113 protein-coding genes, 1 tRNA gene and 1 other annotated feature are annotated in these 115343 nt (G+C 37.9%); of the genes, 83 read left to right on the top strand and 31 right to left on the bottom strand.

Annotation, left to right across the window (positions count from 1 at the left end):
• Nucleotides 1–33: 33 nt before the first annotated feature.
• A complete protein-coding gene (locus tag A2J09_RS15260) occupies nt 34–1119 on the top strand; it encodes an S-layer homology domain-containing protein (RefSeq protein WP_036160467.1) in 1086 nt (361 codons plus the stop codon).
• A 40-nt stretch (nt 1120–1159) separates the two neighbouring features.
• On the opposite strand, the gene A2J09_RS15255 is transcribed toward A2J09_RS15260, so the two are convergent.
• Nucleotides 1160–1906, bottom strand: a complete 747-nt coding sequence (locus A2J09_RS15255; RefSeq protein WP_012292137.1) for an arylamine N-acetyltransferase family protein — start codon at nt 1904–1906, stop codon at nt 1160–1162.
• 186 nt (nt 1907–2092) lie between these two features.
• Between A2J09_RS15255 and nagB the strand changes: the two genes are divergently transcribed.
• The 3 genes from nagB (at nt 2093) to A2J09_RS15240 (ending at nt 4429) form a co-directional block, all read left to right on the top strand.
• Nucleotides 2093–2806, top strand: coding sequence for a glucosamine-6-phosphate deaminase (gene nagB / locus A2J09_RS15250; protein WP_012292138.1), 714 nt, complete (start codon nt 2093–2095; stop codon nt 2804–2806).
• A 290-nt stretch (nt 2807–3096) separates the two neighbouring features.
• On the top strand, nt 3097–4005 hold the full coding sequence (locus A2J09_RS15245; protein ID WP_012292139.1) for a S66 peptidase family protein: 909 nt from the start codon (nt 3097–3099) through the stop codon (nt 4003–4005).
• A gap of 22 nt (nt 4006–4027) precedes the next feature.
• The gene (locus A2J09_RS15240; protein WP_031418233.1) at nt 4028–4429 is read left to right on the top strand and encodes a cytidine deaminase; all 402 of its coding nucleotides are present in this window, start codon (nt 4028–4030) and stop codon (nt 4427–4429) included.
• 47 nt (nt 4430–4476) lie between these two features.
• On the opposite strand, the gene A2J09_RS15235 is transcribed toward A2J09_RS15240, so the two are convergent.
• The 3 genes from A2J09_RS15235 to A2J09_RS15225 form a co-directional block, all read right to left on the bottom strand.
• Nucleotides 4477–6063: a catalase gene (locus A2J09_RS15235; protein WP_012292141.1), complete on the bottom strand. Its 1587-nt coding sequence runs from the start codon at nt 6061–6063 to the stop codon at nt 4477–4479.
• Nucleotides 6064–6361: 298 nt separating this feature from the next.
• On the bottom strand, nt 6362–6871 hold the full coding sequence (locus A2J09_RS15230; protein WP_012292142.1) for a hypothetical protein: 510 nt from the start codon (nt 6869–6871) through the stop codon (nt 6362–6364).
• Nucleotides 6872–6886: 15 nt separating this feature from the next.
• Complete coding sequence (locus tag A2J09_RS15225; protein ID WP_012292143.1) at nt 6887–7576, bottom strand: B3/B4 domain-containing protein; 690 nt, start codon at nt 7574–7576, stop codon at nt 6887–6889.
• Between the two features lie 59 nt (nt 7577–7635).
• Here A2J09_RS15225 and queG point away from each other — a divergent pair, with 59 nt between their 5' ends.
• A complete protein-coding gene (queG, locus tag A2J09_RS15220; RefSeq protein ID WP_012292144.1) occupies nt 7636–8769 on the top strand; it encodes a tRNA epoxyqueuosine(34) reductase QueG in 1134 nt (377 codons plus the stop codon).
• A gap of 67 nt (nt 8770–8836) precedes the next feature.
• A complete protein-coding gene (trmL, locus tag A2J09_RS15215; RefSeq protein WP_012292145.1) occupies nt 8837–9310 on the top strand; it encodes a tRNA (uridine(34)/cytosine(34)/5-carboxymethylaminomethyluridine(34)-2'-O)-methyltransferase TrmL in 474 nt (157 codons plus the stop codon).
• 35 nt (nt 9311–9345) lie between these two features.
• On the opposite strand, the gene A2J09_RS15210 is transcribed toward trmL, so the two are convergent.
• Nucleotides 9346–10191 carry a VOC family protein gene (locus tag A2J09_RS15210; RefSeq protein ID WP_031418236.1) on the bottom strand — a complete coding sequence of 282 codons (846 nt, stop codon included), beginning with the start codon at nt 10189–10191 and terminating at the stop codon, nt 9346–9348.
• A gap of 395 nt (nt 10192–10586) precedes the next feature.
• Here A2J09_RS15210 and A2J09_RS23990 point away from each other — a divergent pair, with 395 nt between their 5' ends.
• Nucleotides 10587–10757, top strand: coding sequence for a hypothetical protein (locus A2J09_RS23990; protein ID WP_012292147.1), 171 nt, complete (start codon nt 10587–10589; stop codon nt 10755–10757).
• Between the two features lie 84 nt (nt 10758–10841).
• Nucleotides 10842–11672, top strand: a complete 831-nt coding sequence (locus A2J09_RS15205) for an aldo/keto reductase (RefSeq protein ID WP_012292148.1) — start codon at nt 10842–10844, stop codon at nt 11670–11672.
• A gap of 24 nt (nt 11673–11696) precedes the next feature.
• Here A2J09_RS15205 and A2J09_RS15200 read toward each other — a convergent pair whose 3' ends face one another.
• Nucleotides 11697–12560, bottom strand: coding sequence for an RluA family pseudouridine synthase (locus A2J09_RS15200; protein ID WP_012292149.1), 864 nt, complete (start codon nt 12558–12560; stop codon nt 11697–11699).
• A 54-nt stretch (nt 12561–12614) separates the two neighbouring features.
• A complete protein-coding gene (locus tag A2J09_RS15195; RefSeq protein ID WP_012292150.1) occupies nt 12615–13040 on the bottom strand; it encodes a disulfide formation protein C in 426 nt (141 codons plus the stop codon).
• Between the two features lie 183 nt (nt 13041–13223).
• Between A2J09_RS15195 and A2J09_RS15190 the strand changes: the two genes are divergently transcribed.
• Nucleotides 13224–14339, top strand: a complete 1116-nt coding sequence (locus A2J09_RS15190; protein WP_012292151.1) for a GAF domain-containing sensor histidine kinase — start codon at nt 13224–13226, stop codon at nt 14337–14339.
• A gap of 12 nt (nt 14340–14351) precedes the next feature.
• Nucleotides 14352–14999: a response regulator gene (locus A2J09_RS15185; RefSeq protein WP_008173403.1), complete on the top strand. Its 648-nt coding sequence runs from the start codon at nt 14352–14354 to the stop codon at nt 14997–14999.
• Between the two features lie 53 nt (nt 15000–15052).
• Here the strand turns inward: A2J09_RS15185 and A2J09_RS15180 are convergent, their stop codons facing one another.
• Nucleotides 15053–16174 carry a response regulator gene (locus tag A2J09_RS15180; RefSeq protein ID WP_012292152.1) on the bottom strand — a complete coding sequence of 374 codons (1122 nt, stop codon included), beginning with the start codon at nt 16172–16174 and terminating at the stop codon, nt 15053–15055.
• A 571-nt stretch (nt 16175–16745) separates the two neighbouring features.
• On the opposite strand from A2J09_RS15180, the gene A2J09_RS15175 reads away from it, so the two are divergent.
• Complete coding sequence (locus A2J09_RS15175) at nt 16746–17672, top strand: helix-turn-helix transcriptional regulator (protein ID WP_012292153.1); 927 nt, start codon at nt 16746–16748, stop codon at nt 17670–17672.
• 63 nt (nt 17673–17735) lie between these two features.
• On the top strand, nt 17736–18479 hold the full coding sequence (locus A2J09_RS15170; RefSeq protein WP_036160471.1) for a zinc ribbon domain-containing protein: 744 nt from the start codon (nt 17736–17738) through the stop codon (nt 18477–18479).
• An 18-nt stretch (nt 18480–18497) separates the two neighbouring features.
• Here A2J09_RS15170 and A2J09_RS15165 read toward each other — a convergent pair whose 3' ends face one another.
• The 4 genes from A2J09_RS15165 to A2J09_RS15150 form a co-directional block, all read right to left on the bottom strand.
• Complete coding sequence (locus A2J09_RS15165) at nt 18498–19406, bottom strand: cation diffusion facilitator family transporter (RefSeq protein WP_012292155.1); 909 nt, start codon at nt 19404–19406, stop codon at nt 18498–18500.
• A 193-nt stretch (nt 19407–19599) separates the two neighbouring features.
• Entirely contained in the window at nt 19600–20919 is a 1320-nt protein-coding gene (locus A2J09_RS15160) for a hemolysin family protein (protein ID WP_031418246.1), read from the bottom strand.
• Between the two features lie 464 nt (nt 20920–21383).
• A complete protein-coding gene (locus A2J09_RS15155; RefSeq protein WP_036160476.1) occupies nt 21384–21800 on the bottom strand; it encodes a hypothetical protein in 417 nt (138 codons plus the stop codon).
• A 171-nt stretch (nt 21801–21971) separates the two neighbouring features.
• Nucleotides 21972–22175, bottom strand: a complete 204-nt coding sequence (locus A2J09_RS15150) for a YheE family protein (RefSeq protein WP_031418249.1) — start codon at nt 22173–22175, stop codon at nt 21972–21974.
• A gap of 188 nt (nt 22176–22363) precedes the next feature.
• Here A2J09_RS15150 and A2J09_RS15145 point away from each other — a divergent pair, with 188 nt between their 5' ends.
• The 4 genes from A2J09_RS15145 (at nt 22364) to A2J09_RS15130 (ending at nt 25690) form a co-directional block, all read left to right on the top strand.
• Nucleotides 22364–23506 (top strand): DUF445 domain-containing protein, encoded by a 1143-nt coding sequence (locus A2J09_RS15145; RefSeq protein WP_012292160.1) that lies wholly within the window; start codon nt 22364–22366, stop codon nt 23504–23506.
• Nucleotides 23507–23522: 16 nt separating this feature from the next.
• Nucleotides 23523–23870: a YlbF family regulator gene (locus tag A2J09_RS15140; protein WP_012292161.1), complete on the top strand. Its 348-nt coding sequence runs from the start codon at nt 23523–23525 to the stop codon at nt 23868–23870.
• 130 nt (nt 23871–24000) lie between these two features.
• Nucleotides 24001–24663 (top strand): ribonuclease H family protein, encoded by a 663-nt coding sequence (locus tag A2J09_RS15135; RefSeq protein ID WP_012292162.1) that lies wholly within the window; start codon nt 24001–24003, stop codon nt 24661–24663.
• 118 nt (nt 24664–24781) lie between these two features.
• Nucleotides 24782–25690, top strand: coding sequence for a copper amine oxidase N-terminal domain-containing protein (locus tag A2J09_RS15130; protein WP_012292163.1), 909 nt, complete (start codon nt 24782–24784; stop codon nt 25688–25690).
• Nucleotides 25691–25736: 46 nt separating this feature from the next.
• On the opposite strand, the gene A2J09_RS15125 is transcribed toward A2J09_RS15130, so the two are convergent.
• Nucleotides 25737–26117, bottom strand: a complete 381-nt coding sequence (locus A2J09_RS15125) for a hypothetical protein (RefSeq protein ID WP_012292164.1) — start codon at nt 26115–26117, stop codon at nt 25737–25739.
• Between the two features lie 174 nt (nt 26118–26291).
• Here A2J09_RS15125 and A2J09_RS15120 point away from each other — a divergent pair, with 174 nt between their 5' ends.
• A complete protein-coding gene (locus A2J09_RS15120) occupies nt 26292–27797 on the top strand; it encodes a coproporphyrinogen III oxidase (protein WP_012292165.1) in 1506 nt (501 codons plus the stop codon).
• 37 nt (nt 27798–27834) lie between these two features.
• On the opposite strand, the gene A2J09_RS15115 is transcribed toward A2J09_RS15120, so the two are convergent.
• Nucleotides 27835–28914: a CdaR family transcriptional regulator gene (locus tag A2J09_RS15115; RefSeq protein WP_012292166.1), complete on the bottom strand. Its 1080-nt coding sequence runs from the start codon at nt 28912–28914 to the stop codon at nt 27835–27837.
• Between the two features lie 165 nt (nt 28915–29079).
• On the opposite strand from A2J09_RS15115, the gene A2J09_RS15110 reads away from it, so the two are divergent.
• The 5 genes from A2J09_RS15110 (at nt 29080) to A2J09_RS15090 (ending at nt 34033) form a co-directional block, all read left to right on the top strand.
• Complete coding sequence (locus A2J09_RS15110; RefSeq protein ID WP_012292167.1) at nt 29080–30219, top strand: glycerate kinase; 1140 nt, start codon at nt 29080–29082, stop codon at nt 30217–30219.
• Nucleotides 30220–31566 carry a GntP family permease gene (locus A2J09_RS15105; RefSeq protein ID WP_012292168.1) on the top strand — a complete coding sequence of 449 codons (1347 nt, stop codon included), beginning with the start codon at nt 30220–30222 and terminating at the stop codon, nt 31564–31566. It begins immediately after the preceding gene.
• Between the two features lie 72 nt (nt 31567–31638).
• A complete protein-coding gene (locus tag A2J09_RS15100) occupies nt 31639–32817 on the top strand; it encodes an MBL fold metallo-hydrolase (protein ID WP_012292169.1) in 1179 nt (392 codons plus the stop codon).
• Nucleotides 32804–33052: a DUF3006 domain-containing protein gene (locus A2J09_RS15095; protein ID WP_012292170.1), complete on the top strand. Its 249-nt coding sequence runs from the start codon at nt 32804–32806 to the stop codon at nt 33050–33052. The genes A2J09_RS15100 and A2J09_RS15095 overlap by 14 nt, the downstream gene beginning before the upstream one ends.
• Nucleotides 33053–33244: 192 nt before the next feature.
• A complete protein-coding gene (locus tag A2J09_RS15090; protein ID WP_012292171.1) occupies nt 33245–34033 on the top strand; it encodes an HAD family hydrolase in 789 nt (262 codons plus the stop codon).
• A 156-nt stretch (nt 34034–34189) separates the two neighbouring features.
• On the opposite strand, the gene serA is transcribed toward A2J09_RS15090, so the two are convergent.
• Nucleotides 34190–35797, bottom strand: a complete 1608-nt coding sequence (gene serA / locus A2J09_RS15085) for a phosphoglycerate dehydrogenase (RefSeq protein ID WP_012292172.1) — start codon at nt 35795–35797, stop codon at nt 34190–34192.
• A 158-nt stretch (nt 35798–35955) separates the two neighbouring features.
• Nucleotides 35956–36196: a binding site (T-box leader), on the bottom strand.
• Nucleotides 36197–36599: 403 nt separating this feature from the next.
• Between serA and A2J09_RS15080 the strand changes: the two genes are divergently transcribed.
• Nucleotides 36600–38249: an FAD-binding dehydrogenase gene (locus A2J09_RS15080; RefSeq protein ID WP_012292173.1), complete on the top strand. Its 1650-nt coding sequence runs from the start codon at nt 36600–36602 to the stop codon at nt 38247–38249.
• 66 nt (nt 38250–38315) lie between these two features.
• On the opposite strand, the gene A2J09_RS15075 is transcribed toward A2J09_RS15080, so the two are convergent.
• The gene (locus A2J09_RS15075; RefSeq protein ID WP_012292174.1) at nt 38316–39287 is read right to left on the bottom strand and encodes an oxygen-dependent tRNA uridine(34) hydroxylase TrhO; all 972 of its coding nucleotides are present in this window, start codon (nt 39285–39287) and stop codon (nt 38316–38318) included.
• Between the two features lie 139 nt (nt 39288–39426).
• Between A2J09_RS15075 and A2J09_RS15070 the strand changes: the two genes are divergently transcribed.
• Nucleotides 39427–40209, top strand: coding sequence for an enoyl-CoA hydratase (locus tag A2J09_RS15070; RefSeq protein ID WP_036160480.1), 783 nt, complete (start codon nt 39427–39429; stop codon nt 40207–40209).
• Nucleotides 40210–40255: 46 nt separating this feature from the next.
• On the opposite strand, the gene A2J09_RS15065 is transcribed toward A2J09_RS15070, so the two are convergent.
• Complete coding sequence (locus A2J09_RS15065; RefSeq protein ID WP_008173354.1) at nt 40256–40441, bottom strand: YhzD family protein; 186 nt, start codon at nt 40439–40441, stop codon at nt 40256–40258.
• A gap of 268 nt (nt 40442–40709) precedes the next feature.
• Between A2J09_RS15065 and A2J09_RS15060 the strand changes: the two genes are divergently transcribed.
• Genes A2J09_RS15060 through yhaM form a run of 3 tightly spaced genes read left to right on the top strand, consistent with a single transcriptional unit; the run spans nt 40710 to nt 45753 of the window.
• The gene (locus tag A2J09_RS15060) at nt 40710–41924 is read left to right on the top strand and encodes a metallophosphoesterase family protein (RefSeq protein WP_012292176.1); all 1215 of its coding nucleotides are present in this window, start codon (nt 40710–40712) and stop codon (nt 41922–41924) included.
• 5 nt (nt 41925–41929) lie between these two features.
• Nucleotides 41930–44818, top strand: coding sequence for an ATP-binding protein (locus A2J09_RS15055; RefSeq protein WP_036160485.1), 2889 nt, complete (start codon nt 41930–41932; stop codon nt 44816–44818).
• Nucleotides 44815–45753, top strand: coding sequence for a 3'-5' exoribonuclease YhaM (yhaM, locus tag A2J09_RS15050; protein WP_012292178.1), 939 nt, complete (start codon nt 44815–44817; stop codon nt 45751–45753). Before A2J09_RS15055 ends, yhaM begins: the two co-directional genes overlap by 4 nt.
• A gap of 344 nt (nt 45754–46097) precedes the next feature.
• On the opposite strand, the gene A2J09_RS15045 is transcribed toward yhaM, so the two are convergent.
• Together A2J09_RS15045 and A2J09_RS15040 are read right to left on the bottom strand one after the other, a co-directional pair.
• Nucleotides 46098–46415: a hypothetical protein gene (locus tag A2J09_RS15045; RefSeq protein WP_036160488.1), complete on the bottom strand. Its 318-nt coding sequence runs from the start codon at nt 46413–46415 to the stop codon at nt 46098–46100.
• Nucleotides 46416–47119: 704 nt separating this feature from the next.
• Entirely contained in the window at nt 47120–48079 is a 960-nt protein-coding gene (locus tag A2J09_RS15040; protein WP_012292180.1) for a peptidylprolyl isomerase, read from the bottom strand.
• Between the two features lie 143 nt (nt 48080–48222).
• On the opposite strand from A2J09_RS15040, the gene A2J09_RS23135 reads away from it, so the two are divergent.
• Nucleotides 48223–48327, top strand: a complete 105-nt coding sequence (locus A2J09_RS23135; RefSeq protein WP_004230765.1) for a YjcZ family sporulation protein — start codon at nt 48223–48225, stop codon at nt 48325–48327.
• Nucleotides 48328–48505: 178 nt separating this feature from the next.
• On the opposite strand, the gene A2J09_RS15035 is transcribed toward A2J09_RS23135, so the two are convergent.
• The 6 genes from A2J09_RS15035 to A2J09_RS15010 form a co-directional block, all read right to left on the bottom strand.
• Nucleotides 48506–48691 carry a hypothetical protein gene (locus tag A2J09_RS15035; RefSeq protein WP_008173337.1) on the bottom strand — a complete coding sequence of 62 codons (186 nt, stop codon included), beginning with the start codon at nt 48689–48691 and terminating at the stop codon, nt 48506–48508.
• Between the two features lie 70 nt (nt 48692–48761).
• Nucleotides 48762–49307 (bottom strand): DUF3267 domain-containing protein, encoded by a 546-nt coding sequence (locus tag A2J09_RS15030; RefSeq protein WP_012292182.1) that lies wholly within the window; start codon nt 49305–49307, stop codon nt 48762–48764.
• Nucleotides 49308–49482: 175 nt separating this feature from the next.
• On the bottom strand, nt 49483–50043 hold the full coding sequence (locus A2J09_RS15025; RefSeq protein WP_008173331.1) for an HTH-type transcriptional regulator Hpr: 561 nt from the start codon (nt 50041–50043) through the stop codon (nt 49483–49485).
• A 157-nt stretch (nt 50044–50200) separates the two neighbouring features.
• Nucleotides 50201–50596 (bottom strand): YtxH domain-containing protein, encoded by a 396-nt coding sequence (locus A2J09_RS15020; protein WP_031418274.1) that lies wholly within the window; start codon nt 50594–50596, stop codon nt 50201–50203.
• A gap of 132 nt (nt 50597–50728) precedes the next feature.
• The gene (locus tag A2J09_RS15015; protein ID WP_036160491.1) at nt 50729–51265 is read right to left on the bottom strand and encodes a tryptophan transporter; all 537 of its coding nucleotides are present in this window, start codon (nt 51263–51265) and stop codon (nt 50729–50731) included.
• Between the two features lie 148 nt (nt 51266–51413).
• The gene (locus A2J09_RS15010; protein WP_012292187.1) at nt 51414–51827 is read right to left on the bottom strand and encodes an HIT family protein; all 414 of its coding nucleotides are present in this window, start codon (nt 51825–51827) and stop codon (nt 51414–51416) included.
• A gap of 104 nt (nt 51828–51931) precedes the next feature.
• Between A2J09_RS15010 and A2J09_RS15005 the strand changes: the two genes are divergently transcribed.
• On the top strand, nt 51932–52681 hold the full coding sequence (locus A2J09_RS15005; RefSeq protein WP_031418279.1) for an ABC transporter ATP-binding protein: 750 nt from the start codon (nt 51932–51934) through the stop codon (nt 52679–52681).
• On the top strand, nt 52665–53846 hold the full coding sequence (locus A2J09_RS15000) for an ABC transporter permease (protein WP_036160494.1): 1182 nt from the start codon (nt 52665–52667) through the stop codon (nt 53844–53846). Before A2J09_RS15005 ends, A2J09_RS15000 begins: the two co-directional genes overlap by 17 nt.
• 58 nt (nt 53847–53904) lie before the next feature.
• Here A2J09_RS15000 and A2J09_RS14995 read toward each other — a convergent pair whose 3' ends face one another.
• The gene (locus A2J09_RS14995; protein WP_012292190.1) at nt 53905–54420 is read right to left on the bottom strand and encodes an antibiotic biosynthesis monooxygenase family protein; all 516 of its coding nucleotides are present in this window, start codon (nt 54418–54420) and stop codon (nt 53905–53907) included.
• Between the two features lie 418 nt (nt 54421–54838).
• Between A2J09_RS14995 and hemE the strand changes: the two genes are divergently transcribed.
• The 3 genes from hemE to hemY all read left to right on the top strand — a co-directional run bounded on the left by hemE (nt 54839) and on the right by hemY (nt 58392).
• Nucleotides 54839–55888: a uroporphyrinogen decarboxylase gene (gene hemE, locus A2J09_RS14990; protein WP_031418282.1), complete on the top strand. Its 1050-nt coding sequence runs from the start codon at nt 54839–54841 to the stop codon at nt 55886–55888.
• Between the two features lie 147 nt (nt 55889–56035).
• A complete protein-coding gene (hemH, locus tag A2J09_RS14985) occupies nt 56036–56956 on the top strand; it encodes a ferrochelatase (RefSeq protein ID WP_012292193.1) in 921 nt (306 codons plus the stop codon).
• Between the two features lie 14 nt (nt 56957–56970).
• Nucleotides 56971–58392 carry a protoporphyrinogen oxidase gene (gene hemY / locus A2J09_RS14980; protein ID WP_012292194.1) on the top strand — a complete coding sequence of 474 codons (1422 nt, stop codon included), beginning with the start codon at nt 56971–56973 and terminating at the stop codon, nt 58390–58392.
• 139 nt (nt 58393–58531) lie between these two features.
• Here hemY and A2J09_RS14975 read toward each other — a convergent pair whose 3' ends face one another.
• Together A2J09_RS14975 and A2J09_RS14970 are read right to left on the bottom strand one after the other, a co-directional pair.
• On the bottom strand, nt 58532–62434 hold the full coding sequence (locus A2J09_RS14975) for a beta strand repeat-containing protein (protein WP_145916266.1): 3903 nt from the start codon (nt 62432–62434) through the stop codon (nt 58532–58534).
• 171 nt (nt 62435–62605) lie between these two features.
• Entirely contained in the window at nt 62606–63691 is a 1086-nt protein-coding gene (locus A2J09_RS14970; RefSeq protein ID WP_036160507.1) for a glycosyltransferase, read from the bottom strand.
• Between the two features lie 178 nt (nt 63692–63869).
• Between A2J09_RS14970 and A2J09_RS14965 the strand changes: the two genes are divergently transcribed.
• From A2J09_RS14965 to A2J09_RS14940, 6 genes are all read left to right on the top strand, one after another.
• The gene (locus A2J09_RS14965) at nt 63870–64838 is read left to right on the top strand and encodes a YncE family protein (RefSeq protein WP_230586073.1); all 969 of its coding nucleotides are present in this window, start codon (nt 63870–63872) and stop codon (nt 64836–64838) included.
• The gene (locus A2J09_RS14960) at nt 64838–65521 is read left to right on the top strand and encodes a response regulator transcription factor (protein WP_031417817.1); all 684 of its coding nucleotides are present in this window, start codon (nt 64838–64840) and stop codon (nt 65519–65521) included. The genes A2J09_RS14965 and A2J09_RS14960 overlap by 1 nt, the downstream gene beginning before the upstream one ends.
• Nucleotides 65518–66906 carry a sensor histidine kinase gene (locus tag A2J09_RS14955; protein ID WP_012292200.1) on the top strand — a complete coding sequence of 463 codons (1389 nt, stop codon included), beginning with the start codon at nt 65518–65520 and terminating at the stop codon, nt 66904–66906. Before A2J09_RS14960 ends, A2J09_RS14955 begins: the two co-directional genes overlap by 4 nt.
• 3 nt (nt 66907–66909) lie before the next feature.
• Entirely contained in the window at nt 66910–67437 is a 528-nt protein-coding gene (locus A2J09_RS14950; RefSeq protein WP_012292201.1) for a FixH family protein, read from the top strand.
• A gap of 121 nt (nt 67438–67558) precedes the next feature.
• On the top strand, nt 67559–68131 hold the full coding sequence (locus tag A2J09_RS14945; RefSeq protein WP_012292202.1) for a TetR/AcrR family transcriptional regulator: 573 nt from the start codon (nt 67559–67561) through the stop codon (nt 68129–68131).
• A gap of 129 nt (nt 68132–68260) precedes the next feature.
• Nucleotides 68261–70450, top strand: coding sequence for a YhgE/Pip domain-containing protein (locus A2J09_RS14940; RefSeq protein ID WP_012292203.1), 2190 nt, complete (start codon nt 68261–68263; stop codon nt 70448–70450).
• 198 nt (nt 70451–70648) lie between these two features.
• On the opposite strand, the gene yhfH is transcribed toward A2J09_RS14940, so the two are convergent.
• Entirely contained in the window at nt 70649–70774 is a 126-nt protein-coding gene (yhfH, locus tag A2J09_RS23130) for a protein YhfH (RefSeq protein ID WP_012292204.1), read from the bottom strand.
• A gap of 144 nt (nt 70775–70918) precedes the next feature.
• Between yhfH and A2J09_RS14935 the strand changes: the two genes are divergently transcribed.
• The 29 genes from A2J09_RS14935 (at nt 70919) to A2J09_RS14795 (ending at nt 98179) form a co-directional block, all read left to right on the top strand.
• Nucleotides 70919–71911 carry a lipoate--protein ligase gene (locus A2J09_RS14935; RefSeq protein WP_012292205.1) on the top strand — a complete coding sequence of 331 codons (993 nt, stop codon included), beginning with the start codon at nt 70919–70921 and terminating at the stop codon, nt 71909–71911.
• Between the two features lie 100 nt (nt 71912–72011).
• Nucleotides 72012–72716: a response regulator transcription factor gene (locus A2J09_RS14930; protein WP_012292206.1), complete on the top strand. Its 705-nt coding sequence runs from the start codon at nt 72012–72014 to the stop codon at nt 72714–72716.
• Nucleotides 72716–73699, top strand: a complete 984-nt coding sequence (locus A2J09_RS14925) for a sensor histidine kinase (RefSeq protein ID WP_031417815.1) — start codon at nt 72716–72718, stop codon at nt 73697–73699. The genes A2J09_RS14930 and A2J09_RS14925 overlap by 1 nt, the downstream gene beginning before the upstream one ends.
• Before the next feature lie 11 nt (nt 73700–73710).
• A complete protein-coding gene (locus A2J09_RS14920) occupies nt 73711–74136 on the top strand; it encodes a hypothetical protein (RefSeq protein ID WP_012292209.1) in 426 nt (141 codons plus the stop codon).
• Between the two features lie 12 nt (nt 74137–74148).
• Complete coding sequence (locus A2J09_RS14915) at nt 74149–74925, top strand: ABC transporter ATP-binding protein (protein WP_012292210.1); 777 nt, start codon at nt 74149–74151, stop codon at nt 74923–74925.
• Entirely contained in the window at nt 74897–76831 is a 1935-nt protein-coding gene (locus A2J09_RS14910; protein WP_036160509.1) for an FtsX-like permease family protein, read from the top strand. Before A2J09_RS14915 ends, A2J09_RS14910 begins: the two co-directional genes overlap by 29 nt.
• Nucleotides 76832–76973: 142 nt before the next feature.
• Nucleotides 76974–78521, top strand: coding sequence for a fatty acid--CoA ligase family protein (locus tag A2J09_RS14905; protein ID WP_012292212.1), 1548 nt, complete (start codon nt 76974–76976; stop codon nt 78519–78521).
• Between the two features lie 255 nt (nt 78522–78776).
• Nucleotides 78777–79421: a VTT domain-containing protein gene (locus A2J09_RS14900; protein WP_031417811.1), complete on the top strand. Its 645-nt coding sequence runs from the start codon at nt 78777–78779 to the stop codon at nt 79419–79421.
• A 171-nt stretch (nt 79422–79592) separates the two neighbouring features.
• On the top strand, nt 79593–80822 hold the full coding sequence (locus A2J09_RS14895) for an EAL and HDOD domain-containing protein (RefSeq protein ID WP_012292214.1): 1230 nt from the start codon (nt 79593–79595) through the stop codon (nt 80820–80822).
• 173 nt (nt 80823–80995) lie between these two features.
• Entirely contained in the window at nt 80996–81838 is an 843-nt protein-coding gene (locus A2J09_RS14890; protein ID WP_031417809.1) for a YitT family protein, read from the top strand.
• 52 nt (nt 81839–81890) lie between these two features.
• Nucleotides 81891–82208, top strand: coding sequence for a cytochrome c551 (gene cccB / locus A2J09_RS14885; protein WP_031417808.1), 318 nt, complete (start codon nt 81891–81893; stop codon nt 82206–82208).
• Nucleotides 82209–82330: 122 nt separating this feature from the next.
• Nucleotides 82331–83266 carry an HPr(Ser) kinase/phosphatase gene (hprK, locus tag A2J09_RS14880; protein ID WP_031417807.1) on the top strand — a complete coding sequence of 312 codons (936 nt, stop codon included), beginning with the start codon at nt 82331–82333 and terminating at the stop codon, nt 83264–83266.
• A gap of 45 nt (nt 83267–83311) precedes the next feature.
• Entirely contained in the window at nt 83312–84133 is an 822-nt protein-coding gene (lgt, locus tag A2J09_RS14875) for a prolipoprotein diacylglyceryl transferase (RefSeq protein WP_012292219.1), read from the top strand.
• A 13-nt stretch (nt 84134–84146) separates the two neighbouring features.
• Nucleotides 84147–84788: a pyrophosphatase PpaX gene (gene ppaX / locus A2J09_RS14870; RefSeq protein WP_012292220.1), complete on the top strand. Its 642-nt coding sequence runs from the start codon at nt 84147–84149 to the stop codon at nt 84786–84788.
• Between the two features lie 5 nt (nt 84789–84793).
• Nucleotides 84794–85336 (top strand): acyltransferase, encoded by a 543-nt coding sequence (locus A2J09_RS14865; protein WP_012292221.1) that lies wholly within the window; start codon nt 84794–84796, stop codon nt 85334–85336.
• A gap of 250 nt (nt 85337–85586) precedes the next feature.
• A complete protein-coding gene (locus A2J09_RS14860; protein ID WP_031417804.1) occupies nt 85587–86759 on the top strand; it encodes an ATP phosphoribosyltransferase regulatory subunit in 1173 nt (390 codons plus the stop codon).
• Nucleotides 86752–87396 carry an ATP phosphoribosyltransferase gene (hisG, locus tag A2J09_RS14855; RefSeq protein WP_012292223.1) on the top strand — a complete coding sequence of 215 codons (645 nt, stop codon included), beginning with the start codon at nt 86752–86754 and terminating at the stop codon, nt 87394–87396. Before A2J09_RS14860 ends, hisG begins: the two co-directional genes overlap by 8 nt.
• A 32-nt stretch (nt 87397–87428) precedes the next feature.
• Nucleotides 87429–88703 (top strand): histidinol dehydrogenase, encoded by a 1275-nt coding sequence (hisD, locus tag A2J09_RS14850; RefSeq protein WP_012292224.1) that lies wholly within the window; start codon nt 87429–87431, stop codon nt 88701–88703.
• Between the two features lie 4 nt (nt 88704–88707).
• Nucleotides 88708–89307 carry an imidazoleglycerol-phosphate dehydratase HisB gene (hisB, locus tag A2J09_RS14845; RefSeq protein WP_012292225.1) on the top strand — a complete coding sequence of 200 codons (600 nt, stop codon included), beginning with the start codon at nt 88708–88710 and terminating at the stop codon, nt 89305–89307.
• Nucleotides 89304–89936: an imidazole glycerol phosphate synthase subunit HisH gene (hisH, locus tag A2J09_RS14840; protein ID WP_012292226.1), complete on the top strand. Its 633-nt coding sequence runs from the start codon at nt 89304–89306 to the stop codon at nt 89934–89936. The genes hisB and hisH overlap by 4 nt, the downstream gene beginning before the upstream one ends.
• Nucleotides 89930–90691: an imidazole glycerol phosphate synthase subunit HisF gene (hisF, locus tag A2J09_RS14835; RefSeq protein WP_012292227.1), complete on the top strand. Its 762-nt coding sequence runs from the start codon at nt 89930–89932 to the stop codon at nt 90689–90691. The genes hisH and hisF overlap by 7 nt, the downstream gene beginning before the upstream one ends.
• Nucleotides 90688–91305 (top strand): bifunctional phosphoribosyl-AMP cyclohydrolase/phosphoribosyl-ATP diphosphatase HisIE, encoded by a 618-nt coding sequence (hisIE, locus tag A2J09_RS14830; protein ID WP_012292228.1) that lies wholly within the window; start codon nt 90688–90690, stop codon nt 91303–91305. Before hisF ends, hisIE begins: the two co-directional genes overlap by 4 nt.
• A gap of 90 nt (nt 91306–91395) precedes the next feature.
• On the top strand, nt 91396–92919 hold the full coding sequence (locus A2J09_RS14825) for a tetratricopeptide repeat protein (protein WP_031417798.1): 1524 nt from the start codon (nt 91396–91398) through the stop codon (nt 92917–92919).
• Between the two features lie 231 nt (nt 92920–93150).
• Nucleotides 93151–94095, top strand: a complete 945-nt coding sequence (trxB, locus tag A2J09_RS14820) for a thioredoxin-disulfide reductase (RefSeq protein WP_012292230.1) — start codon at nt 93151–93153, stop codon at nt 94093–94095.
• A 328-nt stretch (nt 94096–94423) separates the two neighbouring features.
• Nucleotides 94424–94891 (top strand): NUDIX domain-containing protein, encoded by a 468-nt coding sequence (locus A2J09_RS14815; RefSeq protein WP_012292231.1) that lies wholly within the window; start codon nt 94424–94426, stop codon nt 94889–94891.
• Between the two features lie 9 nt (nt 94892–94900).
• Entirely contained in the window at nt 94901–95794 is an 894-nt protein-coding gene (gene rapZ / locus A2J09_RS14810) for an RNase adapter RapZ (RefSeq protein WP_012292232.1), read from the top strand.
• Nucleotides 95795–95798: 4 nt separating this feature from the next.
• Nucleotides 95799–96767 carry a gluconeogenesis factor YvcK family protein gene (locus A2J09_RS14805; RefSeq protein ID WP_012292233.1) on the top strand — a complete coding sequence of 323 codons (969 nt, stop codon included), beginning with the start codon at nt 95799–95801 and terminating at the stop codon, nt 96765–96767.
• 93 nt (nt 96768–96860) lie between these two features.
• Nucleotides 96861–97808, top strand: a complete 948-nt coding sequence (gene whiA / locus A2J09_RS14800; protein WP_008173244.1) for a DNA-binding protein WhiA — start codon at nt 96861–96863, stop codon at nt 97806–97808.
• A gap of 113 nt (nt 97809–97921) precedes the next feature.
• Nucleotides 97922–98179, top strand: coding sequence for an HPr family phosphocarrier protein (locus tag A2J09_RS14795; RefSeq protein ID WP_004228023.1), 258 nt, complete (start codon nt 97922–97924; stop codon nt 98177–98179).
• A 50-nt stretch (nt 98180–98229) separates the two neighbouring features.
• Here the strand turns inward: A2J09_RS14795 and clpP are convergent, their stop codons facing one another.
• A complete protein-coding gene (clpP, locus tag A2J09_RS14790) occupies nt 98230–98823 on the bottom strand; it encodes an ATP-dependent Clp endopeptidase proteolytic subunit ClpP (RefSeq protein WP_008173241.1) in 594 nt (197 codons plus the stop codon).
• A gap of 316 nt (nt 98824–99139) precedes the next feature.
• Here clpP and A2J09_RS14785 point away from each other — a divergent pair.
• From A2J09_RS14785 to A2J09_RS14770, 4 genes are all read left to right on the top strand, one after another.
• Nucleotides 99140–99214, top strand: a tRNA-Arg gene (locus A2J09_RS14785).
• Between the two features lie 498 nt (nt 99215–99712).
• Entirely contained in the window at nt 99713–100507 is a 795-nt protein-coding gene (locus A2J09_RS14780; RefSeq protein WP_012292235.1) for a basic amino acid ABC transporter substrate-binding protein, read from the top strand.
• Nucleotides 100508–100590: 83 nt separating this feature from the next.
• Nucleotides 100591–101295 carry an amino acid ABC transporter permease gene (locus A2J09_RS14775; RefSeq protein ID WP_031417795.1) on the top strand — a complete coding sequence of 235 codons (705 nt, stop codon included), beginning with the start codon at nt 100591–100593 and terminating at the stop codon, nt 101293–101295.
• The gene (locus A2J09_RS14770; protein ID WP_012292237.1) at nt 101292–102014 is read left to right on the top strand and encodes an amino acid ABC transporter ATP-binding protein; all 723 of its coding nucleotides are present in this window, start codon (nt 101292–101294) and stop codon (nt 102012–102014) included. Before A2J09_RS14775 ends, A2J09_RS14770 begins: the two co-directional genes overlap by 4 nt.
• A gap of 54 nt (nt 102015–102068) precedes the next feature.
• Here A2J09_RS14770 and A2J09_RS14765 read toward each other — a convergent pair whose 3' ends face one another.
• Nucleotides 102069–102683, bottom strand: a complete 615-nt coding sequence (locus A2J09_RS14765; RefSeq protein ID WP_012292238.1) for a spore coat protein — start codon at nt 102681–102683, stop codon at nt 102069–102071.
• 138 nt (nt 102684–102821) lie between these two features.
• Between A2J09_RS14765 and A2J09_RS14760 the strand changes: the two genes are divergently transcribed.
• The 11 genes from A2J09_RS14760 (at nt 102822) to eno (ending at nt 115092) form a co-directional block, all read left to right on the top strand.
• Nucleotides 102822–103403, top strand: a complete 582-nt coding sequence (locus A2J09_RS14760) for a LemA family protein (protein ID WP_036160514.1) — start codon at nt 102822–102824, stop codon at nt 103401–103403.
• A gap of 74 nt (nt 103404–103477) precedes the next feature.
• Nucleotides 103478–104152 carry a TPM domain-containing protein gene (locus A2J09_RS14755; RefSeq protein ID WP_227256889.1) on the top strand — a complete coding sequence of 225 codons (675 nt, stop codon included), beginning with the start codon at nt 103478–103480 and terminating at the stop codon, nt 104150–104152.
• A gap of 133 nt (nt 104153–104285) precedes the next feature.
• Nucleotides 104286–106556 (top strand): S9 family peptidase, encoded by a 2271-nt coding sequence (locus tag A2J09_RS14750; protein ID WP_012292240.1) that lies wholly within the window; start codon nt 104286–104288, stop codon nt 106554–106556.
• Between the two features lie 202 nt (nt 106557–106758).
• Nucleotides 106759–106992, top strand: coding sequence for a glutaredoxin family protein (locus A2J09_RS14745; RefSeq protein ID WP_012292241.1), 234 nt, complete (start codon nt 106759–106761; stop codon nt 106990–106992).
• Nucleotides 106993–107248: 256 nt separating this feature from the next.
• Complete coding sequence (locus A2J09_RS24455; RefSeq protein ID WP_255250346.1) at nt 107249–107371, top strand: hypothetical protein; 123 nt, start codon at nt 107249–107251, stop codon at nt 107369–107371.
• A gap of 174 nt (nt 107372–107545) precedes the next feature.
• Nucleotides 107546–108595, top strand: coding sequence for a sugar-binding transcriptional regulator (locus A2J09_RS14740; protein ID WP_012292243.1), 1050 nt, complete (start codon nt 107546–107548; stop codon nt 108593–108595).
• 129 nt (nt 108596–108724) lie between these two features.
• Nucleotides 108725–109741: a type I glyceraldehyde-3-phosphate dehydrogenase gene (gene gap / locus A2J09_RS14735; RefSeq protein WP_031417788.1), complete on the top strand. Its 1017-nt coding sequence runs from the start codon at nt 108725–108727 to the stop codon at nt 109739–109741.
• A 548-nt stretch (nt 109742–110289) separates the two neighbouring features.
• The gene (locus A2J09_RS14725) at nt 110290–111474 is read left to right on the top strand and encodes a phosphoglycerate kinase (RefSeq protein ID WP_012292245.1); all 1185 of its coding nucleotides are present in this window, start codon (nt 110290–110292) and stop codon (nt 111472–111474) included.
• Between the two features lie 27 nt (nt 111475–111501).
• A complete protein-coding gene (tpiA, locus tag A2J09_RS14720; protein ID WP_012292246.1) occupies nt 111502–112263 on the top strand; it encodes a triose-phosphate isomerase in 762 nt (253 codons plus the stop codon).
• Nucleotides 112256–113797: a 2,3-bisphosphoglycerate-independent phosphoglycerate mutase gene (gpmI, locus tag A2J09_RS14715; protein WP_012292247.1), complete on the top strand. Its 1542-nt coding sequence runs from the start codon at nt 112256–112258 to the stop codon at nt 113795–113797. Before tpiA ends, gpmI begins: the two co-directional genes overlap by 8 nt.
• A gap of 2 nt (nt 113798–113799) precedes the next feature.
• The gene (eno, locus tag A2J09_RS14710; RefSeq protein ID WP_012292248.1) at nt 113800–115092 is read left to right on the top strand and encodes a phosphopyruvate hydratase; all 1293 of its coding nucleotides are present in this window, start codon (nt 113800–113802) and stop codon (nt 115090–115092) included.
• The last annotated feature ends 251 nt before the right edge of the window (nt 115093–115343 follow it).

Below are 115343 nucleotides of genomic sequence, written 5' to 3'. Positions count from 1 at the left end.
TTATGGGTAAAGAATCGATGGAGGAGGGATAATGTGAGGAACATATTGAAATTAGTATGTTTGATCCTGATAGCGATTGGCATAATACCGAGGGAAGTGCAGGCAGCCAGCTTTAAAGATTTAACGGATGATACCTTGATGACAGAAATCCATTATTTAGTAGAGCAGGATATTGTGAAGGGCTATTCCAATCAGTTATTCAAGCCGAATGATTATGTAACGAAAGCACAGGTAGCTGTTATGCTAACACGTGCTTTGGGGCTAAACACAATCAACATACAAAACCCCAATTATCAGGATGTAACGCCAGCTAATAAATACTACAAAGAAATAGCTGCTGTACAAAAAAAAGGAATATTTGATGCAGCCCATAAATTTAACCCAGATGCACCGTTAACTAGAGCGGAAATGGCTATTGTGCTAAATAGGGCTTTCAAATTAAAAGGGTCAGATCCTTATTATTTTACAGATGTGACGGAGCAGACATATGGTTATAAAGAAATTTTAACACTGGCTCATAATCATTTGGTAAGGGGCTATGAGAATGGTGAGTTTAAACCTAATGCTCCTGTTACACGTGCCCACTTCTCAGCTTTTTTAGCGCGAGCATTGACTCTTTCTAAGCCTAGTTTGCTAAAGGACCCCGCGTTTGTTTATACGTATGGCTATTATTCTTTAAGTGACCATAAGCGGTATACCTTGAGCTATCAATATAAGCAACATGACGGTAAAAATGATGTATGGACAGTCAAAAATATTAGCACAGGACAAACTCTTTCTGATGAGCTTTTATATGGTCATGATCGTGTATATGGTCAAGCCATTGCTAGTGACGCTAATACACATTATGATTTATATATGGAACTACCACTTAGAATAGGGGTTATTTTACATGAAGATGATCCAGGGGTTACTGCAGGAGAACGAGTAACTGTAAAATCAACGAATGGTACAGTACAAGCTGGAGAAGTGCAATATACGGGTGTAATTATAGTAGAGAAAAGGTCAGTATATAGTGATGTGGTAAAAACTTATTATTTCGTAGATGATATTGGTTTAGTCAAGGAACTACACAATGATAAAGTTGTATTTGAACTATTCAATCGGACAATGAAATAATCAGGAAAGGAAAGCAAGCCACTGATGGACTCGCTTTCCTTTATTGTTGTAAAGAGATATGAAAAAAGCGCTGTAGAGCTTGCAGCCATTCCTTCTCAGTGTTTGTTGTATAGGTAGTTAAGGATTGCCCTTCGTAAATTCTAAATTCATTGTTCATCATCGTGTGACGTCCACGAGTAGTTCGAATCATGGCAATTTTATTTTTTTGTTTAGAGAGTCGTGGGGCAAATTTTGCATCATTTGCATCATCATGAAAACAATAAAGCAAACGCCATTGTTGCTTGGTTAGTTCAAAAAGCATCCAACCATTTTCTTCATCATACTCTACTTTATACAATTCTCGGCCTTCGCGATGCTGATATCCTGCTATTAACGGTACTGGTTTACAAGGCGCTAAAGCACCAACGCCTACATCTGAAATATAGGATTGTTTTGCATCTTTTACTAGTAATAGCTGGTGCATGGGTATATCTTCAGGAGGAGAGTGTTCTTCAACATTACGCCAAAACTGAGCATAGCGGTTGGTAACTGAAAAGCCGAGCTCCCGTAAAAGCCAGCTAAATAAAATATTCAGTTCAAAACAATTGCCCCCACGTCTTTCTATAATAATCTTTTGAAATAAATCAGGAATAGAGAATGAGATACCGAGGTTCAAGGCAACATCTAAATTTTCATAGGGAATCGTCAATAGATGCTTTGTTTGTAGCTGTCCAAGTAGTTGGACGGTAGGCTCTAAGGTTCCTTGAAATTGAATATGCTGTAAATATTGCTGAATCTGTGCATTCATAAAATCGCCTCACTTCCTTATTAATAACATAACCGAAACAGCATCAGAATACACGCATAATATTAAGAGGGAAATGATAGAAAAATAGCTAAATAACTTGTAGAATTAATATATTAGCTACTATAAAGTGAAATATTTCCCAGTATAGTTAATGAATAAGAAATTAAGGTAGGTATGATAAGGAAAATGAAATGGATCGAAGTCAATACATATGACGAAATGAGCGAAGTGGCCGCAAATATTTTTTTAAAGCAAATACAGAAGAAGCCCAATAGTGTTCTAGGATTAGCAACTGGTGGTTCACCTGTAGGAATGTATAAAGAATTAGTAGCGCGATATCAAGCCGGTCAATTAACATTTAAGGATGTACAAACTTTTAATTTAGACGAATATGTAGGTCTTAAGCGCTCAAGTCCTGCAAGTTATTGGACTTTCATGCACAACAATCTATTTAATGGTGTAAATATTAAACAAGAAAATATACATTTGCCAAATGGTGAGGCAGAGGATTTAGCTGCTGAATGCAAGGCATATGATGCAAGGATTGATGCAGCAGGAGGTATTGATTTACAGCTTCTTGGAATTGGCGTAAATGGTCATATAGGTTTTAATGAGCCAGGTACACCGTTCGATTCGATGACGAATATTGTTGAATTAACGGAATCGACAAGAACAGAAAATGCGATTTACTTTGATGACGCAGCAGATGTCCCAATACATGCCATTACGATGGGTATTCAATCGATTATGAAGGCGAAGGAAATTGTCCTGATTGCCTTTGGTGAAAAGAAGATGGAGGCCATCCAAAAATTAAAAAGTGGCCATATTACTGAAGATTTCCCTGCAAGCCAATTATTAAAACATCCTAACGTCACGATTATTTATGGCGGTACCAATTAACAATAAAAAGCAAAGCCTTCTTATGATTGAAGTCTTTGCTTTCTTGTTTTTCTGATTACCATATGAGCAAGGAATATACGCTCCAGCAAATTACTGCTACAATAACAATTAAATCAACCTTGTTGAAGAGAAAGGTTACTGTTCAAGAGTCTGAAGGTTCCTATCGCTAGAATGTCGATAGTTTCTCCTCAAGAAGTAAATGATCGTATAGAATCATGGGAAGAAGAGGCAATAATAGATAAGTGCCTCACATCAGTATAGAGGCAAGCTTAAGGAAAATAAGAGGAGGAATGAACGTGAAAAATACCGTACCACGTTTACAAAAGGGAGATCTAGTTGGTGTAGTTGCCCTATCAAGTGTAGTAAATCATGAAAAGCTAGGGGACGCATTATCTTTTTTAGACGAGTTGGGTCTTCACTATATTGTAGGGGATACGATCCATGCAACGCATGATTATTTAGCTGGTAGTGATGAAGTTAGGCTAGCTGATTTTCATGAAATGGTAAAAAATCCTGAAGTGAAAGCTATTTTTTGTGTAAAGGGTGGCTATGGCTCTGCTCGCATAGCTGAAAAAATTGATTATACGTTATTAGAGGAAAATCCAAAAATTTTCTGGGGCTTTTCAGATATTACCTATTTGCATTGTGCGATCAATGAGTACGCCAATTTAGTAACATTCCATGGACCTATGTTAATGGCGGCCAATAAAATGGATGAACTATCGAAGAAAATGTTTGTACAATTATTTTCCCCCATTGAAATACAATACACGGAGTCAATTTCTCCTTTAACAACCATTGCTGGAGGGGTGGCACGCGGTGAATTAATAGGAGGAAATCTGTATCGTCTTGTCAGCACATTAGGCACTAAATTTGAGATACAAACAGAAGGTAAGATTTTATTGATAGAGGAGTTAGCAGAATCCATTCCTAATATTGATTCGATGTTACAGCAATTAAAGCAAGCTAGGAAAATTGAGCAACTAGCAGGTGTTGTCATTGGTTCCTTTACACAAACAGAAGCGAATGAAACAGCCTTACATAATTTAATGAAAGAGTATTTTGGAGACTTAGGTATTCCTGTTGTGGCAGGTTTTAAAATAGGACATGAATCAACCAATGTAGGCATTCCCTTGGGGGTAGACGCCTATTTAGATGCAGAGGAAAAAGTGTTGAAGATATTACCAGGTGTGTATTGACTATAGGGAGATGTTAAATGATATGGATATTGAGAAAAAGCTCTATGAGGCAGCCGTCCAATTAGTGGAGAAAAGATATCCGTCAGGATGGGGTGGAGCGGCGGCTTTGTATTCGGAGGACGGGCATATTTTAACTAGTGTTGCACCAGAGGTCATCAATGCAGCTACTGAATTATGTATGGAAACGGGTGCTATTCTGGAGGCACATAAATTGAATACAAAGGTGACACATTCGATTTGTGTTGCTAGAGAAAATGAAAAATCTAAATTCGTAGTACTGACACCCTGTGGGGTCTGCCAAGAAAGACTCTTTTATTGGGGAGAGAATGTGAAAGCAGCAGTTACGAATACAGACGATACACTACTATTTAAAACTTTAAAAGAGATACAACCCTATCATTGGTATAAGGCCTATGAACAATAATGCAAAAAAGACGTTACATAAAAATGTAATGTCTTTTTACGTTTGCCTTAATAAGGCTCAGCATTATGGCCTTTATCTATCGCATTTTGAGGGGCTTGATCTCCATCAATATTGCCAAGTGGCTTTGAAGTTGAGGATTCCTTTCTAGCCTTATGCAACCCTTCTTTTAGCAAACGACCATATTCTTCATCTGCTTCTTCCGCAAGTGCAATCATGGCATTTTGTATCTCCATATGACAGACCGATAAATCACGAATTAAATTGGCAAGCAGTTCATCGCGCTCCCATTGCTCAAAGTTACGATAAGTTTCGCCAGCTTGCTTGGTATTACTTTGACGGTCAATGGATTCTCGAACAAGGTTGCCTTCTACATATGGAGTATATTCCTTACCATCCTGTGTTGCTTCCTTTAAGCCATTTAACATGGAGGGCTCATAATTAATATGTGGATTTTGACCAGGTGCTAAATCTCGTTTATACATCATTTGCCCACCGCTTTGATTGGTTGCTACACGTTTTTTTGGCGCATTAATTGGCAATTGAAGATAGTTAGCTCCTACACGATGACGCTGTGTATCCGAATAAGAGAATGTACGACCTTGCAACATTTTATCATCAGAGAAATCTAAGCCATCGACTAGTACGCCCGTACCGAAAGTAGCTTGTTCTACCTCTGCAAAATAGTCCTCAGGATTTTTGTTTAACACCATTTTACCGACTGGATACCATGGGAATTGATCGTTTGGCCAAAGCTTTGTGTCATCCAATGGATCAAAATCAAGCTCAGGATGTGGACCATCCTCCATAATTTGAACATGTAACTCCCATTCAGGAAATTCTTCACGTTCAATCGCATCATATAAATCCTGTGTGGCATGATTAAAATTTTTCTGCTGAATTTCTTCTGCTTCTTTTTGTGTTAAGTTTTTAATGCCCTGAAGTGGTTCCCAGTGATATTTGACGAGGACCCCTTTGCCTTCCTGATTAACCCACTTATACGTATTGACGCCAGAGCCCTGCATCATACGATAGTTAGCTGGAATACCCCAAGGTGAATATACAAATGTAACCATATGGAAGGATTCTGGTGAGCTAGCACAAAAATCAAAGAAACGTTCAACGTTCTGAATATTAGTAATAGGATCAGGCTTAAATGCATGAATCATGTCAGGGAATTTCATGGCATCACGGATAAAGAAGATTTTTAAATTATTACCAACTAAATCCCAGTTGCCATCCTCTGTATAAAATTTTACAGCAAAGCCTCGTGGATCTCGTAATGTTTCAGGAGAGTGTCCACCATGTATAACCGTTGAAAAACGGACAAATACAGGTGTTTTTTTTCCTTTATCCTGAAAGACCTTTGCCCGAGTATATTTAGAAATAGGTTCATTGCCTACTACACCATATGTTTCAAAATAACCATGTGCACCAGCACCGCGAGCATGAACAACTCGTTCCGGTACTCGCTCCCTGTCAAAATGACTTATCTTCTCTAGAAAATCATAATTTTCAAGTGTTGCAGGACCGCGATTACTGACTGTTCGTAAATTTTGATTGTTAGTAATGGGATGCCCCTGTCGATTTGTCAATGTTGTATCTTGATCATGTGTTGAATCATTTTTCTGCGTCATCGTATGACCCCTTTCCAATAGATACGTCCATTTTGTCCTTGAAAGGGGTAATTTAGACATAGGGAATTTTTACATATTCGCTAATAAAAAAAGCTCTCCATACATAAATGTAGGAGAGCCTTGGATGGTGTTTTCAAATGGAATCAAGTTTTTTGAGTATGGCCTTTACCTATAGTTGGTCATTAGTCATGGGTCATACAGTAACAGGTAACTTGTTATTGGTTTTAATCTAATTAGCCGTAAAGCTAAATTTGAAAACAGCACATCCAACTCGGTTTGGAGTCTCACCGCCCCGAGACTAGAAATAGCGGGAATCATCAAAGTTAATTTGTATACTGTAATTTTTTGAATTAATAAGATTGGATAATTTATGTGCCTCTTTTTCAAGCTTCATTGCGCGCTCCCGATAGTCGTCAGGCTCATATAATGCAATCTCGTATAGCATTGCTCCATCACCATAGCCAAAACGAACACTTTCTTTTTCCCGCATACTAAATTCTTTACATAACTCAGCCTCAGCACGAAGCTGTGTAGCTAATTCGATAGCTTCTACTAGTGCGAGTTTCTGATCTTTAAATTCTACTGTGTTTTGGATGTTTGCTTCATATACTAGACGATCTAGTGTAAGGGTATCTAGACGAACTTGTGCCAATTCGGTTTCGATAAGGGGGAGTGCACGGTTACTTGTTTTAGGAGTCTGTCCCTTTTCTACTGTCACAAAAGCACTACGATGTAATTCACTAATAAGCTCTTGTGTTTTTTTTCCTAAAATACTTTTTAGTTTAACAGCTTCTGCAAGATTGATCACGCAAACACGTCCTTTTTATAAACTTGTAGATGGTGCATTGTTTGATAGGAGGGCAATTTGATAGTCACCTCCATGAATTTGGTTAAACATTTTGCCTGCTGACGCCAAAAGGTCATTCGCTGCTTCATGTGTTAATGAGGGTCTGAGATAAAAAATCTGTAGCGCCTCAGTCGTATCCTCTGTAACGGCTGTACGTTTAGAATCGACAAATGGAGAACCAAATGCTCCCTTCTCATCACGACTGTAGAGGATCTTGTTGAATGTATTAAAACGCCCATTTAAACCCTCATAACCAATGTCTTCATGGCCAAGAGCTATTTCTACATATCCTTTCATAAAGGCTATATCATATAGACCAACTGGAATTTCATATTGAAGAGAGAAGAAGTTATTTAAATCTACAGCAGAATGAAATGGTGTTACATAGTTTTGTTTACTAATTCGCCGCATAAGACTTTCTGCTGAGTGTCGATAACGATTTGGATCTGAACCTAGCTTTTTCCAAAATACTCGCCATTCAGCAATACCCTCACGCTGGTTCACAGGAAAATCCTGCATGTCTAGAAAAAGGTTTTCTTGATACAATTGCATCCGACCTTTAATCATTTGAGGGGATTCTGCTACAACAATTTTGGTATAATGAATAATGCCGATTTTTAGCTCGGGATGTTGTGTTAATAGAGATTCATTAATGGAAATTTCCAAAGAACATCACCTACTTTATCTATTTCTATTATTGTATCATGTAAGGAGTTGGAAATAAAATGAACATACATGACCTACAGCGAGACTTTGTGGCATATGCAAGAGCCATTGGCGTTGATAAAATAGGTTTTACAACAGCAGCTCCCTTTACAGAATTAAAAAACCGACTGCGTCGCCAGCAGGAGCTTGGTTATCAGTCTGGCTTTGAAGAAAGTGATATTGAAAAACGTACCGAACCCCTTCAATTATTAAACGAAGCAGAGAGTATTGTCTCGATAGCCGTTGCCTATCCCTCCCGTATGCAAAATGCACCCATTGGTAAAAAGGGAGCTAGAAGAGGAATATTTTGCCGTGCTTCATGGGGTGTCGATTATCATACAGCAATTCGTGAACGTTTGAAGTTATTATCTGCTTGGCTTGAGGAGCGTGTCGAAGGTGTACGTATCGAGTCGATGGTTGATACAGGTGCACTTGTAGACCGTGCTGTAGCAGAACGCGCAGGCATAGGCTGGAGTGGTAAAAACTGTTCGATTATAACACCTGAATTCGGGTCATATGTGTATTTAGGAGAGCTCATAACCAATGTTCCATTCTCGCCAGATAAGCCAATGGAGGATGAGTGCGGGGAATGTCGCTTATGCTTGGATGTTTGTCCAACGGGTGCATTAATCCAAGGAGGGCAATTGGATGCACAACGTTGTATTGCCTTCCTCACTCAAACGAAGGGAACACTTCCTGATGAGTTTCGTAATCACATTGGTAATCGCCTCTATGGTTGTGATACATGCCAGACTGTGTGTCCCAAAAATAAAGGGAAGATTAATTGGATTCATGATGAATTTATACCGGATCCAGAGCTTGCCAAACCATTATTAACACCACTATTAACGATTTCCAATAGAGAATTTAAGGCCAAGTTTGGCCACGTTTCTGGTTCATGGCGAGGTAAAAAGCCTATTCAACGAAATGCCATCCTTGCACTGGCCCATTTTAAAGAGGAAGCGGCTATACCAGATCTCATCAACCTTTTGAAGAACGATGATCGTCCAGTCATACGAGGCACATCAGCATGGGCTTTAGGGAAGATAGGCGGAGAACAGGCTAAGTCTGCCCTATATGACGCGGAAGCTAATGAGCAGGACGAAGAAGTATTGAACGAAATTCACAAAGGTTTGCAGTTTTTTCATGAATGAAGAGAAAAAACACTCCATTAAATGAGTTCCACTTAAAGAAATTTTTATAATAAGGAAGTGTATCGTTATGCCATTGCATATCGTTTTATATCAACCAGAAATTCCAGCGAATACAGGAAATATTGCTCGCACTTGCGCTGGTACAAATACATCATTACATTTAATTCGTCCACTAGGCTTTTCAACCGATGATAAAATGTTAAAGCGGGCAGGCTTAGATTATTGGCATAGTGTGAATATTGTTTATCATAATTCACTGGATGATTTTATAGAGTACTCTAGAGATGGAGATGTATATTTAATCGAAACATATAGTGATGAGCCGTTCACCACACATGATTTTAGTAATAAAGAGCGTGACATTTACTTTATGTTTGGAAAAGAAACAACAGGCTTGCCAAAAGACTTTGCGTATGAACGTCGTAATATGTGCTTGCGTATTCCACAAAGTGATCATGTCCGTTCACTCAACTTATCTAATACGGCTGCGATTGTTATATATGAGGCATTACGACAACAGGGATATCCAGGTTTACATTAATAAAAGCAGTTCTCATTTGTGAGAACTGCTTTTTACTAAAATTTTAATAATACAACATTTCCAGCTGGATCTTCAGTTTGGAATCCACCGTCTATATCGATAACACGTGCACCAATTGTGCGAAGGTTTGCTTTCATCATGGATGCTTGTTCTTCATTATCTAAACGCAGTGAGAACGTTTTTAAGCCTACTTGGTTTTCTCCAAGCTTTGGAGCATTTTCTGAGTGCCAAGTGTTTAAGCCAATGTGATGGTGATAGCGGCCAGTAGAAATAAATAATGCCTGTGAACCATAGCGTGCCACAATATCATAGCCTAAGCCCTTTGTGTAAAATTGTTCAGCCTCTGCCAAGTTCGAAACAGATAAGTGAATATGTCCCATCACTGTACCTGATGGGAGGCCATCCCAATTTCCATCACCTTCTTCTAAAATCGATCGAATATTTAGTGGCTCTGTTACCATATTCACTTGGTCCTGATGCCAATCCCATACATTTTCAGGGCGATCTGCGTATACCTCAATACCATTATGATCAGGATCATTTAAATAGAGTGCTTCACTGACAGCATGATCAGAAGCCCCAAGATATACTCCTTTTTCGTGAAAATGCGTTATAATATTTGCCAAATCACGACGAGTTGGTAATAGTAATGCAAAGTGATAAAGTCCAGTCGTCATGCTAAGCTTTTCTTCCACTGTGTCTGGTTGGACTATTGTTAATAGTGCAGTATGTCCATCTGCTGTTAAAGTAGCTTTATGTGATTCTTGGTGTAAAACGTTGAAGCCAATAACCTCTTGATAAAATGTTAAAGAACGTTGAAGATCGCTTACTTTTATTTCAACATTTGTTACATATGTGTTAGGTTTTTCATGAAAATGCATATAGAATACCTCCGTTAAGTTATTTTTATTCATTTAGTTACTTTATGTAAGTTAGTTTATTTTAATAATAACTGAAAGTCAAGTAAGTTATTTTTTTATTGTCGACAAAAAAGAAAATCACTAAGCATATCTAATGCTTAGTGATTTTCTCGAGGTATTATTTATCCGCTTTGTAATCGCCTTCGTACCCAGCAGTAAAAATAGCTGTTAAGAAAGCAACTGTTACACCAATGATTAATAATAGTTTCATGGAAGTAACCCTCCTCATGTAATAAAGACATCTCTATTTAGTATAGCCTATCTACTATAAAAATGAAACGACATACCTGAATAAAATATGTCAGAAATGGTTCAAACGTATAATTATCGGGAAAACTATTAAGGAGGTGATTAGTATGAAAAAAAAGGTGCCAAACATTGAAAATGGTACGATGGCGAGAGATATGAAGGAATTAAAAGATTTGGGCAAACAAATGGAACATTTACGTGATGGTCTAGAGCTTGCGGATGATGAGCGTATTGCAGATCCTATTCAATTGGAAAGTATCGAGGAAAAGGATGAATAGTGGTAAATAACAGTAGCTTCCTTATTTTTCTTAAATCCAATTTTTTGTATAATGGTACTAGGAAAAAGAAAGGGGTTGTGATTCGTGTATTTACAATCATCGAAAACATTATCAAATGGAGTAGAAATGCCTCGTTTCGGCTTAGGTGTTTATAAAATGACAGATCATGAAGAAACATTACAATCCATCGATACAGCGCTGAAGTTTGGTTATAGAGCTATCGATACAGCATCTTTGTATGGGAATGAAGCAGAGGTAGGAGAAGCTATCCGTTATTCAGGTATACCACGTGAGCATATTTTTGTTACCACAAAAGTATGGAATAATGACCAAGGATATGATGAAACCTTACGGGCTTTTGAAGTATCGCTAAAGAAACTTAAGATGGATTACGTAGATTTATATTTGACACATTGGGCTGTTCCAGAAACATTTGAGGAAACTTACCGCGCTATTGAGCGCCTATACGATGAAAAACTAATTCGAGCAACTGGTGTGTCGAACCATCATGAGCATCATTTAGAAAAAATACTAGCAAAGGCCAATATTGCTCCAATGGTTAATCAGGTGGAAATGCATCCGTATTTACAGCAACAAGCATTAAGTGCATATTGCCATGAACATCAGATTGCTGTCACTGCATGGTCACCGTTAGGGCGAGGTGGCGTACTTGATGATTCTACTATCTTAGAAATTAGCAAGGAAATCGGCAAGACCACTGCTCAGGTAGTGTTACGCTGGCATTTACAAAATGACACATTAATTATTCCTAAATCAGTGACACCAAGTCGAATTGAAGAAAATGCACAGATTTTTGACTTTGAATTAACACAGACTCAAATGGAAAAGATAGCGTCATTAAATCGTAATCAACGATTTGGGCAAGATCCAGATCATTTCAAATTTGATTTTTAGTTCTATATATAAATCCCGCTCTCGTTATTGAGAAGCGGGATTTTTTGATGATTGTTCGTCCTTGACGGTAATGCGTTTATTTAAAAATGGATGGTCAAATTCTAATTGGATAGCATGGAGTTCATAATCACCACTAGCAGTTTCTCTTGCGCCGTACATAGTATCACCAATAATGGGATGACCGATGTAGGCTAGATGTACACGGATTTGATGTGTTCGACCAGTTTCAAGAATCAAATGGACCACACAAGAATTCTTGTAGCGTGAAACGACTTCATAATGGGTCACTGCATGCTGTCCAGTTTGCGACACGACACGTCTAGAAGCGTGATGTCGATCCTTACCAATAGATTCAGAAATGGTACCCGATGAGGAGCGTATATTTCCTTGTACTTCCGCTGCATATGTCCGAATAATAGATTTTTCTTCAATCATTCGATCGAAAATTGATTTCGCTAAAGGATGCTTGGCTACAAGTAATAAACCTTGTGTCCCTTTATCTAATCGATGGACATGCTCTGCATAAATACCACCTTGTTCTTGAATATGTGCCATAACATGGTTCATACATGTATGGGTATCTCGGTCATCATTAGGGTGAGTTGCCATACCCTTTGGCTTCGATACGATTAAGCAATGATCATCCTCATAGACTATATCAATCGCACAAACAGGTGTTCGTTTATAGCTAGACGCTGGGATTGGGAATGTAAATTTGACAATAGTGCCGACTTGTAAAGGAGTATTCCATTGAACAAGTTCATCATTCTCTAAAGTAATAGCTTTTGCCATACGTAATTCATGTACGAGCTTTTTACCTAGTCGCCAGTGATTACGTAACAGTTCCTCAATCGTTAAGTTATCTTCATTAAATGCATAAAGAAACATTGATCTTCCTCCGTAGAAAAGACCGTATTCTAATGGTAGAACACGGTCTTTTGATTATTTTACAGCTTTTGTAGCTTTGATTAAATAGAAGCTTGCCCCTGCAATTAAAATAAATGCAGTTAATGCTAAAAATGGGATAGTAATAAAGCCTAACCAATTAATATATTGTCCTGTACATGATACGGCGCCACAAGAAGGGGCACTATCCGCTAAAAAGCTAAGCTTTTGAATGCCATAATGATAGAGTGAGATACAGCCTCCGATAACAGAAAAAACCGCTGTTGTAACAGCAATACGAGCATTTTTTTGTATAAAGGCTACAGTGGCCATAATGACAATCGGGTACATAAAAATACGCTGTATCCAACATAATTTACACGGTTCATAATGACGAATTTCAGAAAAGTATAATGAACCAAGTGTAGCTACAGCAGATACTATCCATATAAATAATAAGCCATTTTCCTCTTTTTTAGACATATCAATTCTCCCCTTTATAAAAACACTACTTGTACGATTATAGTTGTTCTAGTTTTATATGTAAATTAACTTACACAAAATAAGGAAGATAATTTCAGTCTAAAGTATGAACGGCTAATGAAGACGAGCCTAACGCCTTAATGGTATCATTAATAATAGTAATGCTAAAGAAGAGGTGTTTTCGTGAAGGAAAATGAGCATTCCAATATAAGTATATTAAAGGAAATTGCAGAACTATTAAATGAAGAAACTGAAATCGTTACGATGCTAAAAGGGGCCCTTATCAAATTTTTAAATGGCACGAATTTTGAAACAGGCTGGATTTTTTTTATTGATGCAAAGGGACGCTCGGAGCTTGTTGTTCATGAAAATTTACCTGAGGCATTGGAATTTAAAAACTGTCACTATTTAAATAAAGGTGGCTGCTGGTGTGTATCTCGTTATCGTAATGAGGAGCTAAAAAAGGCATCTAATATTATTGAATGTCAACGTATTGAAAGTGCAATCGCAGCTAATGTTGGGGATCATGAAGGAATTACCCATCATGCCACTGTGCCCCTTCAATCAGGGCAGGAACGTTTTGGTGTACTAAATGTAGCTTCTAAGGATACGGTACGTTTTTCTGAGGAGGAGCTAGCTCTATTGGAGTCAGTAGCATTTCAGATGGGTTCTGCTATAAAGCGAATTTTACTGACGAAACAAGAGCAAGAAATGGCCCTTGTAAAGGAGCGCAACCGTCTAGCAAGGGATTTACATGATTCTGTCAATCAACTATTATTTTCGGTTACGCTAACGGCGAGAGCTGGTATTGAAATGACACAGGATAGTGATGTGAAAGAAACATTTAAAGAGATACAGCATTTAACTCAGGATGCGCTTACAGAGATGCGAGCATTGATTTGGCAGCTACGACCAAAGGGATTGGAAAATGGCTTACTGGAAGCGATAAAAGTATATGCTGAGATGCTTGGCTTAAAATTACATGTTACGGTTTCAGGAGTCCTACAATTTCCATCGCGCATTGAAGAGACATTATTTCGAGTAGCTCAAGAGGCTTTAAATAATGTGCGACGCCATGCTGGTGTTTTAGAGGCAGCACTTTATATTACCGTCACGTCTACAGATATTTTATTGGTTATACGCGATGAGGGACGAGGGTTTGTCATTGACAATAATACGAAGCTATTGTCAATGGGCTTACAATCCATTAAGGACCGTGCAAAATCAGTGGGTGGCACTGCTGACTGGGTAAGTGAAATGGGCAAAGGTACGGAACTGCTAATCCGCTTGCCATACTAAGGGGGAGAGGACATGATACGTGTATTAATTGCAGACGATCATCACGTAGTGCGTCGAGGATTATTGTTTTTCTTAAAGACACAAAAAGATATTGAGGTTGTTGGAGAGGCAAAAAATGGACATGAAGCCGTATCATTAGCAGAAAGTATCCAACCAGATATTATTTTAATGGATTTAGTGATGCCTGAGTTGGACGGCATACAGGCGACAAAGCGCATTAAAGCAAAATTTCCAAAAATAGAGATTTTAATGCTGACAAGCTTTTCAGATAGGGACCATGTTGTCCCTGCAATGGAGGCAGGGGCAGCAGGCTATCAATTGAAAGATATTGAGCCAGATGAATTGGTTTTATCAATTCGTCGCATTATGCGTGGCGAAAATACATTACACCCAGAGGCTACAACCACACTTGAAATGGATCGCCAGGAGGCACAGAATGCCCCACATTCGTTAAATCCATTAACACCTCGTGAGCAGGATGTGCTGGCAGAGCTAACAAAAGGGAAAAGTAATCGAGAAATTGCATCCTCATTGTTTGTTACAGAAAAAACAGTTAAAACTCATATTTCTAATATATTTACAAAATTACAAGTACAAGATCGTACCCAGGCTGCTCTATATGCGGTTAAGCATGGTTTGACAGAGGGAAGCGGTAGCTAAAGCAAAAACGACGAGTTTCTACAATGTGTAGGAGCCCGTCGTTTTTAGTGTGGTTATTTACTTTCCACAAATAATTTTTTTGATATCTCTAATAAAGTAGAGCTTGGAGGTAATGCTAAATCCTCTTTTAGTTTTTGTTTATACGTTAGGAAAATTTTGTGCGCCTGCTCATGAAGACCCGCCTGAATTAATGTGTATAAATAGTGCTCAAGCTTTTGTTCATTATAGGGATCATATTCTAACAAAGCATGTAAAAATTCAATTGCTTTATCAGTATCTGAAAAAACGGTAGTTTGGAACCCTTTTTCTAATAACTCTATGTATGATTTCGTCAATCTATCCTTATAGGCTTTTGCCCATTCATAATCATCGAATACAAATAAACCATTTTTATAAATTGCTAGACATTGATGAATTAAAGATATAGAAGGAAATTCTAATCGTGAAAAATCTTCATGAAGTTTTTGAAAATCATATAAGTCACACACGAGACTTGGTTTTTCAAAAATATAGTATTTATTTGAAAAAACAATACAGTTTTCATAGCCAATTGTATTTAATGTTTTTCGTAAGTACGACAAAGCTGTATGAAGATTTGATTTGGCTCTTACATAATCTAAATCTGGCCAAAGTATTTCAATTAAATAATCTCGGTGAATCGGGATATTTGGATGCAAAATAAAATAAGCAAACAATTCCTTCGTCTTTTCGGTTTTAAATGCCACTAAGCTTTTATTGCTATAAACAGCAAATTGATCAAAGCATTGTACGTTTAATAACGTTTGAGTTGCCTGTTGAAGCATTTGTTGTATTGAAAATTCATGCTCAATACGAGTCACCGTTTTTTCTAAACGAGCATGGCTGATAGGTTTTAATAAATAGTCAAGCCCACCAATTTCATAAGCCTGTAAAGCAAATTCATGATAGGAAGTAATAAAAACAACACTGACATGTGGACGCTCTGTTTTAATCATGTCTGCTACTTCAAGTCCAGAAAGTTCTTTGAGTTTTACCTCTAAGAATAGAACCTCAAATTCTATCGAGGGCAGCTCATTAAGAAATACTTCTACACTAGTAAAGGTTTGGATAACCTGAATTTGTTGAAATACTTGTAATTTATTTTGAAAATAATGTAAAGCTAAAGGTTCATTGTCTATTAAAACGGCTCGAATCACATCAAACTCTCCTTTTTACAATTAAATTAAAAACCATTAAACTCTAGTTCATTTTGGTTGAAAAGGCTTTCTATATATACTGAAAGGGCATGAAAAGATAAAATCACTTAATTTCTCTATTAAAAATTTGATACTAGAATAAAGCAATTTGTAGTAGGTCTTCCACAGGCGAGAGTTAGTAATCCTGTGGGGGTGTCACATCACGCCAAATCCTTTCTTAGAAAGTATTCGCCGTTCATTATATAGAAGAAAGAAGTTTTTTATTTGTGTTGAGAGAATTGAAATAATTGTTTAGGCGTTTATGTATCAAACTATTCTTATAAAAAATTGAAACAGTTTATATTTAGTAGGAATTAAATGCTGTAAGAGATTGACTTTTAAAAGTAATATTTTTTCTTATATTGTAAAAATAGTATAATGATTGTAATAATTAATCAGGCGTTATTATAGTACATTTGTCTTAAATAAAACTCAAAAAGTACTTAAAAAATACTTAAAAATATAGGATGATAGTAATTAAAATGCATTTTGCTGAGAAAAAAATAAGATCTTCTAAGAAAGGGGCTTCGCTATGAAATTAGAGCGTCTGCTAACAATGATAATGATATTAATCAATAGAAAAAAGGTAACAGCACAAGAATTAGCAGAATTATTTAATGTGTCGGTCCGTACTATTTATCGAGATATTGAAACGCTAAGCTGTGCAGGGATACCAGTTATTAGCCAACAAGGGGTGCACGGAGGAATTAGCTTAATAGATGGCTATCGTGTAGATAAACAGGTTTTAACAAAGGAAGAGCTTGCGTCTCTGACAATTGCCATTAAAAGTGCTTTGACTACCTATGAAGATTCACACGCATTAGCTGTTCTCGAAAAGCTAACAAGTATTGCAGATGATCATGTAACACAAACCATTGACCACTTATTTGTGGATCTGAGTCCATGGGGGCCAAACATCCTGTTTAAAGAACATATTACGAGTTTAAAAAGTGCTATAGAAAATAGGCATTGTGTAAGCTTTACTTATACCACGGCGCATGGAGAGTTAACAAAGCGAGTGGTGGAACCTCATACAATAGTTCAAAAAGGGAAGACTTGGTATTTATACGGCTATTGCACATTAAGAATGGACTTTCGTCTATTTAAACTGGCAAGAATAAAGAACTTAATGCAAGAAGATTTACACTTTGAGCGGAAGGAAATTAATTTAAGTGAACTTCCATGGGGGAAGGAATGGTATCAGCCACAAAACGTAGTCGATTTAGTAATTAGTTTTGATACGGCTATAACAACATTAGTGGAAGAATCTTTTGGAGTAGCATATGTTGATCATGGGCAGGACAAAATTTATATATCTATACCAGAGGATGAGTGGCTTTACGGTTTTTTACTTAGTTTTGGCAATCGCATAAAAGTATTAGAGCCGCCCCACATAAGGGACATACTTCAAAAACGTGCGCATGAAATTGCTCAATTATATAATCCGGATAATAGTTGACAGACAGTTGTCAGGTTTCCTTTGCTATAGTAAGGACAAATAAAGCGAAGGGTGGAATCAACAATGATGCAAAGCTATTGTCAAAGCTGTGGAATGCCTCTAACAGATGAGGCTTTATTAGGAACGGAAAAAGAAGGTCACAAAAATCAAGACTATTGTACATATTGTTATGAGGAGGGGAGCTTTAAACAACCTAATTTAACCGTTGAAGAAATGATTGATATTTGTGTGCCACATCTAAAGGGAGATGGCATGCCTGCAAACGAGGCCCGTACTATGCTTACATCTTTTTTGCCAAGCTTAAAAAGATGGAGAAAACAGGAGTGGTCAGAACCAAAGATTATAAAAAGAGAAGCATTCCAAATCATAGGAATTTCGACGAAAACAAGCAATGCAAATGAACTGACAGCACAAGCCAAGATCCCGCAATTATGGCAGGATTTTTATGAAAAAAATATTGTTGACCAATTATCTAAGCTGGATAATCAAAATGTGTACGGTTTGTATTCGGACTATGAAACCGATGTAAATGGAAATTATGCAATTACAATTGGTGTAGAAGCTTCAAAGATGAATGATGCATCACCTGAGTGGGTTATTAAGACTATTCCAGCAGCTAAATATTTAGTATTCACATCACATAAAGGGAAAATGCCAGAAATTGTTATCCAAACATGGCAAGAAATTTGGGCATGGTTTGCAAATTCTAAGGTGGAACGAACATATACTGGTGACTTTGAATTGTATGATGAACGCTGCGCAAACCCTCAAGAGGCGCAGGTGGAAGTTTATATCGCTATAAAATAAAAATAAGTCTCCTACCAATCAACTGGTAGGAGACTTTTCATCATTTTGAGGGGGGATTATTTCAATATGTGGTTCGATATGCACAAGAACCTGACAAAACCGATTTTCTCGCAAGATGGTACGTTCTATTTCTTCAGTAATACGGTGACTGTCAAAAACATTTAAATAAGGGTCAACAGTTACGGTTATGTCGATAAAGTACATATTACCGTGAGCACGGCCTTTAAAGTCTAGGAGCTCGATTACACCGTCCACATTCCGAATTAGGACGGATAACGTTTCCACTTCATCGATATCAAATGCATCTGTAAGACTTTGAACAGCTTCCCCAAAAATTTCTACTGCTGTTTTAATAATTAAAACAGCAACAATAAGGGCCGTAAGAGAATCGATAATTGGAAAACCAAAAATTGCTCCAAAGATTCCTATTGCTGTGCCAATACTAACAAATGCATCTGATCGATTATCAAAGGCAGCTGCTTTGACAGCGGAGCTTTTTATTTTTTTAGATAGTGCCAAATTATAGCGATAAACGATATACATGACAGCACCACTACCTATTGCTACAAATGCGGTTAAGAGGGAAGGAGTTGTGCCGGATGGTGCCCATAAGCTTTTTAAAGAATTGATTAAAACTTGGAGACCAACAACAAGCATGATAAATGATGCTACTAAAGAGGCAATGGTTTCAGCTCGCAAATGCCCATATTGATGATTAGAGTCAGGTGGCCTTTGCGCAATTCGTAACCCAATTAATACGGCGATGGATGCGATAATATCCGTAGTGTTATTTAAACCATCAGCTTTTAATGCCTCCGAGGTGCCGATATAGCCAATCGTTAGTTTGATGGAGCTTAGGATTAAATAAGTACCAATGGATAACCAAGCGCCTTTTTCCCCTTGACGTAAATTTGTATAGAGCTCCATTTTGTTTCCCCCTCGCAAAATTTTCTGACATTAGAAAACGACTCCCTATTATTAAAAGGGAGTCGTTTTTATCTATTATCACGGTATTAACTCCCACCTATATAAGGTGTGAGAAAAAGCCCATATTTATAGCATGAATCATATAAGTTTGCCTTTAATAGTAGCACGCTCAATCATACAAAGCAATGAAATCTTACTCCGTAACGGCGTCAAATTCATTTGATAAATCAGTTTCAGGTAACTTCAGAACTTCTAAGTATAAAATATGGTGACCATCTAATTCTTTTGCAATAAATTCATAACCTTGCTCCTGAATGCTGTCTCCTTCGACTGCATCGAAGCGTTTTGTCATAAACCAACCACCGATAGTATCAATATCATCATCTTCTATGTCAGTACCTAGCATATCATTCACATTTTCAAGAAGCATTTTGGCATCTAAAATAAAATGATTATCTGCAATTTCTTGTACTTCCGGGATTTCATCTTCGTCGAATTCATCTTGAATATCGCCGACAATCTCCTCAATAATATCTTCAATCGTCACTAAACCAGATGTTCCGCCATATTCATCCATTAAAATGGCCATATGAATACGTTCACGTTGAATTTTGAGTAATAAATCGTTAATTTGCGTTGTTTCCATCACTCGAATGATAGGCTGCATATAGTCAATAACTGGTTTATCCCCATTTTTCGAGTCTTTAATGTAAGCGGTTAATAAATGTTTCATATTAACTAGACCAATAATATGGTCTTTATCGCCGTCAATAATCGGGTAACGAGTATATTGCTCAACACCCATTAAATCAAATACTTCTTTTATAGTCAGTTCTTTTTCAATGCCAACAATCTCTGTTCGAGGAACCATTATTTCCTTGGCAAGGCGATCTGAGAACTCAAAAATACTATTTACATATTCATATTCTGCGTTATTAATTTCTCCACCCTTTAAACTATCCGATAAAATCATACGTAGTTCTTCCTCTGTATGAGCTACTTCTGATTCTGACATCATTTTTAAGCCGAAAAGGCCAGTTAAGCCACGGGCAGATCCGTTTAATAACTTTATGACTGGATACGTAATGTTGTGGAATAAAATTAAAGCGCCAGAAAAGTTTAATGTGACAAATTCTGCTTTTTGGATGGCTAATGTTTTTGGCGCCAATTCCCCAATAACAACATGCATAAACGTAACGATTGAGAATGCAAGTATAAATGAAAGGATAGATGTTATACTACCATTCAAATTTAGAAATTCAAACACTGGGTGCAAAATAATTTCGAATGTAGGTTCACCTAACCAACCTAAACCGAGTGCAGTAATGGTAATACCTAACTGACATGCAGATAAGTACTCATCTAAATCTGAAACAACACGTTTTGCATTTTTCGCTTTCTTATGCCCTTCTGCGAGCAATTGATCGATACGTGTAGTTCTCACTTTAACGATTGCAAATTCTGTTGCAACGAAAAATCCTGTCATTATAATTAGTAGGGCGAATGCCGCCAACCTAATGGTTATCTCCAATATGTCTCCGTCCAAATAATTCCTTTGTTCCCGCCCAAATGAGGGAAGTAAACAAAGTGTACACCTCCTATGATTTAAAAAATTGTTGGATGTTTCAATAATAAGTTATTTAAAAGAAAAACACAAATATTGACAACAACTTTTTTCAGTTGATTTTCAATCCCGTTTAAAAAAATAGGTAGAATCAAAAGTAAAGTAATTGTCAACGCCATTGCAATATGCTAATTTAAAATTGAGCAAAGATAGTTTGTTTAGGGAAAGAAGCATTTTGCATCTCATATAATACGACACGTCAAAAATCTCAAGAGTGCGTTTACTTGCGGATTTTTTTAAATGAATTATTTTGTATAGCTAAAGGAGAGACTCGATAATTAATTGGGACTTTCCTTTTTTTTGTGAAAAAAACTTAGAAGGAGCAGTCTCACATGTGACTGCTCCTTCTAAGTTTATTCCTGTTGGAAACGTAATTTTAAACATGCCTTCTCCACATCATGAAAGGATTCTTTTAAAGGTAAATCACCCGTAAATGGTGCTATAGATACTGGTGCCTTTTCCGTAATACCTTGCTGAGTCAACATATAATTTTTACCGTTATAAGTAAAGTACATTGTTTTAATTGATTTTTTACCAAAAGTGCTAGCAGAAGAGTCAAAGAAACCTTTTAGTTGACTACAATATTCATTATAGAAATCGCCATTAATACCCGAAATGGCTTCAAATTTTTTAATATCTAAATTACCAGCTTCGTCAGCTAATTCGAATATTTTTGCGGAAAATTCTGAAAAGAATTCTTTTACTTTTACACGTATTAATGCTTTTGAATGATAACTGTTTAAGTCATCTGAAAGCGTGACTTTACTCATTGAAATGGCCTCCTGCATAAAAAACATATACTATTTAATTGCTAACCTTAATGTATAAGAAATATATAGGAATTTCAACATGTATCAACATAATTAGCATAAAGGACGTGCTATATATAGTAAATATAGGTATTTTTATGTGGGAAGTAAGCGAAAAAATTACTATAGTTTTTAATCATATACATGGAATAGCATTAACTCATGAATCATTTTTTTAACATCCTCTTCGTTTGGTGGTGTTGGTCCCGTCCATTGAATAGTGCCATCTTTTAAATATTCAGCAGAGTAGCGTTCACGTTGATAAAAAAATGCAATAGTCCACCCTGGAAGTTGGGTATTTTCAAATAATGGCTTAAAACTAAAATGCTGAATCATCATAAAACCTCATTTCTATAATATGTAGTTCATATTATTCAAGGATAATGGTAATTTTGCAACTATTCACGTTTATGCTCAAATCTAAGGGGGTATTTCTTTCGTTGGAAATCATTGCTCTGCTATAATAAGTGCAGAAGGCGACAAGAAACGCCAATCGTGAATACAACTGAAATGAGAGGATACTAATGGACAATTTTATAGTGACATTACTTTTTATGGCAATTATAGGCGCAGCAATCGGAGGCGTTACCAATCACCTAGCCATTAAAATGCTTTTTCGTCCACATAACGCAATATATATTAAAAACTGGCGCGTTCCATTTACACCTGGTCTTATTCCAAAACGACGCGACGAATTAGCAAAACAGCTTGGTCTTACCGTTGTAAATTATTTATTAACTCCTGAAACATTTAGAAAGAAATTTTTCTCGAAGGATATTCAAGAGAAGGTTGAACAGTTTGTGCAAACGAAAGTAGAGGAAACCATCTTTACAAATGATAAAACCATTCAAGATTGGTTAAATATTGCGGGGTTTTCTCATATGCCAGCTACGATTGAGCAGAAAGTTGAAGCAATTGTTGAGGGACAATTTGCATCAGTGAAGAATACACTATCAACAAAATCAATTCGTACACTGCTATCGTCAGATATGCAGGATACTCTTGATGCCAAGATTCCTGTAGCAGTCAGTCATATACTAGAAAAAGGCGAGGATTACTTTTTATCACCTGAAGGTGAAATGACAATTAAAGCAATGATTGATGATTTCTTATCATCAAAAGGATCATTTGGTGGTATGATCAATATGTTTCTAGGTGATTCATCGTCCCTTGTAGGAAAAGTTCAACGTGAGCTCGTAAAATTTTTACAAGCTCCGGGCACGTCAACATTATTAACAAAAATATTTACGCAAGAATGGGAAAAATTAAAAGATCGACCAGCGATGGACTTTTTACAAGACATGCAGTTTGATCCGATTTTATCGAAATTACAAATGTATGTAAAAGAACAATTAGCTGTCGCCGAACGTTTAAATCAACCTATTTCTTATTATTGGCCTGAAGGAAACGAATGGATGAAAAATTCGGTCATTCCACAAGCAATTGACAAAGCTTTTGTCAAAGCAGAGGAAAAACTAGAAGATGTACTTAAACGTTTAAATTTACAAGAAGTTGTTCGTGAGCAAGTGGATTCTTTCCCTGTTGAGAAATTAGAGGAACTTGTATTAGGTATTTCAAAACGTGAATTTAAAATGATTACCGTATTAGGTGCAGTTCTTGGTGGATTGATTGGAATTGTGCAAGGTTTAATTGTTAATTTTATTTAAAAAGGAGATTGTTTAAATGGTTAATATTTATAATGACATTAATGCACTAGAGGCAACTTTCCGTAAGACCCCAGAGTTTGAGGCTTTACAAGCGGCGGTTGAAGTTGTAAAGAGTGATGAAGAGGCGTTAAATGTCTTTAAAAACTTCCGTAAAATTCAAATTGAATTACAAAAGAAACAATTAGCTGGAGAGGAATTATTGGAGGATGAACTTGTTTATGCTCAAAAGGCATCTCAGCTTGTACAGCAAAATGAAAAGATTTCAGCTATGCTTGAGGCAGAAATGAAATTAAGTAAAGTGATTGAGGAAGTAAATCGTATTTTAATAAAGCCAATTCAAGGCCTATATGAGGATATTCAATAAATCATTCATATAGTAAGGAATAATTGTCTGAGGAATTGCACATATACAAGTAATAGGAAAACGTGTATCCGCTAATCGGAGCACGTTTTTACTTTATATACACCAGTCAATTGTATTGGAGGTTTTATCTATGTATGTGTTCATTGAATGGACCTATAAAACACCGAAAGGAGCCACAACTGTTTTACGTTCAGAAGAGATGCCTGCTGCGCAAGCGCTATTACTAGCAGAGGATATGGAAAAGACCGGAAGAGTCAAGTCCATTCATTGCTTGGATCGTCAAGATACAAGTTGGACAATAAAAGAACTCAAAACCTATCTAAAAGAAATAGATACAGAGCCGCATAATATCATTGTCTATTTCGATGGAGGCTTTGATCGGGGGACAAGACAGGCAGGGCTTGGATGTGCTATTTACTATGAACAAAATGGCAAGCCTTATCGTTTAAGAAGAAATGCTTTTTCATCCGAGCTTACATCTAATAATGAAGCAGAGTATGCTGCGCTTTATTTAGGTGTAGTAGAGCTAGAATTGCTAAATGTCCATCATCTACCTGTCCAAATTAAAGGCGACTCCCAAGTAGTTATCAACCAATTAAGGGGGGAATGGGCAGCATTAGAAAAGGATTTAGTCGGTTGGGCAGATAAGATTGATGCCAAATTAGCACAGCTTACTATTCAACCGGACTACCAGCTAATCACTCGCAAGGACAATTCAGAAGCAGACAGTCTTGCTACCCAAGCATTAAATGGAATAGATATTACAGGTTTGAGTGAACTCGTAAAAGAATAAATGTAAGAGGTGTCAGTAGTTACTGTCACCTCTTTTTTAAATTCTCTATAGGTGATGAAACTTTTTTCCCATTGAAACTACTACTCCTATGAACCCAAACAATAAGGAGAGATATTTTATGTATATGAAAAAATTAGCACCTGTAGCTTTGTCTGCATTATTAATGGGGAGTGTTATGATACCTGTTGCTTCGGCAAATGAGCAAAAAGATGAAGTTGAAATTCCACAAATTCAAATTGATCCAGTACACATTTTCAATCAAACACATGGAACAGTTGAAGATGTTCGCGTTGGTAAAGACATTACATATTACACTGTTAAAGACGGAGAGCAAACAAATATACTAGAAATTACAAAAGATACTCTTGTGTATGATAATACTGGTAAAAAAGTAGAGCTTAAAGAAGGCGATCAGGTAGTGGCGTATACCTTTGCAAATAAACCACAAAAATATATCTATCCACCGCAATTCAATCCAGAGATTATTATTGTAGATTCAAAAGAAGTTGGGTTTGTAGAAGTGGATTATTTCTTTGATGACTTAACAAACACATATGATATTTTAAAATTAAATATCGGTAAAGAAACAGAGCTAGTCAACGCAAAAGGTAAAAAAGTAACATCAAAAGATTTAGTAGAAAAGCATTTAGCTGTTTTCTATACAGCATCTACTAAAAGTATTCCTGCACAAACAACACCATCGAAAGTAATTGTTCTAGACGACAATTCTGAAATTTCTTTAAGTCCAATAGATGAGGAAATTAATACGATCATTGCCACGGATTATTATATGGTAGCTGAAACAACAATGGTGCCTTTACGTAGCATTGCAGAAAAGCTTGGCTTTCAAGTAGAATCAAAAGGTAAAGCGGTTATTCTAACGAAGGGCAATGAATCTTATACAATCACACGTGGTGAAAAAGCGTTTGGTTACAACAAATCATTACGCACTTTGTCAGTAGCACCCTCTTTGAAAGATACGAAAACTTATGTCCCTGTTGAATTCATTGAAGAATATTTGAAATAAATTTGAAACTAGTATGCCAACTTTTTGTGGCATACTAGTTTTATGTTCAAGAGACTATTTTGGAAGAATTAAAAGTCGGATATCTTTTTACGAATTGTTGCAGGCAATACTTGAAAGACACGGTATTCATAAAGTTATTAGCTAATATCATTTCATCTGAATACAATAAAAGCTGCTGGAAGTGCTGTTTAACAAATGCCCTAGCTTTCTCATAGTGCTTGTTGATAGAAATAGCTCCATACATGTCTTGTTGGTCAATGATGTAGATAAAGTCACAAATCACATTATGTGTCCCATACTTAAATAATACAGTGACATATAATGTTTTTTCATCACATCGCGCTAAGTCAAAATGGTGGAATGCTACCTCTACTTGATGAATAAAACTCGAAATGAATGGACGTTTATTATTTTTTAAAAGAAACACTATCAACACCACCTTTTGTAAAAATTATAATGATAAAAAATTAGTTTGTCTACATATAGACTGAATATTCTGTTTTTTGTAATTCCCTATTGTTACTTTGCTTAAAGTCATATAAATTTGTTAAACTTAAGTCTGCAATATATATGGAATAAGAAAAGAAGAGAGCGAAACAATATGAAAATGATTCACATAGATCAAAAATATCCCGAGGATTGGATTCGCGTATTAAATCATATAGCGAATTTATTTTTTGAGGATTCCAAGCTGCGAGTGGAGCCGGAAGAAGCAGATATGTCGGTTTCATTTACGTACGACGTTGAAGAGAATTTTACTATTTCTACAAAAGCAATATTAACTGTAGATGGACAACAATATACAAATAATTACAGCATCCAATATGAATCAGCTGCAACGGGTCGTGAACTCAATATACGTATGAAACGAGCATTATCTCATGTATTTTTAGATGTTCTCGAGCAGCATACAGGGGTACACCAGCAATGGGGGATTTTAACAGGAGTTCGTCCGACTAAGCTCTATCACAAGTTTAGAAAAGAAGGAAAAGGGGAGCAAGAAATTGCTGAGCTATTAATTCGAGATTTTCGCCTGTCTGAGGAAAAGGTGGCACTTTTAAAAGATATCGTGGAACGACAATTAGTAACTATTCCAGATATTGATCAAATTGGGCAAGAGATTAGTGTATATATCGGCATTCCATTTTGTCCAACAAAATGTGCCTATTGTACGTTTCCAGCCTATGCGATAGGAAGTAACCGTAAGCAAGGTCGTGTAAATACATTTTTAGATGGCTTGCATATTGAATTACGCGAAATGGGGAAATGGCTCAAAAACAATAATATGAAGATCACGTCTATTTATTGGGGAGGCGGTACACCAACTTCCATTGAAGCAGATGAAATGGATGCCTTATACCAGACGATGTATGAATCTTTCCCAAATCCTGAAACAATTCGAGAGATTACAGTTGAAGCAGGAAGGCCAGATACGATTACACCGGAAAAATTAGAAGTTCTTAAAAAATGGGGAATTGATCGTATTAGTGTAAATCCACAATCTTATACAGATGAAACGTTAAAGGCAATTGGTCGTCATCATACAGTTCAAGAAACAATCGATAAATTTTGGCTTGCTCGTGAATCAGGGATGAACAATATAAATATGGACCTCATTATTGGTTTACCAAATGAAGGTATTGAAGAATTCCAGCATTCGTTAGTGGAGTCAGCTAAGATGCAGCCTGAGTCATTGACTGTCCATACATTATCATTTAAACGTGCATCTGAAATGACTCGCAATAAAGATAAATATAAAGTGGCGGATCGTGATACAGTTGCTGAAATGATGCAAATGGCACAAGATTGGACAAAGGAAAATGACTATGTTCCATATTATTTATATCGCCAAAAAAATATTTTAGGTAATCTTGAAAATGTTGGCTATAGTAAAGCTGGTGAAGAGAGTATTTATAATATTGTAATTATGGAAGAAGTACAGACAATCTTAGGGGTTGGTTGTGGGGCATCTTCTAAATTTGTTCATCCTGAAACAGGAAAAATCACGCAATTCCACAATCCAAAGGATCCTGCCGCCTATATTATGACCTTTGAAGAGGCTATCGGGAAAAAAATTGAGTTTTTAGATGAGTTATACAAAATATAAAATAAAGGCGGTCTGAGTTATTCAGATCGCCTTTATTTTATAAAGTTCTTAATGTACACGCCATTTGCAATATAACAGCATCTTCAAAATATTGTGGGTCATAGCCAGTTAACTCTCTTATTTTATTTAATCGATAAGTAAGTGTATGGCGATGGATATTTAGTTGCTGTGCACAAAGCTTTAACTGTAAATTGCAGTCAAAAAAGGATTGTAATGTTTCCAATTGTTTTGCGTTGATATTTTTTAGTATTCGGTGATGGAAGGCTTGTACCTCCTCTGATTCACGATGTTTAAAAAGAGAAAATAACTCTACATCTTCGAAAAAGGTAATCTCGTTATGGATGGTAGCGAATTCAAGTGCTGTTCTAGCTCCCTGATAGCTATAGGGAAGTTGCGAAAGTTGCTGCACAACAGGACCAATACCAATTTGTAAGGAAGGAAGTTTTTGTTTTTTCTTTCTTAAAGCTTTTATAATGGATTGATAGTTTTGTTCCTGGCGATATGTTAGCAGTATATAATACTCCTGTAATTGGCTATGTCCAGCTAGAATAGGCTGTCTATAAAATAAATCTTCAAAAAAGAATGGCATCCTATTTTCTAAATAAGATGTTTCATGTAAACTCACTAAAATAACTTGGAAGGGTGCTATTAGTGAAAAGGGTAATTTCTGAATTCGTTTATTTAAAGTAGCATCAAGCTTACTTCCATGAACGAGTGCCTCGAATATGTAGTCATTATTCTTCCGTTGCCACTCGCTTTTAGACTCGACGAGTGCTTGATGTGTCATGATCTCTGTCGTTAATTGAACAAGATTGGCGATTTCAAGCATTTCTTCTGAATCTCCAGTTATACCAATAACACCTACAACTTCATCCTGATACAGGATAGGCATATTAATGCCAGGCTTTGTATTTGGATACAATTCTATATTATCCTCATTAATAATCAACGTTTTTTTTGTTTGTGCTACGTAAACTGCACCTTCGTGAATATCCTCCACCCTCATCTTATCTCCAGAAGCTAAAATAACACCAGTAGGGCTAATGACATTAATATTGTGACGTAAGCGTAACATTGTTTGATGTACGATTTCATCTGCTAATTTTTTGGTCAACATGTTTATACACCTCGGATAAAAAACAGTCTGTTATAGGACAGATAAATTGTACATTTATTATAATGTTTTCTGAATTTATTGTCATTATAATAATTTGTAAGCGCTTAACTAAGGAATTTGAAAATTTACGTAAATGTCAATGGGCGACATAAGTGGAGGTATTGTATGAAAATCATTATTAGTCCAGATTCCTTCAAGGGTACTCTATCGGCAGTTGAAGTAGCGAAATCCATGCAGCAAGGCATTCTGGATGTAAATCCATCAATAGAAACCATTATTCTACCGGTTGCAGATGGTGGCGAGGGGACACTTGATTCACTTATTGCCTCTACGGGTGGTCAGTATTTTTCAACGGAAGTGCTAGATCCAATAGGAAGAGACATACAAGCACAGTATGGTGTATTGGGTGATAAAGAAACATGCGTGATTGAAATGGCTCAGGCATCTGGCATCATGTTGCTACAAGACCATGAGAAAAACCCTGAATTTGCTACAACGTATGGTACTGGCCAATTAATTAAGGCGGCACTCGACCGAGGCTTTAGAAAATTTATTATCGGTATTGGTGGAAGTGCCACAAATGATGCAGGGATTGGCATGCTCAAGGCATTAGGTGTGCGATTTATAAAGGAAGATGGCTCAGATTTAGAGGATGGTATTTCGAGTTTAATGGAATTAACTGCAATAGATATAAGTGGACTTGATGAAAGATTGATAGGAGCGATATTTACCATTGCCTGTGATGTGGATAATCCATTCATTGGTGAACGAGGAGCAACAGCTATATTTGGCCCTCAAAAAGGTGTGCAGGACTATCAAATTACACATTTTGATAACTGCTTAAAGCATTTTGCAGATATCATCGAGCAACAGTTTGCTATTCGATTGCACGATTATCAAGGAGCGGGAGCTGCAGGAGGATTAGGTGGCGCGTTAATCGCATTTTTAAATGGGACATTTCATGCAGGAATTGATATTGTCATAGATGCTGTCCAGTTACAGGATCACTTAGCAGCCGCACAGTTGGTAATAACGGGTGAAGGGAAGTCGGATCTCCAAACATTACATGGTAAGGCTCCATTAGGGGTTGCTAAAGCGGCCGCTTTAGCACATGTAGAGGCAGTTTTATTGTCAGGAGACATTGATAGTATGGCTAAACCTGCACTTCAAAATTATTTTAGTGTTGTGGAGACATTAGTAGATGAGGAGATTACTACTGAGCAGGCAATGCGAGAACCCGCTTATTTTATTCGTTTAAAAACTAAGCAAATCTTTGAGCTTTACATACAAAAGGGGGATGACTAGATGTTATTCATCATTATTTTACTAGGGGTATTGTTTGTTGTATGGGGCACGGCCAAATTAAAGCTACATCCTTTTCTGGCGTTATTAATTAGCGCCTTCTTCGTTGGAATTGCTTCGGGAATGCCACTATTAACAGTGGTAGAAAGTATTAACACTGGCTTCGGTGGTCTAATGACGAGCATTGGCTTAGTAATTATCGCTGGAACAATTATAGGTTTAATTTTAGAGAAATCAGGCGCTGCCTATCGAATGGCAGAAGTAGTTTTACGCATCGTTGGTCCAAAACGTCCACAACTTGCGATGTCTTTAATTGGTTACATCGTATCTATCCCAGTATTTTGTGATTCAGGTTTTATTATTTTATCGAGTTTGCAAAAATCATTAGCAAAACGGGCTAATGTAACGATTGCATCCATGGCTGTAGCTTTAGCGACGGGGTTATTTGCAACACATGTATTAGTACCCCCTACACCAGGTCCCATCGCAGCAGCTGGAAATATTGGGGCGGCCAATTATTTAGGGACAGTTATTGTCATTGGTTTATTAGTAGCGATACCTGCTACATTTGTAGGCTATATGTGGTCAGTGAAAGTTGCAACCAAAATTCGTGTACCCCAAGATGAGGTAGAGGCATTAGATTATGAGGAAGTCATTAAATCCTTTGGCAAAATGCCTTCAACATTTAAAGCCTTTTTACCAATCGTTCTACCTATTGTTTTAATTGGTCTTGGCTCAATAGCATCGTTAGCGGGTGATCCCGAATCAACATTCAATACGATTTTTAAGTTTTTAGGTTCGCCAACAGTAGCATTATTTTTAGGTGTAGCAGCTGCCTTTTTATTATTGCCTGAAATTAGTGAAACGACCTTAACGGGCTGGATTGGTGAAAGTTTAAAAGAAGCCGCGCCTATTTTACTTATTACAGGAGCAGGTGGTTCGTTTGGAACAGTTATTAAAAATGCTGGTGTTGGAGAAATACTACAGGAAATGGACTTGGGGATGTTTGCATCAGGTACTTTGTTCTTGCTAGTACCGTTTATAGTAGCAGCTGCCTTAAAAACTGCTCAAGGATCTTCGACGACAGCGCTTGTCATTACGTCTACTTTAGTAGCACCAATGCTCGTGACACTTGGCATTGAGGGCGCTGTCCCATTAGCATTAGTAGTAATGGCCATTGGAGCTGGTGCAATGACGGTTAGCCATGTGAACGACAGTTTCTTCTGGGTAATTACACAGTATAGTGGAATGGAAGTAACTCAAGCTTATAAGGCACAAACCGTTGCTACATTACTACAGGGCATTGTCACAATCATGATTACAATGGTTTTATGGTGGATATTTGTTTAAAGTACAAGGAGGGCTGCCCCATGGGAAGCTCTCTTTTTTGTATAATAGAAAAATAGAAAGGAAGTTAGTAACATGAGAAAATTAATAGTAGTACTCCTTTGCATTTTTTTATTAGCAGGCTGTACAGAAGCAATTAAGACAGAGCGGGTGCCTGTAACGGCTGGCGATGAAATGCGAGTTCATTTTATGGATGTGGGACAAGGGGATTCCATATTAATTGAATCGCCAAATGGGAAAACCATGCTTATTGACGCTGGTGTGAAAGGTGCAGGACAACAGGTAGTTTCTTATTTAAAGGAACTTGGTGTGAACAAACTTGATAAGGTAGTGGCGACACATCCCGATGCTGACCATATTGGTGGGCTCATTCCAGTGTTACATGCAATCCCTATTGAGCAATTTTATGATTCGGGCAAAGTACATACTTCTCAAACTTTTGAAGAAATGCTGATGGCGATTGATGAAAAAAACATACCTTATTATGTGCCGAAAACAGGAGATTTTATTGAATTTGATAAGGATGTAACGGTGAAGGTTTTAAATGCAAATGAACATGCAACCGATAATAATGACGCTTCCATTGTCTTAAAAGTGGTTTATGGCAATGTATCCTTTTTATTAACGGGAGATGCTGGCATAGCATTAGAGAAGGAAATGATGTCAAATGATGTAACAGCTACTGTTCTGAAGGCAGGGCATCATGGTTCTAATACCAGTAGCTCAGAAGATTTCATTCGTGCAGTGAAGCCAGAAGTCACTATATTAAGCTATGGTGAAGATAATAAATATGGACATCCACATGCAGAAGTAGTAAATCGATTGCAAGCTATTGGTAGTAACATCTATGCCACTGCGGATTTAGGAACGATTACAGTGGCAACAAATGGGGTAAACTACACGGTGAATGGAAAGAGGGCTGTAACTCAAAAAAAACCATCCACGGTTGAACCAACAACTGCTGTTGAGATTGTCAGCAAAGATTTAGTGACAGAAATTGTAGGCATTAAAAATAACGGTCAACAAGCTGTTTCGTTAAACGATTGGCAGCTCATTTCTCTGGAAGGAAATCAAGTCTTTAATTTTCCTAATCTATCCTTACAACCTGGTAAAATTATTTATGTTACTAGCGGGGCTAATGCTCGTGAAGGGGATAATTATTTAAAATGGACCACTAAACAGATTTGGTTAAATGATGGAGATGCTGCGCAATTACGGAATGAGAAAGGGGAACTTGTTAGTGAGCTCGACTAAATATACTTTAGATCGGATTGAAGACGGTTATGCTGTTTTTTTAAAGTATCCTGAGGAAGAAGAACAAATTATTATTTTACAGTCAGCTTTGAACAAGCCTGTGCTTGTTGGGGATCGTGTACAGATAGAAGAAATAGATGGCATGTACCATATTGAGATTTTAAGAGAAGAAACGGAACAAAAAAGAGCCGATATCCAGAATTTAATGGACCGTTTACGTCATAAAAACAAATAATAAATGATAAGCTGTGGAAGTTACCCGCAGCTTGTTTTTTTGATTGAGCAATGTCCTGTCCATCAGCCTTCTTTGGATAGATGTTTAGGTGTAAGGGATTTGAGAGGAATTGGACATAATTTGTTATCCTAAATATTTTGAAAATATGCTAAAATAATAGTATTAATCAGGAGCTAGGAGCGTACGGACAAAATGTCGATAAACACTATTATTTTTGATTTAGATGATACATTACTATGGGATAAAAAATCAGTAAAAACTGCTTTTGAAAAAACATGTGACTATGCTGCTACGATACATAATGTGAATTCTGCAGAGCTAGAAGAAGCAGTTCGTCAAGAGGCTCGTGCGTTATACGAAGGCTATGAAACGTATGACTATACGGTATTAATTGGTATCAATCCTTTCGAAGGTCTATGGGGAACATTTGATGACCCTACTGAATCCTTTCAAGCCATGAAGAGGCTTGTACCGGGCTATCGTGCGGCAGCATGGACAAAAGGTTTAAGCGCCCTTGGTATAGAGGATGCAAAATTCGGAGCAGAGCTAGGAGAACGCTTTGTAGCTGAGCGCAAAGCATCACCATTTTTATATGAAGATACATTTACTGTGTTAGACGAATTGAAAGGGAAGTACCAGCTTGTTTTACTTACCAATGGTGCACCTAGTCTGCAAAATTTAAAGCTAGAAATTACGCCTGAAATAGCGCCGTATTTTGATCATATTATTATCTCAGGAGACTTTGGAAAAGGTAAGCCAGACGCTTCTATTTTTGAGCATGTGATGGAGAGAACAGGCATTACAGCGGATGATGCCATTATGGTTGGCGATAATCTCAATACTGATATTTTAGGCTCTTCTCGCGTAGGAATGCGAAACGTATGGATTAACCGCGATAATAATATGGCCAATGGAGCTGTGACACCAACCTATGAGATTAGCTCTTTAACAGACCTAGTAAAACTTGTGAAACAGCTTTAAAAAAATGTACTGCACCTTCAAGGATGCAGTACATTTTTTTGTAGAAATATTAAAAAGGCAGACCATGCCTGCGAAGTTCGTCAGATTACCCTTCATAAAAGTATTAATTACCAAAAAAGCAGAGAGTAGGAAACCCTCTGCTTTTCACTTTACATATTATAGATTGATGGCTTTTACTTCATCAATATTTTCAAGCTGTGCCACAAATGCTAAATCCTCATTTGTTACAACGTTATCTATTGTTAACATCATAACCGCTGTTCCGCCAACTTGGGCACGGCCAACTTGCATGGTTGCGATGTTGATATCTTTTTCCGCAAGTTTAGTTGCTACACGGCCGATTGCACCTGGTTTGTCAGTATTTTTAATGTAAAGAAGATGACCCTGTGGAATAACGTCTACAACATAGTCCTCTACTTTGACGATACGTGCACCTAAGCCGTTTAATAATGTACCAGCTACAGTGTGTGTTTCATTCGCAGTAATAATTTCGATGGTAATTAAACTTGTAAAGCCCTTAGCTGTTGTCGTTTTATGCTCAATAATTTTCATACCAATACGCTCAGACAGGTAGCGAGCATTGACATCATTCACATGATTACCGTGATTTTTAGCTAATAAACCTTTTAATGCATTTGAAGTTAATGGACGGACATCATAGTTGGCTACTTCCCCAGCATAAGATAAGTTGATTTCTTTTACGGGCTCTGTTGTTACTTGTGATAAGAATGAGCCGAGTTTTTCCGCTAATTCAAAGAAAGGTTCAACTTGTGCTAGAAGTTCTTTCGGAATAGATGGCATATTCACTGGATTTGTCACAGTACCTGTTTTATAAAATTTAATAATATCATTTGACACATCAACAGCTACAGACTCTTGTGCCTCAATCGTAGACGCACCCAAGTGAGGTGTAGCAATTACTTGAGGTAAAGTAAGAAGCTTATGGTCTGTCGCTGGTTCAGATACGAATACATCCAGGGCAGCACCAGCAACTTTTCCTGCTACGATAGCATCATATAGGTCATCCTCATTAATAATACCGCCACGCGCACAGTTAATGATACGTACGCCATCTTTCATCATCGCAAATTTTTCTTTATTAATGAGATTACGTGTTTCAGGAAGAAGTGGTGTGTGTACAGTAATGAAATCGGCTGCTTCACAAATTTCTTCCACTGACGCCTTAGTGACACCTAATTCTTTTGCACGCTCATCAGTTAAGAAAGGGTCATATGCCATAACATTCATACGTTGACCTTTTGCGCGGTAAGCTACTTCAACACCGATTCGACCAAAGCCTACAACACCTAAAGTTTTGTTTTTTAGCTCTACTCCCACATAAGATTTACGGTCCCATTTCCCATTTTTTAGTGTATTAAAAGCTTGTGGAATGTGACGTGCAAGTGATGTCATCATGGCAATTGTATGTTCAGCGGCTGAGTTTGTGTTACCATCCGGAGCATTAACAACGATAATACCATGCTCAGTGGCAGCAGTAAGGTCAATATTATCGACACCTACACCAGCACGACCGATTAATTTTAAGCTTTTTGCGGCTTCAATTACTTCTCGTGTCACAGTAGTTTGTGAACGAACAAGTAACACATCTACATCTGCAATTTTAGTCATTAATTCTTCTGGTGCTAGACCAGTGTCTACGATAATATTTAAATCTAAATCTTGTTCCTGGCGTAATGGGAAAATACCATCCTCACTTAGTGGGTCAGCGATAAATACGTTAATTGTTTTTGTGGCAGTAATCATTATAATTAGCTCCTTTTAATAAATAGTAATTGTGGTTTTAACTACGACAGTCTGGAATTTGTAAAATTCTAACATCTTACAGCATGCAAACAATCTCCTTTCCGAATCGAAAGCAATATAAAAAGCCTTCCACGCCTTACAAACACAGTTATTGTGTTGTAAGGGGCGAAAGGCTGTATAAACATTGGTTCGCGGTACCACCCTTAATCACTGCTAGAAAAATTTATTCTTGCAGTCTTAGCAATATGCGTAACGTGCATGAGACGGATAAGCTTACTTAGATGGTTCGGCTTAACTATTCAGGAGTGGAACTATTATCGTAGAAATCACTGATTTACACCAACCATCAGCTCGCTTTGGATTTTCTTACGACTAGTGTGTCTCCGTCGTTATATTTTTTATGATTAAATTTGTTAACATCATAATCCCTATTGTTCACCTTTGTCAACAATAATTCTAAAAAAACTAAAAAAACATGACTTCAAAAGTCTGAAAAATACTTATATACGAATTATTTATGTATTTTAAGTGTATAATGTTCGTCTTTATGGAGTGCACAATGAAAGCGCTAACGATATTTGTAAATACTGATTTTATCAAGCTTCTATGAAGTTTATTGCGAAAATATTATATGGTAATTATATGGAATGAGTGAAGTGTTCTAAATTAGAACTGGATCGTTTTATGAAAGAAGACGAACGTTTTACGTTGTCACATTTTAGACAAACCTTTGATTTTTAGAAGGTAAATAGACTAGTAGAGAAGAATTTAAAGTAAGGATGATTGATTTGGGGGTGTAGTAATGAAATACGATGTTGCAATAGTTGGTGCTGGACTGGCAGGCTTAGTGGCAGCCTGCGAGTTAGTCGATGCAAAGAAAAAAATACTTTTAGTAGATCAAGAGCCTGAAAATTCAATGGGGGGACAGGCATTTTGGTCTTTTGGTGGCATATTTTTGGTAAATTCTCCTGAACAAAGAAGGCTCGGCATTAAGGATAGTAAGGAGTTGGCATGGCAGGATTGGCTAGGGACAGCAGGTTTTGATCGTTTAGAAGATGAGGATTCCTGGGCATACAAATGGGCGAGGGCCTACGTCGATTTTGCTGCGGGTGAAAAATATCATTGGTTGAAGTCAAAGGGTATTAAATTTTTCCCTGTTGTTGGTTGGGCAGAACGGGGTGGCTCACATGCTGGTGGACACGGGAATTCAGTGCCGAGGTTTCATATTGTATGGGGAACAGGTCCAGGCATTGTCAAGCCATTTGTGGATAAAGTTAAAAAGGCAATAAAAGATGGCTATATTGAGTTTAAACCACGACATCGTGTGGATGAATTTATTCAACAAGATGAAAAGATTATGGGGATAAGTGGCACAGTACTAGCAGAAACCTTTATCAGTCGAGGGGAAAAAAGTTCAAGATTAGGAGTCGGAGAATTTTCGTATGAGGCTGCAGCCGTTATTGTGGCAAGTGGTGGTATCGGAGCCAATTTTGATTTAGTGAGAAAAAATTGGCCAGAACGATTAGGGACCCCTCCTAAAAATATGGTCTGTGGTGTTCCTGCATATGTAGATGGAAGAATGCTTGAAATTACAGAGCATGCAGGGGGACGTATTGTGAATCGTGATCGTATGTGGCATTACACAGAAGGATTAAAAAATTGGGATCCGATTTGGCCTAATCATGGAATACGAATTTTGCCAGGCCCCTCCTCTTTATGGTTTGATGCAGAAGGTAACCGATTTCATGCGCCTAATTTCCCTGGATTCGATACGCTCAGTACACTAGAAACGATTCAAAAAACAGGTTATGACTATTCCTGGTTTATTTTAACAGAAAAAATTATTGAGAAAGAATTTGCTTTATCTGGCTCGGAGCAAAATCCGGATTTAACAAACAAAAGCATTGGTGATGTTTTAAAAAGGATCATGCCCGGACCACCTGCTCCAATCCAAGCCTTTAAAAATCATGGTGAGGATTTTGTGATTGCAAATGATTTAAGAGAACTAGTAAATGGAATGAATAAACTAGCAGGCAATGATTTACTCGATTTCATGAAAATTAAAGAGCAAATTTTAGCGAGGGATCGAGAAATGGATAATAAGTTTACAAAAGATATACAGGTGAACGCCATTCATGGTGCCAGAAATTATATTGGGGATAAGCTAATCCGTGTTGCCAAGCCACATAAAATTTTAGATACTAAAAATTGGCCTTTAATTGCGGTACGATTAAATATTTTAACAAGAAAAACCTTAGGGGGCTTACAAACAAACTTAAATGGAGCAGTATTAGGGATGGATGGTCAGCCTATTCCAGGACTATTTGCTGCTGGTGAAGTAAGCGGCTTCGGGGGCGGTGGTGTTCATGGCTATCGCGCTTTAGAAGGTACGTTTGTTGGTGGCTGTTTATTTAGTGGTAGGCAGGTAGGGCGTTTTTTAGCAGAAGTGTAATGCCAATGTAAAAAGAGCATCGTTATAAACGATGCTCTTTTTGTCACCAAGTAATAATGACAGCGATTATGATTTTGCGTTTTGGACAACTGCAATTCTAGCGATTTGTTCTTCGATTTGATGAACCGTCCAGCCATGCTCCTCCACGAAGAAGTTACGTTTGGCACGACGGCATTCATCAGAGCAGCTGCGCATATAAAAGGCTTCATGCTTTTCTTCACATAGCATTAATTTATGGCATTCAGGGTTTGCACAGTTCGTATAACGTTCGGAAGGTTCACCTGTGAAATAATCTTTTCCGATAACGATATGCTCCACTTGATTGATTGGCACACTGCGACGACGATCAAAAACAAACATTTGCCCATCCCAAAGTTGCCCCTTTACTTCAGAATCTTTTGCATATGTGGCAATTCCACCATGTAATTGACCAACACTTTTTCCATAGCCCTCACGTTTTAACCAACCAGAGAATTTTTCACAGCGTATTCCACCTGTACAGTAAGTTAAAATCTTTTTATCAGTGAATTCTTCTTTATGTGTTTCCATCCATGCTGGCAAGTCGCGGAAATTTTCAATATCAGGTCGAACCGCGCCTCTAAAATGGCCAAGATCGTATTCATAGTCATTACGTGCATCGATAATAATAGTATTCTCTTCTTGCATTTGTTCCATAAATTCCTTAGGAGATAAATAATCCCCTGTTATCTCTAAAGGATTGATATCATTTTCTAAGCCTAAGTGAACGATCTCGCGGCGAGGGCGAACGTGCATTTTTTTGAAAGCGTGTCCTTCAGCTTCATCAATTTTCCACATGATATCACTAAAGCGAGGGTCAGCCTTCATATGATTCATGTAAGCATCTGTTTGTTCAATAGTCCCCGAAACCGTTCCGTTAATCCCTTCGTGACCAACTAAAATGCGGCCAAGAAGTCCGAGTTCTTGACATACTGCTAAATGTTCTTCAGCAAATGCTATAGGGTCTTCAATCGTAACATATTTATAATAAAGTAATATACGATAGTCTTTTTGTGTCAAAATACGTAACCACCTTTATAACAATATTCGTCCTTTAATATAGCATAATGAAGGTAAATTTGTTTAGCAGAGAAGGAGTTTACTAAAAAAACACGAATAGTACATAGTGAATGACTATTCATATTTGGGGGTAATGGAGATGGAATTTTCAACAATTACTGTAGAAAAGCTAGATCGACGTGCAACGTTAACTTTGAATCGTCCTCAGGCGATGAATGCGATGGATGACGTTATGATGCGAGAACTCGCTGAATGCTTTGAGGCTTTGCAACAGGAAAAAGATATACAAGTACTTGTTATTCGTGGAGAAGGGAAGGTCTTTTCTGCTGGAGGCGATATTAAGACGATGCTTGATTCAACTAAGCCTTTAAATATTGATGAGGCGATGGGTTATCTTACACGCATCGTTAAGGCCTATTATCAGCTGCCAATGATAGTCATTGCGGCAGTTCATGGCGCATCCGCAGGTCTTGGCTTTAGTTTAACACTGGGGGCGGATATTGTTGTGGCCTGTGAAAATAGTAAACTAGCTATGAACTTCATAGGGATAGGACTGATTCCAGATGGAGGTGGTCACTTCTTTATGAAGGAACGTGTGGGGACTGTTAAAGCAAAACAAATGATTTGGGAAGGGAAGGTGCTTACTGCAAATGAAGCATTAGATGCAGGATTAATCGACTATATGGCACCAGATGGCACTGTATTTGCAATGGCAGATCAGCTTGTGGGTAAAATGCTTGCTTCACCTATTTCTTCTATGATTACGACAAAAAACATTTTACATGCTCAAAATTTACCACAGCTGGAAAATATCCTTGCACTAGAAGCAGAAGGACAATCAACAATGCGTAAAACGACAGATCATATAGAAGGTATTCATGCTTTTGTAGAGAAAAGAACACCTGTCTTTGTAGGAAAATAAAAATAAGAAAAGGCATGTAGATATCCTACGTGCCTTTTCTCAATTATTAAACATGGAATAAAATTAATTTACCTGAAGCATTTACTAGACGATGAGTTTTGTTGGCAACACCTTTTTCTTCAATTTGTTGTTGGCCATTTAATTTAGCAGCTTCGTCATTTTCAAATGTCCATGTTTCATCAAACAATGTTTCCCCTGTTTTTTCGAAAGCTGTGAAACGATAGTTCTCCATACAAACCCCACCCTTTTATTTAAATATATATCTATTATACATAGAAGATTTATAAACTTCACGGTAAAACTAGTAAACTATTTGATGAATTACGAAAATTGTGGAAAAAGTAAGTCGACGCTTTTTTTTAAGCATTACCATTTTTCATAAATAGGGAAGTATGATAAAATAGAACAAATATTCGGTTTTGTAATCATATATGACTGCTTTGGTTGATAGTTTGTAGTAACTAACTGAGGTGGGAAATATCTATAGTTGGGGTGATTGGATGTCAGAAATTCGTTTTTTTCATATGGCAGATTTACATTTGGATAGTCCATTTAAGGGCTTATTTGGCTTACCTGAACACATTTTAAAGGAAATTCGATCAAGTACCTTTGATGCTTTTGATAAAATTATTCAGAAGGCAATTCAGGAGCAGCCAGACTTTTTATTAATTGTCGGAGATATTTATGATGGTGAAAATCGCAGTTTACAAGCCCAAAGAAAATTTCAAGATGCAATGGAGAAACTTTTTCAACACAATATTCCTGTAATTATTAGCTACGGGAATCATGATCATTTAAAAGGAACTTGGACACGTTTTTCTTTACCAAGTAATGTTTATGAATTACCGGCTGAAACAAGTGTTGTCCAGTTGAAAATCCGTGGTCAGCAAGTCTGTATATACGGCTTCAGCTATAGTGAACGCCACCTGAAGGAGTCTGTTATTGATACGTTTCCAATCGCTCAAGATTCTCATGCAATTCATATTGGCATGTTGCATGGCAGTGAGGCTAGTGATACGTCACATGCTTTGTATGCGCCATTTACCAAACAGCAACTGCTTGAAAAGAATTATCATTATTGGGCGCTAGGGCATATTCATAAACGACAACTGTTACATGAAAACCCTCCTATAGTTTATCCAGGCAATATTCAAAGTCGTCATCGTAAAGAACAAGGAATAAAAGGTTGCTATGATGTAACTTTATCTCAAACAGCATGTGAATTAGATTTTATTCCTACCTCCGCTATTGTTTATACCACGATAGAGGTGGATTGTACAAATATCGTTCATGCTAATGAATTACTTAAAAGATGTGAAGAAGCAATTGCTGTCAATCGTACTTCATGGGGAGCGGCGGTAGTTGAGCTTTATTTAAAAAATATTGATGAGCAAACAGAAGCATTGTTTGAGCATGCGACGGTGGACACTTGGCTGGATACCATTCGAGAGGCAGAAGAGGGTATTGAGCCAATGTGTTGGGTACAAAAAATGGTGTTACAAAAACCTTCGATTCATGGTGAATATTCTGCTGCTACGCAGTCAGTCGTAAGTTTAATGGAGCAATGGGATAGTAATGACTGGAAGGATATACTAAAAGACTTATACCAGTATGCTGGTGGCGCTCGGCTGATTGAGCCTTTATCTGAAAAGGATATAAAGAATCTAACGCACAATGCACAGTCACTATTGGCGGAAGAAATTCAAAGGGCGTGATGCACATGCTAACAATCAAAAAACTACAAATTTATGGCTTTGGTAAGCATGAAAACGTGACGATTCCCTTAAATGAAGGCGTTACAATTTTTTATGGATTAAATGAGGCAGGAAAAACAACGATTCAGCAATTTGTTTTACAAATGCTCTTTGGCTTTCCAACAAGACAGCAGACACAGCGCAAATATGAACCAAAAGCATCGACGAAATTCGGTGGTCAGCTGACACTATTACACCCTATTTATGGTTCATGCATTATTGAGCGTGTGAAAGGCAAGGCTGCAGGTGATGTTACTGTTTATCTTGAAGATGGTACAACAGGACAGGAGGAGCTGTTAGCTAAGCTTTTATATGGCTATTCTAGAGCATCCTTTGAATCCATTTTTTCCTTTTCATTGCATGAGCTTCAGGGCATTGAAAAAATGTCTGAGGAGGAACTAACACATCTTCTCCTCTCCTCTGGTACAACAGGTATCCAGCACTTGTCTGCTCTTGAGAAAAAAATGGATAAAGAGGCCAATGAGCTATTTAAGAAGACAGGTAAAGTTCCAGTAATCAATCAAAAAATTGAGCAGTTAAAGCAACTCGAGCGAATGATTAGACACGAGCAAGGTAAGATCCAAACATTTGAGAATAAATTACAACAATTGCAACTTCTTGAGCAAAACCTTGAGAAACTTTATGCCACTCAAAAAAAGCAACAACAACAATGGCAATACTTAACGGTTCAAAAGCAGGCCTTGCCTCTTATCAAGCAACAACAGATGTTGCAGCAAGCATTAGGTAATGATCCGCATGTTCAATTTCCAGCAGAAGGTGTAAGACGATATGAACAAGTAAAGGACCGACTTTTACATGAAAGTCAGCAGTTGCTGCAATTAAAAGAACAATATCAATTGCTACAGGACAAAGTGCTCGCGACAGTGAATGAGCAAACTGTAAATGAAATGGGCCGCCTTATGCAAAAAGAGGCAACATGGCATCAGCTGATCGTGAAGGAGAAAAACTTACGGGATGATCTCTTTATGCTTGAGCAAGAAATAGATGCGCAGTTTCGTTTATTAGGTGTGCAAGAAAAAGAGGCACAGAACATTCTTCTTGGAGAAACAGTATCCTTACAGCAGGAACAGCAATTTCAACAGCAATTAAAAAGGCTGGAGGAGGCGGAGGATGAGCTAAAGTTTCATTTACATTCGCTAGAGCAAGTCCATCAAGCATTAGATGCCATAACGCAACAAAAGCAAAGGCTAAAGCAGGAGTCATTAACAAAGGAAGAAGAACATATTTTAGCACAGTGGCCTCAACAAAAGCGGAGGCTAGAGCAATTGCGTGCTGCCAAATCGCAACGGACTAAACAAAGGCAGCCTAATTATTTTTCCTTGATGATTTTATTAATTGGTTTATTATCATTTGTTTATGGGATATTCCAAAAAAATGTGGCAGTGGCCATTATTGGTGCTATTTTGACCATCATAACCATTTGGTTGATAAAGTTTGTTAGACCAGCAACGGAGACGTCCGATAAAGAAAATAGTCACCTCTTACGACAATTAGAGCAGGATGAAATGACTGTACAAACTATACTCCTAAAGAAACAAAGATTGGAGGATCGTTGGTTACATGTCCATGAACAGCAAAGTGAGAAGGAGCAACAATATGCTCAATTGGAATATAAAATTCAACAAGCGGAGCTGGAGAGTGAAGAAACTACGCAGTCATTGCAGCAATTTTTAAAACGCTATCGATTACAAGGTACGATAGCTAGAACGTTAATGCCCGAATTATTTATGCGTATACGAAGTGTTCAAGAATTGGCGGTTAAAAGGGAGGGCTCAATAAGCCTTTTGCAAGAAGTTCAGGATGAAAAGAACAGCCTTTATGAACAGCTTCAACTAGTATTAAATGAAAATTATAATGAACATGAAATATATATGTATCTACGAACAGCCTATCTGGACGCACAGCAACAGCAACAGCAAGTGCAGCAAGCACAAGCTCAGCTAGCTGACATCAAGATTAAGCTACAAAGTGGACAAACACGAATAGATCGTTATACAGCTGATATGATGCAGCTATTGAACGAAGCGGAGGTGCAAAACGAGCAAGCTTTTTATGAGAGATATGAGCAATTTGAGCATCAAAGAAAAATAATGACAGAGCTTCAAACGGTTCAGGCTCAAATAGCCTCGTTGGATTTATCTGAAAATGTTGGTTTAAAAGAGGACTCTGTTATCGAGGATATGCGGGTTTTAGAGCAGGAGCAAGCTTCTTTGCAAATGGATATAGACCGATGTCTTGAACATCGTGCTGCATTGCAAATTGAAAAAGAACAGCTATTAAATGATGAAAAATATGGCCAACTACTTCAAGAGTTTGAGCAGGAAAAATCGGAGTTACAGCAAATGATTGAGCATTGGGCAACGAAAAAGGCTGTGGCGACTGCTATTCATGAAACATTATTTCGTCTTCGGGAAGAAAAATTACCACATGTTTTATCGAAGGTTAATGCAATATTCCAATTACTTACAGGAGGGCGCTACGTTCAACTTACGATTCACGACGAAGGCTACTTTATGGCGCAAGATGTGGCGGGAATCCGTTATCAAATGGTTGAATTATCGCAGGCAACTAAGGAGCAAGCCTACATTGCATTACGTCTGGCACTTGCACAAACGTTGATAACCTCTGCGCCATTCCCGATTATTATGGACGATCCGTTTGTCCATTTTGATCGAAACCGTACAGACAAAATGGTACAATTAATGAAAGAAGTAGGATATGAACGTCAAATTTTATATTTTACTTGCCATGATGAAATGCTCAAACATTGGCCAAAAGAGCAAATTATAGATGTAGGAGCACTAGCAAATGAAAGGGGAGTGGCGTCAACATGAAAGGAATTACAACGCTTCAGGTTGGAGAATCAGTGGATCAATATTTATTAATTAAACAAGCGACAAAAGGAGTTACTACTGTTGGGAAGCCATTTATGTCGCTAATATTACAAGATAAAAGTGGAGATATTGAGGCTAAGCTTTGGGATACAAATGAAGATCATGAAAAGATGTATCATGCTGAAGCCATTGTACGTGTCGGTGGAGAAATTCACGACTATAGAGGGAAAAATCAATTGCGTATCAAAGCTATTCGTGTGGCAAAGCCAGAAGAAGGAGTTGCCATTCATGATTTAGTACCCTCCTCTGCAACACCAAAGGAACAACTTTTTGAAGAATTAAATCAATTTTTCTTTGATATTAAAAATCCAAATATTTCACGTATTACGAGAGCGGCCATTAAAAAACACCAGGATGCCATTTTAGTGTTCCCAGCGGCTACTAAAAATCATCATGATTATGCTTCTGGCTTATTAGATCATATGGTGTCTATGCTAAAACTAGGTAAGGCCATTGCTGATTTATATCCGACTCTTAATCGAGATCTATTATATGCAGGTATTATTTTGCACGATATTGGAAAAGTGGTGGAGCTGTCTGGACCAGTTGCCACGACGTACACAGTGGAGGGAAACCTTTTAGGACATATTACGATAATGGTGAATGAAATTGCTAAGATTGCTAATGAACTAGAAATTGAAGGTGAAGAAGTGATGCTTTTGCAGCATATGGTTTTATCTCACCATGGCAAAGAAGAGTGGGGTAGTCCGAAAAAGCCGATGGTTCAAGAAGCAGAAATTTTACATTATATTGATAACATCGATGCTAAGATGAATATGCTAACTAGAGCATTAGGTAAAACAGCACCTGGTGAATTTACAGAGCGACTATTCCCTCTGGATAATCGATCATTTTATAAGCCTACTATCGATTGAAGTAAAAAGGGGTTACATAAATGTAACTTGTTGTGTTAAAGGAAATGATTAGAGTTGTTTTTGGTATTAAAAAGTTTACTTAAAGAAATGTGAAAAAAGTAGACAGTTTAATAAAAATAGTTTTGCAAATTAATAGGAGAATTAAGTGACTTCGGTATGCTCCCGAAGTCATTTTTTAGTGGCATTGCTCTATAGATCTTAGTATATCGGTCTACCATCTTCAAGTGCTACTAAATTATTGTGCGCAGGAACAAAAAAACCGAATAGGTCCACTTTTTAGTGTCCACTATTCGGTACATCTCAATAATTGTAAGTCGACCTTTTTATTTTAAAAAAGGAAAGAATTATGGCTTAGTTACAAGCCCTTCGTACCAGGCTATTGTCATATTTGTGTTTGCGTCGTAATAACTTGTCTGTAGATAAAGTATACCAGAACCTAAAGAACTATTATGGTTGATGTACGAAGGACTAGGGTAACGGCCTGCCCACTCCATTTTTAATCGTAAAGTATACGTGCTTGAATAAGGTGTAATTGTGTTTTCTACAGTGCTTGTACTAGGCGTAATTTTTACTTGGCTTGCTTCTGCTGAAGGCATAATAGCTCCTGAAAATAAAAAAGTGGTAGTAGCTAAAATACTAGCAAATAATTTTCCTTTTTTCATAAATGAAACAACTCCTTATAATATTTAAATTGAATGGTAGTTAAAAATTATCTCGTCATGGTACAAAAAACATACTTATAAATTTGAAATTTATGTAATAAATAGATAAAAATTTAACTACTTTATTATTATAACATATAAATAATAATATGGGAATATTAACTAGTGAATGATTTTGTCTCTTCTACCATAGGCTTCATTTAGTCAATCAATTACGTATGAATCTTACTTACTTTTCGTACATTTCGATAAGATGGGGCAGTTTCCACAAATAGATAGAGTAGATGTATAGGTGATTGTCTGAAAAAATTAGTTAGAGCCTTGCCTGCGAAGGAGTGCATCTGAAATAGAAATCAACGGTCGTACAATTAAAAAAAGAAAAAGACTGTAAAAAACTCTAAGAAATTTGAGTTGAAAGGCCCCTAAATTGTTAGACACCAAATCTAGATGGATCAGTTGAAATGCTTGAAGAGCGCTATTAAACTACTCGAAATGGAGACTTATTAAAAAAAGTTGAATGTGAAAGTCTATACGACATTACTTGCAAATATTGGGAATTTAAGCGCTTTGAAAAAGAATCGGATGCTTATATTCATACAAACATATGAATGCAAAATTAAAAGACCTGAGTCCGATACAATTCTGGACTCAGATCTTAGAAGTTGCTTAAATTATTTGTTTAATTTTTTTGGTCAAATCAATTACTAATTAGATTCTTTGTCAGTATCTTCAGCTTTGTCTTCACTTTCAGCTTTTTTAGCTGCTTCTTCTGTTGCTTTGGCTTGCTCTTCACTTGTAGTTGTAAAGAATTCTAGTGATTGTTTTAAATTTTTATCAGGAGTTCTAACGTTCGCATCTTTCGCCATTTTTGCAATGATGTCTTTTAAAATCACTTGATCTTCACCTGTTTGTTTTAATTTGCCAAGCATTGCCGTACGAATGTTTTCTTCTTCGTCCTTGAATGAGCCCACATCTTTCACATCACGCTTGTCCGTAATTTCGATAACGTGGTAACCAAAGCTCGTTTGAACAGGTTCACTTAATGTATTTAATTCAAGTGCATAAGCAGCATCGTTAAACTCATCAACCATCGATCCGACAGAGAACCACCCAAGCTCTCCACCTTTTTCTGCAGAACCTGTATCTGTAGAGTACTCTTTTGCTACATCAGCAAATTTTGCGCCACCTTTAATTTTTGCAATGACTTCTTTCGCTGTTTTCTCATCTGCTACTAAAATATGACGACCATTTAATTCGGTTTTCATTTGCTCATAGTATTTTTTTACATCTTCTTCTTTAATAGCTTGATCTTTTAATGCTTTTTCTTGAAGAAGTTGAACACGTAATGAATCTTTAAAGCCTTCTTCCGTTAAGCCGCTTTCAGCAAGTGCTTGTGAAAAGCTATCTCCAAACTGAGAGGCAGTTACATCATAAGCCTCTTTAAATTCTTTGTCTGTTACTTCATATTTGTCCGATAATACTTTTTCAGTCACCATTTGTTGTAATACATATGGGCCTGTTAAGCTTTTCGCTTTTTCATTAAAATCAGCTACTGAAATATCGCCCACTTTAGAAGTCACGATTGCTTTGCTATCTCCGCCGCTACACGCACCAAGCGCTAAAACAGAAGCAGCTAAAGTTAAAGATAAAACTGTCTTTTTCATAGTGGATATTCTCTCCTAACATGGTTTCGTCCATTTTTTACTATAACATAAACGTTTTAAAAACAAAATGGTTCCCCCTTGAGTATTGCCTATATTTCAAATTTTGAAGCGCATAGGATATAGAAAAGAAAGGGGGTGAAGTTATGGGCAACGGAGGATACGGTGGCGGTGGCTACGGCTCAGGCTTTGCTTTATTAGTTGTGTTATTTATTTTATTAATTATCGTTGGTGCAGCGTTCCTATACTAATTAATAAAACAGTGAAAAGCTAAGAGCTCTATTAACTCTTAGCTTTTCTTAACAATGTTAGTACTTCACGCCGCATGCCAAAGATCCAAGCCGTTAGTAATGGTTTGAACAAGTTGTTTAATGGGGACTCAACTTATCTTGTAGCGTGCGGACGTGAATGTATTTTACTTTTCGATTGTTATACTGCATATAAAATTTCAATATAAAATGAGACAAGTAAAATGGTAATAAGTATATTTATAGTTCGGAATATTTTTGGCTGGTTTTCTTCGGGAATTTCACGTCGCATACATAGAGCATATGTCATACGGTTAATTTGAAATAAATAGAATACCGAGAATAGAACTACAATCATTAATAGCAAGTCTATTCCTCCCCTCTTTCAATAGTAATAGCATAACAAAGAACGCCATTAAAAAACAAGTACAAGCAATTTAGTGAACAGTTGGTGGAACTAAAATCTCATAGCCCTTTGGTGTTTCTTCAATTTGTGAGTTTTTTGGTGAATTCAATAAATATTTCACGTAAAGTATATCAATTAAACATAGACTACAGTGATATGCTAACAGCAATGTACCGTAATGTGTATAGGCTGGTAGTAGCCAAGTACCTATGATAATACTAGTATTGAGAACGATAAAAGGCGTAAGAAGTGCTAGTATATAGCGATTTTTGGATAATGGCTCATGAATACGCATGTGTACAACAGGAATTAGATAAAATTGCGTACGGACACGCAATTTAAGATGCTGTCGTAAATCGTACAGAGCTAAAAAGTGTAGAAACTTGTGAACCGGATAAAGTGTTAATACGGCTATTACAAAGAGCCAGAATAAATGATCGGTGTAGTGCTCTTCATTAAATAAATTAAACGTCACATACGATACGGAAAAAACGGATAAAAAAGTAATAACACCCATTATAATAATACGCGTAGTGCCGTAATGATGTTCAAGATTTAAAATTTTCCAACAGTGCATAGTTTATTATCAACTCCGAAAATAGGAAGTGTCCTATTTAATGTAAATTGAATTGTCTTAGAATGCAAGAGAAAGGAGGTACTTCAGAAATATTTCTGAAATACCTCCTTTCACATAATTTATTCCTGCTAGCACAACAAGAATCCCCATGAAAATATCTGTACGATAGTTTTATTTATCCTTTTACAGTTGGACGTTCTTCAAGCGTGTCAAAGGAATCACGAAAATGCTGGAAGGAGCGTTCAAAAATATCGATGAAATCCTCACCATAAATATTACGAATGACAGCCATTACGTCTAAAAAATCTGGGAAACGGCCATATAAGTCCTTTAAGGCCAATGATCCTTCTAATACAGAATGATAAGTATTATGGTAGTTTTTATTCATCTCTACAATGAGCTCTGTACCAGCTTCAGTTAGCTCAACATACGTATTGCGCTTATCATCATCTCGCTTTGAAAACTTAAGGAAGCCACGTTCTTCTAATTTTTTGGAGAAATTGAATGCTGTAGATACATGCATGACTCCAAACTTTGCTACATCCGAAATAGATGCCCCTTTTAAATGATAGGAAATCCACAGAATATGGTGTTCATTAATATTTAAATCATAGGGTTTAATCCATTGTTGCCAATCTTTTTCAACCGCTTTCCATAGTGCTTTCGATAATTGCGCGATTCTTTGACTATAAAGCATAGCTTCTTTTTGTGTGTATAATTCCTCTGACAATACCATCACCTACTGCTTTCTTTCACATTTTTAAAAATATTATAGCAGTAAAGAAAAAAAGTTTAAAGTTAGAAAAATTCAAAAATTGAAAAGTGGTTAAAAAATAATATTATAGCAATAGTTTTTGATGAAAAAATAGATAAGTAAGCTCCTAAAGAGGACTTTAGTCGCTTATTTTTTTCTGTGGTTTTTCCTTATTTTCTGTGAATTGTGCAATGTTTTTCTCGATTTCGCTTATCGAATTCTGTAAAGCATCTAATTCTTGTTGCAAATTATTTTTATTTGGCTCTATTTCTTCTGAAAAAGTGGTAATTGTTTGTTTTAAATCATTTATTATTTGTGGGATATTATTTTTAACTTCGTTTGTTAAAGTATTGACAGAGTGTTTCACAGTCCCTACTTGTTGTTTAACATCGAGGAGCATGCCTTTTGTTTGATCTACGTTTTGTTTTAAAGTTGTACGTAACTGCTGGCCTGATTGTGGAGTTGAGAACAAAACAGCAGCTGTTCCACCGATAATACCTGTTGCTAGTCCAATTAAAAATGGTTTTGCTTTCATAATATATACCTCATTTCTTGTCATGTTTATCTACTATTAAACCATGAAAAGCATGAATACAAAAAGAAAAAGAAACTGAACGAGTGATAGATCATCACAGTGCAGTTTCTTTTAAATGTTTAAAGTCAATAGTTATGAAATCTGAGAAATGGCTGTTACAAATTTAGAGCGCTTCACTAATTTTGCTACAATAGGATAAATAATAGCAAAAGCAACGACATTAAATGCTACAGCTGGAAGGACAACCCCAATAAATAGCATTGTAAACGTTGCACCTACATTTGCATTGAAAACAAAAAGTGCTGCTGCTAAAAAGACTGTACCTGATAGAATAGTACCCAAACCAACTAAAAATGCAGAGACAGCGAAACTCTTTGCTATCCTTTTTAGAATAACTAAAGCAGCTAAAAACACAAAGCCTGTCACCGCTTTATCAATAATGTTCGGAACTAGACCAGCAGGAAATGTTGTGAACAAACCTGAAAGTACCCCTGTTGCTAGCGAAAGTAAAAACGTTTCTTTCACTGTAGGAAATAATAAAATGCCAATGAACATCATTGTTAACATGAAATCAGGCTTCATGCCATTAATCATTCCCGGTGTCACGACATATAGTGCCGCTCCGATACCAACTAAAAGGGCCATTAATACTAAATTCTTTGTATTCATTTTTAATCTCTCCTCGACTGAGCTAATCTATTAGTTTCCCAACGTGTCCTCGTGACCGTTAGCGAAACTTATTTGTGATTGTACGCTAAAATTTTTATATTTGCAATACAGTAATTGGGTTATTAAAATGTTAATATATGACAAAAAATTATAAATGAGCTTTAATATTTTCGGCCACATCAGCCAATTGTTCAGGTGAATATTTTTGCGTTTGCCAAACTAAACCTAAGCCTTCTTTTTCGTCATAACGCGGAATAAAATGTAGATGATAGTGGAACACAGTTTGTCCAGCTGCCGCCCCATTATTATTAATTGTATTCAAACCTATTGGCTCAAACGCTGCCTTTATGGCATTCGCAATCTTCGGTGCAACAGCGTATAAATTACGTGCAACATCCTCTGGCATTTCGTATAGATCTTGGCAGTGATGCTTTGGAATTAGTAAGGTATGACCCTTTGCAACTGGCGAAATGTCTGTAAATGCATAGACATGTTCGTCTTCATAAACTTTTGTACTTGGAATGGATCCATCGATAATTTTGCAAAATAGGCAATCGCTCATGAGAATTTCCCCCTTAACGTATATGTAAATTCATTCTATCATACTCAAACCTGTATCATTTGCTAATTTTTGATAAAATATAAAACAAGAAGAGGAGTGAGGATATGTCAGTATTAGAGGTACAGCATGTGACAGGTGGATATACAAGAAAACCTGTTATTAAAGATTTATCTTTTACTATTGAAAAAGGAGAGCTTGTTGGCTTAATTGGCTTGAATGGAGCTGGGAAAAGCACAACGATTAAACATATAATTGGAACAATGTTGCCAAAGGAAGGGGATATTTACCTTAATGGGGTAACGCTAAAGGAAGATACGGACAAGTATCGTACAGCCTTTTCTTATATCCCTGAAACCCCCGTGCTCTATGATGAGCTAACATTAAGGGAACATTTAGAATTAACAGCGATGGCTTATGGTATTGATAAAGCAACTCTAGATGCTCGTTCTGAGGTACTTTTAAAGGAATTTCGAATGGAGAAAAGATTAAACTGGTTTCCTTCGCATTTTTCAAAGGGAATGCGTCAAAAGGTTATGATTATGTGTGCCTTTCTAATTAATCCTAGTCTTTATATTATTGATGAACCTTTTGTGGGGTTAGATCCTCTGGGGATTCAATCATTATTAGATCAAATGGATGAGAAGAAAAAAGAAGGTGCTTCCATATTAATGTCTACGCATATCTTATCGACAGCCGAAAAGCATTGTGATCGAATTATATTATTGCACGAAGGAAGAGTTCGAGCACAAGGAACGATGGCCGATTTGCGTCAAACATTTGCGATGCCTCATGCAACGTTAGACGATCTTTATATTGCAATGACAAAGGAGCGGGACCATGAAGAACTTGCGTGATGTATGGTCCTCTCGCTTCATGCATTATATAGGAGAAGTACAAAAATATATGCAATTTATTTTTACAGGGCATATTGCCATTGTGCTTGTATTTCTAATTGGAGCAGGAGGCTACCAATATAGTGAATGGTTGAAAGTTGTACAGACAGATTTCCCAGCTGAAATACTTATTGCTGTTTTTATAGGCATTTTATTGGCTTTTAGTCGTCCTACTACATTATTGAGAGAGCCAGACCAGGTATACCTATTGCCCCTAGAATCTAAAATGTCACATTATTTCAGCAAGGCTTTAGCTTGGACATTTTGGTCTCAGGTGTGGATTGTAGCAATCGTCTACATCGTCAGTATCCCGTTATTAAAAGCAGTGACTGATTTAACAACAATTGAAATTTGGTCCATTTTCATACTAGTGATTGTACTGAAATATATAAGTGTTCGAGGAGAATTTAGCTATCGATATAGTGAACGAGGTCAAATGGTTTGGGTGGACAGGCTGATTCGAGCAATAATATTTGCTGCAGCTGTTTATATGGGTCTGCAAGCTCAGTTGCTCCTAACCATTGTGGCTACAGTCATTAGCATCATTTATATGATTGTCTTTAGAAAAAAATCTGTCGGCGAACCAGTACCTTATGAACATTTTGTAAAGCTTGAACAAAATCGTATGATGAGTTTTTATCGTTTTGCAAATTACTTTACAGAGGTACCCCATCTACATGGAAGCATTCGACGTCGAGGATGGATGGACTGGCTCTATAAATTCGTACCATATGGTAAAAAAAATTCTCAAAAATATTTGGTGTTTCGCACCTTTGTCCGTACAGATGATCATTTTTATTTATGGCTCCGTCTTACGGCAATTGCAGGAGTGATTGCAGCCTTTGTAGACATTCCGATAGTTACATGGATTGTAGCTGGGGCACTAAGCTTTGCAACGACTATTCAATTAAAGCAAGCATTACTATCAAGTGGAGAATTCCGCATGGATATGCTGTTTCCATTGCCAGATAATGCTCGTCAACTAGCTGTGAAGCAAATTGTACGTCTAGCTATGGTTACACAAGCAATCATCGTTGGATTATGTGCAATTACACAGCCTATGTTTTACATTGTAGTTGTTATTGTTTTAGTAATTAGCGAATTGACTGCGAAAGTATCTAAATAATGAAAAGCTCATTTTCCCAGTACTGCACTGAGAAGATGAGCTTTTATTTGTTGTAGATCTATTCTGATTGCTCTTTGGGCATAGCACTATAAGTTGTTACGTAGGAAGCTGCTGAGAAAATGTTCTGCTGATTTACTCCTGTTGAATCATCTCTTTTAGCATGAGCTTTTTCAAAGGCTTTAGAGCTTTTCCAAGCTTCAAATGAGTGTGGTCCATGCCATTGAGTCATGACAATATAAGTGTCACTTTTGATGGGACGAAGTAATCGGTAGGACTCAAATCCTGGCTCATCTTCAATGGCATGTGAGCGTTGTAAAAAGCGATGCTCGAAAACAGGGCGACCTTCATCTGTTACGGGAATATTATTAAGAACAAAGAATCCATGTTCTTCTAGCTCGTTTACCGAATCTAACACTTCAAATTTGCGGGGTGTGGCAAAAACAGATTTTCCTTCTGTTTCATGAATTAATACGGAGTTTCCCTCTCCGTGAATTAAGATCATATGCTCATTTGGATACTTATTTTTCAGTTGCTCTAAAAAATCACCAGTACCAGAAGTTAAATAAATATTCATCAATTTATCCTCCTTATGAATCTTGCTAATTATAGCGTGATTATACCCTTTTTAGCATAAGTCTAAGCTTTGACTAAAAAGAATCTGTCTAGAATGAACAATTTTATGACATTTCACTAGGATAACTATACAATAACAGAGGAAGCGTTTACTATTGGAAACGGATATCAATAATAATGGAATAAATAATACATTTTTTTCTTGATTCAGCAAATGTTTTTTGTACTAAAACAATGGATAAGATACAGAAGACTCTTTCCGCTATAGAAAGTGGTAAGCCCACTGATTCAAGATAAAGTCTCTGATGGGTATTGCAGATTTTGAAGAGAAGCTATTTGAGTAAACAGAAAGAAATCTGGAAACAATTACCCGAGAGCGTATGGATAGTAATGAATTTATCGAGGGGAAGGAATTATTCATGACAACTTTTAACGACACACTTCTGCGTGCTGCTCGTGGAGAAAAAACGACACACACGCCAGTATGGTATATGCGACAGGCAGGGCGTTCTCAGGCAGAATATCGTGCCATCAAAGAAAAATATTCTTTAGAGGAAATTACACATCAACCTGAACTATGTGCGTATGTCACTCGTCTACCTGTTGAAAATTACAACGTTGATGCAGCTATATTATACAAGGATATTGTCACACCTCTACCTGGAATTGGCATAGATGTAAAAATTAAAGCAGGTGTTGGTCCTGTTATTTCTAATCCAATTCGTTCAGTTGCAGATGTAGACAATTTAGGTGAATTCAATGCCAAAGAGCATACTCCCTTTGTACTAGAGACTATAAAAATCTTGACAGAAGAGCAATTAAATGTCCCGTTGATTGGTTTTGCTGGAGCACCATTTACACTAGCCAGCTACATGATTGAAGGGGGTCCTTCTAGAAACTATAACAAAACAAAATCATTCATGGTGTCAGAACCGCAAGCTTGGTTTGCGTTAATGGATAAACTTGCTGACATGATTATTGCAGATGTAACTGCCCAAATTAAAGCTGGTGCAAAAGCAATCCAAGTATTTGATTCTTGGGTGGGTGCTTTAAATGTGGAGGATTACCGTGTATTTATAAAACCAATTATGACGCGAATTTTTGCGGAATTACAAAAAGAAAACGTGCCATTAATTCAGTTCGGTGTTGGTGCAAGTCATTTAGCGAAGGAATGGAATGATTTACCGATTGATGTTGTCGGCTTAGATTGGCGTTTACCAATAAAAGAAGCACGCACGAATGGCATTACAAAACCAGTCCAAGGTAACCTAGACCCATCTCTATTATTGGCGGATTGGTCAGTCATTGAAAAACGAACTAAGGACATTATCGATCAAGGTTTAGAAATGCCAGGTCATATCTTTAACCTAGGCCACGGTGTTTTCCCTGAGGTTGATCCAGCGGTCTTAAAACGTTTAACGACACTTATTCATGAATATAGTGCACAACAAATACAAGCTCGTTCTTAAAAAAGCGAATTCAAATGTGAATTATGTCCTTTTCTATGTATGAAATTTTTATCATAGAAAGGGAGCTGTCCAAGATAATAGATTGGACAGCTTCTTTTTATCACATAATGTATAAAACATAAAACAATTTTAGAGGTGAAAAGGGTAATGAAAGAAGTTAAAGGCTTATTGGTAATGGCATACGGAACACCTTATAAAGAAGAGGATATTGAACCTTACTATACACATATTCGTCATGGTCGCAAACCTTCGGAAGAGCATTTAGAGGATTTACGTAGTCGCTACGAAGCGATTGGAGGTTTATCTCCTTTAGCGGCAGCAACACAGGCACAAGCTGAAGCATTGTGTTCCCGCTTAAATGAAGTTCAGGATACTGTAGAATATAAATTGTTTATTGGTTTAAAGCATATTCATCCATTTATTGAGGACGCAATAGAGCAAATGGTGGCAGAGGGCATCAAAGAAGCGGTATCCATTGTTTTAGCTCCTCATTTCTCAACATTCTCTATTAAATCTTATAATGGCCGTGCTGTAGAAGCAGCAGGGGATCGCTTAACGATTACATCAGTAGAATCTTGGTATGATGAACCTAAATTTATTGAGTATTGGAAACAACAAGTCAATGATACGTTTAAGTCAATGTCAGAAGAAGAACGTGAAACAGCTTGCTTAATTGTTTCAGCGCATTCACTTCCTGAAAAGATTAAAGATTTAGGTGATCCTTATGAGGATCAATTAATTGAAACAGCTCGACTTATTCAAGAAGCAACTGATTTGAAAAACGTTGAGGTCGGTTGGCAATCAGCAGGACAGACGCCAGAGCCTTGGATTGGTCCAGATGTTCAAGACTTAACACGCGAGCTCTATGAAGAAAAAGGCTTCCGTTCATTTGTTTATACACCAGTAGGTTTTGTAACAGAGCATTTAGAAGTGTTATATGATAATGATTTTGAATGTAAAGTTGTTTGTGATGAACTAGGCGCAAAATACTATCGTCCGTCAATGCCTAATACACACCCTTTATTTATTGATGCGATGGTCGATGCGATTTATAAAAAATTAAGCTAAGCGAAAAGAAAGTGATGATGTTGGTGACTCAGAAAAGACGAAAGGTAGTTGTTGTAGGTGGTGGTATTACAGGCCTTACAGCTGCGTTCTATATGCAAAAACAAGCAAGCACAAAAGAATTGCCATTAGATATCGTACTTGTCGAGTCGTCATTACGTCTTGGCGGAAAAATTCAAACACTAAGAAAAGATGGTTTTATTATTGAGCGTGGACCAGAATCTTTTTTTGACCGAGAAAATTATGTAAATGCTTTAGCGAAGGATCTTGGTATTGAACAAAAAATCATGACAAGTAATGCAGGACCTAACTATGTGGCTGTCGGAAGTCAGTTATACCCAATCCCAAGCCATTTATTATCAGGAGAAACGCCACATATCTCGTCATTCATTACATCAGGTTTGTTTTCACTAAGTGGTAAAGTTCGCGCGGCGGGTGATTTTTTTATCCCGCGTTCCGTACAGGACGATGATCAACCATTGGGGTCATTTTTTAGAAGAAGATTTGGCGCTGAGGTTGTTGAAAACCTAGTTGAACCATTACTGGCAGGGACATTTGCAGGGGATATTGAGCAATTAAGTATGAGTTCAACTTTTCCACAGCTTTATCATCTAGAGCAAAAATATCGTAGCTTATTAGTAGGGATGAAAAAGGCAGGAACAAATTTCTTGAGTAATGATGTTATTGATGAAAATAAAGGGATTTTTCAAACGTTTAGTAATGGACTTGAAACCTTAATCGAAAGTATTGAGGAATCTCTACTTCCTGGGACAGTAATGAAAGGTGTCAAAGTGGAAGAAATTGAACATGGAAAAGATGGGTCTGTACATGTAATGCTTAACAATTTCACACATATTAAAGCAGATGCAGTAATTATTGCTACACCCTTTAATATGGCGGATAAGATGTTCAGTAAGTATAATTTGTTAAATGAACTAGGGACAATGAAAGCTGCAACTATCGCAACCGTTACAATGGCATTTAAAAAGGAGCAGCTTGGTGATTTAGACGCGCTATCTTTTTATGTCTCTCGAAATAGTGATTTTTCAATAACTTCATGTACGTGGATGAATCGAAAATGGCCGGGTACCACGCCTGATGATTATGTGCTATTACGTAGTTACATTGGTCGAGTTGGAGATGAGGCGATTGTCGCATTATCAGATACTGAGATAGAAAAAACAGTGCTACAGGATTTAAATAAAACTATCAGTATAGATGGAGAACCCGTAACGACAGTGGTTACACGTTGGAGAAATGCAATGCCACAATACACCGTTGGACATGAGGCGAAGGTCCAACGCATAAAGCAGGAATTACGAGAACATTTTCCAACTGTAAAATTAGCAGGTAGCTCATTCGAAGGAATATCCATCCCCGAATGTGTGCAACAAGGTAAACATGTTGCTGAGGAAGTGTTGGCGGAAATTTTTTGTTAGTAGAAGCAAAATAGTACAAACATTATGTTTGTACTATTTTTTTATTGCAGTAAGTTCAAAATATAAAGAAATAGCAAACTAACTATTTCATAGTTTGCTATTTCCATAACTATATTTTGAAAATTTGAATAACGTTGTTCTAAGAAATTCGGTGACATGACCAAACGATACCGCCAGAGTTTGCTCCGCCTAGTATAAGAGAGATAGTTAATCCATTGGCTTCATAGAACAAATCAATCGTATCTCCAGCATTTAAATTCACTTCTCCTGCTAAAGTGATTGTGCCATTTCCAAGAACTGCTCGTAACGTTAATACAAGTGCCACATTGACGTTTAGTACAGGGAACAAGCCACTAATTAAATTTGTAGTAGCATTTTGCCTAATTGCAAATGAAGGGTTTATTCCCGCTCCTAAAGTAACACTGATGGCCGCAGTAGTGGAGTAGTTAATGGTTGCTTCAAAGGAATACCTACCTGTAGTTGGTACAGTGAATATTCCAGTAGTTGGATTGAAAGCAGGTGTTGTAAAGTATGGTGACGCTACACTCCAGTTAGTGATTGAAGTAGATCCACTAACTGTCAACGTGTTTTTAAAGGCAGAGAATCCTTCAGTAAACGCAGGTCCAGTAAAACCAGTAGCGCCTGTAGGTCCAGTAGCGCCAGTAGCGCCAGTAGCGCCAGTAGCGCCAGTAGCGCCAGTAGCGCCAGTAGCGCCAGTAACACCAGTAGCACCAGTAGCACCAGTAGCGCCAGTAACGCCGGTTACCCCAGTAGCGCCGGTAGCACCAGTAGCGCCGGTAGGTCCGATATCACCAGTAGCGCCAGTAGCCCCAGTAACGCCAGTAGAACCGGTAGCGCCAGTAGAACCGGTAGCGCCAGTAGCGCCAGTAGCGCCGGTAGGGCCAGTAACCCCAGCAATCCCAGTAGCACCAGTAGCTCCTGTTACACCAATAGCCCCAGTAGCCCCAGTAGCTCCTGTTACACCAGTAGCCCCAGTAGGTCCGATATCACCAGTAGAGCCGGTAGCGCCAGTCACGCCAGCAATTCCAGCGGCCCCAGTAGCCCCAGTAGCCCCAGTAGCCCCAGTAGCCCCAGTAGCCCCAGTAGCCCCAGTAAAACCAGTAGCGCCCGTAGCTCCAGTAGCTCCAGTAGGTCCGATATCACCAGTAGCGCCAGTAGAGCCGGTAGCGCCAGTAGTTCCAGTAACACCAGCAATCCCAGTGGCCCCGGTAGGTCCGATATCACCAGTAGCGCCAGTAGCACCAGTAACGCCAGTAGCTCCTGTTACCCCAGTAGCCCCAGTAGAGCCGCTAGCTCCTGTTACACCAGCAATCCCAGTCGCCCCAGTGGCACCGGTAGGTCCGATATCACCCGTAGCGCCAGTAGCCCCGGTTACCCCAGTAGAACCAGTAACGCCGGTAGCCCCAGTAACCCCAGCAATCCCAGTAGCGCCGGTAGTTCCAGTCACGCCAGTAGCTCCTGTTACACCAGTAACCCCAGTAGTACCGGTAGAGCCAGTAGAACCGGTAGTTCCAGTAACCCCAGTAACCCCAGTAGCCCCAGTAGCCCCAGTAGCCCCAGTAGTTCCAGTCACGCCAGTAGCTCCTGTTACACCAGTAACCCCAGTAGCACCGGTAGGTCCGATATCACCAGTAGCCCCAGTAGAGCCGGTAGCTCCAGTCACGCCAGCAATCCCAGCGGCCCCGGTAGCCCCGGTAGAGCCCGTAACCCCAATTGAACCAGTAAAACCAGTAGCGCCAGTTACGCCAGCGATCCCAGCAGCCCCAGTAGGGCCCGTAGCTCCAGTAACACCAATTGCCCCAGTAGGGCCGACATCACCCGTAGCGCCCGTAGAGCCGGTAGCCCCAGTCACACCAGCAATCCCAGCAGCGCCGGTAGCTCCTGTAACACCAATAGCGCCAGTGGCACCTGTAGGTCCGATATCACCCGTAGCGCCAGTAGAGCCAGTAGCTCCAGTCACACCAGCAATCCCAGCAACGCCAGTGGCCCCGGTAGGTCCGATATTACCAGTGGCACCAGTAACGCCAGTAGCGCCGGTAGTTCCAGTAACCCCAGCAATCCCAGTAGAGCCGGTAGTTCCAGTCACGCCAGTAGCTCCTGTTACACCAGTAACTCCAGTAGCCCCAGTAGGTCCGATATCACCAGTAGCGCCAGTAGAGCCGGTAGCGCCAGTCACGCCAGCAATCCCAGCAGCGCCAGTGGCCCCGGTAGGTCCGATATTACCAGTGGCACCAGTAACGCCAGTAGCGCCGGTAGTTCCAGTCACGCCAGTAGCTCCTGTTACACCAGTAACTCCAGTAGCCCCAGTAGGTCCGATATCACCAGAAGCGCCAGTAGAGCCGGTAGCTCCAGTCACGCCAGCAATCCCAGTAGCCCCGGTAGAGCCGGTTACCCCAGTAGCGCCAGTCACGCCGGTAGCCCCAGTAACCCCAGCAATCCCAGTGGCCCCGGTAGAGCCCGTAATCCCAGTTGAACCAGTAAAACCAGTAGCGCCCGTAGCGCCAGTCACGCCAGCAATCCCAGCAGCCCCAGTGGCCCCAGTAGGTCCGATATTACCAGTGGCCCCAGTAACCCCGGTAGAGCCGGTTACCCCAGTAGAACCAGTAAAGCCAGTAGCGCCCGTAGCTCCAGTCACACCAGCAGCCCCAGTAGAACCAGTAACACCAGTAGCCCCAGTAGAACCAGTAGCGCCAGTAGCGCCAGTAGCGCCAGTAGCGCCAGTAGCCCCAGTAACACCAGTAGCACCAGTAAAACCAGTAGCGCCAGTAACGCCGGTTACCCCAGTAGCGCCGGTAGAACCAGTAGAGCCGGTAGCTCCGATATCACCAGTAGCGCCAGTAGCCCCAGTAACGCCAGTAGAACCGGTAGCGCCAGTAGTACCCGTTACACCCGTAGTGCCAGTAGAACCGGTAGTTCCAGTAACCCCAGTAGAACCAGTAGCCCCAGTAACACCAGTAGAGCCAGTAACGCCGGTTACCCCAGTAGCGCCGGTAGAGCCAGTAACCCCAGCAATCCCAGTAGAGCCGGTTACCCCAGTAGCACCAGTAGCTCCTGTTACACCAATAGCCCCAGTAGCGCCAGTAGCTCCTGTTACACCAGTAGCGCCAGTAGCTCCTGTTACACCAATAGCCCCAGTAGCCCCGGTAGTTCCAGTAGCGCCAGTAGAACCAGTAATACCAGTAACACCAGTAGCCCCGGTAGAGCCCGTAACCCCAGCAATCCCAGTAGCCCCAGTAGAGCCAGTAGCCCCAGTAGAGCCAGTAACGCCAGTAGCCCCAGTAACGCCAGTAACGCCAGTAACGCCAGTAACGCCAGTAACGCCAGTAACGCCAGTAACGCCAGTAACGCCAGTAACGCCAGTAACGCCAGTAACGCCAGTAACGCCAGTAACGCCAGTAACGCCAGTAACGCCAGTAACGCCAGTAACGCCAGTAACGCCAGTAACGCCAGTAACGCCAGTAACGCCAGTAACGCCAGTAACGCCAGTAACGCCAGTAACGCCAGTAACGCCAGTAACGCCAGTAACGCCAGTAACGCCAGTAACGCCAGTAACGCCAGTAACGCCCCAGTAACGCCAGTACCCAGTAGCCCCAGTAGCCCCAGTAACCCCAGTAACACCAGTAGCCCCAGTAACACCAGTAGCCCCAGTAACACCAGTAGCGCCAGTAGAGCCAGTAGAGCCAGTAACGCCAGTAGAGCCAGTAACCCCAGCAATCCCAGTGGCCCCGGTAGAGCCGGTTACCCCAGTAGAGCCAGTAACCCCAGCAATCCCAGTGGCCCCGGTAGAGCCGGTTACCCCAGTAACCCCAGTAACACCAGTAGCCCCAGTAGCCCCAGTAGCCCCAGTAGCCCCAGTAGCCCCAGTAGCCCCAGTACTTCCCGTTGCCCCAGTAATGCCCCCAGTAGTTCCGGTAGGTTTTACAGGCCAAACTGGACAACTTGGAATAGGTCCAGTTCTACAACAGCAAGGAAAAGAATTACATTTATTACATACTTGTTTTAAATAATTTCCAAAATGCAAAGTCTCACCTCCCCTCTCAAATATCGTATTCTGTGAATTGATAGAAGAGGTAGACACATAACTATTAAATAATAGTAAATAGAAGTTTGTTACATTGTTTAAGGATTTTTAATGTTCTACTAAATACTAATACGTAATTTTTTGTCCTGTTTAAACTAGCAATTAGAACTTCTAGGAATCCGTCTGATTAGACTTTAAGATTTGCTGAAAATACTTTTTATTGTGTAAAACTTTTGCGTCGTTAGGGATAAAGGAGCCAGCTAATTCATTGTGTGCGTTTGCGAGTTCGTATTCTTGAAGTCTGTCAAATAGAACACAAAGCTGTAAGTGAGGAAGCCAAGTTGAGAAGCTTTTATTTTGAAAAGGAGCGTTAGGATTTTGTTTAATGATAAGTGCTTGTTCGTACCAGAAAATAGCTTGATAATTCTTATATTGCTCCATGAAATGATAACCTAGGCGACAGCATGCTTCAGGGCGGGGGACATCGTATTCAAAGCTTCTTAATATAGAACTAAAATTGTTTTCCGGGTCATTTAAATTTGAATAGCAATCCGCTAATTTAAAGCAAGCACGAATATTATCCTCCACCCAGCCTAGTTTTGAGGTTAAAAATAATTCGTAATAGTAAATGGCTTCTTCAAATTGACCGTGATCTAGTAATTCATTGGCAAAATAAAAGGTATCTCTTGGTGATAATGTTTTACCAGATTCCACTAATGTTTTATAAATCGTTATATTACGTGAATGGTCATGCGTTAGTGGCAAGTGACTTACGGCTATATCGCTATCCAACAGTGTTCCACCCACTTCTAAATATTCGTGGACAGCACCAATCCATTGGAAATTTTTATCTTTCTTTACGAGTCTGTTTCTTCTTATTAAAGCATCTACATTTCCCTCACTATCAAAACTAAGATTGTAATTCATTGAAACGGCATCAATAGTAGCGGAAAGAGAATTCTTTAGCGCCTTAAATTTTTCTTGATCTTCTTCTAAAAATACATCGTCTGCATCTAACCAAAGAATGTAATCCATCGTTGCTTGCTGAAAGGAATAGTTTCTGGCAGCGGCAAAATGATGGATCCATTCGAAATCAAAAATTCTATCAGTAAATTGAGCAACAATTTGTTTTGTACGATCTGTTGATCCTGTATCCACAATATTGATTTCATCTACTAACCCTTTAACAGATTCAAGACATCTTCCAATGACTTCCTCTTCATTTTTCACAATCATACATAAGCTGATGGAAACCACATTTTATTCCTCCTTACGATTATCCTAGTAGTATATGTATAGAAGGAAATATTGGCTGGATGAATACAACTGAAATACTTCGTTTAAATTGTGAAATGTCTTTTTATGGTTTGTCATAAATTTACCTTTCAAGTTTCACCCGGATTTCACAATTGTGAAGTATAGTAAAGGGGCAGAGGTGATAACGTTGAAAAAATGGGCATTCTTCATTTTTTCTTTACTACAAATAATTTGGTTAGCTGGTTGTACTGAAAAATCGTATGAATCGATTGAGCGTGATCGGAATTTTATAGCTTCATTAAATATTCAAGAGCCATCCTTGGACTTTATTGATGAAAATGGTCATGTATTAGCAAAATGGTTATTTGATAAAGCTTACTCAGGAGCAACATTACTGGGGGATGATCAAGTCCTCTTATACGGACACCAATTAAATACCATTGATGTCTATACATTATCAACTGGAGAAAAGCTCTATTCCCAAAAGGTAGAGGTAGGTACAACAAATGTGTATTATGATAACAATATCAAGCAATTTTTTATAACGAATAGTAAAACTAATACAGTGACAAGCTTTGATCATGAAGGAAACATGTTGGCCTCACAACGAATAGGTAATTATCCTATGTCAATGGCATCGTATAAGGATAAGCTGTATGTAATAAATTTTAAAGATACAAAATTATCTGTTCTCAATATGAAAGATTTACAGATTGAACAGGAGTGGCCGATCCAAAAATCCTCACATGGGATAGCCATTATAGACGAGATAGACGAACTCTGGATAGGTGGTCATGGAGAAGGGAGTAAGCCAAATAGTTCGGTTAAAAAATACGATTTGAACAGTGGTCAATTACATGGTGAAATAAACATGCCATTAATGCCAGTAGGGTTAAAAAAGACAAAGGATGCTGTACTTGTTGTCAGTCATGGTCATAATGAGTTATATGTCGCTGACTTTGATGGTCATATAAAATGGCAGCAGGAAGTAGGAGCAAACCCTTTTGTGGTCAATCAATTTAAAGACTATATTGTGGTCGCTGGCTACGACGATCACAAATTGCACTTTATAAAAGATGGCCAGACAGAAAAAACAGTTGATGTGGGGAAAGGTGCTTTTCAGCTGTTAGTAAGGGAGGAAAAATGATGACAACTGTATTAATAGTTGATGATGAGCAAGATATGCGGAACCTAATCGAAATGATGCTTAATAACTCTGATATTGAAACATATACTGCTGCGAGTGGGACTGAGGCATACGATATAATTGTACGTGAGAAAATTGATTTAGTGCTGCTTGATGTAATGATGCCACACGAGGATGGCTTTGTTGTTTGTCAAAGTATACGCGCAATGTCAAATGTCCCGATAATATTCCTTACAGCTCGTGATGCTAATGAGGACAAAGTGAAGGGTCTTACACTTGGTGGAGATGATTATATTGTTAAACCATTTACACATGATGAACTAGCTGCTAGAATCTACGCAGTATTAAGAAGAAGTGGTGCAAATATTGCTGAGCTACAGCAAAAGTATGTTGTATTTGGTCCCATTAAAATAGATGAAATTGCACGTAAAGTATCAGTACATGGAAAAAGTATCCCCCTTACTTTAAAAGAATTTGAACTACTCCATTTATTTATGAAAAATCCAGGAAATGCTTATACACGAGAGCAATTATTAGAACGCATTTGGGATATTGATTATGTAGGTGGGACTCGAACTGTCGACACTCATATAAAAACCTTACGCATAAAGCTTGGAAAGGAAGCGGCTGCACATATTCAAACGGTCTGGGGAGTCGGCTACCGCTTTGATCCTGGCGAATGAAAAAGATAGCCACTCGTATTTGGTTGTTAATTTTCGCATTTCTAATTATTACTGTTGTTTTTATGTATGTCCTCACAAATTTTTTGTACCAACGTTTATATGTACAGGATACGGAAGATACAATGGTTGAGGTTGGCCTAAAGCTACAGACTATGTATAACAATGGAAAGGTAACGGATGAATTTATTGCTGATATTGAACGTTTTAACGATTATTCAAATTTAAATATATTTGCAGTAAGGAATCCACGTGAACTAAGTGCCTGTGTTCCATTTGATATAGATTATGAAACATTAATTGGTCCTGAAGAAAGACAAAAATTACTTTCTGGTAGTTATGTGCAAAAAATCGGCTATGAGCCTCGTTTTGATCGACAGCTAATTTCTGTAGTCTTGCCTCTTGTCGATCAAAATAGATTAGAAGGAATTATCTACATTTATTTCCCTCTAGCCAAAATTAGTGAATTAGCTAATAGCGGGGTGATTCTGTTATTTATTAGTGCCTTTATATTTTTAATGGTTGTAAGCTATTTAATTTATAAAGGGATTCGACATATTATGCGACCATTAAACGATTTGCAACGTGCTGTGGAACAGATGTCCTTCGGGAATTATGAGACACGGGTACCTGTAAATTCACGAGATGAAATTGGTAAATTATCAAGCACTTTTAATAAAATGGCAGAAGCAATCCAGCAGGAGGATGAAGCACAAAAAACATTTTTAGCCACTGTTTCTCATGAGCTACGAACTCCAATTAGCTATGTAAAAGGCTATAGTGAAGCAATGCAAAACGGCATCATAACAGAAAATCAAAAAGAGGAAACGATTCAGCTAATTGTTCGTGAGGCAAATCGTATGGAAAGATTGACGAACGAATTACTTCAACTTGCCAGAACTGAAAATGAACAAACAGAGATTGTAGTATATCCAATTCCTCTGGGAGAGACTTTACGAGAGGTTCAAAAAATCTTAACACATCAAGCTGATAAAAAGAACATAACCTTACATTTAGATGTGGACGATGCCCTCATTATTCAGGCAGATGAGGTAAAGCTTAAACAAATTTTTATAAATATTATTGAAAATGCTATTAATTACTCGTATGAAAATTCGAAGGTTGAAATGGTTGCTATTGAAAAGAATGGCAGTGCCCAAATTACCATCAAAGATTATGGAATCGGAATCCCACAAGAGGATATATCACACGTAACAGAGCGATTCTACCGTGTTAATAAGGCACGGAGCCGAGCAGATGGCGGAAGTGGATTAGGTTTATCCATTGTAGAGCAACTATTAAAACAGCTACAGGGAAGATTAGAAATAAAAAGTATTATTGAAAAAGGCACAATCGTTAAGATTACATTGCCATTAATGGAGGATTAAAAAATGAAAAAATGGTTATTTGCACTAATTGCGGTTCCTGCCTTGTTGGTAGGCTGTGGAGAAAACAAGGAGGAGACTTTACCAGAGCCAGAAGTTCCACAAATACCAGAAGTTGAAATTTTAACACCCAAAGAAGTAGCACTTCATGAAACAATTGAGCTTGCAGCCCATGTTGAGCAGGGTGGTAAAAATGTCGATGACGCAGTAGTAGAGTTTGAAGTGTGGGAATCAGGGAAACGTGATGAAGGTCAAATGGTTGATGGGAAATTAGAGAAAGATGGCGTATATAAAGCGACAACTACATTTGATCATGATGGGGTCTATTATATGTATGCCCATACAACAGCAAATGGTGTTCATAATATGCCGAAGCAACAAATTATTGCGGGAAGCCCTGATATGACACAAGTTTTACCTGAAGATGAAAAGAGCAATAACAGTATGGATAATAATATGATGAACCATGGTAATGGCACATCTGACGATACTGATCAGAACGAAGAAAAAAAAGATGAAAAAAATCATCATTAAAGACTTGCAATTTTTTAAAAATAGGAATATGATAATGACCAGATGACCGAAATGGTTTTCTGGTCATTTTTATGAATGTGTACTTTAGATGTACATAACCTAACAAGAAAGGGTGTTACTAATGGATCGTAGGCAGGAAATTCTTGAAGCAGCTGCAAAATCTTTTACATTGTTTGGCTACAAAGCGACAACAATGGAGCAAGTGGCAAAGATAGCTAATGTTGGTAAAGGTACGATTTATACATTCTTTGCAAATAAAGAGATTTTATTTCAGGAAATCGCTATGTCACTTGTTCGAGAGATGAAGGGTGAAGCAGATGCAGTGTTGGATGCATCAGCAAGCTTTATGGATAATGCACATAATGCTTTAATGAAAATGCTACAGTTCCGTGAAAAACATCTTTTATTTGCGAAGTTGATAGAGGAAGAAAAAGAACTACGTACACCAGCTGTTAAACAGGTGCTCCTACGCATCGAGACAGAAATTTTATCGTATGTTGCAGAATTAATTCAGCGACGTATTAATAAAGGTGAAATTAGAGATTGTGATGCAGAGCTGGTTAGTTACTTACTGTTAAAAGCCTATCTTGCATTTGTTGTCGATTGGCATGAGTTACACGGTGATGCGATCCCTGAAGAGAAGATTCTTAATCTTTTCAAGGAGACAATCTTTCGAGGTTTAATTCTAACTTGATTCGATTTCGTTACTCCATAAAGTGTCGAATCAAGTGTTATTTTGCAAAGGTTGAAGGGTTTATATTTTTTTGAATGAAAATGACCAAATGACGTTTTCGGTCAAATAGTTTAGGAGTGAGGATATTATATGATTAAAGCTGAGTGGCTGAAGATCTTTAAAACAAGAAAAATGCTTGTCTCAATCATTGCTGTATTATTTATTCCAGTAATGTATGCAGGTATGTTTTTATGGGCGTTTTGGGATCCTTATGCAGGACTTCCTAATCTTCCAGTAGCTGTTGTTAATGAAGATACTGGTGCTGAGATGGATGACGTTAAATTAGACTTAGGGGACACCTTAGTTGATAAGTTAATAGATAGTGAGCAGTTTAACTTTATAGAGGTATCAAAGGAAGAAGCAGAAAAAGGCTTAAATAGCCGTGATTATTATATGATTCTAGAAATCCCAACAAATTTCTCTGAACATGCTACAACATTATTAGATGACAAACCATCAAAATTGGTTATGAACTACATTCCAAATGAAGGACTTAACTTCCTTGGTGCACAAATTGGTGAGACTGCAATGGATCGTGTTCGTGCAGAAGTAAATTCACAAGTTTCAGCAACATACGCAGAAAAATTATTTGATTCTATTGCAACACTTGGAGATGGCTTTACAGAGGCAGCTGATGGCTCTAATAAGCTTGATGAAGGTGCACAAAAGGTTGCAAATGGTGCAAAAGATTTAAAAGGTTATCTTGAACAACTAGCATCAAGTACAGTTGAACTGTCTAATGGTACAGATAAACTTACAAAAGGTGCTGGAGATGCTGCAAAAGGTGCGAATGATTTATCTAGTGGTTTAGTTAAACTTCAAGATGGAACTGTACAATTACAACAAGGTGCACAGCAGGCAGCTAATGGTGCAAGTAGCCTTGAACAAGGAATATCACAATATACACAAGGTGTTGCAAAAGTTGGGGCTGGTTTAAACACTTTAAACGATAAACAGCAACAAATTAGTGCAGGGGCAGCATCTATTGCAGAAAATGCAGGTGCATTAAATGGTGCAGCTAACCAATTAACTGCTGGTTCTGCAAAGGTGGAAGCAGGCATTACAGCCTTATCCAACCAGTTACAAACAATGATGACTTCAATGCCAGAGGAACAAGCAGCGGCATTAAAGCAAACATTAGCGGAGCTACAAGCAGGAAGTGCTAGTGTGCATAACGGTTTAACGACATTATCTGCAGGTACAGAAAAATTACAAGCTGGTGCTAATCAAGTAAGCTCAGGTGCAGGTCAAATAGCAGCAGGGCAAGCAGAGGTGCTAGCGGGTGCAAATGCTCTAACAGCAAAAAGTAATGCTTTAGTAGAAGGTGCTAAAGGTCTACAAGCAGGTAATGCAACATTAGCTGCAAAATTAGGTGAGCTAAATGCGGGTGTAACTACAGCTGTAACAGGTTCTAAAACATTGGCATCTGGTTTAAATGAATTAGCAAATGGTACAACGACATTAAATCAAGGTACATCTACGCTTGCTTCAAAATCAGGTGAACTAGCACAAGGTTCAGCAACACTTGCAGATGGTTCTACTGAGCTTGCTGACGGTACATCTACATTATCCGGTAAATTAGGTGAGGCTAGCGAAAAAGCGAATGAAGTAAAAGCTAATCAAGACACTTATGATATGGTAGGTAGTCCAGTTGAAGTTGAAAAAGAGTCAGTCAACCATGTTCCTAACTATGGTACAGGTTTTGCACCATACTTTATCTCTCTAGGTTTATTCGTAGGTGCATTATTAATTTCAATTGTATTCCCACTTGTTGAACCAGCTATCCGTCCAAAAAATGGAGCATCTTGGTTCACAAGTAAAGTGACTGTTTTAGCAGTCGTAGGTTTAGTACAAACGGTACTAACAGTAGTTATTGTTAAATGGGGTCTAGGACTTGAAGTCAATAACATGGGCTACTTTATCGTAACAGCATTATTAACAAGCTATGTATTTTTAGCTTTAATCCAAATGCTTGTTTCTATCTTTGGTGATCCAGGTCGTTTCATGGCCATTGTGGTATTAATTTTACAATTAACAACAAGTGCAGGTACTTTCCCACTTGAATTAATTCCATCACCATTACAAGTATTTAACAAACTATTACCGATGACTTATACGGTTCAAGCATTTAAATCAAGTATTTCTACTGGGGATACATCATTCTTAATGCAAAACTATGGAGTTTTAGCCGGCTTCTTAGTAGCATTCTTAGCTATCACATTCGGTTATTTCATGCTGTTGCATAACAAACGTTACTCAAAAATAGCTGAAGAAAATTAAAGTATTTGAAGCACTCACCATCTAAGGTGGGTGCTTTCTTGTGTAATTACCACAAAAAAACAACAGCTGATATGAGCGTATCAGCTGTTGTTTTGTAAGTGTAAGAGATTTAATTAAAGGTTCATCAAAATATGATGAAGAGTGTCATGATTGCTACGTGTGGGGCACGTAAATGACAATTACAGAATAGGCAAATGCTTACAGGTGGTTACATTTTTCACAAGTGTTGCTGTAGCATTCACTTTGTTCTTCAATTTTTTCACCGCACTCTGTACATTGCTTAGCAGGTAAATTCTTGAAAAATTCAACTACGTTTTCTAACATTGTGGACTCCTCCTTTAAGTTCATCTGTACTATTACTGTTTTGATATTTCCTAGTGTATTATAACAGATGCTTTTCGTCAACACAAAATGCCTAATTTACGTTAAAATAAATATGGATATTTTGTGAAGGAGGAAACGTAAACTATGATTTTCGTTGATAATAAAGGGATCCATGATCCGCGTGTTAACCTTGCTATTGAGGAGTATTTGCTTAAAACGATGGATGTGGAAAAGGAGCCAGTGCTACTTTTTTATATTAACCAGCCATCCATCATTATTGGTAAAAATCAAAATACCATTGAAGAGATTAATACGGATTACGTAGAGGATAATGGCATTATTGTTGTCCGTCGTTTGTCAGGTGGTGGAGCAGTATACCATGATTTAGGAAATCTTAATTTCAGTTTTATTACAAACGATGATGGCGATAGCTTTATGAATTATAAAAAATTCACGCAGCCCGTAGTAGATGCTTTGGCAAAAATGGGGGTCAATGCAGAGCTTTCAGGACGTAATGATATTCTTGCAGAGGGGCGTAAAGTTTCTGGAAATGCTCAATTTTCGACACGAGGCCGTATGTTCAGTCATGGTACGTTGATGTTTGATACGGAAATAGACGCTGTTGTGTCCGCCTTAAAAGTCAAAAAGGATAAAATTGAATCTAAAGGAATTAAATCTATTCGTTCCCGAGTAGCAAACATTTCGGAGTTTTTAAAAGAGAAGATGACAATAGAAGAATTCCGTCTTGAAATTTTAAAATCTATTTTCGGTGGAGAAACAAACATTCGTTATTATGAACTGACGGATGAAGATTGGGTAAACATTCATAAGCTTTCTGCAGAACGTTATCAAACATGGGAATGGAATTATGGTAAATCACCACGCTTTAATATTCAAAAGACGCACCGTTTCCCAACAGGTGGCATTGATATTCGCCTTGAAGTTAATCATGGTGTCATCGAAGAGGCACATATTTTTGGAGATTTCTTTGGTGTAGGTGATATGACTGATATAGAACAACGTTTAGTTGGGACAAACCACGATAGAACAGCTATTGCTAATGCATTAGTGGATATTGATATTCCTACATATTTTGGTGGAATTTCAACTGAGGACTTTTTACAATTAATTTATTAAGAAAAATTCGATTTCGTGTAATGATTTAGCCTAAAGGTTCGCTGACAATTATGTCGTCGAACCTTTTTTTGATACAATATAGTTAGAAAGGAGTGTTGATATGGAAAAGCATCGAATATTCATAGTTGAAGATGATGTAAAGATTGCATCATTACTAGCGGAAACGCTTAGAAAATATCAATACGAAGTTGAAACGATTCAAGAGTTTGATCATCTTATAGAAGAATTCACAGCATTTAATCCACATATGGTGCTGCTCGATATAAATTTACCTTCATATGACGGCTACTATTGGTGCCGTCAATTACGTCAACATACAACGTGTCCGATTATTTTTATTTCTGCCCGCTCAGGTGAAATGGACCAAATTTTTGCACTTGAAAATGGGGGCGATGATTTTATTACAAAGCCCTTTAATTATGAAATTGTCTTGGCTAAAATTCGTAGTCATTTGCGTCGTACATATGGTGAGTATGCTACAAGGCAAGAGGAGCGGACAATTAAGCAAGGGCAGCTAATTCTTCATTTAGAGAGGATGGAGCTGCATAAAAATGAATTAGAAATTCCTCTACAGAAAAAAGAGTGTATTATTTTGGAACTGCTTATGGGGAATGCCCCGAAAGTAGTAACACGTGAGCAACTTTTAGAGGAACTCTGGGATGATCAGGCATTTGTCGATGAAAATACGTTGAATGTTAATATGACTCGTGTCCGTAAAAAATTAGCGGATTATCATATTTCATCAACCATTGAAACTGTGCGTGGAGCAGGTTACCGATTCATATTGAGTGCGGGTGAGCTATAGTGGGCTGGAAATTATTTTTACGAGATTATGCATCATTTATTGTCTTTCAGCTCTTATTAGTTGGCTTCATCATGGTCTTATATGGACTAGACGGGTTTAGGAATATCGATACAGCTATATATTCTTTCTGTATTAGTCTTGTGCTGCTATGTTCATTTTTACTAGTTCGCTATTTAATGCGACAACGTTATTTGTTGAAAATATCTCAGCTTCCAACAGCTATGGAGGATGTGCTACAAAAAAACGCCAAAACGCCAGAAGCAATGCAAGCAGAGAAATATATGCATGAGTTGTATCGACTTTATCAACATGAGCTGCATTCATTATACGCAAGTCAAAAGCGTCATGATCAATTTATGAATCAGTGGGTGCATCAGATGAAAACACCCATTTCTGTCATTGAGTTACTTTTACAGGATGACCGTCCTCTTGATAAGAAAAATGTGCAGGAGGAAATTGACCGTTTACGTAGAGGCTTAGACATGGTGCTTGTAAATGCACGTTTAGAAAACTTTGAAGATGATATGCAAGTAGAACAGGTTGCATTAAAGACAATAGTGACTGCAACTGTTAATGAGAATAAACGTTTATTTATTACGAAAAGAGTATTCCCTGAAATTCATATTGAAGATGATCTTATCGTGGCGAGTGATTCAAAATGGCTTCGCTTTATTCTCGGTCAGTTTGTAACCAATGCTGTGAAATACACTTTTGAAGCCAATAAAAAAATAGTCATTTCTGCCATTAAAAAGGACGATTATGTGCAGCTAGCCATTTGCGACGAGGGAATTGGTATTCCAGCTTCCGACCTTTCACGTGTTACGAAGGCGTTTTTCACTGGTGAAAATGGGCGAAAAACAGGGGAATCTACTGGGATGGGCCTTTATTTAGCCAAGGAAATTTGCGAAAAGCTTGGACATGATTTGGCTATTTCATCAGAGGTAGGAAAAGGGACGATTGTTACAGTGACATTTACAAATTAGGGGGAGCTAGGATGACAGAAGTAAGCATTGAAGGCTGGTTATTAAATATAAATAAGGAAAAAACAAAGGCACTGTATATGACCCATTTGCAAGAGGGTGATCAAGTATCTTATCAAAATTTCGTCATGGCAAATGAAGTGCTAAATGAAGAACTACTGCATTTTTCAAATATCCTTGGGTTAAACTTACAACAACCAACATTATTACAGGCGTTTCCTGTCGATGGTCAACAGATTATGTATAGTGGACATTACACTGTATATGGTGAAATTCTAGAGGGAGAAATGGATGCCTGGGATGTCATTATAGGAGAGCATTGTTTTAGTTTGGTAGCGGAAGAGTCCGTTTTAGGATTAACAGAGCCCCATTTTCAAATCGGCTTTGAGGTTGTATTACAGTGGCTTTTACCGCAATCATTAGAATTAATGAAGAAATAAGGTGAATTTAGCATGCCTATATTACAAATTAAAGATGTGACAAAAGTTTATGAAGGCAAGGTCACACATCGTGCATTAAATCAATTGAGCTTTGAGGTGGAAGAAGGCGAATTTTTAGCAGTTATGGGCCCTTCCGGGAGTGGCAAAACAACATTATTGAATATTATTTCTACTATTGATGAACCAACGAGTGGTGAAATAATTTTAGATGGCATGAATCCACATACGCTTAATGCAACGGAGCTAGCCTATTTTAGAAGAAGGCAGCTTGGCTTTGTCTTTCAGGACTTCAATCTCCTGCATATGCTAACAGTTGAGGAGAATATTGTGTTGCCGTTAACATTGGACCAGCAACCATTAGAGGTCATGGAGGAACGTTTGGCTAATATTGTCGAAAAGTTAGATTTGACACCCTTCTTGCACAAGCGCCCAAATGAAATTTCAGGTGGACAAGCACAGAGAACAGCCATTGGTCGAGCACTTATTCATAATCCGAGTCTCATTTTAGCAGATGAACCAACAGGTAATTTAGATTCCAATTCTTCACGGGATGTACTTGAACTTTTAACGAAAGTAAATAAGGATAAACGCACGACGATTGTGATGGTAACACATGATCCAATCGCAGCAAGTTACTGTGATCGAGTGCTCTTTATAAAGGATGGCGAATTTTTCAATGAAATTTATCGAGATGACCGTCGTCAAATGTTTTTTCAACGTATATTAAATGTTTTGAGCTTACTAGGAGGAGGGCAAGTAGGTGACCTTTCGACAATTCGCTTACCGTAATGTCGTACGGAACAGCCGGATATATGGTGCCTTTTTCATGGCGAGCTTTTTTTCTGTGGCTGTATTTTTTATCTATTCCATGCTAATGTTTCATCCCGATATTGAACGTGGGATATTAGGAGAAGTGTCCCTTATTGGCATGGTGGGTGCTGAAATTGTACTCGTACTTTTTACTTTGTTCTTTTTATATTACTCTATGAGTGCTTTTTTAGAGGCTAGATCACATGAATTTGCGATTTTATTGCATCTAGGAATGGAAAAGCGTCAGATGAATAAACTTGTCTTTCTTGAGACAATGATTATTGGAGCGGGCTCCATCATTGTGGGAATTGTTTTTGGTTTTTCATTTTCAAAATTCTTTTTCATGATTGTGCGGGAGATTTTGCATTTGGATGAATTACCATTGTATGTTTCGTGGCAGCCATTTCTACTGACAATAGGTGTTTTCACAAGTGCTTTTGTGGTGATTTCTTTTATTAGTGTATATTTTACACGAGAGAGGAAATTACGTGATCTTATTAAAGGTAGCGATTATTTAAATAGTTTAACAACCTATTCCAAAATTCGGGCTGTTTATGGTATTGCTTTAATTTTAGGGACTTATATTCTAGCGTTTGTTGTGGGGCATACTTCTTTGATTGGGCTAACGCTATTAATACCATTTTCAGCAACATTTGGTACTTATTATTTTTTCAGTGACTCTGTTCCGTGTTTTTTAGACTTAGCACGTGGCAAACGTAAATTTCATTGGCAACGTTATCGTCTGCTCTCACTTGCTGAGCAAACTCATATTATGATGGATAATGTGAAGATGTTTTTTGTCGTTACTATGGTGTCCACCCTCGCATTTTTATCTGTAGGTGTATTAGCAACAATGTCTTCCTACACAACCCAATACGATCGTTTAAATCCATTGGGTCTAGTTTATAAGGGCGACATTGATAATCCTTATGAGCGGGAGCATATTAATTCATTGCGCCTGCAGTTAGAAGAGAAGGGTTTATCCTATCAGCTGTCCCGCTTTGTTGTGATTAAGCAAACATCTTCTTTTACGCAAAATGAAGTAGAGGTTTTTCGTGAGTCTGATATGAATGTCTTGCTATCTTCCTATAGTTATCCACTACTAGATCTTGGCTCTGGTGAAGCGGTATTTATTCCTTATTCCGAGGATTCTCTAAAAAAATTAAAAAATAGAGTTGTGCATACGGTGCTTGAAGAGAATTCAATACCTATTACGATTGATAGTGTCTATCCAAAGATTGTGTTTCCTGGTTCAATTGTAAGCGTTAATTCGATCGTTATTAGCGATGAAGATTTTGCAAAGCTTATTCATCCTATTTCTGAGAAAAACCTTATTCAACCAAGCTATCATTTATTTACATTTGTTATTCCACAATGGATGGAAACAAAAGAAGTCGGTAAGGACATAGATTATTTAGAATCCAATTTATATTTTCTTAAAAAGGATAAATTTAGTCCTTTTTACTTTGAAAATGCTGGTTTAAATTATTCTTATATATTAGCTACCTACTCATTATTTACATTAGTGGGTGTTTTAGTAGCTACCGTTTTCTTACTGGCCGCAGGAAGCTTTATTTATTTTAAATTGCATACGTCATTAGAAAGAGAAAAGCGTAAATTCGATGTGTTAAAGCGCATGGGTTTAACGGATATAGAGTTAAAGAAGCTTGTTAACCGTCATTTATTTCCTCAGTTTTTCTTACCGTGGGGCGTTGCTATGATGCACAGTGCCTTTGCTTTTCTAATGGTTCAGGGCATACTAAAAGATATCGCGAATATTTCTATTGTAAAAGAAGTATTCTTTGCTTTTGGCTTTTTTGTATTAATACAAGTAGTGTATTTTTATTTAATTCGTTGGCGGTACATTTCTCATATTCGTTCGTGATGTAATGGTTTAAAAGAGAAAAAAATGAATTAATTAACGTAATTTATGACATGAAATAAAAAGACTCATTGTTTTTTAGATATATTTCTTATATAATATTACTGAATAACGATTCATTTTATACGATAAGGGGATGGTGTAATTGAATTTAGTTTCACGTGTTCGCCAACAGGCAACAGAACAGCCGGATAAAGTTGCGTATCATTTTATGGGGAAAGATACGACATACGGAGAGTTCGAGCAAACAGTTGGTCGTTTTGCAAAGGGGTTACAAGATTTAGGTATTGAAAAAGGGGATCATGTGGCGTTTTTACTCGGCAATACACCACATTATTTAATTGCATTGTATGCAACCATGCGTATAGGGGCAACGGCAATCCCTGTTAACCCAATCTATACACCAGATGAAATTTCCTATATTTTGCATAATGGTGATGTAAAAGCGGTCATTGCGCTAGATCTTTTACTGCCATTGGTAGAAAAAGGTGTACAAGCATTTCCACAAGTAAAAGCATTTGTAGTATGTGAAACAACGGCAGATATAGCGGAAAAAGTGGCAGCTTTATCACTAAAAGCGCAAGAAAAAACACATTTATTTACACAAATCGTCAAGAATACTTCTCAATCTTTACAGCCTGTTGAAGTGGCAGATGATGACAATGCTATTATTTTATATACTTCGGGCACTACCGGCACTCCAAAAGGGGCTATGCTCACGCATGAGAATGTGTATTCAAATGCTCGAGATGTTGCCCATTATTTAGACATTCAAGAAAAAGACCGTGTCATTGCCACATTGCCTGTATTTCATGTCTTTGCTTTAACAGTTGTCGTAAACGCACCATTATTAAGTGGAGCAACAGTGCTACTAGCACCTAAATTTAGTCCTACAGAAATTTTTGCTTTAGCACGAGAGCAAAAAGCAACAGTCTTTGCTGGGGTACCAACTATGTATAATTTCTTATACCAATTACCTGAAGGCAACCCGGAAGATTTCTCGACAATTCGTTTGGCTATTTCAGGAGGAGCTTCTTTACCTGTTGCACTATTACATAATTTCGAGCAGAAATTTAATGTGCGTGTATCAGAAGGATACGGCTTATCAGAGGCTTCACCTGTTACATGCTTTAATCCTCTGGATCGTGACCGTAAAGCTGGGTCTATCGGGACATCGATTAGCAATGTGGAAAATAGAGTGGTCGATGTGAACGGTCAGGAAGTACCTGTTGGCGAGGTTGGGGAGTTAATCGTACGCGGACCTAACGTGATGAAGGGGTATTATAAAATGCCAGAGGAAACAGCTATGGCGATACGTGATGGTTGGCTCTATACAGGAGATTTAGCGAAAGTGGATGACGAAGGCTATTTTTACATTGTCGATCGTAAAAAGGATATGATCATTGTAGGAGGGTTTAATGTCTATCCTAGAGAGGTCGAGGAAGTATTGTTTGCCCATAATAATATTGTAGAGGCAGCAGTAGTAGGATTCCCTGATCCTAATTTAGGAGAGGCAGTTCATGCATATGTTGTTTTAAAAGAGGTTGCCGCCACTACGACAGAAGATCTTCTATCATATTGTGGTAAGCATATGGTGAAATATAAGGTACCAAAGGTAATTGAAATTATGGATGAATTACCTAAAAATACGACTGGAAAAATACTTCGCCGCTCCTTAAAAGAAAAAGTTTAAAACGAAAAAAGCTACTATTAAAAAATGGTAGCTCTTTTTTTGTGTACATTATTCGTATAATAGTAAAATGAGTTGAGAGTAGTTATCTGTAAGTGATAAAATCAAACTTGTGAAATCTTCTACATACTTTTCAATAGCTTGTCATATAGTGAGGAAGTAATGTAAAAAGATGTACAAAACTGGAACCCTTTGATGTAAGGCTACGTCAAAGCTTTTAGGTAAAAATACTATTGAAAGAGAGCATACAAAAACATGATAGAACTCATTAAAGAGTTAATAAGCTTTATTGTGCATATAGATGTGCATTTAGAAGAAATCATTCGTGATTTTGGCAATTGGAGTTATCTTATTTTATTTGCCATTGTTTTTGTAGAAACAGGCGTCGTTATTTTCCCATTCTTACCGGGCGATTCATTGCTTTTCGCTAGTGGTACATTGGCTGCTGCAATGGGAGCCTTTGATATGTGGATATTAATACCAGTATTTTTAGCAGCGGCCATTTTAGGTGATACAATGAATTACCATATTGGTCATAAAGTTGGGACGTCGATTCCTCCAAAGAGTCTTCTCGGAAGAGTTGTTAAAAAAGAACGTATGGAAGCAGCTGAAAAATTCTTCAATACACATGGTGGAAAAACAATTGTTATAGCTCGTTTTATGCCATTTATTCGTACATTTATCCCATTCGTAGCGGGAGCAAGTAAAATGAATTATAGCTACTTCTTACTTTATAATATTTTAGGTGCTATTTTATGGGTATTCAGCTGTACATTACTAGGTTATTTCTTCGGTAATATCCCTATTATTAAAGATAACTTCTCAGTTGTGCTTATATTGATTATTTTTATCTCTGTCGTTCCTGCGGTAATAGGTGCGATAAAAGCCAAGGTTGGCAAATAGTTTGGACAGTCCTAACGTGATACAACATCACTGGGACTGTCTTTTTTTAGGTAGAAAAAAGATATAGAAAATCTTCAATGGTGATGATAAATTATATTGAAGTATAAGCATCAGGTCGTAAAAAATGTTATACTATTAATAACTAGAATGTGGAGAAATGGGGGCAACGAAATGGAAGTATTTATTGGCAGGCAACCTATTTTTAATCTTCACGAACAGGTCGTTGCGTATGAATTGTTATATCGTGGAAAAAACGTTAATGCCTTTCCAATGGTTGATTCAGATGCAGCAACTATTGATGTACTGGTGAACTCATTTCTTTCAATTGGTTTTGAAGAAGTAACGAAGGGTAAGCCGGGTTTTGTTAACTTTACTGATAACTTATTAATGAGCTCCATTCATGAATTTTTAAATCCTTCACAAGTTGTCATTGAAATTTTAGAGGATGTTCCACTGACATCTCAATTAGTGAAACGTGTGGTGGAGCTAAAAAATTATGGATTTCAAATTGCATTAGATGATTTTATTATGGATGAACAGGTTGACATCTATGATGAATTATTTGAACAAGTTGATTTTATAAAGGTTGATTTTCTAGCAACATCGATGGTCAAAAGAATGGAAATTGAAAATAAAGTTAAGGGAAATTACCCACATATTCAATTGCTTGCAGAAAAAGTAGAGACTCGTCATCAATTTGAAGTGGCTAAATCTTCTGGGTACGTATTATTTCAAGGCTATTTCTTTGAACAGCCTCAAATCATAAAAGCAACAGATATCCCTGCTAATACGATACAATATATTCATATTATCTCGTTGTTAAAAGAAGAAGAACCAAATATTCAATTATTAGCAGAAAATATCGAACGAGATATTTCTTTGACGTATAAATTATTACAAATGATTAATAATTCTTCTAAGCGTTCAAAATCTAAAGTACGCTCTATAAAACAAGCGATTGTGTTATTAGGAATATCCAATTTACGTAAATGGATTTATCTATTAGCGATGCGAGAAATTGATATTGATGCGGACTCAGACCTTTTTAAAGAAGTAATGTGTATGTCCTTGTTTCGAGCAAAAGTTTGTGAGAAGTTAGCCAAGCTATCCTATAAAAAGAATTTTTCGGAATATTTTCTAGTAGGTATGTTCTCACTTATTGATACATTACTGCAAAGACCCATGAGTGTCATATTGCATCAGCTACCATTTTCAGAGGATATTACCAATACAATCTTAGGGCATGAAACAGATATGACGTCATTTCTAGAATTCAGTATCGCTCTAGGAAAATTAGATTGGGCACGATTAGAGGAACTAAGTGCTCAATTAAATATCCAGCTCAACGATATGGATCATCTATATTATGAGGCAATGGAATGGGCAGAAAAATCATTTTAAATAAATACCTATTACTCCTACAATAAGCTATCTTACGTCCGTTTAAGATAGCTTATTTTTTATCCTCAACAATAGCTAATCCCTTCATCAAGATGAAGTTCTCAATGTGTAAAGTATTTGCTATAATCATTTCGTCTTTAAAAAATTCTGATAGTTGAAGTGGGCGTGGGGAAATGAAACATGATGTTAGGGAAAACATTGTGGACTATGTGTATGTTATTGTAGGAGCGGCAGTGATTGCTATTGGTTTTAATGTCTTTTTATTACCAAATCAGGTTGCTTCCGGAGGGGTAAGTGGAATTAGTACAATTTTGCATGGTTTGTTTGGCTGGAATCCAGGTATTGTGCAATATGCCTTTAATATTCCACTATTTATTGCTGGTGTTTTATTACTCGGCAAAAAATTTGGCATAAAATCATTTATTGGGACGATTACTTTACCGTTTATTGTCTTGCTAACAAATAGTTGGGAGCCTTGGACGGATAATCCTTTGCTTGGAGCTCTTTTTGGGGGAATTGTAGTTGGTTTAGGAATAGGACTAGTCTTTAAAGGGAATGCTTCTACTGGTGGCACTGATTTACTAGCGCAAATCATTACGAAGTATACAGGATTAACGCTTGGTACAAGTGTACTGTTAATAGATGGAATCATAGCGATTAGTGCAGCAGTTGTTTTTGATTTAGAGAAAGGTTTGTATGCCCTGATTGGACTTTATGTAACAACCAAAACGATTGATATTATTCAGCTAGGTTTTAGCCAATCAAAAATGGTCTATATTATTACGTTGAAACAAGATGAAGTACGTGAAGCCATTTATGCTGAAATTAATCGGGGTGTCACTAAGTTACAAGCATTTGGGGGCTATACAGGAGAAGCGCGACCAGTTCTTATGGTTGTTGTTTATCAGACAGAATTCACAAAGCTGAAACAACTCATTAAAAGCGTTGACCCATCAGCGTTTGTCATTGTTTCGGATGCCTATGAGGTATTAGGAGAAGGTTTCAAACGTGCATAATTTTGGTATAATGGCGGCGTAAGGTAATTATCGATTATGAGGAGGGGTACTAATGAAAAAGGCAATGTTAACATTAGTGTTCGGTTCAGCAATTTTCTTAGCAGCTTGTGGAGGCGGAAATAAAGAGGCAACTAACAATGAAGGTGCCACTGCTCCAGATGGAGAAGCTATCGCAATGAAATCATGTGTTACATGTCATGGTGGCGAGCTACAAGGTGCCAATGGACCAGCATTAAACGATGTAGGTTCTCGTTTATCGGAATCGGAAATTTTAGATATTATTAATAATGGTAAAGGTGGCATGCCTGGAGGAATTGTAAAAGGCGCAGATGCTGAAGCAGTTGCTAAATGGTTAGCTACTAAAAAATAATAATTCAAAAACTAGCGGACTGGAGAGCCGCTAGTTTTTTTCATTAAGAGTAAATACATTTCTTTTATACATAGACATGCTAAAATAAGGAGAACTTTATCCATTGATTGGAGGCTTTTTCATTGGTTGTAGTATTAACGAGAGATGTTATGGAGAAATTTAAGTTAGAGTTATTAGCAGGCGAGGAAGGAATCGGCAGAACGATTGTGACAAGTGACATTTCAAGGCCAGGACTTGAAATGGCCGGGTATTTTACGCATTATCCAGCCAATCGGGTACAATTGCTTGGCAAAACGGAGCTATCCTTTTTTGAAATGTTACCAACAGATGTTAAGCTTGAACGGATGCGCTTACTTTGTTCCCAAGATACACCTGCAATTATAATTTCTCGGGATTTAGAAGTACCTGAGGAGCTGATTCAAGCTTCCAACGAAAAGCATGTTCCTGTTTTTAAAACACATATGACAACAACCAAATTTTCAAGTAGATTGACCAACTATTTAGAGGGCCGATTAGCACCAATGACAGCTGCACATGGTGTACTTGTGGATGTGTATGGCATCGGCATACTAATTATTGGTAAAAGTGGCGTGGGTAAAAGTGAAACAGCACTTGAGCTTGTCAAAAAAGGTCACCGTTTAGTAGCTGATGATTGTGTCGAGATTAGACAAGAATCAGAAAATTTATTAATTGGTAGTCCCCCTCCTCTTTTAGAGCATCTATTGGAAATACGAGGCATCGGCATTATTGATATTATGACACTATTTGGTGCAAGTGCAGTCCGCCCATATAAACGTATTACACTCATTATTGAGCTAGAAATTTGGGACCCACAAAAAGTATATGATCGATTAGGCTTAGAAGAAGAAAAGATGAAGATCATTGATACAGAATTGACGAAATTAACAATTCCGGTAAGACCAGGACGAAATGTATCTGTAATTATCGAAGTAGCAGCGATGAATTATCGATTAAAGAAAATGGGTGTAAATGCGGCAGAAGAATTTTCAAGACGTTTAGATGAAGTTATTTCGTCGAACGATGTATTAGATGATTAAAAGTTTACCGATCTTTGGTAACAGATAATTGGAGAGGAGCAAAAGATGGATTTATTACTTTTACAAATTAACCCGATTGCCTTTCATTTGGGGCCAATTCCAGTTCGTTGGTATGGATTGCTCATCGTATCGGGTATTATTTTAGCGTATGTAGTAGGCCAACGAGAGGCCGTAAAGCGAGGATTGCCTGAAGATTTTCTTGCAGACTTATTATTGTGGGCTGTTCCGATATCCATCATTTGTGCGCGCATTTATTATGTGTCAATGAGATGGGATTACTATAGTGAAAATCCAGGTAAAATCATTGAGATATGGAATGGTGGTATTGCCATACACGGTGCGTTAATTGGAGCATTTGTGACGGCTTACATATTTACTCGTATTAAAAATGTAAGCTTCTTACGAGTAGCAGATATTGCAGCACCTAGTATTTTAATTGGACAAATTATAGGTCGCTGGGGTAACTTTATGAACCAAGAGGCTTATGGTGGGCCTGTTTCAAAGGAATTTTTAGAAAATTTAATGTTACCAGATTGGATTATCAATCAAATGTATATTGAAGAATTAGGTACTTATGTACATCCTACATTTTTATATGAATCCGTCTGGAATCTAATAGGACTGATTATTTTACTGATATTACGAAAAGTAAATTTAAATCGTGGGGAAATTTTCTTCAGTTATTTAATTTGGTATTCCATTGGTCGTTTCTACATTGAAGGAATGCGTACAGATAGTCTTTACCTAGTCGGTGATTTACGCTCAGCTCAAATTGTATCTATTATAGGTATTGTAGTAGGTCTTGGAGCCATTATTTATCGTAGAATAAAGGTTAAACCAGCCATGAAATACTTAGATAATAAATAAGGAGATGTAACATATGGCTGTAAAGGCACTACTATTTGATTTTGATGGAACTTTACTGAATACAAATGAATTAATCATTCAAACATTTATGCATGTTTTAAATGAGAGATTTCCCGGGCAATTTTCGCCAAAAGATTGCTTGAAATTCATTGGTCCCTCACTTAAGCAGACATTTAATGACATTGCACCAGGTGAAGAGGAAGCTTTGATAGCCAAATATCGAGCTTGGAATATAGAGCATCATGATGAACTTGTTAGTCAATACCCAGACGTTGTCTCAACATTAGAGCAATTAAAAGCACAAGGGATTCGTTTGGCGATTGTTTCGACAAAACGGAATGATACGATTGATCGTGGGCTATCTATTCTTGGGGCTACACACCTATTTGATGTGCGTATTGGAACAGATGATGTGCATAATGTGAAGCCAGATCCAGAACCAGTTTTACTTGCATTGGAACGTTTAGGGATCAACAAAGATGATGCAATTATGATTGGAGATAACTCGCATGATATTGAAGCAGGACATCGTGCAGGAGTCAGAGCAGCTGGTGTCGCTTGGGCAATTAAAGGCGAGGCATACTTACAGCAGTTCCAACCAGAGTATATATTGCATCATATGACGGATTTATTGGATATTGTGAAAGAGGGGTAAGTTAGATGGCGCGTAAAACAGAACGTTACCGTGTCGAAGGAGCAAATTCACTGTGGAAAATCTACGACACGGTGTCCTTTTGGAAGGTGATGAAGTGTTTCATTGTCATTCAAATTGGACGCTTCACACCATTTTTACGTGTGAAAAACTGGCTTTATCGAACATTTTTAAAAATGACCATAGGTGAAAAAACTTCACTAGCGTTAATGGTTATGCCAGATACTATGTATCCTGAGCGTATTTTTATTGGGGATAATACAGTAATTGGCTTTAATACGACCATCTTAGCCCATGAATATTTAATAGAGGAATATCGTTTAGGGGATGTCCGTATTGGCCATGAAGTAATGATTGGTGCGAATTCTACAATTTTACCAGGTGTGACAATTGGAGATGGTGCCATTGTTTCTGCCGCAACTCTTGTACATAAGGATGTGCCGGCTGGCTGTCTAGCAGGAGGAAATCCGATGCAAATTATTTATACAGCAGAACAAATGGCAGAGCGTAAGCGTCATGAAGTTGTGCAATGGTGTACACCTAAAAAATAATCAAATTCATATATCTAAAAAGCTAAAGCTACTCCCAAAATTGGGAGTAGCTTTTATTTGTTGGTATTTACTCGTCAAATCTTTTAATTTTAGATTTTCAGGTAGTTGCAACCTTCTTCATAAAGTAATTTAAAGATTTAGATAATTAGAGGGAATACGTTGACTGTTTAACAGAAATAAGTTAAAATTCTTTCATAATCTAATTCTCTAATACTCTAGTGAATTAAAGTGAATGTGAGGAAGTGTTCATATGTCGTCAATAAAAATGTTTGAAAAGCCACTTGGAATGCGTGATACCTTTCCACAAATCTTTGAAAAAGTTGAAGCGGTAAGACAAACAGGTAGAGATTTTTTAACTAAAAGGGGATATGAGTTTATTAAAACACCTGCTGTTGAATATTTTGATACAGTTGGAAAAGCTTCTGCGATCGCTGATACCCATTTATTTAAACTTGTAGATAGTCAGGGAAATACATTAGTGCTCCGACCAGATATGACAACCCCGATTGCTCGGGTGGCCACCTCGAAATTATTGAAAGAAATGATTCCTCAACGTTTAGCTTACTTCGCAAGTGTTTTTCGTGCACAAGAAGCAGAAGGGGGGAGACCAGCAGAATTCGATCAAATGGGTATTGAATTAATAGGGGACCAATCTGTATTTGCTGATGCAGAAGTGATTGTGACAGCAATGGAGCTTTTAAAGCACTTAAAACTAGAAGCGTTTAAAGTAACGATTGGACATGCAGGCATACTAAACTGCATTTTACAAGATTACACAGAGAGTATTGAACAGCAAACTACCCTTAGAACATTACTTGTCCACCGAAATTATGTTGGATTTGAAGAAGCGGTAGATTCATTTAATTTACCTAAAGCTAAAGCAGATGCCCTCCTCCAGTTTATTGAAGAAGCAATGGATGTGAAGGATATCCGCGATATTGAAAAATATGTTCGTAAAAATGATGCATTAGTATATATGCAACAGCTTGCTCAATTATTGGAAATGGCCGACTTAGCTGCTTATGTTACGTTTGATTTTACACTCTCAAGTCATATGAGTTACTACACAGGTATGCTTTTTGAAGTATTTGCCTTAGGTAGTGGTTTTCCATTAGGAAATGGTGGCCGTTACGATGGATTGTTAGAGGTGTTTGGATCAAAGGCTGGTGCGACGGGATTTAGCATTCGTGTCGATCGTTTATTGGAAACATTACATGGGCAATCAGAGATGCAACAAGAAGCAACTGTTGTGCTTTTTGATGAAGAACAATTTGAGGCAGCTTTAATAAAGGTAAACACATTGCGGGCAGCAGGGAAATTAGCTACTTTACAGTTGCGTAGTAGCCTAGTCGATGAAGAAGCCTTTTTAGCTCACTTTACGGAAGTAGTTGTAGTTGGACAGGAGGAAATTGGTAGTGAATGAATTAACAATTGCAATGCCAAAGGGGCGAATCTTTGAAGAGGCCTATCAGATGTTATTGAAGGCAGGTTTTCATTTACCAGAAGAGGTCGAAATGTCGCGTAAATTAATGATTGAAATACCAGAAGAGAAAATTCGCTTTATTTTATCTAAACCAATGGATGTGCCTGTCTACGTTGAGCATGGCGTAGCGGATATCGGTATTGCTGGCAAGGATGTTTTGTTAGAGCAACAGAGAGAGGTACATGAATTACTGGATTTGAATATTAGTAATTGCTATATCGCGTCAGCTGGTTTACCAAATACAGATATGAATGAAATTGCTCCTAGAATTGCGACGAAATATCCGAATATTGCGATGAAATACTATAAAGGCATCGGGGAGCAAGTCGAAATCATTGAGCTTAATGGATCTATTGAATTAGCACCTATGATTGGTTTAGCTGACCGAATTGTCGATATTGTTTCTACAGGACGTACATTAAAAGAGAACGGCTTAGTTGAATATGAATTTATTTCGACTGTGTCATCTCGGTTAATTGCTAATCCGGTTAGCTATCGTATGAAGGGTGAGCGCATCATTGACCTTGTTAGACGATTAAAGAAATGTGTGAATGAACAAAAAAGTAATCATATCTAGCTACATATGAGTAACTGAAGGGGTTTAATTCAATGAAAATAACTAAACTAGCAAAGGGTATTTCCTTAAAAAGACCACTTGAAGGTGGAAATGAGGAACAGTTAAAAGTTGTAAGACAGGTGTTAACAGATGTGAGGACACAGGGAGACGTAGCGTTACGTGCCTATACAGAACGTTGGGACGGGTATATGCCTACAAGCTTGCGTGTCACGAAGGAGGAAATACAAGAAGCTGTAAATGCTCTTGACCAACAACTCTATCAGGATTTGGTGGAAGCAGCTCAAAATATTCGACTTTATCATGAACAACAGTCACGACAGGGTTATCGCTTAGAGCTAGGTGACGGTTCTTGGCTAGGTCAACGAGTAACAGCTCTAGATGCAGTAGGATTATATGTTCCTGGCGGTACAGCTGCCTATCCCTCATCGGTGCTAATGAATGTGATTCCAGCACAGGTAGCAGGTGTGAAGCGTATTGTGATTGCTTCTCCAGCAGGCCTTGATGGAAAAATGCCAGCAGGTGTCCTAGTGGCGGCTCAGCTTTTAGGAATCGAAGAAATTTATAAAATAGGTGGGGCACAAGCAATTGCTGCTCTTGCTTATGGCACAGAGACCATCGCACCAGTCGATAAAATTACAGGCCCAGGAAATATTTTTGTAGCCCTTGCTAAACGGGAGGTATTTGGGGAAGTTGCCATTGATATGATTGCGGGACCTAGCGAAATTGCAGTACTAGCTGATGACACTGCATTTCCAGACGAAATTGCTGCAGATCTGTTATCTCAAGCAGAACATGACCGATTAGCTTGTGCTGTTCTCGTCACGACCTCAGAGAAATTGGCCAAAAAGGTAGCTGAAGAAGTTGAAAAGCAATTGGAGATTTTACCACGTCAAGAAGTAGCGCGTGCTTCAATCGAAAATTTTGGGGTCATTTATATAGCTGAAACGGTATCAGATGCAGTGGAAGCGATTAATTCATTAGCACCGGAGCATTTAGAAATTATGACAAATAATGCTGAGGCGATCGCTGAACAAATAAGGCATGCAGGTGGTATTTTTATTGGTCGTTATAGTTCAGAGCCTGTTGGTGACTATTTTGCGGGGACCAATCATGTGTTACCAACTAATAGCACAGCACGTTTTGCTAGTGGCTTAAACGTAGATGATTTTGTGAAAAAATCAAGTGTTGTTTATTACAGTGAAAAAACTTGGCAAGAGCATGCACCAAAAATTGCACGTCTCGCACGTATGGAGGGTTTAGAGGGCCATGCACGTGCAGTGGAATCTCGCGGATGGAAGAAGGAATAGTACAATGACGGAAAAGAAACGATATGCACAAGTAGAGCGAACAACCAATGAAACGCAAATTTCAGTAGCCATCGATTTAGATGGTGAAGGGAAGGCAGATATTAAAACGGGCGTAGGTTTTATGGATCATATGCTGGATTTATTTATCAAGCATGGTCTTTTTAATGGGACCATCCAAGCGAATGGGGATACCTATATTGATGATCATCATACAACGGAGGATCTAGGCATTGTGTTAGGGCAAGCTATTCGAGAAGCACTTGGTGATAAAAAGGGCATTAAACGCTATGGAACGGCATTTGTACCTATGGATGATGCACTTGCGCAGGTGGTGGTTGATTGCTCGAATCGCCCCCATTTAGAATACCGAGTGCCCCCTTTAAAAGAAAAGGTGGGAACTTTTGATACAGAATTAGTGCATGAATTTTTGTGGAAATTTGCCTTAGAGGCACGAATGAATGTACATGTGATTGTACCCTATGGGCATAATACGCACCATATTATTGAGGCAATTTTTAAAGCCTTAGCTAGGGCGATTGATGCTGCCGTAGAAATTGATCCACGTGTTAAAGGAGTACCATCGACTAAGGGGCTGTTAACGTGAAAATAGGTGTGGTTGATTATGGTATGGGAAATTTATTTAGTGTGGTACAAGCTTTGAATCGACTTGGCTGTGAGGTCATAGTGACAGCTAATCAACAATTGCTAGATACTACAGATGCACTCATATTACCAGGAGTTGGTGCATTCCCAGATGCTAGAAAGCGTTTAGCAGAGACAAAATTAGATTGTTATCTAAAAAATGCCCAAAGCCAGCATCGCCCTCTTTTAGGCATTTGTTTAGGGATGCAATTATTATTTGAAAAAAGTGATGAGGTCACACCAACAAATGGCTTAGGTTTCTTTAAAGGACATATTAAGCGATTTAGTGGCACAAATGAGGGGCGAGCATATCGGGTGCCACATATGGGCTGGAACGAATTAGTTATGGCGAATCGTCCTGCTTGGTTAGAAAATAGTGCTCCTGCAAAGCATGTCTATTTCGTTCATTCATTTTATGCCACTAATATTGAGAAGTCTGAACTTGTTGCTTATGCAGACTATTGTGGTATACAAGTTCCAGGTATTGTAGCGAAAGGTTCTGTGACAGGTATGCAATTTCACCCTGAAAAATCAGGTGAGCTGGGCGTATATTTATTAGAGCAATGGCTGAAAGGAGTGAAATCATGCTAACGAAACGAATTATTCCTTGCCTCGATGTCAAGGAGGGACGCGTTGTAAAAGGGATACAATTTGTATCCATTCGTGATGCTGGTGACCCAGTGGAGCTAGCAAAATTTTATGATGAACAAGGCGCGGATGAGCTTGTATTTTTAGATATATCTGCTTCACATGAAGGCCGCGAAACAATGATAGAGGTTGTCCAACAAACAGCAGCTACTCTAGCGATTCCGTTTACAGTTGGTGGTGGTATTCGAACGTTGGATGATATGAAGCGTATTTTACGCGCTGGTGCGGATAAAGTTTCTGTCAATACTTCTGCTTTAGAGCGCCCTTCCCTTATTCAAGAAGGCTCTGATTTCTTTGGTGCCCAATGCATCGTGGTAGCAATCGATGCTCGCTATAGTGAAGAGGACGGTACATGGATGGTTTATACACATGGTGGGCGCAATAAAACTACTTGGTCAGCTATAGACTGGGCAAAGGAAGCGGTGCGTTTAGGAGCTGGTGAGATTTTATTAACTAGTATGAATCAAGATGGAGAAAAATCTGGCTTTGATTTGGGATTAACAAAAGCGGTACGAGAGGCTGTGTCAGTCCCAGTTATTGCAAGTGGTGGGGCAGGTTATGCCGAACATTTTTACGAAGTATTAGCCGAAGAAGTTGATGCAGATGCAGCACTTGCAGCTTCTATCTTCCATTATAAAGAAACAAGCGTAGCCCAAGTGAAAGAATACTTACGTGCAAAAGGAGTGGCAGTGAGATGATAGAGCGAATTCGATTTGATGAGAAAGGTCTTGTAACGGCAGTAGTACAGGATGCCAATACGAAAGAAGTATTAACGGTGGCTTATATGAATAAAGAGTCATTCGTTAAAACGATGGAATCAGGTGAAACTTGGTTTTATTCTCGTTCACGTCAGGAGCTTTGGCATAAAGGTGCCACAAGTGGTCATACGCAAAAGGTTGTAGCAATTAAAACAGACTGCGATTATGATGCAATAGTTGTGGAAGTATTACCAGAAGGTCCAGCTTGTCATAACGGTACAGCTTCTTGCTTTACGGAGGTTGTACAGCAAAATACTGGGGTAGGTTCTGTAGAAATAATTGCAAAACTTGTCCGTGTAATTGAAAAGCGAGAACAGGAAATGCCTGTGGGAGCTTATACTACATATTTATTTGAGAAGGGCATCGATAAAATCTGTAAAAAAGTAGGTGAGGAAGCAACAGAGGTGGTTATTGGGGCAAAAAATCGCGATGCCGAAGAAGTAAAGTGGGAGGCAGCTGATTTAATTTATCACCTTCTAGTATTACTACAAGAACAAAAAGTAAGTATATATGATGTCCTAGATGTGTTGAAAAAACGTCACGAGGAGAAATAACAGCATATTATAAATTGTGTGGTATAATAGGGTTTACTGTGTAAAGGAACGTTTAATACGTTCCTTATTTCTTGTTTCGGAGGAAATGTATTGGAAAAGAAACGTCAAAATAAGAACCAATCGAATATAGTGTCGTTCATTCCAACAGGCGACTATTATTATAAAAAATCAATTCAAGCTATGAACAGTGGACAAATGAATAAAGCCTATAAATATTTGCAGCGTGCAGTTGATCTTAGCCCTGATGATCCTATGATAATCTTGCAGCTTGCTATTATAGAGTTAGAAGGTCAACGTTTTGAAGAAGCGTATGATTTGCTTCGTCGTGCCTATCAAATTGATCCCGATAATCCAGAAATTATTTTTTACATGGCGGAAGTATCAGGTTGTGTAGGAATCATGCAGGATGCGAAACGCTTTGCTGAGGAGTATTTGCAGTTAGAGCCTGAAGGTGCTTATGCAGATGAAGCAGCAGAAATTTTAGAATTTGTTGCATTTGAGCAAGATGAGTTTGAGGAGCTTGAAGGATCTGGTGAAGATTTATATCGTCAGGAACAGGCTCGCCGTCATATGGAAAAAGGCGACTTTCCTGAAGCTATTACTATTTTAGAAGATTTAATTGAAGATCGCCCAGCCTTTTGGTCGGCGTATAATAATCTTGCACTTGCTTATTTTTATGTGGGAGAAGAGGAACAGGCAAAGGCTCTCTTACATACCGTATTACGTGAAAATAAGGGAAACTTACATGCACTTTGTAACTTAACAGTGATTGCGTATTACGAAAAGAATGAAGAGGATTTGCAAGAGCTATTAAATGTGCTTGTTAAAATTCAGCCATATACATGGGAGCATCGTTATAAACTAGGTGCTACATTAGCTTTAATAGGGCAATATGAATTAGCTTATAAATGGTTGCGCAGTATGCAAAAAAGAGGCTATGTAGGCGACGCGGGCTTTTACTTTTGGTTATCTCATGCCGCTTATTTTTCAGGGCATGAGGAGGTTTCCAAAAGTGCTTGGGGTCAACTGCTAGAGGTAGATCCAGATAAAGAAGGCTTTGAGCCTTGGCGCCAACATGATAACGAATTTGCGCTAGACGCGTTGGAACATGATCGGAATTTCATCGTTGAAAAATTAGAAAGTAGCTATTTAAGTGAGCGCATCTTTGGTCTGTTTTTATTAAAAGCTACGGCTCATAAGCAAGAAATAATCGCCCATCCTAAATGGGTTAATATTGAGCAATTCGGTGCTTTTGAGAAATTATTTTTAGCATATGCACTTGGACATGAATTTGATAAGAAAAATAAAGTAGAGGCAAGCTTTCTACGTGCTGTAAATGTGCCAGAAATTTTATTAAAGCAGTACGGCAAATTATCAACATTGATTGTACCTATGTTTCAAATGTGGTTTGTCCTGTGTGAACAAGCTTTAATTCAAAATTACCGTTTTACAAATCCTGTTGCAATTGCAGGAGCAAATGATTATCTATTTAGATCCTCTCAAATGCTCAAAGTAACAAAAAAAGAAATAGCTCAACAATATGGAGTATCTGTTGCCACTTTATCGAAGTATATTGATGAAATTTTAGCTTTTTTACCAAGCAGTCATAATTAGTGTGTGAGCAACATAGTTGAATAACTTTATACTTTCACATACGATGAACATACTAACGTTATCATTAATTTGCCCTGGCAACATTGCGTTCGATTGTTATTCCTTGCTAGTTGCCAATGGTTTATCTTCATCCCCTCTATTGTAAGTTGGGATCATATGTAGGTGACGTTACACTTTCACTACTATTTGTTGAATGAAGATAAAAAGTATTCTGTTTAGGGGGAAGTATTTATGTCGGAAGAAAAAATTTATGATGTAGTCATTATTGGTGCAGGCCCTGCTGGGATGACTGCTGCTGTTTATACATCACGTGCTAATTTGTCAACGCTTATGATTGAACGAGGAATCCCAGGTGGACAAATGGCCAACACTGAAGAAGTAGAAAACTATCCTGGTTTCGATACTATTTTAGGGCCTGAGCTGTCTACCAAAATGTTTGACCATGCTAAAAAATTTGGTGCAGAATATGCCTATGGTGATGTCACAGAAATCATCGATGGGGAAGAATTTAAAACAATTAAATCAGGTACAAAAGAATATAAAACACGTGCCATTATTATTACAACTGGTGCAGAGTATAAAAAAATGGGTGTGCCTGGTGAAAAAGAACTTGGCGGCCGTGGTGTCAGCTACTGTGCAGTTTGTGATGGTGCGTTCTTTAAACAAAAAAATCTGGTAGTTGTTGGCGGCGGAGATTCAGCTGTAGAAGAGGGCGTATATTTAACACGCTTTGCTGATAAAGTAACAATTGTCCACCGTCGTGATAAATTACGTGCACAAAAAATCCTCCAAGATCGTGCCTTTGCCAATGACAAAATTGATTTCATTTGGAATGCTACAGTAAAAGAAATTAATGAAGCAAATGGTAAAGTGGGCAGTGTTACATTGCAATCAACTGTGGATGGAACTGAGTCAGAGTTTACAACAGATGGTGTGTTTGTGTATATCGGTATGCTACCTTTAACAAAGCCATTCGAATCTTTAGGTATTTTAAATGATGCTGGTTATATCCTGACAAATGATAATATGGAAACGACAATTCCAGGTATCTTTGCAGCGGGAGATGTACGTGAAAAATCACTTCGTCAAATTGTTACAGCGACTGGTGATGGCAGTATTGCTGCACAAGCTGTACAGCATTATGTAGAAGAACTATTAGAGAAAATTAATGCATAACATGGCTATTTTAAGGAAAAAAATACAATTTTAATGTGGTTTTAATATTGTTGTAACTTGAATGACATATAAAAGGTGTATGATTTAAAGTGTAATTAGCAATCCCCCTTTTATTTTGTTTAGTAGGTTGTTTCCGCCTCAATTAGGTGGGAACAACCTACTTTTTTATTTGTATAGAGTATGAAAAGAGCATGCGCTTTTTTTCATTAATTTCTTAGTTAAAACTAAATTGTTAAATGTCTAGGTATGAGAGTTGTAAATGAGGACAAATCCTGCAGTGTCTTGCTATAATGGAGAGTAGAATGCAAAAGTGATTAGAGGTGTGCCGATGCAAAGAATTGCAAATTTAATTGCCGTAAAAGACGGTAAAGTATTATTACTTCAGAAACCAAGACGAGGTTGGTACGTTGCTCCAGGTGGAAAAATGGAAAGCGGTGAGTCCATCTTTGAGGCTGCTATTCGTGAATTTCAAGAAGAGACAAATGTTATACCTTTACATGTACACCTAAAGGGTGTTTATACGATGGTCATTAAAGAAAATAATGAAGTCGTAGATGAATGGATGCTTTATACATTCGTTGCTAGGGATGTAGAAGGTGTACCGTTTGTAGAAACTAGAGAAGGTAAACTTGCATGGCACCCAGTAGAGGATTTAGTACATTTGCCAATGGCTGAAGGAGATCGCACTAATTTACAATTTGCTGTTTCGCAATCTGGTATTCAGTATGGCACGTTTGACTATACAACGAATTTTGAATTACTTCATCAGAAAATACAAATATCAAAAGAACAATAAAGGAGTTGCATGACAGTGGTGGTTGAAGGCCAACAAAGAACACATGAATTGGTTATTATTACAGGAATGTCTGGAGCTGGGAAGACCGTAGCTATTCAAAGCTTTGAAGATTTAGGGTATTACTGTATTGATAATTTACCACCTGCGTTACTTACAACTTTTTTAACTCTGTTAAGAGATTCTGGAAAAAATAGTACACGTATTGCGGCAGTGATGGATATGCGGGGAGGCAACTTTTTTGATGCGCTTATTGGGGCGTTAGACCATATACTAAAAGAAGGCGACATTGTAGCACGTATTTTATTTTTAGATGCGGATGATGCCACATTAGTAAGACGCTATAAAGAAACAAGGAGGGCCCATCCATTGGCAGTAAGCGGCTTACCTTTAGATGGTATTAAGCAAGAGCGAGCGCTTTTATCGGAAGTAAAGGGTCGTGCTAATTTTGTTTATAATACATCCAACATGAAGCCTAAGCAATTGCGAGAAAAGATAGTCAAAGAATTTGCCAGTGAGGCAGATACTATTTTTACCGTCAACATCATGTCTTTTGGCTTCAAGCATGGTATGCCAATAGATGCAGACCTAGTGTTTGATGTTCGCTTCCTTAAAAATCCTTATTATGTGGAAGAACTACGTCCGAAGACGGGTCTTCAAACAGAAGTTTCCTCCTATGTTTTAGCCTTGGAAGATACGCAAATACTTATACAAAAACTAACAGATTTGTTCGACTTTATGATTCCTCTTTATCGCCAAGAAGGTAAATCACAACTTGTCATCGCTTTTGGCTGTACAGGTGGTCAGCATCGTTCAGTAACTTTAGCGGAGTTTTTTGGGGCTTATTTAGCCAGCAAAGAGAATACGGTTATTACGCATCGTGATATTAATCGTAGAAAGGAATGAGTGAATGGGGAAAAAGCAAACAAAGCTTGTGGTAATTGGTGGTGGAACAGGACTATCTACATTACTTCGTGGGCTCAAGCACCATCCATTTGATATTACTGCTATTGTGACGGTAGCGGATGATGGCGGCTCTTCAGGACGTTTACGAGATGATTATGATATCCCACCACCAGGTGATGTTCGTAATGTCATTGCGGCATTATCAGATATTGAACCGCTAGTGGAGCAAATGTTTCAATACCGTTTTTCTGCATCAGAGGATTTACGTGGCCATTCCTTAGGGAACTTAATGTTAACAGCACTTACTGATATTACAGGTGATTTTAACCATGCTATAAGTGAGATGGGAAAGGTTTTAAAAGTACATGGCCGTGTAATACCAGCAGCCAATAAAAAAATCAACTTACATGCTGTCTTAGAGGATGGTTCAATCATTGAAGGTGAATCCAAAATCCCAACAGCGACAAAACGCATTGATCGCGTTTTTTTAGTACCCGAAAACGTGCAACCGTTACCAGAAGCTATTCGAGCAATTCAGCGTGCAGACTATATATTAATTGGTCCTGGAAGCTTATACACAAGTATCATTCCAAATCTACTTGTCAAAGAGATTGGGGAATCTGTTGTAAAAGCAAAAGGAAGGAAAATGTATGTATGTAATTTAATGACACAAAAAGGTGAAACCATTTCTTATACAGCAGGTGACCATGTATCTGCCATACATAAGCATGTTGGCGCTTCCTTTATTGATTCGATTTTAGTGAATGACGAAGAACTACCAAATCCTGTAAAAGAATTATATAAAGAGGAAAGAGCAGAGCCAGTGACATTTGATGTGGCAAAGCTTGAAAGTATGGGATTAGAGGTTATAAGGCGCGATATTGCTACAATTCGTCCAGATGGAACGGTTCGACATAATGCTACGAATGTTGCAGAGTGGTTGGTGGATTATGCCGGTATTTATGACCGCTAAGAGAACCAACCGGATAATAGAAACATAAAGTGTTTGTTGTATATGGTAAGATGAACATATACATAGAAATTATGATTGAAAGGGGGGCGTGATATGTCTTTTGCTTCAGAAACGAAAAAGGAATTAACCCAAATAGAAGCGGACAATCATTGTATGAAAGCAGAAGTTTCTGCCCTAATTCGTATGAATGGTTCATTATCCTTTGCGAATAAACAACTAAGCTTGGACGTGCAAACTGAAAACGCTGCAATTGCCAGAAGACTATATACGATTATGAAAAAGTTGTATCCATACAATGTAGAATTGCTAGTTCGTAAGAAAATGCGATTGAAAAAAAATAACGTATATATTTGCCGTGTAAGAGAAGGAGCACGCGAGCTGTTAATTGATTTAGAAATCATCTCAGACGACTTTCAATTTAATCATACGATCTCAAGAAAGCTCATTAAAAAAAATGGCCAAAAAAGAGCCTATTTAAGAGGCGCATTTTTAGCAGGAGGCTCTGTCAATAACCCAGAAACATCCGCCTACCATTTAGAAATTTATTCTTTATATAAAGAACATGGCGAGGCATTGATGGATTTAATGAATGAATTTGAACTCAATGCCAAAACAATCGAACGCAAAAAAGGCTTTGTTACTTATTTAAAGGAAGCAGAAAAAATTTCTGATTTTCTCAATATTGTGGGTGCCCATCAGGCAATGATGAAATTTGAGGATGTTCGGATATTACGAGACATGCGCAATAGTGTCAATCGTATTGTGAACTGTGAAACGGCCAATCTAAATAAAACAATTGGAGCAGCATTACGACAGGTAGAGAATATTCGATTTATTGAAAATTCAATTGGTCTTGATCAACTACCCGAAAAACTTCGTGAAATTGCACGATTACGAGTAGAGTATCAAGATGTTACGTTAAAAGAGCTTGGCGAAATGGTATCCAGTGGCACTGTCAGCAAATCAGGTGTCAACCATCGTTTAAGAAAAATCGATGAAATAGCAGATGCATTAAGACGCGGTGAAAAAATAGGTGGTTAAGTTTTCATACTTTTCAGGTATGAATGTCATGCGTAATCGCTTATTGTTCTTTTGCTAGTAAGTAAGGTAAGATAAAACTAATAGATGAACGGTAGTGAAGGGGAGTTTTGAGAATGATCGAGAGAAGAGTCCAGGTTAAATTAAAATTAGGACTACAAGCAAGACAAGCGGCACTATTTGTGCAGGAAGCAAATCGTTTCAGTGCGGATATCTTTCTAGAAAAAGATGAAAAAAAAGTTAATGCCAAGTCGATAATGGGTGTCATGAGCTTAGCAGTTGCTAAAGGTACGGAGGTAACTTTAAGTAGTGAAGGCAATGATGCTGAGCAAGCGGTTACAGCATTAGCAACAATTATTGAAAATGAAGATTAACTAACAAGTAAAAAAGCCTCACAGAGGAAATTCTGTGAGGTTTTTTATTACTATTTATTATCAGTACTACGGTGCATAATGTGATCAATTAAACCATACTCTTTTGCACGTTCAGCTGTCATGAAGTTATCACGATCTGTGTCTCTTGCAATAACTTCAAGTGGTTGACCAGTACGTTCAGATAAAATGCCGTTTAATTTTTCACGTAAGAATAAAATACGTTTAGCAGCAATTTCAATTTCTGTCGCCTGGCCTTGTGCCCCACCTAGTGGTTGGTGAATCATTACTTCGGCATTTGGTAATGCAAAGCGTTTACCAGGTTCACCCGCAGCAAGTAGGAATGCACCCATTGATGCAGCCATACCGATACAAATCGTTTGAACTTTTGGCTTAATAATTTGCATTGTGTCATAAATGGCCATACCAGCCGTAATTGATCCACCTGGTGAATTAATGTAAAGAGAAATGTCTTTGTCTGGATCTTCTGCTTGTAGGAAAAGTAATTGTGCGACAATTGAATTAGCCACATTGTCGTCAATAGCACTTCCTAAAAGGATAATGCGGTCTTTAAGTAGACGTGAGTAAATGTCATATGCACGTTCACCACGGCTTGTTTGTTCAATAACTGTAGGAATTAAATTCATGTTAAATCCTCCTTCAAAAAACTAAATTCGATTACCTTTGCTGAAATCTCATTGTTATTTCAGCTGTAACCTTATCATACACATTATAGTCAGGGAAGGTCAAATATTAACCCTGCTAAAGTGAAATTAATTAAATAAAAAAAAATAAATTCTTTTTGTATTATATGGTTGAAATATATGTGATACGTTTGTATAATAGGTAAGGTTATATGATTGAAAGTACAGAACACTATTTTGCAGGTATGCTCCAAAATGAGGATTATCTACATCATGCTTTTCGTAAGCCTAGGGTGAGTACTTTTTTTTTGTTTTTTTTGCCCTCGTGGTGTAATGGATAACACGTAAGATTCCGGTTCTTGCACTGGGGGTTCGATTCCCTCCGAGGGCGCCATTTTACTGAATATAGATATACTGTAATAGCTCAATCTCCTAATAAGTAGTTTAGCAGCCTGCTTAGTGGAGATAGAGAGGAAAAGTAATGGGAATACTGTCCTAGTTGGCATTATTCCCCTATTTATGCCTTTCAAACCTTCAAAAAAGCAACAACTCCAAATTATTTTTTAGTGAACATACTGACCGTGAAGGCTAGTAATAGCCGAAAAAAAGAATCCTTTCTGAGGGGATTCTTTTTTTTGTTTAAATTTATCGAAATTTAGCATTTTTTCAATTGTATATATATTAATTTTAGGTTCATATTCTTGTTATTAATGCATTTTTTTTCTATTTAAATGATTTCTTTATTAATGAATATGAAAAAATATTTAGTTTTATGCGAAAAGTTGTTGTACAAATACTATAATATTAATATAATTGACCTAATAGTCTAATATTTCCGAATTGCGAAAAATAATACGCAGAATGGAAAATTATCGAAATAGGGGGAAATGCAATGAAAAAAACAGCTTGGATGTTACTTATGATACTAGCAGCGCTAACTTTAGCACTTGCAGGATGTGGGACAAAGGATACTGCCTCTTCGGGTAGTACACCTTCAGAAGGTGGAGATGGCAAGAAAGTTTATAAAGTAGGTACAGAAGCAACTTTTGCACCATTTGAATCTGTTGACGATAAAGGGAAAATTGTGGGGATTGATGTCGATATTTTAAAAGCAATTGCTGATGAAATGGATTTCGAAGTAGAGTGGAATAATATTGGTTGGGAACCCGTTTTCCAAACAATTAAAAACGGTGAAACACATATTGGTGCTTCAGGGATTACCATTACAGATGAGCGCAAAGAATCATTTGATTTTACTGAGCCATACTATGAGTCTCAATTATTAATTGTTGTGAAAGAAGATTCAAAGATTAAATCATTAGATGAATTAAAAGATAAAAAGGTGTCCGTACAAATTAATGCTACTGGTCATATGGCAGCTAAAAAGCTACAGGGTGAAGCAAGTACAAATATCATGGCTTTTGAAAGTCAGCCAATCGCAATTCAAGAGATGTTAAATGGTAATGTTGACGCAGCTATTGGAGACAATGCAGTAGTATACGAATATATTAAAGCGCATCCAGATCAAAAAATTAAAGTTATTCAAGATGATGCATTCGAAAAAGAATACTATGGCTTTATGGTTCAAAAGGGGAATAAAGAGCTATTAGATAAATTAAATGAAGGTTTGAAAAAGATTAAAGAAAACGGCAAATTAAAAGAAATTACAGGTACTGATTTCGAATAACAAACTGGTAATGCCACTCGCAAAGCAGTATGCTAGCGACTCATTTAATGGATGTAACTTTAAAGGGGAAATGGGGTTTTCGGATGGACATCTTTGACCTACGCTGGGACATTGTCTGGAACTACCGAGATATGTTTATACGAGGTATTGGCGTAACACTTATTTTGACACTTAGCGGTTATTTTGGCGGTATTCTTTTGGGCCTATTTTTAGGACTAGGGAAATTATCAAGTAAAAAATGGATATACTGGCCATCAAAATTATATATTGATTTATTCCGTGGAACACCAATGCTTGTTCAAATTTTATTAATACACTTAGCTGTTATTCCAACCATTTTTGGTCATTCTTTAGGATATATGGTCTCAGGGATTACCGCGCTTATTTTAAACTGTGCTGCTTACAATGCTGAAATTTTTCGTGCAGGTATTCAAAGTATTGCAAAGGGGCAAATGGAGGCCGCTCGTTCTCTAGGTCTTACACATAACCAGGCGATGCGTAAGGTTATTTTACCGCAGGCATTTAGACGAATGATCCCGCCATTAGGGAATGAATTCATAGCACTATTAAAGGATTCCTCTCTAGTAACAGTCATTGCTGCACCTGATATTCTATATGCTAGTAAAGTTGTAGCAGGTGCAAGCTTCCGTTTCTGGGAACCGTACATGGTTGCTGCATTACTATATTTAATATTAACTTATGGTGTAACGAAGATTGTTGCATTTATTGAGAAACGATTTAGCAATAGTTATGTCCCTCGTAAGGCAGAAGGGCGGGAAGCAAGATGATAAAAATTGAAAACCTACACAAGTATTTTGGTAAGCTAGAGGTATTAAAAGGGATCGATTATGAAATCCAAGAAAAACAGGTTGTTTGTGTCATTGGACCTTCTGGTTCAGGAAAAAGTACTTTTTTACGTTGCATTAATATGCTAGAAGAAGTAACAGATGGTGCCATTTATATTGAAGATGTGAAGATCAATGATCCTAAAACGAACATTAATGCGATTCGAGCTGAGGTTGGAATGGTATTTCAACAATTTAACCTATTCCCTCATATGAACGTTATCGATAATGTCACGATGGCGCCAATGCAAATTCGTAAAATGAGTCGTTCTGAAGCTGAAGCGCTTGGCCATGAGCTGTTAAATAAGGTAGGTCTCGACAGTAAAGCCTATAATTATCCTGAACAGCTATCAGGTGGACAACAACAACGTGTAGCCATTGCACGTGCGTTAGCGATGAAACCAAAGGCCATTTTATTTGATGAGCCTACTTCAGCACTTGATCCTGAAATGGTAAAAGAGGTATTAGATGTTATGAAAAATCTAGCTGCTGAAGGAATGACGATGGTTGTAGTCACACATGAAATGGGTTTTGCTCGTGAAGTGGGTGATCGTGTAGTCTTTATGGATGGTGGCTATATAGTAGAAGAGGGATTGCCAGAGGAACTATTCGGAAATCCACAAAGTGAGCGTACTAAAGCATTTTTAGGAAAAGTACTATAATTAGTAAAGGCAGTCCGTGGTGAGAATTTCTCACTATAGACTGCCTTTTGATTTTTAATGAAGGGGATTAGAGGTTGTATCGAATGCATTAAGCATCGTTTGCATATCCTGTTGTGAGTATTGAGGCACTTGATAGTAGCCATGTTTATTTTGGTAAATAGATAATTCGTAGGCCATTTCAATGCAGTTGGGAATACTATCAGCAACAACACGGCGAACTACAGGGTTTGTCGTTTCTGTTGCGGCAGCCGTCATACACTTTGCTACACCCTTCTGAGCGCCTAGTAAGAAACCTGAAATGGCTTCATCATTAATTTCATTAGCATTTTGCATCGGTTTTTTTGGTTGCCCTGGAGTTAAACCGTATTTAAAATCATTTCCTGTTTCCATTTGGTAACGCCCCGTAGGAACAGATGGATCATGACCTGTTTTAAAGGACTCAACAATTGTATTATACATGCCCAATGAAAAATTATATTGACGATCCAAAATGCTGAGTAGTTCTTGATCCTTTACTTGTGGACGTAAAATGATAGCTTGGTTCATACCTGCTATAATTTCACCAATTGCTTCATGCATGTCCATCATTTCGTGGCCACCATGATTTAGGCTATGTTGTTGATTTAAATTTGTTTGATTGGATGATTCATTGTAAAACGATTGTGACAAAATAAACGCCTCCTCAATTAATTTTTGTTGCAGTATTTAGTATGTCAAGCCAAATGAATTTCATACGGTATAAATGCAAAGACAAAAATGTAGACTAACACTAACAAAAGGAAATGCAAGTCAAGGAGGTTTTTGAACATGAAGAAATGGTTTGGACCAATTGGGATGATTGTCCTCATGCTTATTGTGTTTGCCTTAGTGCTGATTCCAAAATATAACAGTTTAGTCGCAGCTGAGGAAAATGTAGACTCCAAATGGGCACAGGTTGAAAACCAACTCCAACGCCGCTATGATTTAATTCCCAATTTGGTTGAATCTGTGAAAGGGTATACGAATCACGAGCAGCAGGTCATTGCCGATATTACCAACGCACGAGCTCAAATGGGCAATGCTAATTCTCCTGCGCAGCAAGCTGTTGCGAATGATACCTTAACTGGTGCACTAAGTCGTTTACTGGTAGTTGTGGAGAACTATCCTAACTTAAAAGCAGATGCAAATTTTCGGCAGTTAATGGATGAGCTTGCAGGCACAGAGAATCGCTTGGCAGTAGCACGTGAAGATTACAATAATGAAGTACAACAATTTAATAAACATGTTAAACGATTTCCTGGAAATTTAATGGCAGGGATGTTTGGTTTTGAACAAAAAGAATACTTTAAAGCTACTGCGGGTGCCGAACAAGCGCCAGCTATTGATTTTAGTCAATCGGGTACACAGTGATGAAACGTTGTATACTGCAGCTGATTATCATTTGTTCTGTGCTTCTTTTTTGCAGGGATATAACGGAAGCGGCAATGCCGTCGCCAATGAAAAATACGTATATTCATGATTTTGCTAATGTCTTATCTTTAGATGTAAAACAGAAATTAAACCATTATTCAGAGCAGTTGGATAAAGGAACGGGTGCTGAAATTATGGTTGTAACCGTTGATAGCCTTCATGGGCAGGAGGCGAAGATGTATGCGACAAAGCTGATACGCTCTTGGGGCATTGGGGACAAAGAGAAAAATAATGGTGCCCTGATTCTCGCTACATTTGGACAGGGTAAAGGACAAAATGATGTGGTAATAGCTGTTGGTCAAGGCTTGGAGGGAGCATTACCAGATGGTAAATTAGGGCGTATTTTAGATAATGCTTTTTACCCTCTCGCAAGTGAAGGTGATAATGATCAAGCCTTTCTAGCTACATATGCTGAGGTATTTCGTGCTGTAGCAGAAGAGTATAACTGGAATGGTGAATTACCAGCTGGCGCAAATGCAGATGAAGAAATACCCATTTGGCTCATGATTGTCATCATTATAGCGGTCATCATTTTTTCCTCATTCTTTTCGAAAGGTGGAGGTGGACCACGTGGGAGAGGCTATGGTGGTTACCCTGGCAGCTTTGGTGGGAGACGCTCAGGTGGTGGCAGTTTTGGAGGGTTTGGTGGCGGTTCTTCAGCAGGAGGCGGGGCAAGCCGAAAATTTTAATATACGTCACAACAGCGGGCTAATGGTTTAGTTCGCTTTAAATATGAAAATATTGACAAAAATACATAAAATGGTATAATTTATAATATATCGACTATCGATATAACGTAAACTGATATAGGGAGGAATCATTTTGAAAAAAAGATTTTTAACTGCATCATTAGCAATTATTTTAACAACTGCTACGGTTATTCCTGCAACATTGCAAGAAGTACGTGCTGCCAATGAAACAAATATCGTATTAGCACAAGAGCAACAACTTTCAGCGCAGGAATTTCTAGATTTAGCAGTAACAGCTTTAACATTCCAGCATGGCTCCGATTCAATGCGACAACAAATCAAGGATCAATGGGTAAAGGCTGGAGAGATTACAGACTTAAGCGCCACTATTAAACGTGATCAAGCAGCTCGGATTTTAGTTAGAGCTGCCAATAAAGAAGGAAAAGAAAAGACACTAGCGGAGTATTTAAAGAAAGCGAATAAGCTTGGTTTCTTTAAGGGAATATCATCAAGCACAGATTTTATTTCGAAACAAGAGGCTAGTAAACTTCTTAACAATGTTAAAAAGATAAAAAATGGTTCCAGTAATAAAGGAGTAAAAGAAATTTCCGTGGAGGATTTTGTGAAAAACCCAGGGAACTTTGGCTACGAACTTTCTCCTGATGGGAACTACATTACATTTGCCTCTGCATGGGAGAATCGCTCGAATGTATTTGTGAAAAAAATGAATGATAATAGTGAGCCAGTTCGTGTATCAAGCTCAAAAGATCGGAATATTGCAGGGTTTTTTTGGAAGGACGATTCTTTACTTTATTTGAAAGATAAAGGTGGAGATGAGAACTTCCATATTTACTCTACAACATTTAACGGTTCTGTGGAAAAAGATTTAACGCCATACCCTAATGTGACAGTAGGGATATTGGATAGCCTACAGGGTGTAAAAGACGAAATTCTAATCATGATGAACAAAGAGGATGCAACCGTTTTTGATGTGTACAAGCTAAATGTAAAGACGGGTAAAACAACTCACGTTGCCAAAAATCCTGGCAATATTACGAACTGGTTAGCAGATCGTAACGGCAATGTACGTGTAGCTGTAGCTACTGATGGAGTGAAAGGTGCTATCCTATATAGAGATTCAGAAAAGGATGAATTCAGACCATTTATTAAAATGGGGGCTGGGGATGAAGTAATGCCACTAGCCTTCTCGAAGGACAATAAGTTTATTTATGCAACATCCAATAAAGGTCGAGATAAAGTAGAAGTAGTGAAGTATGACCTACAAGGTAAAGAAGAAGTAATAATGTCCAATGATGAAGTTGATGTTTCAGGTGTATTATATAATGCTGAAAAAGATAAATTATTGTTTGGTGCGTATGCTACGGATAAAATCCATTATCAATTCTTTGATAAGGACTTTGAAAAGTTATTCCGTAAAATTCAAAACAAGCTTGGTGTTCATGAAAGCGAATTGGGTATAAATGATTACAATAAAGAGATGACAAAATTTATTGTAAGTGTTTCGAGTGACACAATCTATGGGAAATATTATTATTACGATTCGACAACAGATGAATTAAAAGAATTAGCGACATTGAGCCCTTGGTTAAAATCTGCAGATCTTGCAGAAATGCACCCTATTTCTTATAAGAGCCGTGATGGATTAACGATAAACGGCTATTTAACTTTGCCGAAAAATAAAAAGGCTGAAAATCTTCCTCTAATCGTAAACCCGCACGGTGGACCATGGGCGCGTGATATGTGGGGCTTCAATCCAGAAGTACAGCTATTAGCAAATCGTGGCTATGCAGTGCTACAAGTAAACTTCCGTTCCTCCACTGGCTATGGGAAGGAATTCCTTCAAGCCGGTAATAAGCAATGGGGCTTAAAAATTCAAGATGATATAACGGATGGCGTTCAATGGGCAATTGACCAAGGTATCGCTGATCCTAAACGTATTGGTATTTATGGTGCTTCCTTTGGTGGTTATGCTACGTTAGCTGGTATTACGTATACACCAGATTTATATGCAGCAGCAGTTGATTATGTAGGTGTATCTAACATTTTCACACTCTTAGACACAATTCCACCTTACTGGGAAACGATGCGGGACTTGTTTTATGAGCGAGTAGGTCATCCAGAGAAAGATAAAGAATTACTAAAAGCAGTTTCTCCGGTATTCCATGTTGATAAAATTAAAACACCTTTATTTGTTGCACAAGGTGCCAATGATCCACGTGTCAACAAAGCAGAATCCGACCAAATCGTAGAAGCTTTACGTGCTAGAGGAGTAGATGTAGAGTATATGCTTAAGGATAATGAGGGCCATGGCTTCGCGAACGAAGAAAATAGAATCGAATTTTATAATGCCATGGTGAAGTTCCTTGATCATCATTTAAAATAACATAATAGCAAAAAGGCATTGATGTGATTGTTATTCGCACTCAATGCCTTTAATTTTTATAATAAAGTTTTGAATGAATCCATGATATGATTTACAATCGTTGTGGCTATCAATGCCGTTGCCAGTTTCAGCGTTAAAGCTCAACCATGAAGAAAACGAAAGCAAAAATCTTCGTTTATAATAGAGACAGGAGGTGACATCCATGATTGTTCAATTTTTTAGTCGAGCTAATTGTCCATTATGTGTAGAGGGCCTACATACTTTAAAGCTTGTACAAGAAGATGTAGCGTTCGATATTGAAATAGTAAATATTGAAGAGGATGATCACATACACGAAAAATATATGTTCATGATACCTGTAGTAGAAAAAGATGGGACCGTCATTCAATATGGTAATCTGGACTATGCCACATTAATGGAGCATCTGGGTAGTTAAATTGCATGCCTTTAAAAAGATAGTAACGGCGAAAATTGCTTTATTATTAGTTGTCATTCATACAATTCACAAATTGTTCAATGAAAGCGGTTTGAATTTGAACAGTTTGTGAAGACCTTCACATTAGTCTTTTCTTTTATAAAAATCGGAGTAGAATAGGTATCAAGTAAGACATTGTTATAAAACAGATAATGAAAAGTATCACAATTTTTAGTGGTTGTTATATTACAAAAGCGATGTGAAGGGAGATTTTACAATGTGGGTTATTACAGTATTTGAAAAAAAAGACGTTCGTATTTTTGAATTTACAAATAAAAATGAGGCAACAAAAGCTTTAGAAGGATTCAAGAAAAACGCAATTTTATCTTTCACAAAATAAGCAAACCAAAGTCTCGTAGCTTTTTACAAAGCTGCGGGGCTTTTTTAAATCCAAAACTATACAATTACTTGCACTTTCCAACTATGCGTATTATAATAAAATCATAAGTGGGACACAAAATAATATAGTGGGACTGAAAATATCCCGTATCTATTAACAAGGGAGTAGATAAATATGTTCACTATTCCAGAGGCGCAACAAAGGCTACTTCCTGAAATGTATCCGCTTCTGCAATCTAGATATCGTATTTTGCAAGCCGTTCAACTCATGCAACCTATCGGGCGTCGAACACTCGCAGATTCATTGAAAATGACAGAAAGAGAAATACGCAAAGAAACTGACATTTTACGTGAACAAGGGTTATTAGATTCGCAAAAGTCGGGTATGGTATGTACAGATGATGGCGAAGAAGTCATTGAAAAACTAAGAGCCATCGTTTATGAATGGTCTGGTCTAACCCAGCTTGCGAAATTACTTGAAAAACATTTTGGCATACAACATGTTGTTGTTGTCCCAGGTGATTATAGTGAAGACAATACAGTCCTAACCTTGCTTGGCAAGGAAGCTGCATTGCAATTTATGTCTACTGCTTTTGATGAACAAGTTGTAGCGGTTACTGGTGGAAAATCAGTTGCCTCCCTAGCTCAATTTTTACATCCATTAGATGGACAAAAAGATATTACCTTTGTTGCTGCACGTGGAGGAATTGGTCATGAAATGCAAATGCAAGCCAATACGCTTGTTGCAACATTTGCCATGCAGATGGAGGAACAATATCGTACATTATTTTTGCCTGAGCATTTAAGTGAGCAAGCATACAAAGCTATGTTAACTGAACCTATGGTAACTGAGATGATGGCGTTTTATGATCGAGCAGATTGTGTAATCCATGGCATTGGATCGGCAGAGGAAATGGCGATTCGACGTAATTCATCCTCCGAGGATTTGCGAATTCTTGAGGAGAAGGGTGCGGTAAGTGAGGCATTTGGCTATTACTTTAATGCCGAAGGTGAAATCGTACATCGTATCCGCACGATTGGCATTCAGCTTGAACAGGTTAAAAATAGCCAGCAAGTTATTGCCGTGGCAGCTGGAAAACAAAAGGTCAATGCGATGCTTTCTTATTTTAAAGTAGCGCCAAAGCAAACTATTTTTATTACAGATGAAGCAGCTGCAAAAGCAATTGCTGCTACTTTACCTTCTGACAACAGCCATTTTGAATGATGGGTGTGAGCATTACTATGTCACTCTATCTCAAAAAGTGTTGAAGCACTTTTTGAATGAGCATAAAAGCAATTCAATGTCTCTATTTCAAAAAGAGACAAACATTACACATTATTGGAGGAATTAACAATGGCATTAAAATTAGCGATTAATGGATTTGGACGTATTGGACGTTTAGTATTTCGTGAGGCAATGAAGCAAAGTGAATTTGAAGTAGTGGCTGTAAACGACTTAACAGACGCAGGTCAGCTTGCACACTTATTGAAATATGATTCAGTCCACGGTATCTATGATGCTGAAGTCAATGCAGATGAAGATTCTTTCGTTGTGAATGGACAACGTATAAAAGTATATGCTGAAAAAGATCCTTCACAATTACCATGGGGTGAATTAGGAGTAGACGTAGTTCTTGAATGTACTGGTCATTTCCGTTCATTGGAGGAAGTGGGTAAGCATATTGAAGCAGGAGCTAAAAAAGCAATTCTTTCTGCACCAGCAAAAGGAGCAATGCCTACATTTGTTATGGGTGTCAACCATACAGACTATAACCCAGCAACTGATGATGTTATTTCAAATGCTTCATGTACAACAAACTGTCTTGCGCCTGTTGCGAAAGTACTGGATGAGAAATTTGGTATTGAACGCGGGATGATGACAACCATTCACTCTTATACAAACGATCAACGAATCTTAGACTTCCCACACTCTGACCCACGTCGTGCACGTGCAGGAGCAGTATCTATGATTCCAACAACAACTGGAGCAGCGGTAGCCGTTTCTAAAGTATTACCACAATTAAAAGGTAAATTAGATGGCTTCTCTATGCGAGTACCAACACCTAACGTATCATGTGTTGACTTAGTTGTAGAATTAAAAGCAGATGTAACGAAAGAAGCCATTAATGCGGTATTAAAAGAAGCTTCTGAAAATGAATTAAAAGGCATTTTAGACTACAATGAACTACCATTAGTCTCTATTGATTATAACGGTAACCACCATTCTTCTACTGTTGATGGTCTTTCAACAATGGTATTAGAAAACAAAATGGTGAAGGTTCTAGCTTGGTACGATAACGAAATTGGTTACTCTACTCGCTTAATGGACTTAGCTTTATACATTGCTGAACAAGGGTTAAACAATAAATAAGTATCATATTTCGACATTTTGAGTAAAAAGTGTGACATAATACTGCTTTTTATGTACAAAAAGTATAGCCTTTATAATATCGAATAGATATAATATACAAGGGTATTGGGAGTAAGGGATAACCCTTACTCCTTTTTTGCTAAATTCAGCAGGAAACGCCCACCTCAATAGGTGAGGGTGATGAGCTGAATATACAAATGGCTCTCTTTCATTCAGTGCGTATCCAACCACTGACCGAATCAAGATGAAAACTCCAGCGGATATACAGATTTTGAAAAGGAGCTTAACAGTAAGCTCGAATAAATCTAGACGCTATGACACTGAGGCGTAATTGATACATGGTGATTGCAAGACATAGAAGGTAACTTTTGCTACTATAAAAACAAGTATTAGGGTTCATTATCCAAAGTTGGAGAATTATAATCACACTAGATAGTGACCCCGAAAAAGTACCAAAATGACTTTTCAATTTAGGAAGCATGGTGTGGAGCCAAGATGGGTAAAACACAAGGGTGTAAGACTAAAACAACTTTGAAGGGGGTTTCTTCATGTTAAATAAGAAGACAATGAAAGATATTGATGTAAAGGGTAAACGCGTTTTTGTACGTGTTGATTTTAATGTTCCAATGGCGGATGGTGTTATTACAGATGAAACACGTATTCGAGCAGCTATTCCAACAGTTGAATATTTAGTAGAGCAAGGTGCAAAAGTCATTTTAGCTTCTCATTTAGGCCGTCCAAAAGGTGAAGTAAAAGAGGACATGCGCCTAACAGCAGTTGGCATTCGCTTAGCGGAATTAATGAGCAAACCGGTGACGAAGCTAGATGAATCCATTGGACAAGCAGTTGAAAAAGCTGTTGCGAACATGCAAGATGGAGACATTTTACTACTTGAAAACGTTCGTTTCCATGCGGGTGAAGAAAAAAATGATCCAGCGTTAGCGCAGCAGTTTGCACAGCTAGCTGACATCTATGTCAATGATGCTTTCGGTGCAGCTCACCGTGCTCATGCTTCTACAGAAGGAATCGCCAAGCATATTCCTGCGGTATCAGGTTTCCTCATGCAAACGGAATTAGATGTACTAGGTAAAGCGCTGTCGAATCCTGAACATCCGTTTACAGCAATTATCGGTGGAGCCAAAGTTAAAGATAAAATCGGTGTGATTGAAAGTTTATTAGAAAAAGTAGACCACTTAATTATTGGTGGGGGATTATCATTCACGTTCATTAAGGCACAAGGCTACGATATTGGGAAATCTTTATTAGAAGAAGATAAAATCGAGCTAGCAAAATCATTTATTGAAAAGGCGAAAGCAAAAGGCGTGCAATTACATATGCCAATTGATGCGGTAGTGGCTAATGAATTTTCACAAGATGCGGAAACAAAGGTTGTGGATGTAGACGCTATACCAGCTGATTGGATGGGGCTAGATATTGGGCCTAAAACAGCTGCTCACTATGCAGAGGTCATTAACAATTCTAAATTAATCATTTGGAACGGACCGATGGGTGTTTTTGAAATGGATAAATTTGCGAATGGGACTAAAACAGTGGCTGATGCTATGGCAACTACATCCGGTTATACAGTAATCGGTGGCGGTGACTCTGCAGCGGCAGTTGAAAAGTTTAAAGTAGCTGATAAAATGGATCACATTTCTACAGGTGGCGGTGCATCACTAGAGCTAATGGAAGGTAAAGAGCTTCCAGGGATTGTTGCACTAAACGATAAATAAGCCAAATAAAAAATCGGAGGCAAGACGATGCGTAAACCAATTATTGCAGGTAACTGGAAAATGTTTAAAACATTTGAAGAAGCTATACAATTTGTAGATGCCGTACAGGATAAACTTCCTTCTAATGAGAAAGTAGACGCCGTAATTTGTGCACCAGCACTTTACCTGCCTACACTGGTGCAAGTTGCTAGTGAATCAGAGCTAGCTATTGGTGCTCAAACGATGCACTATGAGAATGAAGGTGCCTTTACTGGTGAAATTAGTCCTGCACAGCTAGCAAGTGTGGATGTGGATTATGTTATATTAGGTCACTCAGAACGTCGCGAATATTACAATGAAACTGATGAGGCTATTAATAAAAAAGTAGCAGCAGCACTTGCACATAATATTGTACCGATTATTTGCTGTGGTGAAACGCTAGAGGAACGAGAAGCGGGAACGACAGAGCAAAAGGTTGCGGGCCAAATAAAAGCCGCACTTGCTGGATTTGAAGCGCAGCAAGTAGAGCATATGGTCATTGCCTATGAACCAATTTGGGCAATCGGTACAGGTAAAACGGCTACAGCAGATGATGCCAATCAAGTTTGCGGAGCGATTCGTTCGGTCGTTGAGGAATTATTTGATGCTGCAACGGCCAATGCAGTTCGCATTCAATATGGTGGCAGCGTTAAACCAGACAACGTTCATGAGCTTTTATCAAAAGAGCATATTGATGGAGCCTTAGTAGGTGGAGCAAGCTTACAACCAGAATCTTATTTAACATTATTGGAGGCGGCAGCAAATGCCTAAAAAGCCAGTAGCTTTAATTATTTTAGATGGCTTTGCATTTCGTGATGAAACATTCGGAAATGCAGTAGCACAGGCTAAAAAGCCAAATTTTGATCGATATTGGAGCCAATTCCCACACGCTACATTAACAGCATCTGGAGAAGCCGTTGGGCTACCAGAAGGACAAATGGGTAATTCCGAGGTGGGTCACTTAAACATTGGTGCTGGTCGTATTGTTTATCAAAGCTTAACACGCTTAAATAAATCGATACGTGAAGGAGACTTCTTTACAAATCAAGCATTTTTAGATGCGGTGGCACATGTGAAAGCTCATAATTCTAAACTGCATATTATGGGGCTGTTATCAGATGGTGGTGTTCATAGTCATTATGAGCACATGTTTGCTCTATTAAAGCTTGCAAAGCAGCAAGATTTAAATGATGTTTTCGTTCATGGCTTCTTAGATGGTCGAGATGTTGGACCTACAACAGCTTTAGACTATATTGAAGAAACAGAAAAACAAATGTCTGAAATTGGAATAGGTCAATTCGCATCTATTCATGGTCGTTACTATGCAATGGACCGTGATAAGCGATGGGATCGTGTCGCTCTTACGTATAATGTACTGGTAGATGGCGTAGGTCAAACAGCCGAAAGTGCAAAAAGCGGTGTAGCAGCATCCTATGAGCGTGAAGTGACAGATGAATTTGTCATTCCATTCAGCATTCAAGAGCATGGAGAGCCGGTGGCAACGATTGGTGATAACGATGCGGTCATTTTCTTTAACTTCCGTCCTGACCGAGCTATCCAATTATCAAAAGTATTCACAAATGAAGACTTTGATGGTTTTGCCATATCTGCCAAGCATCCAAAAAACTTAAAATTTGTGTCCTTTACTCATTATAGTGATGAAGTCAATGCACAGATTGCTTATGAAAATGACAACTTGAAAAATACGATCGGTGAAGTGTTAGCGATGAATGGTAAAACACAACTCCGCATTGCCGAAACCGAAAAATACCCACATGTCACTTTCTTTATGAGTGGTGGACGTGAGGAAAAATTCTTAGGTGAAGAACGTATTCTAATCGCATCTCCAAAGGTTGCCACATACGATTTAAAACCTGAAATGTCTGCTTATGAGGTGACAGAAGCCTTACTTGCAGAAATTGAGGCTGAAAAATTTGATGGTATTATTCTTAACTTTGCCAACCCTGATATGGTAGGTCATAGTGGAATGCTTGAACCAACAATTAAAGCCATTGAAGCAGTAGATGAATGCTTAGGGAAAGTAGTAGATGCACTCCTTGCAAAAGGTGGAGCAGCTATTATTACAGCTGACCATGGTAACTCTGATGAAGTGGTAACACTAGCAGGGCAGCCTATGACAGCTCATACAACAAATCCTGTTCCAGTGATTGTGACAAAACCAAATGTTGTTTTACGAAATGGTGGTATTTTAGCCGATTTGGCACCAACCATGTTAGAATTATTACAGGTGTCACAACCTACTGAAATGACAGGTCAATCATTAATTGAAAAAGAGGAGAATTAATTATGCCATTTATTACACAAGTTTATGCTCGCGAAGTTTTAGATTCACGTGGGAACCCAACAGTAGAGGTTGAAGTATTTACAGAGTCAGGCGCTTTCGGACGCTCAATCGTACCATCAGGTGCATCAACAGGTGAATACGAAGCTGTAGAATTACGCGATGGTGACAAATCTCGTTACCTAGGCAAAGGTGTATTAAAAGCAGTTGAAAATGTTAACACAATTATTGCGCAAGAATTAGAAGGTAACTATTCAGTTCTTGACCAAGTTGTTATTGACAAAGCTTTAATAGAGCTAGATGGCACAGAAAATAAAGGTAAGCTAGGTGCTAATGCAATTCTAGGTGTATCCATGGCAGTTGCCCATGCTGCGGCAGATTATTTAGATGTACCTCTTTATCAATATCTTGGTGGATTTAATTCTAAACAATTACCAGTACCAATGATGAACATTTTAAATGGTGGAGCACACGCAGATAACAATGTTGATATTCAAGAATTCATGGTTATGCCTGTTGGTGCAGAATCTTTCCGCCATGCACTACGTATTGGTGCTGAAATTTTCCACAACTTAAAGGCAGTCCTTAAAGATAAAGGCTATAACACAGCAGTAGGTGACGAAGGTGGTTTCGCACCAAACCTTGGTTCTAATGAAGAAGCGATTACAGTTATTTTAGAAGCTATTGAAAAAGCAGGCTACAAACCAGGTGAAGAAGTGAAGCTTGCAATGGATGTAGCTTCATCAGAGCTTTTCAATAAAGAAGATGGTAAATATCACTTAGATGGTGAAGGTGTTGTCAAAACTTCAGAAGAGATGGTTGATTGGTACGAAGAGTTAACAAACAAATACCCAATCATTTCAATTGAAGACGGCTTAGATGAAAATGACTGGGCTGGACACAAGCTATTAACTGAACGTATTGGTAGTCGTGTTCAATTAGTAGGGGATGACCTATTTGTTACAAATACAAAAAAATTAGCTGCAGGCATTGAGCAAGGTGTAGGAAATTCAATCCTTATCAAAGTGAACCAAATCGGTACATTAACAGAAACATTTGAAGCGATCGAAATGGCGAAACGTGCAGGCTACACAGCAGTTATCTCTCACCGCTCTGGTGAATCAGAGGATGCAACAATTGCTGATATCGCTGTAGCAACAAATGCAGGTCAAATTAAAACGGGTGCTCCATCTCGTACAGACCGCGTAGCTAAATACAACCAACTTCTTCGCATCGAAGATCAGCTTGGTTCAACTGCTGAATATCTTGGTTTAAAATCATTCTATAACTTAAAATAAGCATTTGTTTTAAGTTATACACAGCCTTTTTATACATTTTGAACTTTGTACATTTAGGTGAAACAACTGTATGGCTACAACCTCTGATTTATAAGTGTGATAAACACTTATAGATTGGAGGTTTTTTTAGTTGCTTAACAAAGATTTACTAAAAGAATTTACATTTGAATTACAGCTTTAAAATGAAGCAATCAGAACAACATATTTGAACGAGTTTCAGGAGGTGAAGACATTTCTAAAAAATATATCAC

Origin of the sequence: Lysinibacillus sphaericus, from assembly GCF_001629735.1 — a bacterium.
GTDB lineage: Bacteria > Bacillota > Bacilli > Bacillales_A > Planococcaceae > Lysinibacillus > Lysinibacillus pinottii.
This window is presented reverse-complemented; position numbering and strand designations above follow the sequence as displayed.

Bases quoted from the DNA above. Each gene is read 5' to 3' on its own strand.
- A2J09_RS15255 (WP_012292137.1), bottom strand. From the start codon at position 1,906: ATGAATGCACAGATTCAGCAATATTTACAGCATATTCAATTTCAAGGA.
- nagB (WP_012292138.1), top strand. From the start codon at position 2,093: ATGAAATGGATCGAAGTCAATACATATGACGAAATGAGCGAAGTGGCC.
- A2J09_RS15245 (WP_012292139.1), top strand. From the start codon at position 3,097: ATGAACGTGAAAAATACCGTACCACGTTTACAAAAGGGAGATCTAGTT.
- A2J09_RS15240 (WP_031418233.1), top strand. From the start codon at position 4,028: ATGGATATTGAGAAAAAGCTCTATGAGGCAGCCGTCCAATTAGTGGAG.
- A2J09_RS15235 (WP_012292141.1), bottom strand. From the start codon at position 6,063: ATGACGCAGAAAAATGATTCAACACATGATCAAGATACAACATTGACA.
- queG (WP_012292144.1), top strand. From the start codon at position 7,636: ATGAACATACATGACCTACAGCGAGACTTTGTGGCATATGCAAGAGCC.
- trmL (WP_012292145.1), top strand. From the start codon at position 8,837: ATGCCATTGCATATCGTTTTATATCAACCAGAAATTCCAGCGAATACA.
- A2J09_RS15210 (WP_031418236.1), bottom strand. From the start codon at position 10,191: ATGCATTTTCATGAAAAACCTAACACATATGTAACAAATGTTGAAATA.
- A2J09_RS23990 (WP_012292147.1), top strand. From the start codon at position 10,587: ATGAAAAAAAAGGTGCCAAACATTGAAAATGGTACGATGGCGAGAGAT.
- A2J09_RS15200 (WP_012292149.1), bottom strand. From the start codon at position 12,560: ATGTTTCTTTATGCATTTAATGAAGATAACTTAACGATTGAGGAACTG.
- A2J09_RS15195 (WP_012292150.1), bottom strand. From the start codon at position 13,040: ATGTCTAAAAAAGAGGAAAATGGCTTATTATTTATATGGATAGTATCT.
- A2J09_RS15185 (WP_008173403.1), top strand. From the start codon at position 14,352: ATGATACGTGTATTAATTGCAGACGATCATCACGTAGTGCGTCGAGGA.
- A2J09_RS15175 (WP_012292153.1), top strand. From the start codon at position 16,746: ATGAAATTAGAGCGTCTGCTAACAATGATAATGATATTAATCAATAGA.
- A2J09_RS15170 (WP_036160471.1), top strand. From the start codon at position 17,736: ATGATGCAAAGCTATTGTCAAAGCTGTGGAATGCCTCTAACAGATGAG.
- A2J09_RS15165 (WP_012292155.1), bottom strand. From the start codon at position 19,406: ATGGAGCTCTATACAAATTTACGTCAAGGGGAAAAAGGCGCTTGGTTA.
- A2J09_RS15155 (WP_036160476.1), bottom strand. From the start codon at position 21,800: ATGAGTAAAGTCACGCTTTCAGATGACTTAAACAGTTATCATTCAAAA.
- A2J09_RS15150 (WP_031418249.1), bottom strand. From the start codon at position 22,175: ATGATTCAGCATTTTAGTTTTAAGCCATTATTTGAAAATACCCAACTT.
- A2J09_RS15145 (WP_012292160.1), top strand. From the start codon at position 22,364: ATGGACAATTTTATAGTGACATTACTTTTTATGGCAATTATAGGCGCA.
- A2J09_RS15140 (WP_012292161.1), top strand. From the start codon at position 23,523: ATGGTTAATATTTATAATGACATTAATGCACTAGAGGCAACTTTCCGT.
- A2J09_RS15135 (WP_012292162.1), top strand. From the start codon at position 24,001: ATGTATGTGTTCATTGAATGGACCTATAAAACACCGAAAGGAGCCACA.
- A2J09_RS15130 (WP_012292163.1), top strand. From the start codon at position 24,782: ATGTATATGAAAAAATTAGCACCTGTAGCTTTGTCTGCATTATTAATG.
- A2J09_RS15120 (WP_012292165.1), top strand. From the start codon at position 26,292: ATGAAAATGATTCACATAGATCAAAAATATCCCGAGGATTGGATTCGC.
- A2J09_RS15115 (WP_012292166.1), bottom strand. From the start codon at position 28,914: ATGTTGACCAAAAAATTAGCAGATGAAATCGTACATCAAACAATGTTA.
- A2J09_RS15110 (WP_012292167.1), top strand. From the start codon at position 29,080: ATGAAAATCATTATTAGTCCAGATTCCTTCAAGGGTACTCTATCGGCA.
- A2J09_RS15105 (WP_012292168.1), top strand. From the start codon at position 30,220: ATGTTATTCATCATTATTTTACTAGGGGTATTGTTTGTTGTATGGGGC.
- A2J09_RS15100 (WP_012292169.1), top strand. From the start codon at position 31,639: ATGAGAAAATTAATAGTAGTACTCCTTTGCATTTTTTTATTAGCAGGC.
- A2J09_RS15090 (WP_012292171.1), top strand. From the start codon at position 33,245: ATGTCGATAAACACTATTATTTTTGATTTAGATGATACATTACTATGG.
- serA (WP_012292172.1), bottom strand. From the start codon at position 35,797: ATGATTACTGCCACAAAAACAATTAACGTATTTATCGCTGACCCACTA.
- A2J09_RS15080 (WP_012292173.1), top strand. From the start codon at position 36,600: ATGAAATACGATGTTGCAATAGTTGGTGCTGGACTGGCAGGCTTAGTG.
- A2J09_RS15070 (WP_036160480.1), top strand. From the start codon at position 39,427: ATGGAATTTTCAACAATTACTGTAGAAAAGCTAGATCGACGTGCAACG.
- A2J09_RS15065 (WP_008173354.1), bottom strand. From the start codon at position 40,441: ATGGAGAACTATCGTTTCACAGCTTTCGAAAAAACAGGGGAAACATTG.
- A2J09_RS15060 (WP_012292176.1), top strand. From the start codon at position 40,710: ATGTCAGAAATTCGTTTTTTTCATATGGCAGATTTACATTTGGATAGT.
- A2J09_RS15055 (WP_036160485.1), top strand. From the start codon at position 41,930: ATGCTAACAATCAAAAAACTACAAATTTATGGCTTTGGTAAGCATGAA.
- yhaM (WP_012292178.1), top strand. From the start codon at position 44,815: ATGAAAGGAATTACAACGCTTCAGGTTGGAGAATCAGTGGATCAATAT.
- A2J09_RS15045 (WP_036160488.1), bottom strand. From the start codon at position 46,415: ATGAAAAAAGGAAAATTATTTGCTAGTATTTTAGCTACTACCACTTTT.
- A2J09_RS15040 (WP_012292180.1), bottom strand. From the start codon at position 48,079: ATGAAAAAGACAGTTTTATCTTTAACTTTAGCTGCTTCTGTTTTAGCG.
- A2J09_RS23135 (WP_004230765.1), top strand. From the start codon at position 48,223: ATGGGCAACGGAGGATACGGTGGCGGTGGCTACGGCTCAGGCTTTGCT.
- A2J09_RS15030 (WP_012292182.1), bottom strand. From the start codon at position 49,307: ATGCACTGTTGGAAAATTTTAAATCTTGAACATCATTACGGCACTACG.
- A2J09_RS15025 (WP_008173331.1), bottom strand. From the start codon at position 50,043: ATGGTATTGTCAGAGGAATTATACACACAAAAAGAAGCTATGCTTTAT.
- A2J09_RS15020 (WP_031418274.1), bottom strand. From the start codon at position 50,596: ATGAAAGCAAAACCATTTTTAATTGGACTAGCAACAGGTATTATCGGT.
- A2J09_RS15015 (WP_036160491.1), bottom strand. From the start codon at position 51,265: ATGAATACAAAGAATTTAGTATTAATGGCCCTTTTAGTTGGTATCGGA.
- A2J09_RS15010 (WP_012292187.1), bottom strand. From the start codon at position 51,827: ATGAGCGATTGCCTATTTTGCAAAATTATCGATGGATCCATTCCAAGT.
- A2J09_RS15005 (WP_031418279.1), top strand. From the start codon at position 51,932: ATGTCAGTATTAGAGGTACAGCATGTGACAGGTGGATATACAAGAAAA.
- A2J09_RS15000 (WP_036160494.1), top strand. From the start codon at position 52,665: ATGAAGAACTTGCGTGATGTATGGTCCTCTCGCTTCATGCATTATATA.
- A2J09_RS14995 (WP_012292190.1), bottom strand. From the start codon at position 54,420: ATGAATATTTATTTAACTTCTGGTACTGGTGATTTTTTAGAGCAACTG.
- hemE (WP_031418282.1), top strand. From the start codon at position 54,839: ATGACAACTTTTAACGACACACTTCTGCGTGCTGCTCGTGGAGAAAAA.
- hemH (WP_012292193.1), top strand. From the start codon at position 56,036: ATGAAAGAAGTTAAAGGCTTATTGGTAATGGCATACGGAACACCTTAT.
- hemY (WP_012292194.1), top strand. From the start codon at position 56,971: ATGATGTTGGTGACTCAGAAAAGACGAAAGGTAGTTGTTGTAGGTGGT.
- A2J09_RS14960 (WP_031417817.1), top strand. From the start codon at position 64,838: ATGACAACTGTATTAATAGTTGATGATGAGCAAGATATGCGGAACCTA.
- A2J09_RS14955 (WP_012292200.1), top strand. From the start codon at position 65,518: ATGAAAAAGATAGCCACTCGTATTTGGTTGTTAATTTTCGCATTTCTA.
- A2J09_RS14950 (WP_012292201.1), top strand. From the start codon at position 66,910: ATGAAAAAATGGTTATTTGCACTAATTGCGGTTCCTGCCTTGTTGGTA.
- A2J09_RS14945 (WP_012292202.1), top strand. From the start codon at position 67,559: ATGGATCGTAGGCAGGAAATTCTTGAAGCAGCTGCAAAATCTTTTACA.
- A2J09_RS14940 (WP_012292203.1), top strand. From the start codon at position 68,261: ATGATTAAAGCTGAGTGGCTGAAGATCTTTAAAACAAGAAAAATGCTT.
- yhfH (WP_012292204.1), bottom strand. From the start codon at position 70,774: ATGTTAGAAAACGTAGTTGAATTTTTCAAGAATTTACCTGCTAAGCAA.
- A2J09_RS14935 (WP_012292205.1), top strand. From the start codon at position 70,919: ATGATTTTCGTTGATAATAAAGGGATCCATGATCCGCGTGTTAACCTT.
- A2J09_RS14930 (WP_012292206.1), top strand. From the start codon at position 72,012: ATGGAAAAGCATCGAATATTCATAGTTGAAGATGATGTAAAGATTGCA.
- A2J09_RS14920 (WP_012292209.1), top strand. From the start codon at position 73,711: ATGACAGAAGTAAGCATTGAAGGCTGGTTATTAAATATAAATAAGGAA.
- A2J09_RS14915 (WP_012292210.1), top strand. From the start codon at position 74,149: ATGCCTATATTACAAATTAAAGATGTGACAAAAGTTTATGAAGGCAAG.
- A2J09_RS14895 (WP_012292214.1), top strand. From the start codon at position 79,593: ATGGAAGTATTTATTGGCAGGCAACCTATTTTTAATCTTCACGAACAG.
- A2J09_RS14890 (WP_031417809.1), top strand. From the start codon at position 80,996: ATGAAACATGATGTTAGGGAAAACATTGTGGACTATGTGTATGTTATT.
- cccB (WP_031417808.1), top strand. From the start codon at position 81,891: ATGAAAAAGGCAATGTTAACATTAGTGTTCGGTTCAGCAATTTTCTTA.
- lgt (WP_012292219.1), top strand. From the start codon at position 83,312: ATGGATTTATTACTTTTACAAATTAACCCGATTGCCTTTCATTTGGGG.
- ppaX (WP_012292220.1), top strand. From the start codon at position 84,147: ATGGCTGTAAAGGCACTACTATTTGATTTTGATGGAACTTTACTGAAT.
- A2J09_RS14865 (WP_012292221.1), top strand. From the start codon at position 84,794: ATGGCGCGTAAAACAGAACGTTACCGTGTCGAAGGAGCAAATTCACTG.
- A2J09_RS14860 (WP_031417804.1), top strand. From the start codon at position 85,587: ATGTCGTCAATAAAAATGTTTGAAAAGCCACTTGGAATGCGTGATACC.
- hisD (WP_012292224.1), top strand. From the start codon at position 87,429: ATGAAAATAACTAAACTAGCAAAGGGTATTTCCTTAAAAAGACCACTT.
- hisB (WP_012292225.1), top strand. From the start codon at position 88,708: ATGACGGAAAAGAAACGATATGCACAAGTAGAGCGAACAACCAATGAA.
- hisF (WP_012292227.1), top strand. From the start codon at position 89,930: ATGCTAACGAAACGAATTATTCCTTGCCTCGATGTCAAGGAGGGACGC.
- hisIE (WP_012292228.1), top strand. From the start codon at position 90,688: ATGATAGAGCGAATTCGATTTGATGAGAAAGGTCTTGTAACGGCAGTA.
- trxB (WP_012292230.1), top strand. From the start codon at position 93,151: ATGTCGGAAGAAAAAATTTATGATGTAGTCATTATTGGTGCAGGCCCT.
- A2J09_RS14815 (WP_012292231.1), top strand. From the start codon at position 94,424: ATGCAAAGAATTGCAAATTTAATTGCCGTAAAAGACGGTAAAGTATTA.
- rapZ (WP_012292232.1), top strand. From the start codon at position 94,901: ATGACAGTGGTGGTTGAAGGCCAACAAAGAACACATGAATTGGTTATT.
- A2J09_RS14805 (WP_012292233.1), top strand. From the start codon at position 95,799: ATGGGGAAAAAGCAAACAAAGCTTGTGGTAATTGGTGGTGGAACAGGA.
- whiA (WP_008173244.1), top strand. From the start codon at position 96,861: ATGTCTTTTGCTTCAGAAACGAAAAAGGAATTAACCCAAATAGAAGCG.
- A2J09_RS14795 (WP_004228023.1), top strand. From the start codon at position 97,922: ATGATCGAGAGAAGAGTCCAGGTTAAATTAAAATTAGGACTACAAGCA.
- clpP (WP_008173241.1), bottom strand. From the start codon at position 98,823: ATGAATTTAATTCCTACAGTTATTGAACAAACAAGCCGTGGTGAACGT.
- A2J09_RS14780 (WP_012292235.1), top strand. From the start codon at position 99,713: ATGAAAAAAACAGCTTGGATGTTACTTATGATACTAGCAGCGCTAACT.
- A2J09_RS14775 (WP_031417795.1), top strand. From the start codon at position 100,591: ATGGACATCTTTGACCTACGCTGGGACATTGTCTGGAACTACCGAGAT.
- A2J09_RS14770 (WP_012292237.1), top strand. From the start codon at position 101,292: ATGATAAAAATTGAAAACCTACACAAGTATTTTGGTAAGCTAGAGGTA.
- A2J09_RS14760 (WP_036160514.1), top strand. From the start codon at position 102,822: ATGAAGAAATGGTTTGGACCAATTGGGATGATTGTCCTCATGCTTATT.
- A2J09_RS14755 (WP_227256889.1), top strand. From the start codon at position 103,478: ATGCCGTCGCCAATGAAAAATACGTATATTCATGATTTTGCTAATGTC.
- A2J09_RS14745 (WP_012292241.1), top strand. From the start codon at position 106,759: ATGATTGTTCAATTTTTTAGTCGAGCTAATTGTCCATTATGTGTAGAG.
- A2J09_RS24455 (WP_255250346.1), top strand. From the start codon at position 107,249: ATGTGGGTTATTACAGTATTTGAAAAAAAAGACGTTCGTATTTTTGAA.
- A2J09_RS14740 (WP_012292243.1), top strand. From the start codon at position 107,546: ATGTTCACTATTCCAGAGGCGCAACAAAGGCTACTTCCTGAAATGTAT.
- gap (WP_031417788.1), top strand. From the start codon at position 108,725: ATGGCATTAAAATTAGCGATTAATGGATTTGGACGTATTGGACGTTTA.
- A2J09_RS14725 (WP_012292245.1), top strand. From the start codon at position 110,290: ATGTTAAATAAGAAGACAATGAAAGATATTGATGTAAAGGGTAAACGC.
- tpiA (WP_012292246.1), top strand. From the start codon at position 111,502: ATGCGTAAACCAATTATTGCAGGTAACTGGAAAATGTTTAAAACATTT.
- gpmI (WP_012292247.1), top strand. From the start codon at position 112,256: ATGCCTAAAAAGCCAGTAGCTTTAATTATTTTAGATGGCTTTGCATTT.
- eno (WP_012292248.1), top strand. From the start codon at position 113,800: ATGCCATTTATTACACAAGTTTATGCTCGCGAAGTTTTAGATTCACGT.